Below are 112,035 nucleotides of genomic sequence, written 5' to 3' on the forward strand. Positions count from 1 at the left end.
ACGCCGCCCGCCGAGCCCTTCCGGGTGGAGCTCACCGCGCCGGACGGCACCGAGCTGTGGACGTACGGGCCGAAGGACGCCGTTCAGCATGTGTCCGGGCCCGCCCTGGACTTCTGCCTGCTGGTCACCCAGCGGGCCCACCGCGACGACGTGGCCGTACGGGCCGAGGGCGCCGAGGCCGACCGGTGGCTCGACATCGCGCAGGCCTTCGCGGGCCCGGCAGGACCCGGCCGCGGCCCGCAGGCGGGCACCCAGTGAGCGTGCTGCGGATCGGGAACGCCTCCGGTTTCTACGGCGACCGCTTCGACGCCGTACGCGAGATGCTCACCGGCGGTGAGCTCGACGTCCTCACCGGCGACTACCTTGCCGAGCTGACCATGCTCCTCCTCGCCCGCGACCGGATGAAGGACCCGGTGCTCGGGTACGCCAAGACCTTCCTGCGGCAGATGGAGGAGGGCCTCGGCCTCGCCCACGAACGCGGCGTGAAGATCGTGACCAACGCCGGCGGCCTCAACCCGGCGTCGCTCGCGGAGGAACTGCGCGCGCTCGCCGCCCGGCTGGGCCTGCCGGAGGTGCGCGTCGCGCACGTGGAGGGCGACCGGCTGCCCGCGCCGCGCGACGGCGTCCTCGCGGCGCACGCGTACCTCGGCGGCGGCGGCATCGCGGCCTGCCTGCGCGGTGGCGCGGACGTGGTGGTCACCGGCCGGGTCACGGACGCGGCGCTCGTCTGCGGGCCCGCCGCCTGGTGGTTCGGCTGGGGCCCCGAGGAGTACGACCGGCTCGCGGGCGCGGTCGTCGCCGGGCACGTCCTGGAGTGCGGGACGCAGGCGACGGGCGGCAACTACGCCTTCTTCGACGGACACGACGTGCGCAGGCCCGGCTTCCCGCTGGCCGAGCTGTACGAGGACGGGTCCTGCGTCATCACGAAACACGACCGTACGGGCGGCTTCGTGGACGTCGGAACGGTCACCGCCCAACTGCTCTACGAGACGGCGGGGGCCCGGTACGCGGGCCCCGACACGACGGCCCGGCTGGACACCGTGCGCCTCGCCCCGGACGGGCCGGACCGGGTCCGGATCTCCGGCGTACGGGGCGAGCCGCCGCCCCCGACGCTGAAGGTCGGCGTGAACCGGCTCGGCGGCTGGCGCAACGAGGTCGTGTTCGTGCTCACGGGCCTCGACATCGAGGCCAAGGCCCGGCTGGTGCGGGCGCAGGTCGAGGACGCGCTCCCCGTGAAACCGGCCGAGGTGCGCTGGGAGCTCGCCCGCACCGACCGGGAGGACGCCGCCACCGAGGAGACGGCCAGCGCCCTGCTGCGGCTCGTCGTCCGCGACACCGACCCCGAGGTGGTGGGGCGGGCGGTGAGCGGCGCGGCGATCGAGCTCGCGCTCGGCAGCTACCCCGGTTTCCACGTGACGGCCCCGCCCGGGAAGGGCACCCCGTACGGCGTCTTCGAGGCCGCGTACGTCGACGCGGGCACGGTCACGCACACCGCCGTGCTGCCCGACGGCGAGCGCGTCACGATCCCGGCGCCCGTACGGACGCGGAGCCTGGCCGCCGTACCGGAACCCCCGCTCCCCGAACCGCTGCCGCCCGGCCCCGTACGGCGCGCCCCGCTCGGGCTGGTCGCCGGGGCCCGCAGCGGCGACAAGGGCGGTGACGCCAACGTCGGGGTGTGGGTGACCACGGACGCGGCCTGGCGCTGGCTCGCCCACACCCTCAGCGCCGACCGGCTGCGCGAGCTCCTCCCGGAAGCCGCGCCCCTGGACGTCGTACGGCACGTCCTGCCGAATCTGCGCGCGCTGAACTTCGTCGTGACGGGCCTGCTCGGCGAGGGCGTCGCCGCCCAGGCCCGCTTCGACCCCCAGGCCAAGGGCCTCGGCGAATGGCTGCGCGCCCGCCACGTCGACATCCCGGAGGCCCTGCTGTGACCGTGCTCCCCTCGCGCCTGGACACCGCCGGGCCCGACTACGCCGCGCACCGCGAGGCCATGCTCGCCAAGCTGGCCGAGCTCGACGCCGAGCACGCCAAGGCGCTGGCGGGCGGCGGTCCCAAGTACGTCGCACGCCACCGCGCGCGGGGCAAGCTCCTCGCCCGCGAGCGCATCGAGCTGCTCCTCGACCCCGGGGCGCCGTTCCTGGAGCTGTCGCCGCTCGCCGCCTGGGGCAGCGACTACGCCGTCGGCGCGTCGATCGTCACCGGCATCGGCGTCGTCGAGGGCGTCGAGTGCCTGATCACCGCCAACGACCCGACCGTACGAGGTGGCGCGTCCAACCCCTGGACGCTGAAGAAGGCCCTGCGCGCCAACGAGATCGCGTACGCCAACCGGCTGCCGTGCATCGCGCTCGTGGAGTCCGGCGGCGCCGACCTGCCCTCCCAGAAGGAGATCTTCATCCCGGGCGGGGCGCTCTTCCGGGACATCACCCGCCTGTCCGCCGCCGGGATCCCGACCGTCGCCGTCGTCTTCGGCAACTCGACGGCGGGCGGCGCCTACGTGCCCGGCATGTCCGACCACACCGTCATGATCAAGGAGCGGTCGAAGGTCTTCCTCGGCGGCCCGCCGCTCGTGAAGATGGCCACCGGCGAGGAGAGCGACGACGAGTCCCTCGGCGGCGCGGAGATGCACGCGCGCGTGTCGGGCCTCGCCGACCACTACGCCGTCGACGAGCCGGACGCCCTCCGCCAGGCCCGCCGGATCGTCGCCCGCCTCAACCACCGCAAGGCGCACCCCGATCCGGGCCCGGCCGAGCCGCCGAAGTACGACCCGGAAGAGCTCCTTGGCATCGTGCCCGGGGACCTGAAGACCCCCTTCGACCCGTGCGAGGTCATCGCCCGGATCGTCGACGGCTCCGACTTCGACGAGTTCAAGCCGCTGTACGGGCCCTCGCTCACCACGGGATGGGCGCGGCTGCACGGCTATCCGGTGGGCATCCTCGCCAACGCCCAGGGCGTGCTGTTCTCCGCCGAGTCCCAGAAGGCGGCCCAGTTCATCCAGCTGGCCAACCAGCGGGACATCCCGCTCCTCTTCCTGCACAACACCACCGGCTACATGGTCGGCAAGGAGTACGAGCAGGGCGGCATCATCAAGCACGGCGCGATGATGATCAACGCGGTCAGCAATTCGAAGGTCCCGCACCTGTCCGTCCTCATGGGCGCCTCGTACGGCGCCGGCCACTACGGCATGTGCGGCCGCGCCTACGACCCCCGGTTCCTCTTCGCCTGGCCCAGCGCCAAGTCCGCCGTCATGGGCCCGCAGCAGCTCGCCGGCGTCCTGTCGATCGTCGCCCGCGCGTCGGCGGCCGCCAAGGGGCAGCCGTACGACGACGAGGGCGACGCGGCGCTGCGCGCCATGGTGGAGCAGCAGATCGAGGCGGAGTCGCTGCCGATGTTCCTGTCGGGGCGGCTGTACGACGACGGGGTCATCGACCCGCGCGACACGCGCACCGTCCTCGGCCTGTGCCTGTCGGCGATCCACACCGCCCCGGTCGAAGGCGCGCGCGGCGGCTTCGGCGTCTTCCGGATGTGAGGCCCTGATGATCTCCTCTCTTCTCGTCGCCAACCGCGCGGAGATCGCCTGCCGCGTCTTCCGCACCTGCCGCTCCCTCGGCGTCGGCACGGTGGCGGTGTACGCGGACCCGGACGCGTCCGCCCTGCACGTACGGGAGGCCGACACGGCCGTACGGCTGCCGGGAGCGGCACCCGCCGACACCTATCTGCGCGGCGACCTGATCGTGAAGGCCGCCCTCGCGGCGGGCGCGGACGCCGTCCACCCCGGGTACGGCTTCCTGTCCGAGAACGCCGACTTCGCGCGGGCCGTGCTGGACGCCGGACTCACGTGGGTGGGCCCGCCGCCCAAGGCGATCGAGACCATGGCGTCCAAGACGCGGGCGAAGGAGCTGATGGCGGCGGCGGGCGTCCCGCTGCTGCACGCCGTCGACCCGGCGACCGCCACCGACGCGGACCTCCCCCTGCTCCTCAAGGCGGCGGCGGGCGGCGGCGGCCGGGGCATGCGGGTCGTCCGGGACCTGGCCGCGCTCCCCGGCGAGCTGGCGGCGGCCACCGCCGAGGCCCGCTCGGCGTTCGGCGACGGCGAGGTGTTCGCGGAGCCGTACGTCGAACGGGGCCGCCACGTCGAGGTCCAGGTCCTCGCCGACACCCACGGCACCGTGTGGGCGCTCGGCACCCGCGACTGCTCGCTCCAGCGGCGGCACCAGAAGGTCGTCGAGGAGGCCCCGGCGCCGGGACTGGGCCCGGAGCTGCGCGCGACGCTGCACACCTCGGCGGTGGCGGCGGCGCGGGCGGTCGGGTATGTGGGCGCGGGCACGGTCGAGTTCCTGGTCTCCGGAGACCGGGCGTACTTCCTGGAGATGAACACCCGCCTCCAGGTCGAACACCCCGTCACGGAAGCCGTCTTCGGCCTGGACCTCGTCGCCCTCCAGCTCGCCGTCGCGGAGGGCGCCGCGCTCCCGCCCGAGCCGCCCGCCCCCTCGGGCCACGCCGTGGAGGCCCGCCTGTACGCGGAGGACCCGGCCCGGGACTGGGCCCCGCAGACGGGCGTGGTGCACGCGCTGGACCTCCCGGAGGGCGACCGGCTCCGCGTGGACGCCGGGTACGCCGCCGGGGACACGGTCGGCACGCACTACGACGCCATGCTCGCCAAGGTGATCGCCCACGCGCCCACCCGCGAGGAAGCCGTCCGCAAGCTGGCCCACGCCCTGGCACGCGCCCGGGTGCACGGGCCGGTCACCAACCGGGACCTGCTCGTACGGTCGCTGCGGCACCCGGACTTCGTGGCGGGGCGGCTCGACACCGGGTTCTACGAGCGGAACCTGCCCGAACTGACCACGCCCGCACCGGGCGAGGCCGACGGGGCCGTGGCCGCCGCCCTCGCGGACGCCGTGCGCACGGGGAGCCGGTTCGGCGCCTTCCGCAACGTACCGTCACAGCCACAGAGCGCCCGGTACGGCGACCACGAGATCCGCTACCGCCCCACCCGCGACGGCGGGTTCACCGTCGAGTCCCACCCGCACACGCGCGTGGTGGCCGTGTCGCCCGAGCGCGTGAGCCTCGAAGTCGACGGCGTCGTCCGGCACTTCGAGGTCGCCGCGTACGGCGACGGCACCGTGTACGCGGGGCCGTACCGGCTGACCGCCCACCCCCGCTTCACCGACCCCGCCGAGCGCACCGCGCCCGGCTCGCTGCTCGCGCCCCTGCCCGGCACCGTCGTCCGGGTCGCCGACGTCGAGCCCGGGGCCCGGGTCGAGGCGGGGCAGCCGCTCGTCTGGCTGGAGGCCATGAAGATGGAGCACCGCATCACCGCTCCCGCCTCCGGCACGCTCACCGCGCTCCACGCCGTCCCCGGCCGCCAGGTCGAGGTCGGTGCCCTGCTCGCCGTCGTACAGGACGTACAGGAGGAACAGGCATGACCGGAGTCACCGAGAACGCGGAGCACCACGCCCTGCGCACCGCCGTCGCCGCCCTCGGCCGGCGCCACGGACGCACCCACGACCCCGAGTCCCGCGACGCCCTGTGGGCCGAGGCCGGCAAGCTCGGCTACCTCGGCGTGAACCTCCCCGAGGAGTACGGCGGCGGGGGCGGCGGCATGGCCGAGCTGTCCATCGTCCTGGAGGAGCTGGGCGCGGCGGGCTGCCCGCTGCTGATGATGGTGGTGTCCCCGGCGATCTGCGGCACGGTCATCGCCCGCTTCGGCACGGACGAGCAGAAGCGGCGCTGGCTGCCGGGGCTCGCCGACGGCAGCCGCACCATGGCGTTCGGCATCACGGAGCCCGACGCGGGCTCCAACTCGCACCGCATCACCACCACCGCGCGCCGCGACGGCGACGACTGGGTGCTCACCGGCCGCAAGGTGTTCATCTCGGGTGTCGACATCGCCGACGCGACGCTGATCGTGGGCCGTACGGAGGACGCCCGCACGGGGAAGCTCAAGCCGTGCCTGTTCGTCGTCCCGCGCGACGCGCCCGGCTTCGGCCGCCGCCCCATCGACATGGAACTGCACGCCCACGAGAAGCAGTTCGAGCTGACGCTGGACGACGTACGGCTGCCGGCGGACGCGCTCATCGGTGACGAGGATGCGGGCCTGCTCCAGCTCTTCGCCGGGCTCAACCCCGAGCGCATCATGACCGCCGCCTTCGCCGTCGGCATGGGCCGCTACGCGGTCGCGCGGGCGGTCGCGTACGCGAAGGAGCGCCAGGTGTGGAAGGCCCCCATCGGGGCCCACCAGGCCATCGCCCACCCCCTCGCCCAGGTCCACATCGAACTGGAGCTGGCCCGCCTGATGATGCAGCGGGCGGCCGACCTGTACGACGCGGGGGACGACGTCGGCGCGGGCGAGGCCGCCAACATGGCCAAGTACGCCGCCGCCGAGGCGTGCGTGCGGGCCGTCGACCAGTCCGTCCACACCCTCGGCGGAAACGGCCTCACCCGCGAGTTCGGCCTCGCCTCGCTCATCACCGCCTCGCGCGTGGCACGGATAGCCCCCGTCAGCCGGGAAATGATTCTGAACTACGTGTCCCACCAATCGCTCGGACTGCCCAAGTCGTACTGACAGGAGCCGTTCATGGTGTTCCACAGCGAGTACGCGGACGTCCCACCCCTGTCTCTGCCCATCCACGACGCCGTGCTGGGCGACGCCCCCTCGTACGGCGACACCGTCGCCCTCGTCGACGGCACGGGCGACCTGTCCGTCACGTACGCCCAGCTCGACACGTACCACCGCCGGATCGCCGCCGCCCTCGCGGAGGCGGGCGTCCGCAAGGGCGACGTGCTGGCGCTGCACAGCCCGAACACCGTCGTCTACCCGGCCGTCTTCTACGCGGCGACGCGCGCCGGCGCGTCCGTCACCACCCTCCACCCGCTGGCGACGGCCGACGAGGCCGCCCGGCAGCTGCGGGACTCCGCCGCCCGCTGGATGGTCACCGTCTCACCGCTCCTGGAGACGGCCCGGCGCGCCGCGCGCGGAACGGACGTCCGCGAGATCTTCGTCTGCGACCAGGCGGACGGGCACCGTTCCGTCCTGGACATGCTGGGCTCGACGGCGCCGGAACCGTCCGTCGCGATCGACCCGGACGAGGACGTGGCCGTCCTGCCGTACTCCTCGGGGACGACGGGCGTGCCCAAGGGCGTCATGCTCACCCACCGCTCGATCGCCACCAACCTGGCGCAGCTGGACCCGCTGGTGCCGGTGGGACCCGGCCACCGGATCCTCGCCATCCTGCCGTTCTTCCACATCTACGGCCTCACGGCGCTGATGAACGCGCCGCTGCGGCACGGCGCCACCGTGGTCGTGCTGCCGCGCTTCGAACTGGACCAGTTCCTCGGCACGATCGAGAAGCACCGCGTCAACGGCCTGTACGTGGCCCCGCCGGTCGTCCTCGCGCTCGCCAAGCACCCGGCGGTCGAGCGGTACGACCTGTCGTCGCTGGAGTACGTCCTCAGCGCCGCCGCCCCGCTCGACGCGCACCTCGCCCGGGCCTGCGCGGCGCGGCTCGGGCTGCCGCCCGTACGGCAGGCGTACGGCATGACGGAACTGTCGCCCGCCACGCACGTGGTGCCGCTGACGGCCCCCGACACCCCGCCGGGAGCCGTCGGCAAGCTGCTGCCGAGCACCGAGATGCGGATCGTGTCCCTCGACGACCCCGGCAAGGACCTGGGCGCGGGGGAGGAGGGCGAGATCTGGATCCGGGGGCCGCAGGTGATGAAGGGCTATCTGGGCCGTCCGGACGCGACGGCCGCGATGATCGACGCGGAGGGGTGGCTGCACACCGGCGACGTGGGGCGCGTCGACGCCGACGGCTGGTTGTACGTCGTCGACCGCGTCAAGGAGCTGATCAAGTACAAGGGCTTCCAGGTCGCCCCGGCCGAACTGGAGGCGCTGCTGCTGACGCACGAGTCCATCGCGGACGCGGCGGTGATCGGCGTGTACGACGAGGACGGCAACGAGGTGCCGAAGGCGTACGTCGTACGGCAGCCCGGCGCCACCGAACCGACGGCCGACGACATCATCGCCTTCGTGGCCGGGAAGGTGGCCCCGTACAAGAAGATCCGGCGGGTCGCATTCGTCGACGGCGTGCCGAGGGCGGCCTCGGGGAAGATCCTCCGGCGCGAACTGAGGGAACCGAGGGAGCGAGAAGGCACATGACCAGTCTCGTCACCACCGCGCACGAGCGCGGCATCACCACCCTGACGCTGGACTCGCCGGACAACCGCAACGCGCTCTCCGCGCGGGTCGTCGGCGAGCTGGCGGAGGCGCTGGAGGCCTGCGGCAAGGACCCCGCGGTACGGGCGGTGGTGCTCACGCACGCGGGGCCGACGTTCAGCGCGGGCGCGGACCTGAAGGCGCCGCCCAGCCCGTACACCTTCGTGGCGCTGCTGCGGGCGATCGTGGAGCTGCCCAAGCCGGTGGTGGCACGCGTGACCGGGCACGTACGGGCCGGGGGCCTCGGCCTGGTGGGGGCCTGCGACATCGTGGCGGCCGCGGCGGAGGCCGACTTCGCGCTCACGGAGGCCCGCCTCGGGGTGGCGCCGGCCGTCATTTCGCTGACGCTGCTGCCGCGCCTCGACCCGGCGGCCGCGAGCCGGTACTACCTGACCGGGGAGCGGTTCGACGCGGCGGAGGCGGCCCGCATCGGCCTCGTCACCGTCGTCGGGGACGACGTGGACGCCGCGCTCGCCCCCGTCCTGGACGGGCTGCGGCGGGGCTCACCGCAGGGGCTGGCGGAGAGCAAGCGGCTGGTCACGGCTAGGGTGCTGGAAACCTTCGAGCGCGATGCGGAGGATCTCGTACAGCGCTCGGCCTCGCTCTTCGCCTCGGCGGAGGCCCGCGAGGGGATGACGGCCTTCCTGGAGCGACGGGACGCTGCATGGGTGTTGTGACCACCACCGCCACGACCAAGACGCCGAACGCCGCCAAGGCGCCGAAGCAGGACCGCAGCCGGGCCACCCGGCAGCGGCTCCTGGAGGCGGCCGTGGCCTGCCTGGCCGAACACGGCTGGGCCGGCTCGACCGTCTCCGTCGTCGCCGAACGCGCCGGCGTCTCGCGCGGCGCCGCCCAGCACCACTTCCCGACCCGCGAGGACCTCTTCACGGCGGCCGTCGAGTACGTCGCCGAGGAGCGCTCCCACGCCCTGCGCGCCCTGCCCGTCCAGGGCCGCGCGGCGGTCGTCGCGGCCCTCGTGGACCTCTACACGGGCCCCCTGTTCCGGGCGGCCCTGCACCTGTGGGTGGCCGCTTCCAACGAGGAGCAGCTGCGCCCCCGGGTCACCGAACTGGAGGCGAAGGTCGGCCGCGAGACCCACCGCATCGCGGTCGAACTCCTCGCCGCCGACGAGTCCCGCCCGGGCGTCCGCGAGACGGTCCAGGGCCTCCTGGACATGGCCCGCGGCCTCGGCCTCGCCAACCTGCTCACGGACGACCGGGCCCGGCGGGACCGGGTGGTGGCGCAGTGGGGGGCGCTGCTGGACGAGGTGCTGGGCTGACAGGAAGTTCACCCGATCGTGCATATCGCGGTATGCGCGCCTTCGGTAGGCTTGTCGCATGGCTGAGACCACACGCATCACCGTGACGCTCCCCAGTGCTCTGGTGGAGATACTGAAGAAGTCGACGGACAACGTGTCCGGTTTCGTGGCGGAGGCCGTGGCCGAACGGGTGCGGCACGACCTGCTGGGTGAGGAGCTGCGGCTCTATCAGGAAGAGTACGGCGCCTTCACCGAGGAGGAACTCGCTGAGGCACGCGCGGAGATCTTCGGGGCGCTCGATGCCGACGCCGGACACCACTCGGCGAGGGCGGCTTGAGCGACCACGTTAGTTCCGTCGTCCTGGACTCGGAGGGCCTGTCGGCCTGGATCGCCCGGGACCGGAAAGTCGCGACGAAGATCCAGGTCTTCTACGACGTGGGTGCCAGGCTTGTGGTCTGCGCCAACACCATCGTCGAGGTGATGTACGACGGTGTGAACCTCCCGCGCCTCCAGTGGCTGCTGTCCCGCTGCAAGGTCGAGCCCGTCACCGAGCAGTCCGCCAGGGCCGCCGCCCGGCTGCTCAAGGACACCGGCCTGCATGGCCACAAGTACGCCATCGACGCCACGGTCGCCGAGATGGCGCTGCGCCAGCCCCGGCCGGTCGCCATGCTGACGTCCGACATCGACGACATGTCCCGCCTCTGCGGTGACCGTGTCCGGCTCCTCAGCCTCTGAGCCCGCATACGTACGCGAACGGCGCCGACCCCCGCGCGGGGGCCGGCGCCGTCGCCGTATCGGTACCGGCGTCAGTCGGCGATGTCCTCGAAACCGGCGATCTCGCGCGGGCTGCGCGAGCCCGGGCCCACGTAGCGGGCGGAGGGGCGGACCAGGCGGCCGGTGCGCTTCTGCTCCAGGATGTGGGCGCTCCAGCCGGCCGTGCGGGCGCAGGTGAACATCGACGTGAACATGTGCGCCGGGACCTCCGCGAAGTCCAGCACGATCGCCGCCCAGAACTCGACGTTCGTTGCCAGGACCCGGTCCGGGCGGCGGTTGTGCAGCTCCTCCAGGGCGGCCTTCTCCAGCGCCTCCGCCACCTCGAAGCGCGGCGCGCCGAGCTCCTTGGCGGTGCGGCGCAGCACGCGGGCGCGCGGGTCCTCGGCGCGGTAGACGCGGTGGCCGAAGCCCATGAGGCGCTCGCCCTTGTCGAGGGCCTGGCGGACGTACGCGCCGGCGTCACCGGTGCGCTCGATCTCCTCGATCATGCCGAGGACGCGGGAGGGCGCCCCGCCGTGCAGCGGGCCCGACATGGCGCCGACGGCGCCCGAGAGGGCCGCGGCCACGTCGGCGCCCGTGGAGGCGATGACGCGGGCCGTGAAGGTGGAGGCGTTCATGCCGTGCTCGGCGGCGGACGTCCAGTACGCGTCGACGGCCTTGACGTGCTTCGGGTCCGGCTCGCCGCGCCAGCGGATCATGAACCGCTCGACGACGGACTGGGCCTTGTCGATCTCGCTCTGCGGCACCATCGGCAGGCCCTGCCCGCGCGCGCTCTGGGCGACGTACGACAGTGCCATGACGGCCGCGCGGGCGAGGTCGTCGCGGGCCTGCTCCTCGTCGATGTCGAGCAGCGGCTTCAGGCCCCACACCGGGGCCAGCATGGCCAGCGCCGACTGCACGTCGACACGGATGTCGCCCGAGTGCACCGGGATCGGGAACGGCTCGGCCGGCGGCAGGCCGGGGTTGAACGCCCCGTCGACCAGCAGGCCCCACACGTTCCCGAAGGAGACGTGACCGACGAGGTCCTCGATGTCGACGCCGCGGTACCGCAGCGCACCGCCTTCCTTGTCCGGTTCGGCGATCTCCGTCTCGAACGCGACGACTCCTTCGAGTCCGGGTACGAAGTCGGACATCAGGCGGCTCCTCGTGAGGTGAGTCTTCCGGTGAGAGTTCCGGGGGGTGCGGTGATACCCCATACGGCAGGTGGTCATCCAGCACCGTCGTAGGGAGGGAACAGTGACCCAGCCCATGAGTCTGTCGGGTTCCCCCGATGCGGGGAAGCGTGACATCCGGCACACTCCGCCGAACCGGGCAGGAAGGATTACCGACACTCGGTGCCGGGAAGGCTGGGTTGCTGCGGCAGGATGGGGCCCGTGACAGACGCTCTCGATCCAGCAGCTCTCGATCCCGCCGACATGCGCGAGCAGTACCGCACCGCCGTGTTCCTGGAGGCGGACCTCGCGGCCGAGCCGATGGACCAGTTCGACCGCTGGTTCAAGGAAGTGGCCGGCAGCGGTGTGATCCACGAGCCGAACGCCATGATCGTCTCGACGGCCTCGCCCGACGGGCGCCCCTCGTCGCGCACGGTGCTGCTCAAGCACTACGACGAACGCGGCTTCGTCTTCTTCACCAACTACGGCTCCCGCAAGGGCATGGAGCTCGACACCAACCCGCACCTCTCGCTGCTCTTCCCCTGGCACCCGGTCGCCCGCCAGGTCATCGTCACGGGCGTGGCGTCCCGCGTGGGCCGCGACGAGACCGCCGCGTACTTCCGCACCCGTCCGCACGGCTCCCAGCTGGGCGCCTGGGCGAGCGAGCAGTCGTCCGTGATCGCCTCGCGGGCCGAGCTGCTGGCCCGCTTCGAGGAGCTCGCGGCGCGCTACCCGGAGGGCGAGCAGGTGCCGGTGCCGCCGCACTGGGGCGGCTTCCGGGTCGCCCCGGAGACGGTCGAGTTCTGGCAGGGCCACGAGAACCGGCTGCACGACCGGCTGCGGTACGTCCGGCAGGACGCCTCCTGGCGCGTGGAGCGCCTCTCGCCCTGAGGGGATCCCCTCACCCGGTCACGCGAAGTCGATCGCGGCCAGCGCCGGCCCGCCGAAAGCCAGCGCGTACTGGATGAACACCGCCCCGCGCCGGGCGGCGTAGTCCATCACGTCCCGCGGCGCGCACAGCGCCACCAGCCCCACGAGCCCGGACAGCCCGATCGACCACAGCGCCGCTCCGAAGAGGGGGCCGTTGGCGCCATCGCCGGTGTAGGCCTGGTTGATGCCGATGACGAGGGTCGCGACGAAGGCGCCGGCGAGGAGCAGGATCCCGAACCCGGCGAAGATGCGCAGGGCGCTCGTGGACGGGGCGAAGGGATCGTCGGTGGCGGTCGTCTCGGAGGTGGTGGTCGTCATGGCTGCCATGCTGCCGCCCGCGTCCGGCCGCCCGTACCGTGCCGCGTACTCATCTCGTGTGCGGCTCGTACTCAGAAACAGAGCCCCGGGTACGCAGAAGCCCGCGGGCTCTGGTCCCTCCTGGACGGAGGGGTCGGCCGGATGTGCCGACGAGCCCGCGGGCCGGTGACTGCTTGGGATTACGGCAGGAGGCCTGCCGCCTTTGCACAGAGTGCGACAACAGGCCTCAGCCCGCAGTCACCTCACGCATCCGAAAAGAAACCACTTCCGGATCACCTCCTTTCCTGTGTGCCCACACATTAAGAACGGGTCCGGCGGCCGCACAACGCATTTTCGCGAACGGGCTGTGTCCTGGGTCACCTTCCAGTTCAATGACCGCAGGTGAGTACAGGAGAACAGGTTGGGACACGTCCTGCAGGGGGTGCCGGGATGACTGCGTCCAAGAGCGAGACGGCGACCGGTGAGCGCGGATCGGACGAGCTGCTCGCCGCGCTGCTGGACGGGATGGACGCGGCGCTCTGTGCGTTCGACGCCGACGGGGTGGTCACCCACTGGAACCGCGAGGCCGAGCGGATCCTCGGCTGGACCGCCGAGGAGGCCGTCGGGCGGCCCGGGCTCGGCGGGTGGGCCGCGCGGGCCGAGGACGCCGAGGAGGTGCGGGAGCGGCTGGCCGCGGTCATGGGGGCGCCCGGGCGGCAGGTGCACGAGTTCCCGCTGCTGCGCAAGGACGGCGGCCGGGTCCTCGTACGGACGCAGTCGGCGGGCGTGCGCGGCGCGGACGGCCGCCCGGCGGGGGTGTACTGCGCGTTCAGCGAGGTGCACGCGCAGATCGACCTGGAGCGGTCCATCGCGCTCAGCGAGGCGCTGTTCGAGGACGCCGCCTGGGGCGTGGTGCTCGTAGACGTCGACCTGCGCCCCGCCGTCGTCAACGCGCACGCCGCCCGGGCGCTGGGCTCCGGGCGTACGGCGGTGCTGGGACGGCCGCTCGGCGAGCTGGTCGTGCAGGGTGTGGAGGAGCTGGAGGGCGCGCTCCAGCACGTCCTGGCGCAGGGCGCGCCCCGGGAGCTCGCCGAGCTGTGGGTGACCGTGCGGACGGCGGAGGGCGAGCGGCGGCGGTGCTGGCGCAGCGGCTTCCTGCGGCTGGCGTCCCCGCTCGCGGAGGAGCCGGTGCCGCTGGGCGTCGGCTGGCTGTTCCAGGACGTGACCGAGGCGAAGCTCGCGGAACAGGAGGCCGACCGGCTGCGGTTCCGCTCCAGCCAGCTGCACCGCGCGGGCGCGGCGGCGGCGGAGTGCGAGGACCCGATGCAGGCGGCGGCCGTGTACCTGGACTTCGCGCTCGCCGGATTCGCCGACCACGTCGTGCTGGATCTGCTCGACCGGCTCGACCCGGCTCGGGGCGAGCGCCTCATCCGCGCGGCGGCGTCGCCCTCCGGCGCGCCCGGCCCCGTCGCTCGCGTGGCGGGCGGGGGCATCCCCGTGCGGTACGGCCCCGGCCACCCGGCCCTCCAGGCGGTGGACCGCGCCGGTTCGGTACGGGCCAGCGCCACGTCCGAGACCTGGGCCGCGGAACGCCAGTGGCCCCGGGACGCGGCCCACGCCCTCTGCGTGGTCCTGCGCAGCCGGGGCCGCACCCTGGGCGTGGTGACCTTCCTCCGCTGCGCGGCCAGACCCGCCTTCGAGCGCCCGGACGCGGCGTACGCGGAGAGCGTGGCGGTCCGGGTGGCGGGGTCGGTGGACCTGGCGTCGGTACTGGACGGCTGAGGCGTCCCGAACCGCCGGGCCCCCGCCCCGCAGGCCCGGGCGCTACCCCGCGTGCAGCGCCAGCGTCGGTGACAGCCGGGCCGCCCGCACCGCCGGGTACAGGCCCGCCACCGTGCCGATCGCCAGGGTCGCGGCGAAGCCGCCGCCCACCGCCCACGGCGGGACGACCCACGGCAGGCCGCCGGAGGCGGCGTACGCGCCCGTCGCCGCCGCGCCGAGGGCCACGCCCGCGACGCCGCCGAGGCCCGACAGCATCAGCGACTCGGTGACGAACTGCACCCGGATCTGGCCCCGCGTCGCGCCCAGCGAGCGGCGCAGGCCGATCTCGTGGCGGCGCTCGAGGACCGAGATGATCATGGTGTTGGCCACCCCGACCCCGCCCACGAGCAGGGCGATGCCGCCGAGCCCCAGCAGCAGCGTGGAGAACGCGCCCTCCGTCGCCGCCTTGGCCCGCAGCGCCGACGAGGGGTCGGTCACCCGCACGTTCTGCGGGCTGCGGGGGTCCACGGTCGCCGCGAGCACCGCACGGACGTCCCGTACCGACGCGTCCGTGGACCGCTCGTACACCGACGTCGGGTGCCCGTCGAAGCCGAGCAGCTCCTCCGCGGCCGCCCAGCCCACCAGAGCCGAGCGTTCGATCTCCGGCGCGAGCGGCAGCGGGGCGAGGACGCCGACGACCGTGAAGTACCGGTCGCCGAGCCACACCTGCCGGCCCGGCTCGGTGACGCCGAGCCGTTCGGCGGCGACATGGCCCAGCACCACCGCCGGATAGCGGCCGTTGGCGCCGTTCAGCCAGGTGCCGCGCGCCACCTCGCCGCGCAGGACCTCCAGCAGCTCCTCCGTGGCGGCCTTGACCGCGATGCCGCCCGTCTCCTCCTCCGGGATCTTCTCGGAGCGGCGCACCGACCGCGCCACATCGCCCGTCGCGCCGACGTGTTCGACGCCGTCGATGCGGCCGACCATCCCGGGCGCGTCCTTCGGCAGCTTGACCTCCTGCCCGGCGAACATCGACTCGCCGGGCGTCGCCACCAGCATGTTCGTACCCAGTGCGTCCAGCTGGCGCATCAACTGCGCCTTGCTGGACGCCGAGATCCCCACCACGGCGATCATCGTCGCGATCCCGATGGCGATGCCGAGCGCGGACAGCACGATCCGCACGGGCCGGCTGCGCAGCCCTGCCGACCCCACGTGCAGGACGTCGCGCGGCCCGAGCCGCGCCGCCTTCAGCCGTGCCGTCTTCGGCCGCGCCGCCGTCGGTTCCGTACGCGTACGGGAGGACATCAGACCGCCACCTCCCGTACGTCCGCGACGATCCGGCCGTCCCGGATCCGCACCCGGCGCGGCAGCCGGTCCGCCATCTCCGTGTCGTGCGTGATGACGGCGATCGTGGCGCCCTCCGCGTTCAGGCCGCGCAGCAGCTCCATGACGGCCTCCCCGGACGCCGAGTCCAGCGCCCCGGTCGGTTCGTCGGCCAGCAGCAGGTCCGGCTGCCCGACGACCGCCCGCGCGATGGCGACGCGCTGCTTCTGCCCGCCGGACAGCTCGTGCGGCCGGTGCTTCAGCCGGTCGGCGAGCCCCACGCGGGCGAGCGCCTCGGCGGCCAGCGCCCGGCGCCGGGCGCGCGGCAGGCCGGAGTAGAGGAGCCCCTCGGCGACGTTGTCCTGGGCGCTCACCCCCGGCACCAGGTGGAACGCCTGGAACACGAAGCCGATGTGCCGGGCGCGCAGCGCCGACAGGCGCCGGTCGGACAGGGCCGCCACGTCGTGCCCTGCGATCTCCACGCTCCCCGCAGTCGGCCGGTCGAGGGTGCCGACGATGTGCAGCAGCGTCGACTTGCCGGACCCGGACGGGCCGACGATCCCGACGAGCTCGCCCTGCCCGACGGTGAGGTCCACGCCGGCCAGCGCCGTGACGCCGCCCGCGTACTCCTTGGTGACCCCGCAGAGCCGTACGACCGTGCTCACAGGGACGGCACCCCGACCTTCATGCCCTCGCGCAGCCCGCCGCCGCTGACCTCCACGCGGCCGTCGGCGAACATGCCGAGCTCGACCTTCACGTCCCGGCTGCGGCCTTCGCCGTCGACGACCTCGACGCCGAAACCGCCTCCGGGGAGGGCCAGCAGCGCGTTGACGGGCACGGACAGGACGCCTTTGCGGGTCTCGCCGGTGAGGTTGACGGTGACCGGCGACTGGTCGAGAGCCTTGACCTTGTCCGGATCGTCGAACGACACCGTGATGTCGATCTTCGGCGTCTTGTCCTGGGCGTCCTCGCCCGCCTTCGCCGTCTTCCCGACCCCCGTGACCTTGCCCGGTACGACCGTGCCGTCCGGCAGCTCGACCGTGACCCTGGTCCCGGTCTTCGCGAGCGAGCCGTCGGCGACGGGGAGCTGGAACCGTACGGTGCGTTCGGCGCCGGTGACCGTCAGGACGGGTTTGCCCGGCCCGACCGGCTCGCCGACCGCCGCGCCCGCCTCCTTCACCCGCACCGCGCCGGACGCGAACGCCACCTGGTCCGGGCCGATGTGCCCGGTGCGCTTCAGGCCGTGGGACTTCTGCCACCGCTTGACGGCCTCGGCCGTGCCGTCGGTGTACTTCTCGTCGACCGCGAGCCCGGAGCCGTACCCGAGGTCGCGGAGGTTCTCCTCCAGCTCCTCGACGTCCCGCCCCTCGTCGCCCGGCTTCAGCGTCCGGTACATCGGTCCGGTGCCGTACAGCAGGCGTACGGGCGTGCCGTCGACCTCGTACAGCCGCTCGTCGCGCGCGACGGTCGAGCCGGCGCCCGCGATCCAGGTGAGGGTCCCGGAGAGGGGGCCCGCGTTGATACGGCGCTCCTTGGCGTAGCCGAGGGTGCCGGTCCGCCGGCTGCTCTCGCTGAGGTCGCCCCGCTCGACTGCGGCGGTGGCGGTGGCCGTCTTCTCCGGCGCGGACTCCCGCTCCGGCGCGCGGTAGGCGGTGACGGCGGCGCCGCTGCCCGCGAGCACCACCAGGGCGCCGATCGCGACGGCGAGGCGGCGGCGGGTCACCGGGCCTCGCCCCCGCACACCTTCATCGCCTTGTCGAACGTCTCCTTCTCCGGTCCGGCCGTCGGCATGGGCATCGCCTGCTGCGCCGCCCCGTCGAACTTCGGGTCGGGCGTGTTGACGCCGTTCTCCCGCATGCAGCGGGCGAACGCCAGCGCCTTGTCCTTGTCGGCCTGGGTGAGCTCCCCGGAGCTCCCCGTCCCGCCGCCGCCCTTGCCCCGGCACGCCTTGAACGCCTTCTCCATCTGCTCCTGGCTCAGGTCGCCGCCGATGGCGATGGAGCGCGGATCCTGGCCGGGCTTCGGCTCGGGTACGTCGAGGCCCTGGTCGCGCAGGCACTTCCGGTACTCCAGGGCCTGGTCGGCCTTCTTGCCCTCGCCGCTGACGTCGTCGCTCTTGGGGGCTTCGGCGCCGGTGCCGGAGCACGCGGCGGCCAGGACGGCCAGGGCGGCGAGAGCGGTGCAGTGGCGGATCTGTCGGATTCTCATGACCGGGAGCGTGGCGCCGACCGGTGTTTCGTTTCTCTCAGCGCCGCCTTTACACCGACGAAAGGTGCCCCTGGGCTACACAGGGACCCATGCGCGTACTGGTGGTGGAGGACGAGGAGTTCCTCGCGGAGATGATCGCCGAGGGGCTGCGCCGTGACGCGCTCGCCGTCGACGTCGCGGCGGACGGCGCCGAGGCGCTGCGCAAGCTGCTCTTCGGGGCGTACGACGTGATGGTCCTGGACCGGGACCTGCCCGGCGTCCACGGCGACGAGGTGTGCCGCCGGGTGGTGCGGCAGGGGCTCCTGACGCGCATCCTCATGCTGACGGCGTCCGGGACCGTACGGGACCGGGTGGACGGCCTGGGCCTCGGCGCCGACGACTACCTGACCAAGCCGTTCGCGTACGACGAGCTCCTCGCACGCGTCCTGGCCCTCGGCCGCCGGGCCCGCCCCGCGCTGCCGCCCGTCATCGAACGGGCCGGGATCGTCCTGGACACGGCCCGCCGCCACGCCGACCGGGACGGCCGGCCGCTGCACCTGTCCCGCAAGGAGTTCGCCGTCCTGGAGGCGCTGCTGCGCGCGGACGGGGCGGTGGTCAGCGGCGAGGACCTGATCGAGCAGGTGTGGGAGGAGCACACCAGCTACCGCACCAACGCCGTACGGGTCACCCTGAGCAAGCTGCGCGCCAAGCTGGGCGAGCCGCCGGTGGTGGAGACGGTGCCGGGCGCGGGCTACCGGATCGCCTCGTGAAGCTCGTGACGAGCGAGCGCGGCCGGCTGACGGCCCTGTACGGCGGGCTGCTCGTGGTGGCGGGGGTGCTGCTCACGGGCGTGGTGTACCTGCTCGTACGCCAGGGGCTGTACTCGTCGATCAGCACGGCCGTGACGACGGCCGTACCGGGCCGGTCGTTCGACGCCGCGGTGCCGTGGCCGCAGCCGAGCAGTTCGGCGGTACCGGCCAGCCCCGGGCCGGTGCCCCCGGACGCGGCCGTCCGCGCGTACAGGGTCACCCGGGAACTCAGCGACGCCGCAGAGGAGGCCGCGCTGGGCCGGCTGCTCACCGTGTCGCTGACGGCCCTCGGCATGTACGCGATGGCGTCGGTGGCGCTGGCGTGGTGGGTGGCGGGCAGGGTGCTGCGGCCGGTCGCGGTGATCACCGAGACGGCGCGGCGGCTGTCCGGCGAGAACCTCCACGAGAGGATCGGCCTGACCGGGCCGCCGGGGGAGCTGAAGCGGCTCGCGGACACGTTCGACGGGATGATGGAGCGGATGGAGCGGCTGGTCTCCGCCCAGCAGCGGTTCGCGGCCAACGCGGCGCACGAGCTGCGTACGCCGGTGGCGGTGCAACGGGCCGCGGCGGAGATCGGCCTGGCGGGGCAGCCGGACCCGGAGCGGGTGGCCCGCATCCGTACGAAGCTGCTCGCCGTCGCCGAGGACAGCGAGCGGATCATCGACGGGCTGCTGCTGCTGGCCGCCTCCGACCAGGGCCTGGAGCGCCGCGAGCCGGTACGCGTCGACGAGGTCGCCCGCACGGCGGCGGAGGCGCTGGCGGCCGAGGCGGCGCGGCGCGGGGTGACCGTCGAGACCGCGGCGTGGCCGCTCACGGTCGCGGGGGACGCGGTCCTGCTGGACCGCCTGGTGCACAACCTGGTCGCGAACGCCGTCCGCCACAACCGGCCGGGCGGCCGCGTCCGCCTCCGGACGGGCCCGTCGGGCGTCGAGGTCTCCAACACGGGCCCCGAGGTGGCGCCGGACGCGGTCCCGCTCCTCTTCGAACCCTTCCACCATTCCGGGGGCGAGGGCGCGGGGCTGGGCCTCTCGATCGTCGAGTCGATCGCGCACGCCCACGGAGCGACGGCGACGGCCACCCCGAACCCGCCCCCGTCGGGCGGCCTGACGGTCCGGATCCGTTTCGAAAAGCCCTAGTGCCGGAAGAAGATCCGGTCCGCGTACTCGCCCATCACGCGGCCGTTCCACTCGTGCCCGCCGTCGACGTTGCCGGACCGGAGCAGCGGCGGCTCGATGCCGCGGGCCACCAGGGCCTCGGTCGCCGCCGCCATCATCGCCTGCATCAGCGCGCTGGTGACCACCGTGGACGCCGGGGCGAAGGGTGCCTCCACGCCCTCGTGCGTGAGCTCCGCGTCGCCCACCGCGATCTTGGAGTCCAGCACGATGTCGCAGTGGTCCTTCAGGAAGGTGCCCGACGCGTGCCGGGACTTCGTCTCCTCCGCGTACGCCGCCGAGGTCACGCCGACGACCTTCAGGCCCAGCGCCCGCGCGTTCATCGCCATCTCGACGGGGAGGGCGTTGCGGCCGGAGAGCGAGACGACGATCAGCAGGTCACCGGCGCGGGCCGGTGAGGAGTCGAGGACCGCGCCCGCCAGGCCGTCCACGCGCTCCAGCGCGGAGCCGAGCGTGGCGGGCATGACGTCGACGCCGACGACGCCCGGCACGGCGAGCAGGTTCACCAGCGCGAGCCCACCGGCGCGGTAGACCACGTCCTGGGCGGCGAGCGAGGAGTGGCCGGCGCCGAAGGCGAAGAGGCGGCCCCCCGCGGCGACGGTGTCGGCGATGGCGGCGCCGGCGGCGGCGACGTTCTCCGCCTCCTCGTCCCGCACCCGTTGCAGCAGACCGATCGCGGCGTCGAAGTACCGGCCGGCCAGCTTGCTCTCGCCCATGGCTCGGAGCTCCTTCTCCTCGTGGCGCTCGGTCGTCCCGCGCTCACGTTGCGGTCTGGACCATTGGTCTGTCAATACCGGCTCCCCGCCTGCCGAAGACGGTTGTCAGTGCGATGCGTCAGAATTGAGGAAGGGCCAGCGCACGAATCGAGGGGCATGTATGTCCGGACTGATCGACACCACGGAGATGTATCTCCGCACCATCCTCGAGCTGGAGGAGGAAGGTGTGGTGCCCATGCGCGCCCGCATCGCCGAGCGGCTCGACCAGAGCGGCCCGACCGTCAGCCAGACGGTCGCCCGCATGGAGCGCGACGGCCTGGTCACCGTGGCCGGTGACCGCCACCTGGAGCTCACCGAGGAGGGCCGCCGGCTGGCCACCCGCGTGATGCGCAAGCACCGGCTCGCCGAGTGCCTGCTCGTCGACGTGATCGGCCTGGAGTGGGAGCAGGTCCACGCGGAGGCGTGCCGCTGGGAGCACGTGATGAGCGAGGCCGTCGAGCGCCGCGTCCTGGAGCTGCTGCGGCACCCCACGGAGTCGCCGTACGGCAACCCGATCCCGGGCCTGGAGGAGCTGGGCGAGGAGGCCGGCGCGGAGGCCTTCCTCGACGAGGGCATGGTGTCGCTGGCCGAGCTCGACGCGGGCACGGAGGGCAAGACCGTGGTGGTCCGCCGGATCGGCGAGCCGATCCAGACGGACGCCCAGCTCATGTACACGCTGCGCCGCGCGGGCGTGCAGCCCGGCTCGGTGGTCAGCGTGACGGAGTCCCCCGGCGGAGTCCTGGTCGGCAGCGGCGGCGAGGCCGCCGAGCTCGGCGCGGACGTCGCCTCCCACGTCTTCGTCGCCAAGCGGTAGGCGGCAGGGGGCAGCACCCCTTACCTCCGGTTACTTCCGGAATGGCAGCGCACGCGCCCTTCCGCGTGCCACGCTGGGCCCAGGCATATGACCTGAGGTGCGAGCCGGGGCCGCGGGCCCGGGGAGGGAGCACGGGATGCGCCGCACCGGCGTCCGGGGCGCGCGGGTACACCGCGTGCCCCGGTGGCATGGGCCTGGGCATACGGAAAGCCCCGGCGCCTTTCGGCGCCGGGGCCTTGCCTCCCCTGTGCTGACCCGGAGCCCCGAGCTCTCAGGGTCATCCCCCTCGGACCGGTTTTCCCCGAGCGGTCCGCCTCCCGATGAAGATCTCCCCTCGGTCACGCCCGTCAATCCTTGAGCGGCGTCACTCGAACGAGCGGTGTTATGCCCCAGAACCCGATTTTCGAATGCGAGTTCGATACTGTGGGCGCCAGTACGAGACAGCGAGACGGACGAGAGAGAAGGGGGTGCCAGGACGCATGGTGCGACGCATCGACCTGACCGCGGCCGACGGCTTACGCCTCGCCGCCTGGGAGTTCGCCGACCCGCCCAAGGACCAGGCGGCGGGTGAAGCGGTCCCCGGCGTCCTGCTCCTCCACGGCCTGATGGGCCGTGCCTCCCACTGGGCCGGCACCGCCCGCTGGCTCGCCGAGCGGCACCGCGCCGTCGCGCTCGACCAGCGCGGCCACGGCCACAGCGACAAGCCCGCCGACGGCCCCTTCACGCGCGAGGCGTACGTCGCCGACGCCGCCGCCGCGATCGAGCAGCTGGGCCTCGCCCCCGCCATCCTCATCGGCCACTCCATGGGCGCCCTGACGGCCTGGCAGCTCGCCGCCGAGCGGCCCGACCTGGTCCGGGCCCTCGTCATCTGCGACATGCGCGCCTCCGCGCTCGGCGCCGCCTCCCAGCGCGAGTGGGAGCAGTGGTTCCGCTCCTGGCCCGTCCCCTTCGCCACCCTCGCCGACGTACGCAAGTGGTTCGGCGAGGACGACCCCCGGCTGGAACGGCCCAGCCCCGCGCGCGGCGCGTTCTTCGCCGAGGTGATGGCCGAGCGGGAGGACGGCTGGTATCCGCTCTTCTCCCGGCGCCAGATGCTCACCTCCCGTGAGACCTGGGTCCACGACGCCCACTGGGACGCGCTCGCCCAAGTCCACTGCCCCACCCTCGTCGTCCGCGGCCTCGACGGCGAACTGGGCCGCGCGGAGGCCCAGGAGATGGTCCGCGTCCTGCCCCAGGGCCGGTACGCCGAGGTGCCCGACGCCGGACACCTCGTCCACTACGACCGCCCGGACGCCTGGCGCGTCGTGCTGGAGCCCTTCCTCACGGAGCTCGGCGACACCCCCTAGCCCTTGCTGACCGCCGCCAGGATCTCCGGCAGGCGCTCCGCCGTGCGCGGCGCCGCCAGCCGCAGCCCCGCCCAGGTGAGCAGCGCGCCCCACGCGACGCCCAGCGGCAGCACCAGCCACAGCCATGACGCGGCGCCGGTGACGTGCAGCGCGACCGTCAGCCCGATCAGCGGCGCGCTGAGCACCGCCGCCGCGAGCATGCCGCCCAGCAGCGACATCCACGCCAGCCCCGCCTGCCCCGGCGCCACGTTCTTGTAGCCGCTGTCCTGCGGGATGGAGTACGGGAAGCGGGCCGACGCCACCGCGCCCGTGCCCAGCATCGCGCCCAACACCGCGAACGACAGGCCCAGCGCCTCCGGCAGCCCGGCCCAGTCGCCCAGGATCGCCGCCGTCAGGGCCGTCACCAGCACCACGTACGGCACGGTGATGAGCAGCAGCGCGGCGGCGCGCGCCCGCAGCTCGTCGTAGGCGTCCCGCGTCGAGAAGATCGCCATCGCGACCATCCAGAAGGCGGAGGTGTCCTGCCCGAACTGGTTGTACATCTGGATGCCGAGCATTCCGGCCGCCACGCACGCCAAGTAGACCGAGCCCGTGCCCTGCAGCGCGTTGAACAGCGGCACGATCAGCCCGATCGCCAGCGAGGTCACCCACGCCGCCTTGGTCTTGGGGTCCCGCCACACATACCGCAGGCTGCGCTGCATCACCGTGCCCGTACGCCCCTCGGGCCACAGCCGCCCCGAAAGCCCCCCGGCTGCCGCCGACTCGCGGCGCGACGGACGCGAGGCCGCCGCCAGCGTCGAGCCGTCCGGCGTCGTCATCAGCCGCACCAGGCTGCGCCGCCACCCGTACAACAGGCCGGCCAGCGCCACCACGGCCAGCAGCAGCCCGGCCGCCGCCTCCCCGTATGCGCCCTCGCCCGCCGACTCCACCGCACCGAGCGCCGACGCCGGCGGGATCCACCGCATCACCTCCGCGAGCGGCTCCAGCTCCGCCAGCCCGCCCGACCGGGTGAGTCGCTGCACCCCGAAGTTGACGACCTGGGCGCCCACCGCGATCAGCAGACCGCTCAGCACCGCCAGGTCCCGTCCCCGACGCGAGGTCAGCAGCCGGATGTTCGCCGCCGCGACCGCCCGCGCCAGCGCCACGCACACCAGCAGCACCAGCGGTACGGCCACCACCGCCACCACCACGGCGGCCGCCCCGCGCGCCAACGCGAACCCCGCGCCCACCGCCATGCACAGCGTGAACAGCGGCCCGATGCCCACCAGCGACGACACGAGCAACGCCCGCACCAGTGGCCCCGGCCGCAGCGGCAGCATCACCAGCCGCGTCGGATCGAGCGTCTCGTCACCGCCCGGGAAGAACAGCGGTGCCACCGCCCAGCCCAGCGCCAGCACCGCCGTCAGCAACACCACCACCGCGGCCGCCTGCGTGTGCCCGCGCAGCAGCACCAGACCGAGCAACAGCCCCGCCGCGCACACCAGCGTGAACACCATCGACGTGACGTACACGGCCGTACGCCCCGCCGACTGCCGCAGCCCGTTGCGCAGCAGCGACAGCTTCAGCCGTACGAAGACCGAGATCACCGGCCACCGCCCAGCCAGTCGAGCGACTCGCCCGCGTCCCGCCCCCGCGCGCCCACCAGTTCGAGGAACGCGGCCTGGAGGGACGGCGCTTCGCCGCGTACCTCGGCCAGCGTGCCCTGGGCGCGGATCCGGCCGGCCGCCATCACCGCGACCCAGTCGCAGAGCGACTCCACCAGCTCCATCACATGGCTGGAGAAGACCACCGTCGCGCCGGAAGCGGTGTACCGCTCCAGCACCCCCCGGATCGTCTGCGCCGACACCGGGTCGACGCCCTCGAACGGCTCGTCCAGGAACAGCACTTCGGGGTTGTGCAGCAGGGCCGCCGCCAGCCCGATCTTCTTGCGCATCCCGGTCGAGTAGTCCACCACCAGCTTGTGCTGGGAGCCCGCCAGGTCGAGCACGTCCAGCAGCTGCGCCGCCCGCTTGTCCACCTCGTCGCCCGGCAGCCCCCGCAGCCGCCCGGTGTACGCGAGGAGTTCACGCCCCGACAGCCGCTCGAACAGCCGCAGCCCCTCGGGCAGGACCCCGATGCGCGCCTTCACCTCGACCGGGTCGCGCCACACGTCGTGCCCGGCCACCTCCACCCGGCCCTGGTCGGGCCGCAACAACCCCGTCACCATCGACAGCGTCGTGGTCTTGCCCGCGCCGTTCGGCCCCACGAGCCCTATGAACCGGCCCGCGGGCAGCAGCAGGTCGATCCCCGCCACGGCGGTGTGGTCGCCGAACCTCTTCCACAGTCCCTCGACCCGCACGGCGGGCGCGGCGCCCCTCGTCTCGTCGTCCGGCATGGTCACTGCCTTCCGTAGTCCCCGTATCCGCGTACCTGTTGGTACGGGGCCAGCCTACGGACGCCGCCCGGGCCGGTGCAGGGGCCGCGACCGGCAGTTCGCGCTGGTCAGCCCTTCCGGGAGCGGGCAGCGGCCGCCTCGCGCCCGCACGCGTACGCCAGCGGGCTGATGAGCTCCTCGGCGTCGGGCAGCCAGCGGTTGGCGGGCGTCGGGCGGCGGGCCCACTGCACCGCGCCGTGGCCGCCGATCCGGGTCGGCGGGGCCGCGACGTAACTTCCCTCGCTCATCGCGACGAGGTCGATGGAGGTGGGGGACCAGCCCAGCTTCCGCACCAGATCGGCCGCCTTGGCCGCGCCGCCCGGCAGGACGAAGAACTGCATCCGGCGGTTCGGCGTGCAGGTCACCGGGCCGAGCGTGAGGTCCATCCGCTCCATCCGCGCGAGCGCCAGGAAGCCCGCCGCCTCCGGCACGTCCAGCGCGTCGAAGGTGCGCCCCGTCGGCAGCAGGATCGACGCCCGGGGCTGCTTGCCCCACATGCGGCGGGCCGCGACGGCGCTGCCCGTCGCCTGCGTCGCCCAGTCCGGCCGGGCCGGGTGCGCGCCCGGCGCCGGGCAGGCCGTTTCGCCGCACGAGCACCGCTCCGTACCGTCCACCGGCTCCAGCCAGGTGCCGGGGAACACCTCCCAGTGCCGCTCTTCCGCGTACCGCACGGCGGCGTCCAGCATCTGCTCGCCTCGCTGCTGGGGGATCCGTGCGGCGTCCGTGACTCCGATGGTCTCTTCCACGGTCAGCTCAACTACCGGTCAACCGGGGGGTTACGGGGCGCGGGCGGGGAGCCGGAGGAGCATCGATTCGCCATCCGGGGCGCATGGAGGCACGGCCGGGGGCGCGCGGGAGGGCCGGGAGCGGGCGGCGGGTAGCCACAGTCGGTGGGAGCCGGGCCGTAAATATGGCAGTCTCCTGCCATTGCAAGGTATTGCACGTCATTGCATGCCAATGCGCGTCATTGAACGGCATTGCATGGCATGACGCCTGTCTCGGCACAAGGCAGCGATCCGACGTCAACTTCTGCATTCTTCGCATATCAGCCGGGCAGTGATCAACGGACTGATCACCGGCGCAACAGGGGGTAGTCATGGCAGCGAGGCCGCTCGTCGCCCGTCAGCCGAACGAACGGCTGCAGGCTCTCATCCAGGAAGCGGGGTGTTCCAACGCCGGGCTCGCCCGCCGCGTCAACATGGTCGGGCAGGAGCGCGGACTCGATCTGCGGTACGACAAGACCTCGGTGGCGCGCTGGCTGCGCGGGCAGCAGCCGCGCGGGCGGGCCCCCGGCATCATCGCCGAGGCGCTGGGCCGCAAGCTGGGCCGCACGGTCACGATCGACGAGATCGGCATGGCCAACGGCAGGAACCTCGCCACCGGCGTGGGCCTGCAGTTCGCGCCCACGGTGCTCGGCGCCATCGAGCAGGTCTGCGAGCTGTGGCGCAGCGACGTGGGCCGGCGCGACTTCCTGTCCGGTTCGACGGTCGCCGCCTCCGCGCTGGTCGAGCCCAGCCGCGACTGGCTCATCACGGGCGCCGACCCCCACGTGGCACGGCAGACCGGTGCGCGCGTCGGGATGTCCGACGTCGACGCCGTACGGGCGATGACGGACGCGCTGGTGGAGCTGGACCACCGCTTCGGCAGCGGGCACGTGCGGCCGGTGGTCGTGCACTACCTCAACAGCGTGGTGTCCGGACTGCTCGCGGGCTCGTACCGGGACGCCGTCGGCCGCCAACTCTTCGGAGCCGTCGCGCGGTTGACCGAGCTCGCCGGGTACATGGCCGTGGACACCGGCCAGCCGGGGCTGGCGCAGCGGTACTACATCCAGGCCCTGCGGCTCGCGCAGGCGGCGGGGGACCGGGGGTACGGCGGGTACGTACTGGCCGCGTCCATGAGCCACTTGGCGGCCCAGCTCGGCAACCCGCGGGAGATCGCCCAGCTCGCGCGGGCCGCGCAGGAGGGCGCGCGCGGGCAGGTGACGCCGCGGGCGGAGGCGATGTTCCTGGCGGCGGAGGCGCGCGGGCACGCGCTGCTCGGCGACGCGCGCGCCTGCCAGGAGGTGGTGGGCCGGGCGGTGGCCGCGCTGGACCGGGCCGACCCGGAGGCGGGGGACGACCCGGCGTGGATCGCGCACTTCGACCACGCGTACCTCGCCGACGAACTGGCCCACTGCTACCGGGACCTGGGGCGGCCGGAGGAGGCGGCGCGGGCGGCGGGCGACGCGCTCGACGGGCACCCGGAGTCGCGGGCGCGGCGGCGCGCGATTGGACTGGTCCTGCTGGCCACGGCCCAGCTCCAGCAGCGCGAGGTCGAACAGGCCTGCCACACGGGCACCCGCGCCGCGCAGTTGCTCGGCACGCTGCGCTCGTCGCGCGGCGCGGAGTACCTGGAGGACCTCCAGCACCGGCTGGAGCCGTACGCGGACGAGCCGGCGGTCCGTGAGTTCGGCGCGCGGCTGGAGCTCCAGGCCGCCTAGGCCGGTGGGGCCGTTGCCCGTTGGCCCGGCCCCGTTGGCCCGGCTTATCAGCGTTCGCGGAAGGGTTCTTGTTACTGCTGCCACACAGGTGTGCGCGGGCTGGGAGTCACCCGGTAGCGTGAACCGACGATTCCGTAGGTACACACGTAGGAGTCCCGGTGACGCAGAGCGGACAGGGTCAGGAGCCGCACCTTCCGGCGGCGCGGCCCGCGCACGAAGGTGTCGTGCTGCCCGCCGAGGGCAGCCAGACCTGGGGCGCGGGCCAGGGCCCGGGTCCGGCGGGTGCCGGGCCGGCCGGGGGCCAGCCGTGGGGCGGTCCCTGGGGCCCGCCGGGCGGCGGGCAGGAGGCATCTGCGCAGCCGCAGCAGCCGGGGCCCCAGCAGCCCGGGGCGTACCCGCCGGGGCCGTACCAGCAGTACCCGCCGCAGCACCAGCACCAGCAGCCGCTGCCGCCTCAGCAGCACCAGCCGCAGCCCCAGTACGGCACGGTCGCGCAGCCGCTGCCGCCGGAGATGCCCACCGGCGGGGCGTCCGACGCGGACGCCACGCAGTACCTGCCGCCGGTCGCCCGGCCGATGCCGCCCGCCGGGCCCGACGCCGAGGCGACGGCGTACCTGCCGCCCGTTCCGCCGCAGCCGTCCGGCGCGCCGTACGGCATCCGCCCCGGGACGCCCGACGAGCGGCAGCCGCCGGCCGAGTTCGACAACCTCTTCCGCGACGAGCCGGGCGCGGCCGCCACGCAGCACATGCCGCAGCAGCAGTACCCGCAGCAGCCCGCGTACCAGCAGCACCCGCAGCACCAGCCCCCGCAGCCGTACACGGAGGCGTACCAGGAGCCGGCGCCCGCGTCGCGGCGGAGGCCGAAGGTGATGCTCATCGCCGGAGTCGTCGTCGGCTGCGCGGTCGTCGGGCTCGGCGCCGGGGCGCTGCTCAGCGGCGGTGGTGACGACGCGGACGCCAAGGGCGACCACACGAGCGTCGCCGCGGCCACGTCCCCCGCGCCCGCCGACGGCAGCGCCCCGGAGGCCGCCGCCGACCCGGTCAAGGAACAGGCCGAGGCGCTCGACAAGCTGCTCGCCGAGAGCAGCGACAGCCGTGACGCGGTGATCCGCTCCGTCGAGAACATCAAGCGGTGCGACAAGCTCGACCAGGCCGCCTCCGATCTGCGCGGCGCCGCGAACCAGCGCCGCGGCCTGGTGACCAAGCTCCAGGGGCTCAAGGTCGACAAGCTCCCGGACCACGCCGCGCTGACCGCCGCCCTCACCAAGGCGTGGCAGGCGTCCGCGTCCGCCGACGACCACTACGCGACCTGGGCGACCCAGGTGAAGGACAAGAAGGGCTGCAAGGACGGCCGCGCGCGCAACACCGCCGAGACCGCCCGGGCCAACGCGGCGAGCGGGGAGGCCACGGCCGCCAAGCGGCAGGCCTCCGGCCTGTGGAACAAGATCGCCGGTACGTACGGCCTGACCGCGCGCCAGCCCCACCAGCTCTGAGGGAGCGCCGGAAGGAGCGTCAGAGGGAGCGTGCCTCGCGCAGGGTCGCGCCCGTGTCGACGAAGCCCTTCTTCTGCGCGACCAGGCGCCCTTGGCGTACGACCTGGAAGGTGACGCCCCGGTTCACTATCCGCGGGAAGCCCGGCGTGCCGAGCATGTCCTCGTAGCGCCAGCGCAGCTTGGGGGTGAGGCCGCCGGTGTCGACCTCGACGCCGCGGTCGAGGGCGTGGGAGACCTGGGAGGCGGTGATCTCCTCCGTCCGGAGCGCCTCGATCACCCGGCGCAGGACGGTGTACGCGATCCACGTGGTCTGCACGCCCGCGTCGGCCGGGTCGATGCGGTTGTCGCCGAAGGCGTGCTCGCGGACGACCTGCCGCATCGGGGCCCAGGCCGGATCGCCGGCCTCCGGGTACCAGCCGGTGATGTACGCGCCCTCGAAGGGGCCGTTCGCGCCGCCGGTGCGGTCGACGAGCGGCTGGTCGACGCTGCCGAGGACCGAGGAGACCTTGACCTCGCGCCCGTCGGAGGGCAGGCGGCGGAAGGAGTCGAAGAAGTTCGCGGTGCGTTCGCCGAGCGCGGCGGTGACGCAGCCGCCCTCCTCGCCGGCGCGCTTGCGGGACTGCCGCGCCGCGGCCGCGTACTCGCCGGCGTCCTCGGCGGCCGGGATGTCGGCGGCCATACGGTGATGGCGCTGGGCGAGGCCGGAGTTGAGCAGGTGCGGCAGGTTGTCGCCGGTGACGGAGTCGGGCCGGACGAGCGAGACGCGCTCGCACGCCTCGGCGAGCTGCATGCCGTTGCCCGCGAGCAGCGCGGGCTGGCCGCCGTTCACCGGGTAGGAGAGGTAGCTGGTGAACTCGTCGTCGGAGACGCCATACCCGCCGATGTACGGGATGCCGGCGGCCTCCAGCGGCGCCATGAAGGCGCGGCCCTGCTGGCTGTACGAGCCGACGACCGCGACCGCGCCCTCCTCGGCGGCGCGCCGGGCGCAGGCGGCGGCGCCGGCCGGGTCGTTGCGCTCGTTGCAGGTCAGGACGCGGAGCTCGTGGCCGTCGATGCCGCCGCGGGAGTTGACCCAGCGGGCGTACGCCTGGGCCATGGCGGGCATGCCGGGCATGTTGGTCGCGCGGGTGCCTTCCGGCGCCCAGGTCATCACGGTGACGGGGTCCCTGGAGCCCCCCGTGGCTCCAGGGATCACCCCGCAGCCGGTGACGAGACAGGCCGAGACGAGTGCCGTCGCAGCCCTGAGGGTGAGGATCGTAGGGAAGCGTCGTGTGGTCCAGCCGCCGTACCTGCCGTTACCGCTACCGGTCATGGCCCGCACAATTCCGCCCCATGGGTAACGCGGCAGTGTGGACACTTCGACGCAGGGTGACGGTGAGGTGAATTACGGGGTGCGGTCTGTCCGTACTGCGGGGGAACGTACGATCGAAACGTGTCCAGTTCCGTGAACTCTTCCCGTCGCGGCCGTCGCTCCTCCACCATGGGCGGCATGCCGCTCAACGACATGCCGTGGTGGCGCTGGCGCACGAACGTGCGCTCGGCGCTGCACATGCTTTCCGACCCGGTGTTCCACCAGGAGTGCTGGCTGGCCGGCCGTGAGGGGTACGGGGACGTCACCGACGCCGTGTACCGGCTGGTGGAGGACACCTGGCTGGACAACTGGTCCGCCGAGAAGTACGTCGGCACCATATTCAGGGACTCGGCGGAGGCCGCGCTGGTGGACGTCGCCGTGCTGCGGGTGCTGCGGATCATGCACCAGGTCGGGGCGGACGCCCCGGTCTCCACGTACATGGCGCACCACGGCTGGCCGGAGGCGGTGCGGGCGGCGCGGGACGCGCACGTGCGGCTGGCCGTGAACGACGGGGACGACCCGGACGAGCCGCCGCGCCCGCTCGACGTGCTGCGGATCATGACGGGCGCGGCGTAGCCCCGGGGGTGCGGCGTGGCGCTGCCCGGCGGGGGAGTGGTGTCCCGTGTGCCGGACCGGCGGCGGGGGCGCCGGCGGAATGTGGCATCCTGCGAGGATGACTGACCAGTACGTCCTCACGCTCTCCTGCCCGGACAAACAGGGCATTGTGCACGCCGTATCGAGCTACCTCTTCATCACCGGCTGCAACATCGAGGACAGTCAGCAGTACGGAGACCGGGACTCGGGTCTCTTCTTCATGCGCGTCCACTTCACGGCCGAGGCCCCGGTGACCGTGGAGAAGCTGCGCGCCAGCTTCGCGGCGGTCGGGGACTCCTTCGACATGGACTGGCAGATCCACCGCGCCGACGAGCGCATGCGGGTCGTGCTGATGGTGTCGAAGTTCGGGCACTGCCTGAACGACCTCCTCTTCCGCACCCGTATCGGCGCCCTGCCCGTCGACATCGTGGCCGTGGTCTCGAACCACACCGACTTCGCCGAGCTCGTCGCCTCGTACGACATCCCCTTCCACCACATTCCGGTCACGAAGGACACCAAGGCGCAGGCGGAGGCGGAGCTGCTGGAGCTGGTGCGCGGCGAGAACGTCGAGCTGGTGGTGCTGGCCCGCTACATGCAGGTGCTGTCGGACGACCTGTGCAAGCAGCTCAGCGGTCGCGTCATCAACATCCACCACTCCTTCCTCCCGAGCTTCAAGGGCGCCAAGCCCTACCACCAGGCGCACGCGCGCGGTGTGAAGCTGATCGGCGCGACGGCCCACTACGTGACGGCCGACCTCGACGAGGGCCCGATCATCGAGCAGGAGGTCGAGCGGGTGGGCCACCAGGTCACTCCGGAGCAGCTGGTGGCGATCGGCCGCGACGTCGAGTGCCAGGCGCTGGCCCGCGCGGTGAAGTGGCACGCCGAACGCCGCATCCTGCTGAACGGCCGCCGCACGGTCGTCTTCGAGTAAGCCCCTCTCCCCGGTGGCTACATCCGGCTCAGGGAGGCTGCCGCGAAGAGGACGTCCTTGATGGCCTCGCGGTCGCCGTCCTGGCCCACGGCCGCCTCCTCCGGGGAGACGTGCCCTGCCACCAGCTGGCAGAACTCCTCCGCGTCCAGCGCCACCAGCGCGACCGACTCCTCGGCGCAGCCCACCGCCGCCGGGGAGTCCAGCGCGATGTACCAGTGGCCGCCGCCGGAGCCCTCGACCTCCAGGTGGAGCGTCCGGCCCGGGGAGCCGGCCGCGACCAGGTGGCGGGGCGGGGCCGCGAGCCCGGCACGGCGGCGGTAGGCGAGCGCGGCCGGCAGCTGGCGCGCCGCGAGGTCGATCATGCCGTGCAGATGGGCGCCGCTGGGCGGCTTGTAGGGATAGTCGACGGCGTCCGCGATGTCCACCGCGTGCACCCAGCACTCGAAGGCCCGGTCGAGCAGCGAGTCCCGCATCGGCAGCGCGAAGTCGCCGTACGACACGGACAGCTCCGACACGCCGCGCCCGGCGAAGGAGACCGTACGGATCAGCGCGTGGCTCTGGTCGCGCCACGGCTCCCGGATCGCCCGCGTGGGCGGGTGGTGCGCGGCGCGCCAGTACGCCTCGGTGCGCTCCGACGGGTCGACCGGCGCGAGCGGGCCCGGCGGTTTGCCCGGGACCTCCTCCACCAGCGGGTCGCCCAGGCCGAGCGCCGATCCGACGAGGCCGTCCACCGCCAGCAGATGGCCGATGACCCCGGCCACCGTCGTCCGGCGGCCGACCTGCCGCTCCTGCTCGAACCACTTGAGCCGCACCGGCGCGTGCCAGTCGGAGTCGCCGATGTCCCGCAGCAGCGCGTCGAGCCGCGCCGTCTCCGCGTCGTACGGACCGGCCCAGTCGGGCACCGGGATACGGGCCGGGCGGCGGCCCAGGCAGTTCTCCAGCACCCGCGAGCGCAGCAGCGGGTCGAGGTCCAGGTCCCGCTCGTGGTGGAGGAGCGCCACCGCGTCGCGCAGCCGCAGCGCCTCGTCCGCGCACGGCGCGCACTCGGTCAGATGGGCCTCGACGGCCGCGGTCTCCTCGACGGAGCAGGCCGACAGGGCCCACGCGCCCAGCAGTGACTTGAGGATCGTGTGGGGCAGCGCGGGCGGCGCCGGCCCCGGCCCGGGCTCCGGCGCGGGCGCGCCTGCGGGCTCCGGTGCGGATCTCGGTGCGGCGGGCGGCGTGGGCGGCGGAGGCAGCGGGTCGTAGTTGTCGGCGGCCCGGCGCGGAGCCGGTATGCGCGGCGCGCCCCGCACCTCGTCCTCCCCGTCGTCCCGGCTGCCGCCGTCCAAAGGCCCCGTCACAGCGCCCGCCCGTCCACCGGCCGGGTGTTCGCCGTGGAGAGCAGCTGCAGGCCGAGGCGCAGCCGGCGCCGGGCCTCGTCCTCCGTCACGCCGAGATCGGCGGCCGTCTGGCGGTAGTCCCGGCGCTGGAAGTAGGCCAGCTCCAGCGCCTGGCGCAGCGGCGTCGGCATCGACTGCACGATGTAGTCCGCACGGGCGGCCACGGCCGCGCGCCGCACCTTCTGCTCCAGCTCCTCCGGCGTGCCCTCGCCGCGCTCCGTGAACGCGGCCGCCTCCGCCTGCCGCAGCCGGTGCACGGCCTGGCTGCGCGTGAGCCGCGCTATCCAGGAGCGCATGGAGCCCTCGCGTCGCGGGTCGTACGCGTCGGGGTTCTCCCACACGTACCCGAAGACCTCGCGCGTGACCTGGTCCGCGGCGTCCTCGTCGGCGAGGACGCGGTGCGCGGTGTTGTGGACGAGCGAGGCGAACCGGTCGTACAGCTCACCCAGCGCGGCCGCCTCGCCGCGCGCGAGGCGCTGCTGCATCCTGCGGTCCCAGCGCGGTGGTGTGTCCTTCGCCATACGGAGCCCTCCCGGTCCGACTCCTTCCGAATGTAGTGGGCGACACTGACAACGCACCCGCCTTTGCCCGGGAAAGCGTCAGACTGTGCGAACCGGGTTTCAGCGTGGGCGGGTGGGGCAGCAGCCCGCGAAAGGAAGCAACGGCTCCGGTTCGACGACGACGGAAGGTGGGGCGCGTGACGACGCTCACGGTGAACGAAGTCGAGCACGGCGCCTGGACCGTGCTGCACATCAGCGGCGAACTGGACCTGGTCTCCTCGCCCGTGATCCGCCGCCGCGTCCACGACGCGGTCGCCGCCGGCCGCCACGACGTCGTCCTGGACCTGTCCGAGGTGCTGTTCTGCGACTCCAGCGGCGTCGGCGTGCTCATCGCCGCGCGCCGCCTGCTGCACTCCTGCCGCGGCCGGCTGCGCCTGATACTCCCAGCCCAGGGGGCCGTCGAGGGCTCGCACGTCAACCGGGTCCTCGCCGCCCTCGGCGTACGGCGGCTGTTCGCCGTGTACGCCGACGTCGACGCGGCCACCGCCGACGAGGCCGAGCCGCTCTCCGCGTGACGCCGCCGTTTCGCGTGACGTGGCTCGGCGCGTGACGTCGCCCCGTCCGCGTCGTACCCTCCCGGGCATGGACGCAGAGGACTTGTACCAGCGCCGGATCGCCGACCGGTTCGACGCCTTCGACCAGGACGGCAACGGGTATATCTCCCGTGAGGACTTCACCACCGCGGCCTCCCGGCTGCTCGAGGCGTTCGAGACGCCGTTCCGCTCCGAGAAGGGCCAGGCGCTGGCGGTCGGCGCCGAGGCGTTCTGGCAGGGGCTGGCCGGCATCGCCGACGTGGACGGCGACCAGCGGGTGACACGCGCGGAGTTCGTCCACGGAGCGGTCAAGCGGCTGCGGGACAACCCGGAGCGGTTCGCCGAGATCGCCCGCCCCTTCGTGTGCGCCGTGCTCACGGTGGCCGACCGGGACGGGGACGGCCGCGCGGAGGTCGCCGAGCTGGAGCGCGCCCTGCGGGTGCTCGGAGTCGAGCCGCACACCGCGGCGTTGACGGCCGAGTCGCTGGACGTGGACCGCGGCGGGAGCGTCGACAAGGAGGAGGCGGTCATGGCCTTCGCCCGCTACTTCGTCACGAAGGAGACCTGACGGCCGGTCGTCACCGCTTGTGACCGCGTACCGATACCGGGTCGTGTCCTCGCCGCACCCGTCAGAGCCCGGGGTCGGCACCCCGCTCGGGTACGCTCGGTGAGATGCGAGTGGTGCACAGACCGGGGCGTTCCGGCGCCGATGCGCGCCCCTGTTCGACTACCCGCCGTGTGCGTCGCACAGTATGCCCCAGCCGTACTCCTTCGCGCGGGAATATGCCCGAAGCGCTTGTTGCGGTGACTGTACGTCAACCATGCTGTCCCACAGGGAAATCACGTTCAGTGACGGCTGTTTCGGCTGTGGTCGCTGTGAGGCGCGAGGCGATGTGTCCGCCGGTTCGGATGGTGTGAGCGGTGCAGGTGCTTCAGGTTCAGTTGGAGATCGGACCCGATCCCGCCGAGGTGGGGCGCGCCCGGAGATGGGCGCGGTCCCGGCTCGCCGGTTCCGGCATAGGGGAGGACGAGCCGCTGGCCGAGACGTTGGTGCTGCTCATCTCGGAGCTCGTCACCAACGCCGTCGTGCACACCGGCTGCCCGGCCGTGCTGCGCATGCTCTTCGGAGCCGGCTCCGCCGAGGCCGGGACGGTGCGGGTGGAGGTCGCCGACCGCAGCTCCTGCCCGCCGAGGCAGCGCCACGCGGGCGGCGACGACACCAACGGGCGGGGGCTGGAGCTGGTGGACGGCCTCGCCGACCGCTGGGGCTGGCAGGCCGAGGGGGCCGGCAAGCGCATCTGGTGCGAAGTGGACCGGGGCGCACCCGTCGTGACCCGCGGGGCGCGTGAACCGGGTGTGTACGAGCCGTCGTGCGCCGTCACGCCCAGGTCCCTGACGGCACACCCCTCGAATAGCCGTTGACGGCGCGTGGCCGTCTGATCACTCTGGGAGCAGCGATACGCGGCGAGGGGACGCCGAGGACGTGACGACACCCGTGTCCACGTCCTCGGCGAACGCGGATCGCTGCGGTGGCGGCCGCCGTGCCGTGCTCGGGGCGCGCATGAGCGCGCCGCCACCCCTCCCTCACACCGTGGCGTGTCCCGTCCGGAACGTACGCCGGTAGACCGTCGGCGGGACGCCGAGCGCGGCCTGGAGGTGCTGGCGCATCGACTGGGCGGTGCCGAACCCGGCGTCCACGGCCACCTGGTCGACGGAGAGGTCGGTCGACTCCAGCAGGTGGCGGGCGCGTTCGACGCGCTGCTGGGTGAGCCACTGGCCCGGGCTGACGCCGACCTCCTCGCGGAAGCGGCGCGTGAAGGTGCGGACGCTCATCGACTCCCGCTCGGCGAGGTCCCGCAGCTGGACCGGCTCGTGGAGGTGGGCCAGCGCCCACGCGCGGGCGGCGGCCGTGGTGTGGCGCTGAGCGGGCTCGGGGATCGGGCGCTGGACGTACTGCGCCTGGCCGCCGTCGCGGTGCGGCGGTACGACGGTGCGGCGCGCGACGTCGTTGGCGACGGCCGAGCCGTGGTCGCGGCGCACGATGTGCAGGCACAGGTCGATACCGGCGGCGACCCCGGCGGAGGTCAGGACGTCACCGTCGTCGATGAAGAGCACGTCCGCGTCGACCCGGACGGCGGGGAAGAGTTCCTGGAAGTGGTCGGCGGACGCCCAGTGGGTGGTGGCCGGCCGCCCGTCGAGGAGCCCGGCGGCGGCGAGCACGTACCCGCCGGTGCAGATGGCGACGAGGCGGGTGCCGGGCCGGATGTGGGCGAGCGCCGCGGCCAGTTCACCGGTGAGTCTGCCCTCCTCGTAGACCGGGCCCAGTTCGTACGAGGCGGGGATGACGACCGTGTCGGCGGTGGCGAGCACCTCCGGGCCGTGCTCGACGGAGATGGCGAAGTCGGCGTCGGTACGGACCGGGTCCCGGGTGACTCCGCACGTGAGTGTCTCGTACAGGCGGCGGCCCTCGGGGGTGCGGGCGAGGCCGAAGATGCGGTGGGGAATGCCCAGTTCGAAGGGGAGGAGGCCGTCGAGGGCGAGGACGACGACGCGGTGCCGCTGCGGAGAGGCCATGGCCCGATCATAGCGAAAGCTGTCATTCGGGCCAGTGGCCGGTCGTGGGGCCGCCCGGCACAGTGGGTGACGTGACCCAGACAACTCCCGATCGTGTTGGCCGGGCCGAGGCCCCTGCCGCCCGCCCCCGCCCCCGCCCGACCCGCTTCCACCGCGCGTGGTTCGTCGCTGCCGTCACCTTCGTGACGATCATCGGCGCGGCCGCCTTCATGTCGCTGCCCGGCCTGCTGATCGATCCGCTGCACCGGGAGTTCGACTGGTCGCGCGGCACGATCGGCTTCGCCGTCTCGGTCAACCTCGCGCTGTACGGCCTGACGGCGCCGTTCGCGGCCGCGCTGATGGACCGGTTCGGCATCCGCCGCGTCGTGGCCGTCGCGCTGAGCGTCATCGCGGCCGGCTCGCTGCTCACGGTGTGGATGACGGCGGCATGGCAACTCGTGCTGTTCTGGGGCGTCCTCGTCGGCCTCGGCAGCGGCTCCATGGCGCTCGCCTTCGCCGCGACCGTGACCAACCGGTGGTTCGTGGCCCGGCGCGGCCTGGTCACCGGCGTCCTCACGGCGGCCGGTGCCTCCGGGCAGCTGGTCTTCCTGCCGCTGCTGTCCTGGCTGGTGAAGAACGAGGGGTGGCGCCCGGCCTCGATCACGGTCGCGCTGTCCGCGCTCGCCGTCGTCCCCTTCGTCTGGCTGCTGCTGCGCGACCACCCGGCGGACGTGGGCCTCGCGCCGTACGGGTCACCGGAGTTCGTGGCCAAGCCCGCGCCCGTGCCGGGGGCGGCGCGCCGCGCGGTCACGGTCCTCTTCTCGGCCGCCCGCACCGGCCCGTTCTGGCTGCTCGCCGGCACCTTCGCGATCTGCGGCGCCTCGACGAACGGCCTGATGAAGACGCACTTCATCCCGGCCGCGCACGACCACGGCATGCCCATCACGGCCGCCGCCTCGCTGCTCGCGGTGATCGGCGTCTTCGACGTCGTCGGCACCATCGCCTCCGGATGGTTCACCGACCGCTTCGAGGCGCGGCGGCTGCTGGCGGTGTACTACGCGCTGCGCGGGGTCTCGCTGCTGTTCCTGCCGATGCTGCTGGCGCCGTCCGTCCACCCGCCGATGGTGTTCTTCATCGTCTTCTACGGCCTGGACTGGGTGGCCACCGTGCCGCCGACGATCGCCCTGTGCCGCGAGCACTACGGCGACGACAGCGCCATCGTCTTCGGCTGGGTGCTCGCCTCCCACCAGGTCGGCGCGGCCGTGGTCGCCTTCGCGGGCGGCGCGGCCCGCGACGCCTTCGGCTCGTACAACGTGGTCTGGTACGCCTCGGGCGCCCTGTGCGCGGCGGCGGCCCTCATGTCGCTGGTGATCCGGCGCCGGAAGGCCCTCGCCGTCGCGTGAGGCCCGTGACGGGACGTCAACTCGGAACTCAGGCCGATGCGTACAACTGTTCGGCGGTCTCGGTGGTCCAGTACTGCGGTGATCCACTCGACGGATCGCAGCAGGAGCGGATCCGGCGAGCGGATCCGCCGAACACCGCAGGGAGTCACATGACAACGCCGACGCCTTCCGCCGGGCGAGTCCGCGGCCGCACCGTGCGCCTCGGCGCCGCGTGCGTGGCCGCGGCCGGGCTGGTCACGGTGGGGATGGCCACGCCGGCGCTCGCCGACAGCGACCAGTTGTGGATCGTGGCACCGTACGAGGCCGTGGTGCCCACGGCGGCCGGCCCCGGCCAGGAGCCCGCGACCCGCACCCTCGGACTCGGGCTCTACCACGACCACAGCGGCTTCCAGGTGACCGACGGCCGCCTCACCGTCGACGTCTCCGGCCTGGCCGGGGTCGCCGACGTCGTATGGCCCGAGAACTGCGCGCCCTCCGGCACCACCGCCGTGTGCAGCGTGCCGGAGGTGCCGCTGACCGGCATCACCTCGGTGCCCCTCCAGATCCGGGCCGCCGCCGACGCGGCCGCCGGGGCCAGTGGCCGCATCACCTACAGCGCCACCGCCGCCACCACGATGGAGGGCGGACAGCTCACGGCGCCCGAGGGGTACGAGACCACCGTCAAGGTGGGCGCCGGGCCCGACCTCGTCGTGGAGCGGCCCGCTCCGGTCGAGGGCGTCCAGCCGGGCAGCACCGTGCCCGTGCCGTTCTCCGTCGTCAACAACGGCAACCAGCCCGCCAACGGCCTCCAGGCCACCTTCTACGTGACGCGCGGCCTCGACCTCGGCACGGTCGACCCCCGGTGCACCAGCACCCCGGTCGGCGAGGGCGGCACCGTCAAGCCCGTCACCCGGGTGGACTGCGCGTTCGACGACGTCCTCGCGCCCGGCGCGACCTTCACGCTGCCGCAGCCGCTGCGCGCCACCGTGGCCCCGTACGCCCTCAACGAGCGGGTCGACCTGAACGTCTCGGCACGCGGCGGCGCCGAGGACCTGGCGCCCGAGGACAACGGCGCGGTCGTCGGGGTCCAGGCCGTCAACACCGCCGACTTCGCCGTGCGCGGCGCCAAGGTGAGCGGCGCGGCGGGCGAGACCGTCAAGGCGGCGCTGACCTTCCGCAACCGCGGCCCGGCGTGGATCGCGAACCTCGGCTCCGGTGACCCGGTCGGCCTGGTCGACCTCACCGTGCCCCAGGGTGCCACCGTCACGTCCGTACCGGAGAACTGCCAGCCCCGCACCCTCGACGGCAGCTGGTACGAGGGCGGTCCCGCCGGCGCCCCGCGCTATGTGTGCGACCTGCCCATGTGGGTGGCCGAGAACCAGACCGTGACGTTCCCCTTCGAGCTGCGGATCGACACCGTCATCGCGGGCTCCGCGGGCGCGGTGGCCCTGAAGCCCCCGTACGGCACCCAGCCCCTGCCCTTCGACCCGAACCACCGGAACGACACGTCGAAGCTGGTGCTGAACGGCTGATCCGACGGCGATAGCCCATCGCGGTAGCCGACCGCGAATAACAGTTCGCGGCCTCGGCCGCCGGGTCGAAGAATGGTGTGCATGTCACACACTTTCGACGACCTGGTGGCCGAGGCCGACGCCGTATCGGTGGAGGGCTGGGACTTCTCCTGGCTGGACGGCCGGGCCACCGAGCAGCGCCCCTCCTGGGGGTACCAACGGGTGATGAGCGAGCGGCTCGCCGACCCCGGTGTGTCCGCCGCGCTGGACATCCAGACCGGCGGCGGCGAGGTCCTCGCCGGGGCGGTGAGGTTCCCGCCCACGATGGCCGCCACCGAGTCGTGGCCGCCCAACCTCGTCAAGGCGACCCGGCTCCTCCACCCGCGGGGCGTGGTCGTCGTCGCCGACCCGGACGAGCCGCCGCTGCCGTTCGCGGACGAGGCGTTCGACCTGGTCACGAGCCGCCACCCGGCGACCGTGTGGTGGACGGAGATCGCGCGGGTGCTGCGGCCCGGCGGCTCGTACGTCGCCCAGCACGTCGGGCCCGCGAGCGTCTTCGAACTGGTCGAGTTCTTCCTGGGCCCCCAGCCCGAGGAGGTCCGCCGGGGCCGCCACCCCGACGACGAGAGCGCGGATGCCCGCGCCGCCGGCCTGGAGATTGTGGACCTGCGCAGCGAGCGGCTGCGCACCGAGTTCCACGACATCGGCGCCGTCGTCTACTTCCTGCGCAAGGTCATCTGGATGGTGCCCGGCTTCACCGTCGAGGCGTACCGCGACAAGCTGCGCGAGCTGCACGAACGCATCGAGGCGGAGGGGCCGTTCGTCGCACACTCGTCCCGCTCCCTGATCGAGGCGCGCAAGCCGGCCGCCTGACGTTCGTCGCGGGGGCGGCGACGGCCTGACGTCAGAGGGCGGCGGTGGCGGCGGTGACCACGGTGATGGCCACCAGCGCCGCCTGCATGTTCCGGATGGCCTCGCGGACGCCGTCGCCCGCCCACTGGCCCTCGGCGATCTCCGCCATGCGGGCCTCGACCTGCTTGCGCGGCAGCTCGGGGAAGGCCAGGTGGTGCAGGCGCGCCGCGTGGAGCAGGGCGACGAGGCCGCTGGTGCGCTCGTCCGGCTGCGCGCCCTCCAGGACCGCGGACGCGAGGCGCTCGCGCAGCTCGCGCTCCACCGAGCCGTCGGCCTCCGGATAGCGCCGTACCGGGAAGAGTCCGAGCACCCGGTGCCGCTCCTCGACCACGAGACCGCGCTCGCACAGGCTCTCCACCGTCGCCTGCGTGGCCTTCGACTGGTCCTTGGCCAGCCAGTCGGTGACCTTGCGCCCGCGGTTGCTCCGCGTCCACTCCGCGAGCAGCCGCAGGCGCCCGTCGAGCAGCGTGTCTCCCGTCGGCGTGGTGTCGACCACGGCCAGTCGCTCGCCGGTCACGGTGACGCGCCCCGCCATGGTCAGCTCCAGCAGGATGCCGCCCGCGACCGCCCAGGCGGCGGATGCCCGTTCCTTCGTGGCACCCGACTCGTCGTCCAGTGACAGCAGCGCGATCTCCTCGCCCAGCGTGACGGCCATGCGTATCCCCCTTGGTCGTGTGCGGTCATAGGTGTCGACGTCGGGGAGGGCCGTGGGGTTGCGCGGCGCGGGACGCAACCTACGGCCAGAGCAGTTCCCGCTCCCACGCGGTCGCCTCGTGCGCCGTCGTACGCCGCCGGTAGCGGAGCCGTACGTGGCGGCGGCGGGCGTCGCCCTGGAAGAACTCGACCTCGTCGGGGGCCAGCACGTACAGCGTCCAGGTCTTCACGTCCGCGTCCGGCTCCGCCTCCGCCTGGACCCAGGCAACTTCGCTCGCCTCCGTCAGGGTGGCCAGGGAGTCCAGGACCTCGCTCTGGCGGCCCACCAGCGCGGCGGCCAGCGCCCCCGTCGTACGGGCGTGCAGGTCGGCGTACGCCTCCTCGGCGGGCGCGGGGGTCACGCGGCCGCGGACCCGGACCTGGCGGCCCTGGACCGGCCAGTAGAAGGTGACGGCGGCGTGCGGGGCGGCGGCGAGCTGGCGGCCCTTGGCGCTGGTGGCGTGCGAGGCGAAGTGCCAGCCGCGCTCGTCCGCGTCGTGCAGCATCACCGTCCGTACGTCGGGGCGCCCGTCGGCGTCGACGGTGGCCAGCGCCATCGTGTGCGGCTCGGTCTGCCCGGCGTCCGCCGCGGCGGTGAACCACGCGCGGAACAGCGGCAGCGGCGCCTCGGGCGCGCTGTCCGGGTCGAAGTCGGGCAGGTCCGTGTCCCATACGCGCAGGGAGCGGAGGGTTTCGTGGAAGCGCTCTGTCATGGGGACATCATCGGCGCCCGCGCGCGACAGGACAGGCGGCAGGCGGCGGCAGGCGGCGCGTGGGACCCCGGTGGGGGAAAGCGTGGGCTACTTGGTGGGCTTCTTGCCGGTGACGCCCAGGTGCACCAACAGCGCCAGGTTCGGCTTGAGTTCGTTCTGCTTGACGCCCCAGGTCTGGAACGCCTTCTGGTGCGAGGCGACCGCCGCCAGCATGGCGACCAGGGCTCCGGCGATCGCCGCGGGGTTGACGTCCTTGTCGACCCGGCCCTTGGACTGGAGCTCCTTGACCGCGTCGGTGAGGGAGCTGGTGACCGAGCCGAGGATCTTCATGCGGAGCTTGTAGAACCGCTTGTCGCCCTCCGCGGCGCCGAGGTCCACCACCCGCAGCAGCGCGTCGTTCTTGCGCCAGAAGTCGAGGAACCCCTCGACCAGTTCCTCCGACGACTGCCATCCCGCCTTGCCGACCCAGGTGCGGCCGGAGGCGAGGTCGGAGAGGGCCCCGCCCTCCTTCGTCATCTCCTCCGCGATCTCGAGGACGGCGCCCTCGACGTCGGGGAAGTACTGATAGAAGGTCGCGGGGGACGTGCCCGCCTTCCGGGCCACGTCGATGACTTTGACGTCCCGGTACGGCGAGGAGCGGAGCATCTCGCTGAGGCAGTCGAGCAGCTTCTGCCGCGTCGCCTGGCCGCGTCGGCCGGCCACACGGCCGTCGACGGTGCGTACTTGTCCTGTCATGCCGTCAGCTTACCGAGGGGGGATCAGGGCGCTATTCGGCCGACTGCAAATGGGGTGCGGGCCTCTCCGGGGCCCCGTGACGCAGGTGCCGCAGGTGCCTACGGGCGGTTACGGAGGGCCCATATGGGCCTGTGTACAGGGATTCTCCGGCAGGGACGGCTCAGGGTGCGCCTGCGGTGCGCTCAGGCCCCTCCAGGTCCGCCGAAGGGCAGTTTCCAGCCAAGTAAGATTATCAACAGGCTGTGGAAAACTTCCGTGGACAAGCGAGCGGTACCGGCGGCGCGCCGTTAACTTGACTCTGGGGCCCGACGAGGAAAGGGATCAGCTCCATGGCCGCATTCACAGAGGGCACGCCGTGCTGGGTGGACGTGATGCTCCCCGACCTCGCAGCGGGCAAGCGCTTCTACGGCGATCTCTTCGGCTGGACGTTCGACGGCGGCGACGAGGCTCACGGTGACTACACCAACGCCTACAGTGACGGTCAGCGCGTGGCGGGCCTCGCGCCCAAGCGGGACGGCCGGATGCCCACCGTCTGGGGCGTCTACTTCGCCACCCCCGACGCCGCGGCCACCAGCCGCCGCATCCTGGAGGCGGGCGGCCGGATGGTGACGAACCCCGTGCCCGTCGGCGCGTACGGCACCATGGCGCTCGCCGTCGACCCCGGCGGCGCCGTCTTCGGCCTGTGGGAGGCCGGGGAACACAACGGCTTCGAGAGGCAGGGCGAGCCGAACTCCTTCTGCTGGACCGAGGTCTACACCCGCCAGAAGGACCCCGTCGACTCCTTCTACGAGACCGTCTTCGGCTTCCAGGTGCGCGACCTCGACGACGCCTCGATCGACTTCCGCGTCTGGTCGCCCGCCGGTACGCAGGCGAGCGACGAGAACGCCATCGGCGGGCGCAGCGTGATCACCGACGCCTTCCCGGCCGAGATGCCCGCCCACTTCCTCGTCTACTTCGCCGTCGAGGACTGCGACGACACGGCCGCGGCCGCGCAGCGGCTCGGCGGCCGCGTCACAGAGCAGCCGTTCGACACCCCGTACGGCAGGATCGCGGTCCTCGCCGACAACCAGGGAGCGGTCTTCGCCGTGCTCGCCGAACCCAAGGCGGCGTAACGGCCCTGCAAGCCTCCACTCACCTCACCGCTGTGTCCGGATCGAGGTGAGACACCCCGATCCGCCCCCGGGTTCGCAACCACCGCCTCGGACAGGAAGAATCAGGGGCGACGGGGCCGTACCTTGATGGCCCCTACGGGGAGGTGGCAGGCAAGTGGAGCAGCTCACGCAGCACGACCCGAGGCGGATCGGTCCCTTCGAGGTGCTCGGCCGGCTCGGTGCCGGCGGCATGGGCCTGGTCTATCTGGCGCGGTCGGCGTCGGGGCGGCGCGTGGCGATCAAGACCGTACGGACCGAGCTCGCCGAGGACCAGCTGTTCCGCGTCCGCTTCACGCGGGAGGTGGAGGCCGCGCGGGCGGTGTCCGGCTTCTACACGGCGGCCGTGGTGGACGCCGACCCGAGGGCGGCGGTGCCGTGGCTGGCCACGGCGTACGTCCCCGCTCCCTCCCTCGAAGAGATAGTGAACGAGTGCGGCCCCCTGCCCGCCCCGGCCGTGCGCTGGCTGGCGGCCGGTATCGCCGAGGCCCTCCAGTCCATCCACGGCGCCGGACTCGTCCACCGCGACCTCAAGCCGTCCAACGTGCTTGTCGTGGAGGACGGGCCGCGCGTCATCGACTTCGGCATCGCGTCCGGCGTCTCCAACACCCGGCTGACGATGACCAACGTCGCCGTGGGCACGCCCGCCTACATGTCACCCGAGCAGGCGAAGGACTCGCGCAGCGTGACGGGCGCGAGCGACGTCTTCTCGCTCGGCTCCACGCTGGTCTTCGCGGCGACCGGGCACGCGCCGTACCACGGGGCGAACCCGGTCGAGACGGTCTTCATGCTGCTGCGCGAGGGCCCGGACCTGGAGGGGCTGCCGGACGAGCTGCGCCCGCTGATCGAGTCCTGCATGCAGACGGAGGCCGCGCTGCGGCCCACGCCCGCGGACCTCCAGGCCCAGCTGGCGCCGCACCTCTTCGGCTCCGGCAGCGACGACAGCGGTACGGCGTCGGCGTGGCTGCCGGCCCGGGCGACCGCGATGATCGAGGCCCGCCGGGGCGGCCGCCCGACCACCCCGCCGCCTCCCGCTCCCGCGCCCCCGGCCCCGTCGGCACCGCCCGCGCAGGCCCCCGCCCAGGCCCCCGCGCCCGGCCGGGACTGGGACGCGGCCTGGCGCGCCGACGCCGCCGACGGCCGCAGCGGCGGCGCCGTCGATCCCCGTACGGGCCAGATGGCACCGCCGGCACCCGCGCCCGTGCCGGACCGGGCGGGCGTGCGGCTCCCAGGTGCCCGGGTCCCCATCGGCCCCGGCCCCCGGGTCTCCGACACGCGCACCGCGCTCGCCGCGGCGGGATCCGCCGGACCCGCGACCACCGGCTGGGTCCGCCCGCCCGCAGGCCTGCCGAACGGCGCCGAGCCCGCCCCGCCCAGCGGCCCGCCGCTCCCGTCGGCCCCACCCGCGCAGGCCGCGCCGCCCGCGCCCGAGAACGCCGGGCCCGGCCACTGGCGCCCCTGGCGTTTCCGCATGTCGAACGACGTGTGGGGCACGCCCGTCGTCGACGGCGACCTGCTCTACGTCACCTCCTTCGAGGTGCACGCCCTGGACGTGGCCAGCGGCCGCCGCCAGTTCAAGACGCGGGACGTGGCCTGGTCCATGGCCGTGGCCTCGGGCCGTATCCACGCCTCCGACGGGCCGTCCCTGTACGCGCTCGACGCCCTCGACGGCAGCGAGCGGTGGCGCCTGATGACCGACGCCTGGGTGTACGCGCTCAAGGTCGACCGCGGCACGGTCGTCACCGCCACCCGCGGCGGCGGCGTCCAGGGCTGGGAGGCCTCCAACGGCACCAAACTGTGGGAGATCACCGGCGCGCAGACCGACTTCGAGACGCCCGAGGGCGGCCCCGTCCTCCACGGCGACACCGTCTACGTCTGGCAGGACGCCCGCCTGCGCGCCCTCGACGCCCGCACGGGCACCGAGCGCTGGTCGTACCCGATCGGCGACGCCGCCTCCTGCGGCGGCGTGCCGGTGCGCGTCACCCCGGCGGAGGACGGGTACGTCTACGTCGCCGCCGGCACCCGGGTGCTCAGCGTCGACATCATGTCCGGCCACGTGCGCTGGCACTTCGAGGCCCCGGCGGTCTTCCTCTCGCCGCCCGCCTTCGCGCCCGGCCCGGCGGTCACGGGCGGCGGCGTGTACCTCGCCGACTACCTCGGCACGGTGTACGCGCTCGACGCCACGACCGGCAAGGACCGCTGGCGCATCGCCACCGAGTCCCGCCCGTCGACCGAGCCCGTCCTCGTCGCGGACGGCAACATCCACGTCGGCAGCGGCAGCGCCGTGTACACGCTCGACGCGGTCACCGGGACCCCGAAGTGGCGCTTCGCGGCGGGCGGCAGCGTCATCGGCAGCCCGGTCGTCGCCGACGGCCGCCTCCACTTCGGCTCGGCGGACCACGTCCTGTACACCCTGGACGCGAGCGGCGGCCAGCTGCGCTGGAAGCTCACGACGGGCGGTGAGATCACCGGCTCGCTGGTCGCGCGCGGCGGCGTCGTCTACGCGTGCAGCAAGGACCGCTGCGTGTACGCGCTGGACGCGGTGAAGGGCACGGCGACGGGACGCAGCGCCCCTTAGCCCCGGTGCGGAGGTCCCGGCCCCTCGGGGCCGGGCCCGACGTACCCGTCGTCCCGGGGCGCGTCGTCCCGGGGCGGGCCCTCGACGTACGGCTCACGGTGCTTGCGGCGGCGCGGGCGGCCGCGCATCACCGCGGCGCCGAGCAGCAGCAGCGCCCCGCCTGCCAGAGCGATGACCACGCCCCAGCCCACTCCCGCGCTGCCCGGGTCGTCGAAGGCCAGCCCGTCCGCGACCTGCGCCTGCCGCACCATCCACAGCACGGTGAAGCCCAGCACGACCAACCCGGCCAGCCCGACCAGCGCCCGCGAGCGCGCCACGATTCCGACGAGCGCGACCAGCGCGCCGACGGCGAGCGGCAGCAGGATCGACATCCACAGGTCCGACCGGGTACCGGTGATGCCGGTGAAGAGGTCGGCGACGCGGTAGTCACGTCCGAGACGGCCGTCGTACCAGGCACGGAAGGGGCTCCAGACGGCGGCCGCCGCTCCGACGAGAGCGAGCGCACTGCCGATGACGTTACGCATCATCGTCGGCCTCCCTTGCGGTCCGGCTCTCGTCCCCGACGCTACGCCGGGCCGGGGATCGCCGCCACAGGACGACGGAAGGGCCGGACCCGTAGGTCCGGCCCTTCCGTGTGCCGTGCCACGTACCGCGGCCGCGGCGGCTCCCCCTCCGCACCGCCGCGGCCGCACCCCGTCGTGACAGAGGTCTGGGTCAGCTCTCCTTGGCCGGCGGCGCCGGCATGTGGTGGTCACCCATGGTGGTGATCGTCTCGTCGGTGGTGGCCGGGACGGTGGCCGGGGCGGTCGCCGGCGGCGCCGGCATGTGGTGGTCGCCCAGGGTAGTGACGGCGGGCTCCTTGGCCGGCGGCGCCGGCATGTGGTGGTCGCCCAGGGTAGTGACGGCGGGCTCCTTGGCCGGCGGCGCCGGCATGTGGTGGTCGCCCATGGTGGTGATGTCGTCGAGGTTCTTCTTCGCGGAACCGCTCATGTCTGTTCCCCCGTGGGATCGCTGTGCTGGTGTGAACTGTCTTCTGCCCGGCGACTCCCCCGAGGGCCGCCGGACAGAAGGTTAGGGGACCACTCGCCCCCCTCCGAGCTGGAGGTCCCGGCGATCCGTCCGCTCCCCCGTCGCGACGGATCGACTGGTTCCGAGCATGCCGGACCGGCATAAACACTTGATGAACGCCCTGATCGCAGCCCTGGGTCGTGTCCGCCGGGCCGGGTCCGCTAGGCGGTCGTGAGGTCCGTGAGGAGCTCCCGGACCTCAGCGGCCTCCGGGGCGCCCGACTGCTCGTGCAGGGAGAGCGCCTCGCGCCAGCAGGCGCGCGCACGGTCCATCTGGCCGAGGCTGTCCAGCGCCTTCCCCAGCGTGGTGAGGACGTTGCCGCGGGTGCGGTCGCCGCCCATGCAGCCTATGGCGAGCGCCTGTTCCGCGTGCTGGGCCGCCTGGGCCGGGCGCCGCGCGGACAGGTGGGCCTCCGCGATGCGGAAGTGGGTCGTCCCCGCCCACAGGCGCTGCCGGTTCGTCTCGAAGCCGTGCAGCGCCTTGTCCAGCTCCGCCAGGGCTTCCGTGTGGCGGCGCGCCTGGGTCAGCGCCATGCCCAGGGCGTAGCGGGCGTTGGCCAGGCGCAGGGTGTGTCCTATCTGTTCGTAGAGGTCCGCGCCCTGCCGGGCGAGGGAGATCGCCTGCTCCACCTCGCCGTTCGACAGCCGGATACGGGAGAGGTTGCACAGGGCGCTGGCCTCGCCGGGCCGGTTGCCGTCGAGGCGGGACCTCTCCATCGCCTTGACCAGGTGCCCTTCCGCGTCCTCGTGCCGCCCCTGGATGGCGGCGATGATGCCGCGGTCGTTGTCGGCCCAGTACACCGGAGCCGGGTCCTGTGCCGCGAGCCCGAGGAGCGAGGCGTTCTCCGCCTCCCGGTCCGCCTCCTCGTAACGCCCCGCCACCAGGTGGACGTTGGTCATCGAGGTCCGGGCCCGTGCCTCGACCCGCGGGTCCCCGGCGGCGACGGCGGCTTCGAGCGCGGTGCGGGCGGCGGTCTCGTACACCTTGGAGTTGGCGCCGGACTCCGCGAGGTCCTGGGCGGCCCACAGGAGGTCCACCGCGGTGGAGAGCCGGGGCCCGGCCGTCGACTGCCGTGCGCACGCCAGCAGGCAGTTGGCCTCGGTGTACAGCCAGTCCAGCGCCTGGTGGCGGTCGGAGAACTCCAGACCGGGGTAGGCCGCGGGCCTGAGGTGGTCCACCATGCGGTCGCCCGGCCGCTGCACGGCGTACACCCGCGCCGCCGTCGCCAGGTAGAAGTCCAGCAGCCGCGCCATCGCGTGCTCCCGCTCCGACGGCGGCTGCTCGTCGCGTTCGGCGCACGCGCGCGCGTAGAGGCGTACGAGGTCGTGGTAGCGGTAGCGGCCCGGGGCGGCGGACTCCAGGAGGGAGGTGTCGACCAGGCACTCCAGGATGTCCTCGGCGTCCTGGAGGGGGAGGTCCAGGACCGCCGCCGCGGCCGCGAGGGAGATGTCGGGGCCGTCGGCGAGGCCCAGGAGGCGGAAAGCGCGGGCCTGGGCGGGCTCGAGCTGGCCGTAGCCCAGCTCGAAGGTGGCCTTCACCGCGAGGTCGCCCGCCTGGAGCTCGTCCAGCCGGCGGCGCTCGTCCGCGAGCTTGGCCGCGAGGACCGAGACCGTCCACGTGCGGCGCGCCGCCAGCCGGGAGGCGGCGATGCGGATCGCGAGGGGCAGGAAGCCGCACGCGGCCACGACGTCGAGCGCCGCCTCGCGCTCCGCGTGCACCCGCTCCACCCCGACGATCTTCGTGAAGAGCTGGAGCGCCTCCTCCGGCGACATCACGTCGAGGTCCACGAGGTGCGCGCCCGCGAGGTCGACCATGCGGACGCGGCTGGTGACGAGGGCCGCGCAGCCGGCCGCGCCGGGCAGCAGCGGGCGCACCTGGGCGGCGTCCCGCGCGTTGTCGAGGAGGAGAAGCACCCGCCGCCCGGCGAGCGTCGAGCGGTAGAGGGCGGCGCGCTCCTCCAGGGTGTCGGGGACGGCGGAGTCCGGCGTGCCGAGGGCGCGCAGGAAGGCGCCCAGCACGGTCTCGGGCTCGGCGGCCCGCGCGCCCGCGCCCTGGAGGTCGACGTACAGCTGGCCGTCCGGGAAGTGCGGCCGGGCCTCGTGGGCGACGTGCACCGCGAGGGTCGTCTTGCCGACGCCGCCGATGCCCGCGAGCGCCGACACGGCCATGACGGAGCCCTCGGCGGTCGCCAGCCGGTCGCCCAGCTCCCGTACGAACCCGGCCCGGCCGGTGAAGTCCGGCACCGTGGCGGGCAGCTGTGCCGGGCGGGACGGGGCGGGCGCGGTGGGCGGCTGCTCCACGGGGCACGCGAGCTCCTCGTCCGCGCGCAGGATGCGCTGCTGGAGCCGCGACAGCTCGGGCCGTGGGTCGACGCCCAGCTCGTCGGAGAGGAGCCGGCGGGTGTCGGCGTACACGGCGAGCGCCTCCGCCTGCCGCCCGCTGCGGTACAGGGCCAGCATCAGCAGCTCCCGCAGCCGTTCGCGCAGCGGGTGCGCGGCGGTCAGGGCGGTCAGCTCGGAGACCGCCTCCGCGTGGTGTCCGCACTCCAGGTCCAGGTCCAGCCGGATCTCCAGGAGCGACAGCCGCCACTCCTCCAGGCGGGCGCGCTGCGTCTCGGCGTACGGCCCGGGTACGGAGGCGAGCGGCTCGCCGTCCCACAGGCCCAGCGACTTGTTGATGAGGACCCGCGCCTGGCCCCGCTCGCCGGCCCCCCGGGCCTTCTCGGCCTCGGCGGCGAGCTCCTGCGCGACGTTGAGGTCGAGGGCGTCGGAGCGGCCGCGGATGGCGTACCCGCCAGACTCGCTGACCAGGACGCCGTCCGGCAGGACCTTGCGCAGGCGCGAGGCGTACGTGCGCACCGCGGCGAGCGCCTGCGAGGGCGGTTCGTCGCCCCAGATGGCGTCGATCAGCTCGGCGGCCGTGGCCGTACGCCCGTCGCGCAGGAGCAGCGCGGCGAGCAGGGCCCGCTGCTGCGGGGACCCGGAGGGCAGGGGTTCGCCGTCGTACCAGGCGCGGACGGGGCCGAGCACGGCGAAGCGCAGGTCGCCGCGTGCGTCACCGCGTACGTCGGCGGGACCCGGACGCGGAGCGCGTCGCTGCTCCGGCACTCGCGGGCCGTTTTCACGGTCCATAGCTCCCCCTGCCCCGTACCGCTGGATTCGCCCTCGACAGTCTGCCTTGTCGATGGCGTATGCGTCAGCAGGGGGTGACGCTCTGCACAAGGTCGTGACAAGTCCTCCGGGAGGCGGCCCGGGAGACGGCCGGGCAGAGGTCAGCCGGAGCCCTCCGGCGCCCGCGCGCGGCGCGGCTTGGCGCGGAAGTGCATGCGCTCCCCCTGGCGCCCGAGCAGGCTGAGGATTTCCACGGGTCCGTCGCCCGCGGAGCCGAACCAGTGCGGCATGCGGGTGTCGAACTCGGCCGCCTCGCCCGCCCCCAGGATCAGGTCGTGCTCGGCCAGCACCAGCCGGAGGCGCCCGGCGAGGACGTACAGCCACTCGTATCCCTCGTGTACGCGCGGGTCGGGCTCGCTCTTGTCGGCGGGGATGACGACCTTGAGCGCCTGGAGCGGCCCCGGCTGCCGGGTCAGCGGGACCACCACCTTGCCGTCGTGCGCGTGGCGCGGCGCGAGGCGGACGCGCGGGTCGCCGACCTCGGGGGCGCCGACGAGCTCGTCGAGCGGGACCTGGTGGGCCTGGGCGATGGGCAGCAGCAGCTCCAGGCTGGGGCGGCGCTGCCCGCTCTCCAGGCGGGACAGGGTGCTCTTGGAGATGCCGGTGGCCTCGGCGAGCGCGGTGAGGGTGACGCCGCGCCGGGTGCGCAGGCGCCTGAGGCGCGGGCCGACGTCGGCGAGGACGTCGGCGATGTCGGAGGGCTGCCGTTCCATGGGATCAGCTCACCGCAGTCTCCTCGGCGCGGCAACGGTTGTTGCCGGTTCCGCAACGCGGGCAGGCCGTCCGCGCCGGGGACGCCCCTGGCCTTGGCCGAAAGAAGGTTCCACAACGGCCGAAAAAAGTCTTGGGAAATTTTGAAAGGGAACAAAACGGACACGGCTGCGGTTCCCGTATATCGAACGACCGACTAGTGGCCTGTCGATTGGTCGACCGCAGGGGCTACGGGTCTTTGAATCCTTGACCACTCGGCCCTCATCGCCTCGCAATGCAAGGAGAAGATCACGGATTCCGATCTTCCGGATGTGGAAACCGCAGCGCCTAACGTCCTTCCCATGACTCAGCTGGAAGCACGGCCCCAGGCCGGAGACACGGTAAGGGGCGCCTCCCAAGGGGGCGTCCGCAGCAAGGGGCTCGGCGACAACTCGGTCGGCCTCATGGGCGGCGCCGTCATTGGCGTATCCACCGTCGCCCCCGTTTACTGCCTCACTGCCACCCTCGGCCCGACGGTGAGCGAAGTCGGCCTCCAGATGCCCGCGATCTTCCTCGCCGGCTTCCTCCCGATGCTCCTGGTGGCGTTCGCCTACCGTGAGCTGAACCGGGCGGTGCCCGACTGCGGCACCTCCTTCACCTGGTCGGTGAAGGCGTTCGGTCCGCGCGTCGGCTGGATGTGCGGCTGGGGTCTGCTCGTGGCCACCATCGTGGTGCTCTCCAACCTCGCGGGTGTCGCCACCTCCTACTTCTACCTGCTCCTCGGTGAGGTGACCGGCAGCGAATCGATCGCTGCCCTCGACGGCAACAAGGCCGCGCACATCGCCACCACCCTCGCCTTCATCGCGGTCGCCACGGCCATCAGCTATCGGGGCATCACCGCCACCAAGTGGGTCCAGTACGCCTTGGTCGGTCTCCAGCTCACCGTCCTGGTGATCTTCGCCTTCATGGCGATCACCAAGGCCGACGAGGTCGCAGGGTCGCTCGACTTCTCCTGGTCCTGGATGAACCCCTTCGGCGTGGAGTCCTTCGCCGCCTTCACCGCGGGCCTGTCCCTGTCGATCTTCATCTACTGGGGCTGGGACGCCTGCCTGTCGATCAACGAGGAGAGCACCGGCAGCGCCCGGACGCCCGGCCGCGCCGCCATGCTCGCCATGGTCGTGATCGTCGCCTCGTACCTGATGATCGCCATCGCCTCCCAGATGTACGCGGGCATCGGCGAGAAGGGCACGGGCCTCGGCAACCCCGACACCGCGGACAACGTGTTCGCCGTGCTCGCCGAACCGATCATGGGCTCCGGCCTCGGCGTCCTGCTCTTCCTCGCCGTCGTCGCCTCCGCCGCCGCGAGCCTGCAGACCACCTTCATCCCGGTGGCGCGCACCGCCCTGGCCATGAGCACCTACCAGGCGATGCCGGCCTCCTTCGCCAAGATCCACCCCCGCTTCAAGACCCCCGGCCGCGCCACCGTCATCGCGGGCATCGCCACCGGAGTCTTCTACGCGGTGATGTCGCTGGTCAGCGAGAACGTCCTCATCGACACCATCTACGCGCTCGGTCTGATGATCTGCTTCTACTACGCGATCACCGCCTTCGCCTGCGTCTGGTTCTTCCGCCGCGAGCTGCGCCGCTCGGTGCGCGACCTGGCCGTCAAGGGGATCTTCCCGGGCCTCGGCGGCCTGATGCTCACGGCCGTCTTCGGTCAGACGCTGTACGACATCTGGGACCCGGCCTACGGCAGCGGTTCGTCGGTGTTCGGCATCGGTTCCGTCTTCGTGATCGGTGTGGGCCTGCTGCTGCTCGGCGTGGTGATCATGCTGGTGATGCAGCGCCGCAGCCCGGCGTTCTTCCGGGGCGAGGTCCTCACGCAGGAGACCCCCGCGCTGGTCGTCGAGGACTGACCGGAGAACGGCCTGGACCGACACAGACCAGCTGAGCCGGAAGGGCGGCCACCGTGGGACGGCACGGTGGCCGCCCTTCCGTATGCGTACAAACCGGCCGCGGGGCAAGGTGGAGCGTATGTATGACCTCAACGACATCGCCGAGGAACACCTGAAGGCCGCCCACGCCGACGAGCACGGCCGCAGCACCAACCTGATCCTGCGCGACGCGCCCCTGCGCCAGACCGTCATCGCGCTCACCGCGGGCACCACGCTCGACGAGCACAACCCGCCGCCCGCCTCCTCGCTCCAGGTGCTGCGGGGCGTGGTGGCGGTGACCGCCGCGTCGGGGGACACCGAGCTGACGATGGGCGCCCTGTACCTGCTGCCGCACGAGCGGCACGGGCTGAGGGCGGTGACGGACACGGCGGTACTGCTCACGACCGTCAACGACTGAGTCACCCCCGACCGAGTCACCCCGATCGCGCTTCCCCCAGGAACACCGGGTTCGTGAACGCCGCCAGCGCCCCCGGCGGCCCGCCCGGCAGCCCCGCCCCCGGGTGGCGCACCTCCGCCCGTACGTAGGCGGCGTACGCGGCCGTCGTGGACCACTCCACCGCGCCCGCCCCCGACGCGGGCAGCGCCGCCGAGTGCAGCACGCCCTGGTCCGTGACGAAGCGGACGGCGCAGCCCGGCGCGCCCGCCACCTCCAGGCGTACGGTCACCGGCGCGTCCGGCGACGCCACGCGCAGCCGCTCGCCGATGCCCGCGTGCTCGCCGCGGCCGCCCGACGCCGAGAACGCCAGCGAGACCGCCGCCGACTCCGCGACGTACGACCGGCCCGCCCGCAGCCCCGTCAGGATCGCCTCGCGCGACAGCTCGTCGGCGAGCACGACGGTCTGCGGCTCACCCACCCTCTGCGGCTCGCGGTGCGCGTCGCTGCCGCCCATCGCGGGCAGCCAGCCGTCTCCGCCGGCCAGCGTGGCGTCCCAGTCGGCGAGCGCGACCTCGTCCTCCGGCGTGTACGGGCCGTTCCACACCTCCACCACGTCCGCCTCCGTGAAGCCGTACTTCCAGGCGCAGCCGACACAGGTGGCGTGCGGATGCGCCGGTACGACGAGTCCGCCGGCGCGCCGGATCGCGCGGGCGTAGCGGCCGAAGCGGTTGTCCCGCGCGCGGTAGCGCCAGTCGACGAAGGTGCCCGGGTCGGTGCCCACGGCCACGACGTGGCCGGTCCTCGTCGTCACCTCCTCACCGGTGAGGATCAGCAGGTCGTCGCCCCACAGGCCCTCCCAGGCCGCGTGCGCCGCGTGCGTGTTGTGCTCGGAGGTGTTGATGAAGTCCAGCCCGGCGGCGCGCGCCGCGGCGGCGATCTCGGCGGGGGTGCGCCGGCCGTCCGAGTACACCGAGTGCAGGTGGCAGTCGCCCCGGTACCAGGCCCGCCCGCGCCCCCGGGCCCGCTCCGGCGGGTACACGGGGCGCGGGGCCGGGGCCGTGGGGCCGTACGCGACACCGACCGTCACGGTGTACGCCAGCCCCTGCGGGGCCACGGTGTACGGGCCGAGCGCGATGTGCCAGGTGCCGGGGCGCACCGGCCCCGGGAGGTAGCCGGGCGTCGCCGCGTCCGCGCGGAGGAAGAACTCCGACCGGGCGCCGCCCGACCAGCCCCGGAAGCCGCGCCCGCCGAGCTCGGTGCCGCGCTCGTCGAACACGCCGATGTCCAGGGCGTTGCCCTGCGTCCCGGCGGGCACGGCGGGCCGGTCGTACGCGTACGACACCCTCAGCTCGCGCACGCCGCGCGGGACCTCGACCGGCACGTACACGTAATCGGGTGAGCCGGGCGGCAGCGTGCCGCGCACGACGACCTCGGTGCGCCCGCCCGCGAAGCTCACCCCCGGGACGGTGACCGCACCCACCACACCCGCCGCACCCGCCACGAACCCGCGTCTGTCCAGCATGCGACCACCCTTCCCGGACGCGGTGAACGCGTCGGCAACGTACGCCGACGGTCTCGGAAATCGCCGCGGCACGCCATACGTTGGCCGTATGCGCATCGCCACCACGATCTTCCTGACCGATCAGTCGATCACCCCCGTCCGCCTCGCGCGGGAGCTGGAACAGCGCGGATTCGCCGGCCTGTACCTGCCGGAGCACAGCCACATCCCCATCGAGCGGACCAGCCCGTACCCCTTCGGCGGCGTGCTGCCGCCCGAGTACGGACGCACCCTCGACGCCTTCGTGGCGCTCGGCCAGGCCGCCGCCGTCACCGAACGGCTCACCCTCGGCACCGGCATCACCCTGGTCGCCCAGCACGACCCCATCGACCTGGCCAAGCAGGTCGCCACCCTCGACCACCTCTCCGGCGGCCGCTTCACCCTCGGCGTCGGCCACGGCTGGAACCGCGAGGAGGCCGAGGACCACGGCGTCGACTGGCGCACCCGGCGCGAGCGCGTCCGCGACTTCGTGGCGCTGATGCGCGCCCTGTGGGCCGAGGAACCGACCGCGTACGAAGGCGAGTTCTGCTCGGTGCGCGCCTCCTTCGCGTATCCGAAGCCGGCCGGCGGCGCCCCGCGCATCCTCGTCGGCGGCGCGGCGGGCCCCAAGCTCTTCGCGCACATGGCCGAGTACGCCGACGGCTGGATCCCGATCGGCGGCCGAGGTCTGACGGAGACGCTCCCCGTGCTGCGCGACGTCTGGGAGAAGGCGGGCCGCGACCCCGAGACCCTGCGCGTGGTCCCGTGCGGGATCAGCCCCACCGCGGGCAAGCTCGCGCACTTCGCGGACCTCGGCATCACCGAGGTGGTGCTCCAACTCCCGTCCGCCCCCGAGGCGGAGGTGCTGCGGGCGCTGGACGAGTACGCGCAGTACCTGTAGCCGGACCTGCGTGGCGGGAGCGGCTCGTATGCTCGGGACCATGACCGATGACCAGCCCGAACGCCCGACCAGTCAGCCCACCGAAAACGCCATGCGCCGTGCCCTCAAGCGCGCGAGAGACGGCGTGGCGCTGGACGTCGCCGAGGCGGCCGTGCTGCTGCAGGCGCGCGGCGGGGACCTGGAGCAGCTGGCCGCGTCGGCGGCGCGGGTGCGGGACGCGGGGCTGGCGGCGGCCGGGCGGCCCGGGGTCATCACGTACTCCAAGAGCGTCTTCATCCCGCTGACCCGGCTGTGCCGGGACAAGTGCCACTACTGCACCTTCGTGACCGTGCCCGGCAAGCTGAGGAAAGCCGGTCACGGGATGTTCCTGTCGCCGGACGAGGTGCTGGACATCGCCCGGCGCGGCGCCGCGCTCGGCTGCAAGGAAGCCCTGATCACGCTGGGCGACAAGCCGGAGGACCGGTGGCCCGAGGCGCGCGAGTGGCTGGACGCGCACGGCTACGACGACACCCTCGCGTACGTACGGGCCATGGCGATCCGCATCCTGGAGGAGACCGGGCTGCTGCCGCACCTCAACCCCGGTGTGATGTCGTGGACCGACTTCCAGCGGCTCAAGCCGGTGGCGCCGTCCATGGGGATGATGCTGGAGACCACGGCGACCCGGCTCTGGTCGGAGCCGGGCGGTCCCCACTACGGCTCGCCCGACAAGGAGCCGGCCGTGCGGCTGCGGGTGCTGGAGGACGCGGGGCGGTCGTCGGTGCCGTTCACCAGCGGGCTGCTCATCGGGATCGGTGAGACGTACGAGGAGCGGGCGGAGTCGCTGTTCGCGCTGCGCCGCGTCGCCCGCGCGTACCAGGGCATCCAGGAGCTGATCATCCAGAACTTCCGCGCCAAGCCGGACACGGCGATGCGCGGCATGCCGGACGCGGAGCTCGACGACCTGGTGGCGACGGTGGCGGTCGCCCGGCACATCATGGGGCCGTCGGCCTGTCTGCAGGCCCCGCCGAACCTGGTCGACGGCGAGTACGCGCGCCTCATCGGCGCCGGGATCGACGACTGGGGCGGCGTGTCCCCGGTCACGATCGACCACGTCAACCCCGAGCGGCCGTGGCCGCGGATCGACGCGCTCGCCGAGCAGTCCGCGGCCGCCGGCTTCGAACTGCGCGAACGCCTCTGCGTCTACCCCGAGTTCGTACGGCGCGGAGAGCCGTGGCTCGACCCGCGGCTGCTGCCGCACGTGCGGGCGCTGGCCGACCCGGAGACGGGGCTCGCGAACCCGGACGCCGAGGTCCGCGGGCTGCCGTGGCAGGAGCCGGACGAGGGCTTCACCGCGTCGGGCTCCGGCTCGGGCCGCACCGACCTGCACCGCACCATCGACACCGAGGGGCGTACGGCCGACCGCCGGGACGACTTCGACGAGGTGTACGGCGACTGGGAGGCCCTCCGCGAGGCCGCCGCGCCCGGCATGGTGCCGCAGCGCATCGACACCGACGTGCGCGCGGCGCTCGCGGTGGCCGCCGACGACCCGACGCTCCTCACCGACGACCAGGCCCTCGCGCTGCTGCACGCGGACGGGCCCGCGCTCGACGCGCTCTGCCGGGTCGCGGACGACGTCCGGAAGTCGGCCGTCGGCGACGACGTCACGTACATCGTCACCCGCAACATCAACTTCACCAACGTCTGCTACACCGGTTGCCGCTTCTGCGCCTTCGCCCAGCGCCGCACCGACGCCGACGCGTACACCCTCTCCCTGGACCAGGTCGCCGACCGCGCGCAGCAGGCGTGGGACGTCGGCGCGGTCGAGGTCTGCATGCAGGGCGGCATCCACCCGGACCTGCCCGGCACGGCGTACTTCGACATCGCCCGCGCCGTGAAGGCCCGCGTCCCCGGCATGCACGTCCACGCCTTCTCGCCGATGGAGGTCGTCAACGGTGCGACCCGCACGGGGCTTTCGATCCGCGAGTGGCTGACCGCCGCCAAGGAGGCCGGGCTCGACTCGATTCCCGGTACCGCCGCCGAGATTCTCGACGACGAGGTCCGCTGGGTGCTGACGAAGGGCAAGCTGCCGGCCGCCACCTGGATCGAGGTGATCACCACCGCCCACGAGCTGGGCATCCGGTCGTCGTCGACGATGATGTACGGGCACGTCGACCAGCCCCGCCACTGGCTGGGCCACCTGCGTACCCTCGCCCGCGTCCAGCAGGAGACCGGCGGCTTCACGGAGTTCGTGACCCTGCCCTTCATCCACACCAACGCCCCGGTGTACCTGGCCGGCATCGCCCGCCCCGGCCCGACGGCCCGCGACAACCGCGCCGTCACCGCCATGGCACGCCTCCTCCTCCACCCCCACATCCCCAACATCCAGACGAGCTGGGTCAAACTGGGCGCGGACGGCGCCGCCGAGATGCTCCGCTCCGGCGCCAACGACCTCGGCGGCACCCTCATGGAAGAGACCATCTCCCGCATGGCGGGCTCCTCCTACGGCTCGTACCGCTCCATCAAGGACCTCGTCGCCATCGCCGAGACCGCCGGCCGCCCGGCCCGCCCCCGTACGACCCTGTACGGCGAGGTCCCGGAGGAGCGGCAGCGCGCGGCGGCCGCGTCGGACGGACATCTGCCGGAGCTGCTGCCGGTGCTGACAGACTGACGGCAGCCGGGCCCTGGCGTACGAGGCGATCGGCCGCCGCGCCGACGCCCTGCGCGACCTCGACGAGGCGCTGTCGCTGGAGCCCGGCTACACCTGGGCGGCGGAGCAGCGGGAGCGCATCCTGTCCGGGGGCCCCGGGGACGAAACGGCCACATGAGGCTCTCGCCGGGATGACCGCCACGCGTTCGATTACAGTGCTGCGCGCCGGACGCAGGTGAGAGCGACGGCCGACAGGGACGGAAGGGGCGCGAGGTGTGTGCAGCAGCCACGGCTGTCTGGGGCCGGGCCGAGCAGCAGGACTTCCGGGCCCGGGTGCGGGGGTGCCTGCTCGGGGCCGCCATCGGTGACGCCCTCGGGGCCGGCGTCTCCACGCTGTCCGTGGAGGCGATCCGCGCGGCCCACGGGGCGGACGGCCTCGCCGACCTGGCGCCCGCGTACGGGCGGCGCGGCGCCGTCACCTCGGCCACGCAGCTCACGCTCTTCACCGTCGACGGGCTGATACGCGCCCAGGTGCGCCGCGACACCGGCGCCTGGCACCCGCCCTCCGACGTGCACCGCGCCCATCTGCGGTGGGCGGCCACCCAGCGCGACTGGGGCCCGGACGAGCGGCGCAAGGACAACGGCTGGCTCGCCTGCGAGGAGTGGCTGTACGCGCGCCGCGACCCGGCGCGGGCGACGCTGACCGGGCTCGCCGACGAGGTCCTCGGCACGCTCGACCAGCCGAAGAACCCGGCCGCGCGGGACGCGGGGGCCGTCGTGCGCTCCGCGCCGTTCGGGCTGCTGGTCGGCTGGGAGCCGCAGTTGGTGTGCCAGCTGGCCGTCGAGTGCGCGGCCCAGACGCACGGGCATCCCGCCGCGTACCTGTCCGCCGGGGCGTTCGCCGTCATCGTGCACGGCCTCGCGCGCGGCGAGACCCTCGACGGCTCGGTGCAGCGGGCGCTGGTCCAGCTCGCCGCCCGCCCCGGCCACGAGCCGGTCGCCGAGGCGCTGAAGCACGCCCTCGGCGCCGTACGGCAGGGCATCCCCGGCCCGGCGAGGATCGCGTCGCTCGGCGACACCGACGGCGAGCACGCCGAGGACGCGCTGGCCATCGCCGTCTACTGCGCGCTGGTCAGCGAGGACGTACGGCACGGGCTGCGGCTCGCGGTGAACCACGACGGCCCGTCCGAGGCCACCGGGTCGCTGACCGGCGCGCTGCTGGGCGCCCTGCACGGCGAGACCGCCCTGCCGCCGGCCTGGCTGGCCGAGCTGGAAGGGCGGTCGACGGTCCTGGAGCTGGCGGACGACTTCGCCATGGAGATGACGCAGGGCCCGGCCCTGCACGGCCCCGGGGTGTCGTCGCCGGGCTGGCTGGCCCGTTACCCGAGGGGCTGACGGGGCGGACGCGCCACCGTGGCCGCCGCCGGGCTGCCGTCGTCGGAGTGGAGCCGGTCGAGCACCCGGTCCCGCTCCGGGGTGTCCTCCGGCTTGAGGAAGCCGATGAGGACGTACAGCACCAGCGAGGTCGCGACCGGCGAGACGATCTGGATCTGCAGCTCGATGCCGTCGAGCCCGTAGTTCGTCAGCCAGAAGGTGAACAGGCCCGCCGCCCACGAGACGAGCGCGGCCGTCGGGCCGGACCTGCGGAAGACGCGCAGCAGGCCGAGCATGAACGGGATGGCGATGGGGCCCATCAGGCCGGCCACCCACTTGATGACGACGGTGATGATGTCGCCGAAGGTGGGGGAGTTGACCTGCGTGGCCACCGCCATCGACAGCGCGAGGAACGCGATCGTCGACCAGCGCGCCGCCAGCAGCCCCGCCCGGTGCGACCAGCCGCGCGCCGCCTTCGACAGGGCGGGCGCGATGTCGCGGGTGAAGACGGCGGCGATGGCGTTGGCGTCGGACGAGCACATGGCCATCGTGTGCGAGAAGAAGCCGACGATCACCAGCCCGAGCAGCCCGTGCGGCAGCAGCTGCTCGGTCATCAGCGCGTACGCGTCGGACGCGTCCGGCTTCTCGGGCGTGACCAGCAGCGGCGCCACCCACATCGGGAAGAAGAGGACCAGCGGCCAGACCAGCCACAGCACCGCAGACAGCCGCCCCGAGCGCGTGGCCTCGCGGGCGGTGGGCGTGGCCATGTAGCGCTGGGCCTGGTTCCACATGCCGCCGCTGTACTCGAAGGTCTTGATGAAGAGGTACGCGAGGAGGAACGTCAGCGTGTACGGCCCGGCGGTCGGGGCCGTGTGCCCCTGCAGCTCGGGCCGGTCCCACACGGTCCACAGCGCGCTGAACCCGCCGAGCTTCGCCATGACGGCGACGAGCATGGCGATGCCCGCGAAGAACTGGATGATGAACTGGCCCAGTTCGGTGAGGGCGTCGGCCCACAGCCCGCCGACCGTGCAGTAGATGCCGGTGATGACACCGGTGATGAGGATGCCCTCGTTGAGGGAGATCCCGGTGAAGACGGAGAGCAGCGTCGCGATCGCCGCCCACTTCGCGCCCACGTCCACGATCTTCAGCAGCACCCCGGACCAGGCGAGCGCCTGCTGCGTCGGCAGGTTGTAGCGGTTCTTCAGGTACTCGAGGGGCGACGCGACTCCGAGCCGGGAGCGCAGGCGGTTGAGGCGCGGCGCGAAGAGGTGCGCGCCGACGGCGATGCCGATCGCGATGGGGAAGGACCACGTGACGTACGAGGTGACGCCGTAGGTGTACGCGATGCCCGCGTATCCGGTGAACATCACCGCGCTGTAGCCGGACATGTGGTGCGAGATGCCCGACAGCCACCACGGCATCTTGCCGCCGGCGGTGAAGAAGTCGCCGACGTCGTCCACGCGTTTGTGGGACCACAGGCCGATCGCGACCATCACGCCGAAGTAGCCGATGAGTACGGCCCAGTCCAGACTGTTCATGTGTCCCCTCCAGGGGTCCGCATCGTGAACGTCGAGGCGCTTCGCCGGTCAGCGGGAAACCCCGTGCGGGAGCGGGGACTTGGGGGATTGAATCGTTTGTTCGCCCGGACGGTCAAGAGTTTCCGGGTCATGAATGTGAACGCGAGTCAGCAAGGCGGACGATTTTACTCGCTCTTGACCCGGTGGGCTGTTGGCGTGTGCGCGAGGGCGGTCCCACGATGTGGGGGCGCTTCGTCGGCAGGGGATGCGGGTCCCTTGCGGTTGTTCCCGTGCCCCGGTGCCCCGGTGCCCCGGTGGTCCGATGTTCCGGAGACATGACCGAGCCCCCTCGGCCGGGACGGCGGGCCAGTCGAGAGGGCTCTTTCGGTGATGCGGTGACGCGGGGTGGTGCGGTAGCGGCGAGGTGGGCCGCTGCTCAGAGCGCGCCCGTGCTCACTTCACGCACGAACGCGTTCCACGACTCCGGTACGAAGGTGATCGACGGACCGGCCGGGACCTTCGAGTCCCGCACCGCGATCTCCTGAACCACCGGGGACTTCACCTCGACGCACGCGCCGTTCCCGCCCGAGTACGAGGACTTCGTCCAGGTGTCCGTGGCGCCCTGAATAATGGCCATCTTCTTCGCTCCGGTTTCTGACCGCGATGGGTCGCGAGTCGGTCGTGCTGGCGTGATCGACGCTACTCGCCGGCCCCGGAGCGCGGGCCCGTCATTCACTCGACTGGATGGCATATTCCATGGAGGCTTCCCCTGAAGGCCGGCAGGGGTGTACCTTGCCGGCCTTCTTGTAGGGGCCCCTGTACATCAGCGTGCGTAGTCCTTCATCACGTCGGTGATGAACTGCCGTGTCTGGTCGGCGTTCAGGGCCTGGGCGCGCAGGTGCTCGTACATCACGCTGTACCGCTGCACGTCGTTCGGCTTCTCCAGGTAGAGGTCACTGGTGACGCCCTCGATGTAGACGACGGACGAGTCCGAGGCGTCCGGGAACTCCAGGATCGCGTAGTGCCCGCTGATCCCCGGGTGCGCGCCCATGTCGAACGGCAGCACCTGCACGGTGACGTGGGGCTGCTGCGACTGCTCGACGAGGTGCTCCAGCTGCTCGATCATCAGCTGCTTGTCGCCGACGACGCGGCGCAGCGCCGCCTCGTCGATCACCGCCCACAGGCGCAGGGGCTGGTCGGCTTCCTTGATGCGGTCCTGGCGGCGCGCGCGGACGTTGACGCGCTTCTCGATGTCGGCCGGCGAACTCTCCGGCAGCGCGCCGGTGATCAGCGCCTCCGCGTACCGCCGCGTCTGGAGCAGGCCCGGCACGACCTGCGGCTCGTACACACGCAGGGAGGCGGCGTCGGTCTCCAGGCCGATGTACACGCTGTACGGGATGTCGCCGAAGGCGTGCCACCAGCCCTGCTGGCGCGAGTCCTTGGCCATTTGCATCAGCGAGTCCACGATGCGGTGGTCCTCGACTTCGTACACCCCGCACAGGTCGCGGACGTCGCGCTGGCTGATGGAACGGCGGCCGTTCTCGAGGCGGCTGATCTTCGACTGCGAGACCAGCAGCCGTTCCGCCACCTCCTCCGCCGTCATGCCCTTGAGCTCACGCAGTCGCCGCAGCTCCTGGCCCAATCTGCGTCGCCTGACGGTGGGGTTGACGTTGGACGCCACGGAAACTGCACCTCCGGCTGCCTAGCTGTGACTTGGCGTAGCTCTGCGTATCTACGTCTCAGCAGACTGCCACCAAAGCGCCGGTCTCGCTGGAAAATGACCAGACGTACGGCGAGCACGAGCGCGCGGGACGGCCACCAGGGACTGTCCCGCGCGCTTTTGTGCGGCTCCCGAACGGGCTTCGAGTGCTTCCGCGCGTGCGTTGTCGGGCGTTGCCTTGCGCTTCCTGCGTTACGCGCTCACGACGCGGGCCATGGACCCGGCGGCGCGCGGCTGTGACTGCAACGGGACGCCACCGCCCGGCGCCTGCCGGGTGGAGCCGCCCGCGGCGGTGTTACCGCTACGGCGGGGCTGTGCGCCCGCGCCGTTCTGGACGTCCATCACGGCGTGCGCCACGAGTCCGCCCATGGGGTCGTGCCTGATCAGATCCCGCAACCGGGAACGGGACGAGCGCCCTTCGTTGCCCGGGTACAGGTGCTTGCCGAGCCCGACCGCATGGGCCAGCGCGGCGAGCGCCGCGGTCCGCGGGTCCGGCGGCACACCGGTGCGGATCGCACTGTCCAGCCGGGCCCTGATCTCCCGGCTGATCGCCGTCTCCGTCGCCTGATAGCGCGTCGTCGGCAGCACCCCGCACATCTGGCCCTCGACGGCATGCACCATGCCGCACCGCTCCAGATGCGAGAGATACGTCTGGCGGAGCCCCAGTCGGGGCCCGCCGATCCAGTGGACGGCGCGCACCGGGCTGCCGCGCCTGCGCAGCAACTCGAGCGCGGAGTCCAGGGTCGGATCTCCGGTCGGCCGTGGCATCACCACGGCGATACGATCCCCGTCTGGGGCTATCCGTCCCGCCAGAGCCAGCTCCACTAGCTGAGCTCCGGCGAGACCGAGGTCGAGCGACTGCGGCTGCGCTGTGGTACCCGTGGCCGGGTCCAGAGCGAGCAGCAGAAGCTCCTCCGGAAGTGTTCTGCGGCTCCTGCCCATCCATGCCTCCCCGCGTGGATGAATGACAGGGTGACCCCTCTCACATTGGTCTGTCGAGAGTGCCTGGGTGCTTCGTACGGGAACCAGTAGGTATGTCGTTCTCGTCTTGCACGGGGGCCAAGCGCTCACACAGGACACTGGTACATGGTTCGGACACAGCGTTTTTGAAGGAGGCACGGTGGCGGGCGAGTCCCCCGACAAGTCGGAGCAGCGGAAGCCGTCGGGGGAGACGGCGTCGGGCGCACGCGACCCGAGGGCGCGGATGCGCGGTGACGGGGCGGTCGTCGACCAGCCGACAGCGGTCTTCAAGACGCTCCCGCGGAAGGAATCGGTTCCGCCTTCGGACGACGCCTCGGACGACGCCTCGGAGGAGGCTGCGGAGGAATCGGCTTCCGGGGATGCCCGACTGAAGGCCGCGGTGGAGGCCTGGGTGTCGCGGGACGCGGACGCGGAGGCGGAGACCGAGGACGCCGCTGACGAGTCCGACGAGTCCAACGCGGACGAAGCAGACGAAGCAGACGAAGCAGAGGACGAGTCCGACAAGGACGACAAGGGCGCGGAGCCCGCGGCCGCTGCCGTTCCCGACGCTGCACCTGCGAAGAAGAGCGTTCCGGTCCCCGCTCCGGTCGAGGGCGAGAAGTCCCCGGAGAAGAACTCCCCGGAGAAGAAGAAGGGGACGCCGAGCGGCGATGAGCCGGCGGCCGAGGCGTCCGAACCCGCGCCCGTCGACCAGCCCACCGCCGTCTTCAAGGCGATCCCGCGCAAGGCCGTGGACCAGCCGACCACCGCGCTGAAGGCGGTCACGCCGAAGTCCGGCCCCGCGCCCGCCGCCGCTCCCGAGTCGGCGGCCGAGCGGACCAGCAAGTTCGTACCGCTGAAGCCCGACACCAAGGAGCCGGCCAAGCAGGCCGAGCCCGCGAAGTCCGAGTCGGACCAGCCGGCCAAGCCGGCCACGCAGGACCGGCCGGAATCCGCGGCGCCGGCCGCCGCTCCCGCGTCCCTCAGCGAGGCCGAGCGGACCAAGCAGCAGCCCCTCCCGCCCCGCCCGCCGCTGGACCTGCTCGCGGAGCTGACGAACACGCCGCCCCCGCCGCCGACCCCGGTCCGCACGCTCGTCCGGCGCGTGAAGATCTGGACGCCGCTCGTCGCCCTCCTGGCGATCGTCTTTGCGGTCGTGCAGCTCGTACGCCCGCTGCCCGCCCCCGCCCTCACGCTCGCCGCCTCGCCCACGTACACCTTCGAGGGCGGCGTGCTCCAGATGCCGTGGCCCGGCGAAGGGCAGGGTGCCGTCGAGGTCGAGGGCGTCGGCATGATCGGCACGTACGGCGCGGACAAGCCCGGGCCCATCGCGAGCGTGGCGAAGACGATGACCGCGTACGTGATCCTCAAGGAACACCCGATCACGGGCCAGCAGACGGGCCCGAAGATCAAGGTGGACGCGATCGCGGCGCGGGAGAGCCGCAACGAGGACGAGTCGCGGGTGCACGTCAAGGAGGGCGACGAGTACACCCAGAAGCAGATGCTTCAGATGCTCATGATCCCGTCCGCGAACAACATCGCCCGTCAGCTCGCCCGCTGGGACTCCTCGCAGGAAGAGTTCGTCAAGAAGATGAACGACGCCGCCAAGGAACTCGGCATGACGAACACCCACTACACGGACCCCAGTGGCCTGGACCGCACCACCGTCTCCACGGCGATCGACCAGATCAAGCTGGGGAAGGCGGCGATGCAGAACGACGTGTTCCGGGAGATCGTGAACTCGCCCAACGCCACCATCCCCGGATCGGTCGGCCGGATGGAGAACAACAACAACATCCTGCTGGAGCCGGGCGTGAGCGGCATCAAGACCGGGTCCTCCACCCCGGCGGGCGGCAACCTGCTCTGGGCGGCCAACGCGGAGGTCGACGGCAAGCTGCGCCGCATCGTGGGCGCCGTGATGGGCGTGCAGCAGGGCTCCACCCCGGACGCGAAGCTTCAGGAGTCGATCAAGCTCAGCCTCAAGCTGATCCAGACCGCGCAGGACGGCATCACCTCCGCCACCATCGTCAAGAAGGGCGCTGTGGTCGGACACGTCGACGACGGCCTCGGCGGCCGTACGCCGGTCGTCGCCACCAAGGACCTGAAGCCGGTCGGCTGGCCGGGCCTGAAGGTGGACCTGAAGCTGGAGGTCGGCGATGCCCGCCTCCCGCACTCGGCGAAGGAGGGCACCGTGGTCGGTGAGCTCTCCGTCGGCGAGGGCACGGGCAAGGTCGCCGTCCCGGTGGCGCTCCAGCGGGACCTGGTGGAGCCGGGCTTCGGCGACAAGCTGACCCGGCTCGGCTGAGGCGCTGCCGAGGCGCTTCGGGAAGCTGTTGATGTACGAGCCCGGCCCCGTACGCCTCACGCGTGACGGGGCCGGGCGCCGTCCGAGGACGTATGCCTCGGTATCGTGTGGGCGATGCCCGGGCCGGGCCCGGAGTGCAGACGGAGAGAGCCGCGGTGACCACCACTGAGCCGACGCGCGCGGAGGCGGGCGACGCACCCACCGGCCCGCGGGGCACGGCACCCGAGAGCGACGCACCCGGCGGCCCGCGGGGCACGGCACCCGAGAGCGACGCTCCCGGCGCGAGGTCCGGGCGTCTTCGCCGGCTCCGCGGCCTTCGCCTCCGCCGTCACCCCGTCGCCCTCGCGACGGCCCTCGCCGCGCTCACCCACATCGTCTGGTTCCTGCTCTTCGCGAACAGCGGCGGCGACCTGGCGGCCCAGGACGCCTGGGCCGAGTTCGTCGGACGCCACCCCGACTCGGCGTACAACCTCGCCTGGTACGGAGGGATGCACCCGGTCTCGTACAGCGTGGTCTCGCCGTACCTGATGTCGGTGCTCGGCGTGCGCACGACGATGATGGCGGCCGGCACCGCGTCCGCCGCGCTCACGGCGCTGATCCTCGTGCGGGTGCGGGCGGTGCGCAATCCGACGGCGTGCGCGCTCGCCGCGGTCTTCGCGCTGCTGTGCAACGCACTGTCGGGGCGCGTGACCTTCGGCCTCGGCATGATGTTCGCGCTCGGCGCGGTCGCGGCGGTCTTCTGCTGGCCGTACCGCTGGCGGCGCAAACGCTGGGCGAAGGCGGCCGTCGCGGCGCCGCTCGCCGGTCTCGCCACCGCCGCGAGCCCGGTGGCCGGCCTCTTCCTCGGGGTCGCGGCCGCGGCGCTGTTCCTCAACAAGCGGCGCCCGGGGGCGTACGCGCTCGGCCTCGCGCCGGTCGCGGTCGTCGCGCTCTCCTCCTGGCTGTTCCCCTTCTCCGGTACGCAGCCGATGTCGCTCGGATCGACGACGCTGCCGTTCCTCTTCGGGGTGCTGGTCTTCCTCCTCGTACCGCGCGACTGGCGTACGGTCCGCACGGGCGCGGCGGTGTACGCGCTGGGCACCCTCCTCACCTGGCTCGTCGACTCGCAGATCGGGTCGAACGTCTCGCGACTGCCGATGCTGTTCGCGGGCGTGGTGCTGCTGGCGGCCCTGCCGTACACGCGACCGCGGACGCGCCGGTGGTACGCGGTCGTCCTGGCGTTCGTCGCCCTCAACGGCTGGATCGGCTTCAAGAGCGTGGACGACGTGGTTCGTACGGCTCCGGACGCGGCGTGGGCGCGGGAGGCGGCGCCGCTGATCAACCAGTTGCAGGTGCGGGGCGCGGAGAAGGCGCGCGTGGAGGTCGTACCGGCGCGCAGCCACCGGGAGGCGTCCGCCCTCACGCCGTACATCAACCTCGCGCGCGGCTGGAACCGCCAGGCCGACATGGAGCGCAACCCGGTCTTCTACGACGACACGCTCAACGCCGTCACCTACCGGGACTGGCTGCACCGCTGGGCCGTGCACTACGTGGTGCTGCCCAAGGGCGAACCGGACACCGGCGCCGAGCAGGAGGCGAAACTGGTGCGGGACGGCCTGCCGTACCTGAAGCCGGTGTGGGCGGACGACAACTGGCGGCTGTTCGCGGTGGACGACCCGACACCCCTCGCCGACCCGCCGGCGACGGTGGAGCGGGCGGGCGCCGGCGAGGTGAAGATCCGGGTGACGGCCGAGGGCCGGGTGCTGATCCGCGTGCCGTACTCGCCCTGGCTCGCGCTCCTCGACGAGGAGGGGAAGAAGATCGAGCCGCCGCAGGAGACGGAGGCGTCCAAGCAGCGGGACGACGGGGTGAAGTCGTACGAGAACACCGACGGCTGCCTGCTGAAGGCGGATGAGGACGCCGAGGGCGACGAGTGGACGGAGCTGCTCGCGCCGAAGCCGGGCGTCTACCGGCTGGCGGCCCCGTACAAACTCTTCCCACGCGGCACACCCTGCCCGGAAGAACTGCGCTGACCCGCCAGAACTGCGCTGTCCCTCCCTCCTCACCTCTCCCGTTACCGTGGGTGACGCTTCATAGTGATCCGCTATGGCAAGCGAACGCACCATACGGACGGGGGTCGTCGTCGCGGCGGCGGCCTGCTGCCTCGCATCCTGCGACCCGACCGCCGAGGCGCCGGGGGTGGCCCTGCCGGAACGGAGCCTGCCGTCCCGCATCGCCCCGACCGGCGTGCCGACGTACACGGCCTGGGCCGGCCCGGGATGCACCACCGACACCGTCTACCGCGAGCACGGCCGCTTCGAGAACGGCGACGCGGCCTGGTACACGGTCCCGTCCGGCGGCCACCGCGATGACTCCTGCGACGGCCGCTTCACCGCCCTCCCCATGTCGGGCAGCCCCGACCGCGACGGCCCCTCCACCGTCACCTGGACCTGGCCGGTCGGCACCTCGCGCGAACGCTGCGCCCTGGCGGTGTACGTCCCCGAGGGCCCGCGTGACATCGATGTCGCGGGCAATCCGACGCTCTACCGCGTCCTCGCGGACCCGGAGGGCGACCCCTCGTCGGCGTATGCCGCCTTCGGCGTCCGCCAGCCGCGCCACCGGGGCACGCTGGTCGAGGTCGGCACGTACGAGGTCCGGTCGTCGACCTTCACGGTCCTGCTGACGGACCGGGGGCGGGACTGGGGGGACGGCTCGCTGGTGGGGGCGCACCATGCGGCGGCGCAGCTGCGGGTGACGTGCTGGTAGGGGGTCTTGACGGACTGCTGCCGGGAGAGCTTCATGGTGGGAGCGCTCCCACTGCCTGGTGAAAGGTTTCCGCCATGAAAGCAACAGGTGCCGCCCGGCGCCGCCTCCCGGCCTTACCGCTTCTGCTCACTCTTCTGTTCGGGCTCTTGGGTTTCGCACCGCCGACGGCGGCTGCCGCCTCCGGCGCCGCGGCCCCGGTACGGGCCATGCCTCTCGGTGACTCCATCACCGGCTCCCCGGGCTGCTGGCGGGCGATGCTGTGGAACCAACTCCAGAGCGCCGGCCACCGGAACGTCGACTTCGTCGGCACGCTCGGCCCGCAGGGCTGCGGCCAGCCGTACGACGGCGACAACGAGGGCCACGGCGGCTACCTGGCCACCAACGTGGCCGACCAGAACCTCCTCCCGGGCTGGCTGGCCGCCACCTCCCCGGACGTCGTCGTCATGCACTTCGGCACCAACGACGTCTGGAGCGCCATCGCCCCGGACCGCATCCTCGCCGCCTACACCACCCTGGTGCGCCAGATGCGGGCCCAGAACCCCGACATGAAGATCCTCGTCGCCCAGCTCATCCCGATGAACCCGAGCACGTGCACCGCCTGCGCCCAGCGGATCGTCGACCTCAACCAGCGCATCCCGGCCTGGGCCGCCACGATGACGACCGAGCGTTCCCCGGTCACGGTCGTCGACCAGTGGGCGGGCTTCGACACGGCGACGGACACGTACGACGGCGTCCACCCGAACACCTCCGGCGACACCAAGCTCGCGGCACGCTGGTACCCGGCGCTGGTCCCCTACCTCAGCCCTGGGGACCCGGGCGACCCCGGTGACCCGGGGCCGGGCGACGGCGCGTGCACGGCCGCGTTCCGCGTCGCGTCCACCTGGCAGGGCGGCTTCCAGGGCGAGGTGACGGTGAAGAACACCTCCACCGCGCCGATTCCGAGCTGGGCCGTCACCCTGGTCCTGAACGGCGGCGCCCGCGTCAACCAGCTCTGGAACGCCACCATGGCCACGGCCCCTGACGGCACCACCACCTTCGCCCCCGCCTCCTGGAACGCTTCCCTGGCGCCGGGCGCGAGCACGACGTTCGGCTTGCTGGCCACGGGCCCGGCGGACGGGGGTGCGCCGTCGGCGACGGTGAGCTGTACGGCGAGGCCGGCCGGCGCGTAAGACGGCTGCCCGTGCGCGGGCGGCCAGGAGCCCGGACCGGCCGCCTCACGATGATCGGCAGCGCCAGCCTCGCCCAGCAGTCCTGGCTGTGGTCCTGGGCGAACGAGTCCCTCCCGCACGCGGTCCTGGGCGACATCGAGCGGGTCCGGCGGTTCGGCGAGGAGAACGACTACCCCGTCCTGCCGTGGCCGGGCTTCGACTACCGCCCGGAACTCGTCGCCGAGGCCCGGATGGTCGCGGCCTCCGTGCTCGACGCCGAGGGGTTGTGGGCGGAGTCCATGGACGACGTACAACTCCACTTCCTGCTCCACGACGTGGCGCCCACTGCGGGGGAACGGCGCTGACGAGCGCCGGGTGCGACCGGGCCCGGGCGAAGGGCCGACGCAGGAGTTCTCCTCCCGGGTCGGCCCTTCACCTTTTCAGCCCGCCGCTCATGACCGAGCAAGACAGACGCGGTCGACGGCTGCCGGAGTCAGTCCCCGCGCGGGCCCCGGAAGTCCACCGACGTGACGAGGGCGTAGTCGAAGTAGATCGGGTCCCCCTCCTCGTCCATCGGGTACTCGAAGCTGCTTTCGTTCGACAGGATCACCTTGAGGTCCGGAAGGGTGTCCACGCCGTCGTCGTTCTGCTCGACCGTGTGACCCCGTTCCTCAAGTCGCTCCAAAGTTCGGATCGGACGGGGCGAAGCCCAGCTCCCGCACGGCCCCGACCGCTTCGTCGGCCGACATGCCGAGCCTGAGCGTGGCAACTCCCACCCCCGGCAGCAGCTCCAGAATTATCGCCATTCCTTCCAACTGTCCGATACGTAGCGCACAGGTCGGCCAGCTCACCCACGGCGGCGATCTTGCGGGCGACGATGATGTCGGCGACCCGATCGAGCGCACCGGCCACCAGTCGGGCCGCCTTGGCCAGACGTCTCATAGTTCAGTGCACCGACTCAGCCGGCCGAAGTGTTTCGTGTCGCCTCGCGTGCTTCGGTGAGGGCTCGCTGCCTGAGGTCGCCGCCGAACAATTGAATCGTGGTGGCGGCCAGAATGTCGTCCCTGCCGATGGTCCGCTTGTCCCCCCTGCGCGTGGGCAGGGCCCGGAAGGAATCCTTGGGGAACGGGGGTGGGGCCGGGTCGCCCGGCATCACCAGGGTGACCGTGCCGAAGCGTTTGACCCCGCCCTCGCGGACGACCATGGCCGCGTCCCGGGCGAGGTCCGTCAGGAACGCGCTCGCGATTCCGTCCAGGTCGCGGACCATCGCTGGGACGGCCGTCGCCCCCTGGCTCCGCAGCAGCTTCTTGACCCCGGCCTCGAACCTGTGGGCACCGACCACAGCACTCGGTTTACGCGACCTGCTGCGCTTACGAGGCGGCACGATGACGCCCTCGGCGTCGTACACGACACCGTTCAAGCCATGAAACGTCGGGCTGTGTTCGTACCACTTGTCCCCCACCACGAGCTCGATGTTCCGGTCGAGCGCCGAGAGGAGGTCCGCGGGAATCAGCTTCTTGCGGGCCTCCTCCGCCGCCGCTCTTTTCGCGCCGTCGATGATTTCCGTCAGCACTGTCCGCGTCACCGAGGCGGCGGCCCACGCACCCGACCGAGAGACGTGCATCGGGGTCACGTCTCTGAACACCGTTTTGACGAGAGAAGGCTTGAACGGCGAGACGTCCATGGCCGAAGCCGTCTCGGGACCGCTGCGCTCAGGGCGGCGGGTGGACTGTGTGGTCATCGGAAGAAACGCTCCCTGCTGTTGGACTTGGGCCGAGTCAACCAAATGAGACGACTTCCCAGGAGAGAGGGAGAGGCTCCCTGCCCGTGACCTACTGCCTGATCAACCCTTGCTGGTGAGGAGGCCCACGCATTGCGGGACCGCCGCCCGCAGTTCCCTCACCAAGGCGCGCACGACGGCGGATCCGGCCAGTTCGGAGGTGGTGACATAGCCGACCTGGCGTGTCGGTCGATCGAGGCCGAGATCGGTGATCGCGACCGAGTTCGCCGCTCCGACCAAGGAGAGCGCCGGCATGATCGCCATTCCATGACCGCCGCTCACCAAGGAGAGCACCGCTCCGTCGTCCTCGGCCTCGACGGTCGCCTTCGGGATCCAGTCCTGTGCCGCCCACCAGTCGCGGGTGTACGTGCCGCAGTTTTCCGCCCAGTCGACCAGCGGCAGCGAGCGCGGGGCGGCGTGACCCGGCGGGTGCACCAGGGCATACGGCTCTTCAAGGAGCCGGGTCGCGACCAGACCTGGTGGAGGCGGCACGGAGCCGCCGAGTGTGGCGATGGCGATGTCGGCCTTCCCGTCGGCCACTTCGCCCGCGGTGCCGCGCCCCACCTCGCGTACGATCCGCACCCGCGGCTCGATCCCGGGATGCCTGGCGCGTAGCCGCTGGAGGACGGGCGGCAGCAGGTGGAGAGCCGCGCTGCGGAAGGCCGCGATCCGCAGCGGCCCCTCCGTCGCGTCGAACCGGGCCGCACCGCGCGCCTCGGCGTTCAGGACGTCCAGCAGGCGCAGGATGCGGCGGGCGTACGCCACGGCCTTGTCTCCGGCGGGGGTGGGACGGGCGCCGGTGCGGCCGCGGTCGAAGAGCACGGCACCGATCTTGCGCTCGCTGCCGCGCACCGAGTGGGAGACCGCGGACTGCGTCAGACCGAGCGTCCCGGCCGCGGCCGAGAACCCGCCGGTGTCCGCGACCGCAACCAGGACGCGCAGTTCGTGCGGGGCGAGATCGGCGTCGGTACTGCGGGCCACGGGGCGCTCACCTCGAGATATGAGAACTGCTCATGGAACGGTCGGTCGCATGAGCCCAACCGGCTGCCCAGGTGGCGCATTCCCGCCTTACGGTCCGGTTCATGAACACGACCGCGCTCACCGTGCACCAGATCGCCCGTCCCCACGGCTTTCCCACCGCCGAGCACTTCTCCTTCGCCGAGTCCCCGCTTCCCGAGCCCGCAGTCGGCAGCGCGCTCGTGGAAAACCTCTACTGGTCCGTCGACCCGTATCACCGCGAGCTGATGGACGACGTGCCCGGCGGCTTCGCGCTCGACGCACCGCTGGAAGGCCGCGCCATCGGGCGGGTCATCGCCTCGCGCACGCCCCATCTGGTCGAGGGCGAGATCGTGTTCCACCGGCAGGGCTGGCGCACCCATGCGGTGGTCGCGCCCGAGGAGGTCCGACGGCTGCCCCGCTTCGAGAGGGTGCCCCTGACCGCGTACTTGAGCACCCTCGGCGGCACCGGCCTGACCGCCTATGTGGGCCTCACCCGGATCGCCCGGCTCCAGGAGGGTGAGGATCTGTTCGTGTCGGCAGCGGCGGGCGGGGTCGGCACGGCGACCGGGCGGTTCGCCCGGCTGCTCGGCGCCGGACGGCTCGTGGGCAGCGCGGGCTCGGCAGCGAAGGCGGACCACCTCACGCGGGAGGTGGGCTATGACGCCGTCTTCAACTACCACGACGGGCCCGCCGCCGACTTGCTCGGCAAGGCCGCGCCAGGCGGCATCGACGTGTTCGTCGACAACGTCGGCGGCGAGCAGCTGGCCGCGGCAGTGGGAGCGCTGCGCGAGTTCGGGCGCATCGTCCGTGTCGGCACGATCAGCCAGTACAACACCCCCGGCGTGTCGCAACCGCGCTTCGACTACGCGGACATCGTGGAGAAGAGCATCCGCATGGAGGGCTTCCTGGTCAGCAACTACCGCGAGGTGCAGGAGGAACTGTACGAGTTCGCGGTGCCGCATCTGCAGAGCGGACGGCTCGCTCTGGACGAGACGGTGGTCGACGGTTTCGAGCACATCGTGGACGCGTTCCTGGGAATGCTGCGCGGCGAGAACACCGGCAAGATCATCGTGCGGGACCGCACGGAAGCCCCGCCCGTGAGCTGACACCCGACCCGGCATCGCGGAGCGGCCGTCTCCCGGACCCTCGACCAGCCCATGACCAGCGACCGTGGCCGGGCCGGCGCCGATCGCCTCGGAGCCATGACCCGGCGGCGGGCCTCGCCGCCGCACTGACGTAGCGGACGTGGCGGCGGCCGGGCCGACGCCCCCTTCCTCGTGGGCGGGGCGTGTGGGCCAGATCACCTGCCGGGACTGTCACGCCGCCCTGGGGCTGTCCCGTCCAAAAGTCGGCACGCTTCCCAGCAGGAGGATCACCATGATTTCCCTCGACGACACATCGCAGACCGAGGCCGCCGAACCGGTGCGCAAGCGCCGGCGGCGCAGGCTCCGCTGGTTCCGCTGGATGGCGGCCGCGACGACACTGCTGGTGACCGCGATGCTGGTCGGCGCGTACGTCTGGCAGCCGGGCGAGGACGGCCGGGCCTTCCGCTCGCCCTACCTCGCCCAGGTCGGCTCCCGCTACGCCGACACCCCGGTCGCCCGCTTCCACTACGTCAAGGCCGGAACGGGCTCACCGGTGATCCTCCTCTCGCCCGGCGGCACCTCGGTCATCGGCTGGAAGGACCAGCTCGACGCCCTGGCTCGCGACCACACCGTGTACGTCGTCGACCTCCCCGGCCAGGGCTACACCCAGGTCAAGGACTCCGGCTTCGAGTACGACTTGGACGCCATGGTCTCCGCCATTGGCACGTTCATGGACACTGTGGGCGTCCGGCAGGCCGCCATGGCGGGCAACTCCTGGAGCGGCGGCTGGGCGCTCGCGTTCGCCCAGCGCCACCCCGGCCGCGTCACCAAACTGGCGCTGCTGGACGCCACCGGCTTGGACCTGCCGGGCACCTGGATGTGGGAAGCCCTGAAGATCCCCGTCGTCGGCGAGCTGGCCGTCAAGCTGTCCACCGGCAAGTCCACCGTCCGCCGCCTGGCCGAGGGCATGATGGTCAACAAGTCACGCGTCACCGACCAGCTGCTGGACGAGTGGTGGGCACCGATGACCTTCCACGACAACATCCGCGCCACCTACCTGCTGGAACGCCGCCTCGACTGGGCACAGACCGAACGCGCCCTCCCCACCACCACGACCCCGACCCTGGTGATGTGGGGCAGGCAGGACACCGTCCAGCCCGTCGACCGCGCCCACCGCTTCGCCGAACTGCTCCCCAACGAGCAACTTCAGATCCTGGACGGCTGCGGCCACGCCCCCCAACTGGACTGCCCCGATCCGGTCAGCCGCCACCTCCAGACCTTCTTCGCGGACTCGTGATCACAGTGGCATCTTCGATGGGCCGGGGGCGTTGCGGTGGGTCATCCCCAGCGCCGGTGGCGGGAACGGCCGGCGGACGGTGTTGCTGCTCCGGAAGCCGGCCGAGGGCCCAGGTGAGCGCGGCGCCGGAGGCCGGCGCGCCACTTGCCGGCAGCCCGCCGGCGAGGGCTGTCGTCGCCGCATCAGCCGGGCCAGGGTGACGGCGACGGCCACCAGGAGCACGGAGGCGACGACCAGCAGGAAAGCGCCCAGAACGATCGCTGTGCCGTGGTCGCGTACAACAGGACGAAGGGCCAGCCTGGGAGGAAACCCTCCTGAGCCGGCCCTTCTTCCTGTGCCCCCGGCAGGATTCGAACCTGCGACACCCGCTTTAGGAGAGCGGTGCTCTATCCCCTGAGCTACGGAGGCGGGGCTTGCGTGGAGCGTGGCCGAACACTCTGGGTGAGCATTCCGCCTCGCTGCGGCAAGGGTGTGACCGCCACTGAGGGACGGCCCCTGACAGCGTAGCGGATCAGGCAGGGGCGGTGGGGTCGGGGACCGGGGGGTCAGGGGGGTGCGTCATGGCTGGGAGGTCCAGGCGGCCACCAGGGCGAGGAGGCCGGGGAAGCGGGCGTTCAGGTCGTCGATGCGGACGTGGCTGCGGCGTTCGAGGCCGTACTGGCGCTGGCGCGTGATCCCCGCCTCGCGCAGTGCCTTGAAGTGGTGCGTGAGCGACGACTTGGGGCGGTCGAGGCCGAACCAGCCGCAGGGGTGGTCGAAGTCCTCGGACTCCAGGAGGAGTTTGCGGACGATGGTCAGTCGCAGGGGGTCGCTCAGCGCGCCGAGGACGGTCTCCAGACGCAGGTCGTCGACCGCCGGCTCCGGCAGGGGTTCGGGCAGGTCGGACGGCTCGGGGAAGACCTTGATGGCGGGCGCGGGGGCCGTCGTCGCGGGCATAGGCCACTCCTCATAACGCGATTCCTATGTACGAGTTCGATCGTACTGCATGCTAAGTTCGATTGAACTCGTACTGCTGGGGAGTGGCAGGCAAGATCGGGAGGAACAGTCATGTCCGAGACCCGGACCGCGTCCGTGCAGGCCGTCGAGGGGAGGGGGCGCACAGGCGCCGCGGAGGCCGGTGGGCGGGCCGTCGCGCCGTTGTGGTGGGTGTGGCTGGCGGCGTGGCCGGTCACCGCCGTCTTCGTGCTGTCGAACGCGGCGACGCCGCTGTACGTGCTGTGGCAGCGCGACATGGGCTTCTCCAAGGGCACCCTGACCGTCGTGTTCGCCTTCTACATCGTCGGGCTCATCGGCTCACTGCTGGTCTCCGGCGTGGTCTCCGACCGGCTCGGCCGCAAGCCCGTACTGCTGCCGGCCCTGGCGCTCGCCCTCGCCGCCTGCCTGATCTTCGCGACCGCCGCCGGCGTGGTCGCGCTCATCGTGGCGCGGCTGTTCACCGGGATCGCGGTCGGCGCCGTCGTCTCGGCCGGCATGGCCGCCGTGACCGATGTCGCCGGACCCGAGCGCAAGCGGATCGCCGCCCTGCTGGCCTCCTGCGCCATGGTCTTCGGCGCCGGACTCGGCCCGCTGCTCGCCGGTGTGCTCTCCGAGGTGGCGCCCGCGCCGACCGTCACCGTCTTCGTCGTCGAAGCCGTCCTGCTGGTCACCGCGGTCCTCTGCGTGCTGCGCATGCCGGTACGCCGTCCCGAGGTGCGCGCCAAGGGCGCCTGGGTGCGGGTGCCCGGGGTCCCGCGCGGTCACGGCCGTCAGCTCGCCCTCGGCATCGCGGTGTTCGCGCCCGGCATCACCGCCACGTCGTTCGTGCTCTCCCTGGGCCCCTCGCTGCTGTCCGGACTGCTCGGCACCACCAACCGGATCGTCGCCGGAGCCATGGCGTTCGTGATGTTCCTCGCCGCCACCGGGGTGCAGTTCGCCGTCCAGCGGCTGCGCCGCCGCACCATCCTCACGGCCGGTGCGGTGAGCACCACGCTGAGCATGATCACGCTGATCATCGCCGTGCACACCTCGGCGGTCGCGGTCCTCATCGTCTCCGCGCTGCTGGCCGGCGCCGGCCAGGGCATGGGCCAGCTCGGCGGTCTGTCGCTGCTCAACTCCAGCATCCCGCCGCAGCGCCTCGCCGAGGCCAACGCCGCGCTCAACGTGGGCGGTTACATCCCGGCCGGCGCCCTGCCCGTCTCCGCCGGCTACCTCAGCGACGCCGTCGGCCTGACCAGCGGGGCCACGATCTTCGGCGCCGTCCTCATGGGCCTCGCCGTGATCGGCGGCCTGGTCGTCCTCGCCACCCGGCGCGAGGTGACGGACCCGGCCTGACGGATCCGGCCTGAAGGGCCGCGTACGACGGCACGCTTCGCGGGAGCGGTGCACCACCGGACGGCGGTGGTGCACCGCTCCCCGGCGTGTGCCGGGCGCCGACCGTCCTTCCCGCGCGCTCAGTCGGCGCGGATCGCGCGGAAGAGCAGCTCGCTCAGATCCTGCCAGCGCGTCACCACGTCGGCGCGCCCGCTGAGGACGTCGGAGACGTGCTGGGAGCCGAAGAACGCGGAGACCAGGGAGCGCGCGGCCTTGGCCGGGACGACGCCGGGACGCAGCTCGCCCGCCTCCTGGGCGGAGGTCAGCAGGGACTCCAGGAGGGCGATCCAGTCGACGTACGGAGTGGGGAGCTCGGCGTCGATCTGCGGGCGCTCCAACTGCAGCCGGGCGCCCGCCTGCACGACGACGTCCTCCTGGAACGCGGTGGCCGCGCGCTCCAGCATGCGCACGGCCGTATCCAGGGGACCGAGGCCCTCCCTGGTGATCTCATCGAGCATTTTCGGCCAATGAGCGTAGTGCTCTTCGACGATCGCCACCGCCAGCGCTTCCTTGGTCGGGTAGTGGAAGTACACGGCGCCCTTGGTCATCTCGACCCGGTCGGCCACGTCCTTGACCGACGTGTGGCGGAAGCCCCGCTCGGTGAAGAGCTCCGCGGCCCCCCTCAGGACCCGCTGGCGAGTCCTGGCCGAGCGCTCCTGTTTGGGCTCGGAACCCCTTCTGGCAGAAGTCTTCTGCGGGGTGAACGCGGTGGCCTGCGGCTCTGGCATGAGTGGGCGGTCCTCTGTCGTCGGTCGGCTGCTGTCGCGTGCGGTCGTGCCCGGTCCGTGTCCGGTCGCACGAGGTGGCGAAAAACGATCCCCCAATATACCTTCCCGAAGGTATATTTTCGCCGTCGCCACTTGCTGTGTCGGGACGATACCGGCGCGTGGCTGCCACGGCGACAAGGGGAGGAATCTGCGCGTGCACGCCATGCCTGAAGTTGGGATACGAGCCGGCCTGCCCGGGCCGGAGCGCCACTGGCCGAGAATGAACTTCGACCGGTGCGTTCCGCGTGAGTCCGTCCACAAGGCGGCCGAGGGGGAAGTGCTGCTGACGGACGCGCAGCGGCTCGGCGACGACCGCTTCGTCGTCGCGGCCTTATGGAACCGGGACCACTACCTCGCTCACCACGGCGGCCCCGCGTCCGACCCGGTCCTGCTGGCGGAGACCGCACGGCAGACCGCCATCCACGTGTCCCACCGCTTCCTCGGCGTCGCGTACGGGATGCCGTTCGTGCTGAGTGAGATCTCCGTCGACCTGTTCGAAGCCCTCCCGCCGGTCGGCGCGGAGCCGCTCGCCGTCGGGCTCGACGTCGTCTGCCGCGCTCCCGCCGAGGGCGCCCGGCGCCTGCGCCTGGAACTCGAGGCCGAGGTCCTGGTGCGGCACCGCTCCGTCGGGCGGGTGCGGGTGGCCTGGGAGCCGATGGAGCCCCGCCGCTATGCCCTGCTGCGGCGCCGCGGCGGGCAGGCGCCGGACGAGGCTCCGACGTACGACCAGCCGCCGTACGTCGCGCTGCCGCCGGCCCGCGTCGGGCAGCTCGCCGAACGCGACGTCCTCATCGCCGCCGACCCGCAGCGGGCGGGCCGCTGGTGGCTGCGGCTCGACCAGGACCACCCCGTGCTCTTCGACCACGAGTCCGACCACGTGCCGGGCATGATGCTCGTGGAGGCGTTCCGGCAGGCCGGCCGGGTCGCCGCGGCGGACAACCGGCCCGGCGCGAGCGGCGTGACGCGGCTCGCCGTGACGTTCAGCGCGTTCGGGGAACTGGGCGTGCCGGTGTCGCTCACCGCGGAACCGGCCGAGCGGGCCGCCGATCCGGCCGCCACCGTCTTCACGCTCCGCGCCCGCCAGGGCGACCGCGAACTCGCTCACGCCACGGTTCGCCACGGCAGAGCGGATTCCGTATGGGCCCGGCTGGGGGAGGCGTGCTGACCACCCGGGTACGGAACGACGCACGGAACGACGCACAGCAGGACCTACGGCAGGACGCGCGCAGCCTGCTCGAGGTCGCGGCGCGGGACGCGCGAGGTGCCGACGAGCGGCGCAGGCTCGACCCGGAGGTTGCCGCCGCCGTCGTCGAGGCCGGGTTCCCGCGCCACTTCGTACCGGCGAAGTGGGGCGGCACGGCAGGGAGTTTCGCCCAGCTGCTCGCCGATGCCTCGGCGGTCGCGGAGGCCTGCGCCGCCACCGGATGGTGCGCCGCCCTGTACGCGGCGCACGGCCGGCTCGCCGCCTACCTGCCCGAACAGGGCCAGTACGACCTCTGGGCACACGGCGCCGACGTGCGCATCGCCGCCTCGATCGTGCCGCCGCAGGGCCGTGCCACGGCGGTGGCCGGCGGCTGGCGGCTCGACGGGGAATGGCGTACCGCCAGCGGCGTCGACCACGCCGAGTGGGTGCTGCTGGCCTCCTGGACACCGGGTCCGGACGGTGCGCGGGAGCACCGGATCTTCGCGGTGCCGCGGGCTGACCTCTCCGTCCGGGACACCTGGAACTCCGTCGGTCTGCGTGGCACTGGCAGCAACAGCGTCGTGGGCGACGGGGTCGGCGTGCCCGCCCACCGCTCGTTCACGCTGGACGCGTTGCTGCGCCCGCTGCCCGATGCGGCCCGCTGCCACCGCGTCCCCTATCCGATGGTCGCCGCACTGATCTTCGCGGCCCCGGTCCTCGGGGCGGCCCGGGCGGCGCTGCGGGCCTGGACGGCCGAGTGCGTACAGGAGGCGTCGCGTGCGCCCGGCCAGAACCTGCTGCTGGCCGGGGCGTCCGCGCGGATCCACGCGGCGCGGCTGCTCCTGGAGGCCGCCGCCGACCGCGCGGACCGAGGGGAGATCACGCAGCTCGCGGTGGCCGAGAGCCGCCGGGACGCGGCGACCGCCGCCGCGCTGTGCCGTCAGGCGGTCGACGAGCTGTTCCACGCGTCGGGCATGCGCGGGCAGTCCGCGGGGAGCCGGACGCAGCGGGCGTGGCGGGATGTCACGACGGCGACGGCGCACGGGGCGTTGGGCCTCGACGGGGCGGCCGACGCGTACGCGGACGCGGTCCTGGCGAGCGGGGGTGCCCGATGACTGCGGTGGCCGGGAGCGGGCGTCCCTCGCTCGCCTTCTTCGACGTCGACGAGACCGTGATCGCCGAGAAGAGCATGATCGCGTTCTGGGAGTACTGGGTGGCCTCCCGGCCGGCCCCGGCCCCGGTCACCGCCGACGCGCCGGAGCCCCCGGCCGACGCGCCCCCGGCCGATGCCGCGCCGACCCGCGACCGCGAGGCGCTGAACCGCGCGTACTACCGGCGCTACGCGGGTGTGCCGCCGGCCGTCCTGGAGGCGTCCGGTCGGCTCTGGTACGACGGCTACCGCCGCGGCGGCGCGGCCTTCGTGCTGCCCGCCGTCGACGCCGTCGCCGCGCACCGGGCCGCGGGCCGCGAGGTCGTCCTGGTCTCGGGCTCGATGCGCCCGCTCCTGGACCCGCTGGCCGAGGAGCTCGGGGTGTCCCAGGTCGTCTGCACCGAGCTGGTGGTGGGGGCCGACGGGATGCTGACCGGGGAGGTGCGCCGCCCGATGATCGGCGAGGCCAAGGCCGAGGCCGCGGTCCGCATCATGCGGGAGCGGGGTGCGGATCCGGCCGACTGCTTCGCGTACGGCGACCACGAGAGCGATCTCGCCCTGCTCCGCGCGGTGGGGAAGCCGGTCGTGGTGGGGGATTCACCCCCGCTGAACGAGGAGGCGGAGCGCTTCGGCTGGGCGGTGGTCCCCGCCCGCCGTGGCCCGCTGAGGGCGGCGCGGGCGGTGTCGGCGGGCGATGTCCGGGCGACCGGAACGCTGCGAGAGCATTCCGCCTCGATGGTATGTATGTGCTCTCTTTGACCAGGGAGGGTGCAAACATGGCCAAACAGGAACGGGCGCGGCGTACGAGGGAGAAGGTGCTGACGGCCGCCGCCGAGGTGTTCGCCTCGGAGGGCTACAGCCGGGCCACCCTCGGCGCGGTGGCCGAGCGCATCGGCATGACGAAGGGCGCGCTCTACGGACACTTCCCCTCGAAGAAGTCGCTGGCCGGGGCCCTGATCGCCGAGTCCCGGCACGCCTGGACGAGCCTGCGGGCCGAGTGCGACACCTCCGGCGTGGACGCCGGGTGCGTCCTCGAAGGCGTCGTCACGGGGTTCTCCGGCCGGTTGCAGTCGGACGTACGGCTGCGGGCCACCGTGCGGCTGGCGGCCGACTGCCCGGTCCTGGCGCGGGCGCTCTCCGACGTCCTCGTCGAGGTGCACGACGTCCTGATGGACCTGGTCCGCCGGGCGCAGCGGGACAGCGGCTTTCCCGCGTACTCGCCGCGGCTCGTCGCCCGCCTGCTGGTGATCGTGATGTACGGGCTGCTGCACGCGCCCGCCGGGAGCGCCGGGGACGAGGGCGGGCCCGGCGGGGAGCCGCTGTGGCGGCTGCTCTTCGCGGCGCTGTCGGGGGTGGAGGGGCAGGGTTACGCGCACGGGGGTGGCGAGGTTGACCAATCTGCCGAGGCTTTTTCAGGCGCTAAAAAAATACCTTCGGGAACGAATTTTCTGACATGCTGCACCTGGGCCCGGGCATGCCCGGGGTCGGGTGGGTGCGTCCCTGCGCGGGGCAGGGGCGGCGACACGTGGGAGGAAGCGGATGAGCGTGCTGGACGAGTGGACAGGTCGACGCACCCCGGGTCGGGCGGACCTCGACGCGCAGGGCCCCGATCCGACGGGTGAGGTCGTATTCCGGGCGATCACCGATGCGCGCGACGTCGACGATTTCGACATGCGACATCTCCGGTATTTTCTGGCCGTGGTGCGCGCGGGAACCGTATCGGCCGCAGCCCAGGAGCTCCGAATATCCCAGCCGAGCCTCAGTCAGCAAATTCGGCGCCTTGAACAGCGCGTCGGTGCCGCGCTGTTCATCCGGAGTTCCCGAGGTGTTGAACTGACGGCCGGCGGCCGCGCCTTTCTCAGAGAAATCCAGGGAATTCCGGGCCAGCTGCGCTCCGCCATCGCCGCGGCCGCTCCCGCACCGAGGGTCTGGCCTGTCGGGGTGTGCGGCGGAGTGCCGGCGGACGTCCTCATCGAGGTGCAGCACGCCCTGTCCGGCGGCCACGGACACGGCGGCCACGCGCACGGCGGCCACGCGCACGGCGGCCGCGCGCACGGCACCCGCCCGCACGGCGGTCGCGAGGCCGGCGCGAAGCTGCGCATGCGATCGGTGGGCGCGGCGGACCAGGGCGAACTGCTGCGGCACGGCGAGATCGCCTTCGGCATCGTGCGTCTGCCGTTCCCGATGACGCACGTGGTGCGCGCCGTGGTCCGGGACGAGCCGCTCGGCGTCGTCATGGCGCGAGAGCACGCGCTCGCCGCCGGCGCCGAGCTGACCTGGAGGGACCTCGCCCGGCAGCGACTCCTCTGGTACGAAGAGGGCTGCGCGCCGGGGTTCGCGGACACCGTGCCGGCGCATCTGGCCAGGCTCGGCTGGGACGTGGTGCTGCATCGCGTCGACCATGACCAGCACGCCCTCTTCCTGCACGCCCTGCAGACCACCGCCGACCTGGTCGCCCTGCGTCCGCGCCGCGCGGTGGAGCGGGAGCCGCACCTGGTCTGGCGGCCACTGCCCACCACCCGGCCGCCGCGCGAACGCCTCGCCGTCACCGCACTCGGCGGCAGCCGCACCGCCCGCGTCCTGCAAGAGGTCTCGGCGGAGCGCGGCTGGGCGTTCCTCACCGAGTAACCCCCGCCTCTCCCCCCGGCGGACCCGCCTGTGATCCGAGCAATACCGGCTCGGCTCACAGGCCTTTCTTGTTTCCGCCGCCAGGCGGTATAGGTGCCTGGTTATGGCTGTCACGCGGTTTGCGTCTTGGACGGGCCGCAGGCGCCGAAGCTAATCTCGTGAACGTCAAATCGACGCGGTCCCGCCTTTCTTCCTCGTGGAATTCGAGCGGGAATTCTCCGGCATTTTTTATCGCCGGCTGACCGGACCAAGGGAGCATCGTGATCTCGACCAAGCTGACGGAACTGCTCGGAATCGACCACCCGGTCGTCTGCGCCCCGATGGGTTCCGTGTCCGGCGGGCGGCTCGCCGGCGCCGTGACCCGCGCGGGCGGCCTCGGCCTCGTCGGCGTCAGCTACGGCGACGCGGCGTTCATCGACGAGCACGTGGCCCAGGCCGCCGAGACCGGCGGCGTGTGGGGCGTCGGCTGCGTCATGTTCACCTTCGACGAGCGGCCCGGTCTGTGGGACAAGGTGCTCGGGTACGCCCCGCCGGTCATCGCCCTCTCCTTCGGCGACGCGGCGCAGGTCCGCAAGTACGTCGCGTCCGCGGCCGACGCCGGGGCCCACGTCGTCGTCCAGGTCCACGACCCCGAGCAGGCCGCCGTCGCCGTGCAGGCCGGGGCGTCCGTGCTCGTGGCCCAGGGCGCCGAGGCCGGCGGCCACCACGCGTCGCTGGCCACGCTGCCGCTCATCCCCGCCGTGCTCGACGTCACGCAGGGCCGGGTGCCGGTGGTTGCGGCCGGCGGGTTCGCGGACGGCCGCGGCCTCGCCGCGGCCCTCGCGCTCGGCGCCGACGGCGTGATGATGGGCACGCGGTTCGCCGCGACCGAGGAGTCGATGGCCACCGCCGGATTCAAGTCCCACCTGGTGTCCGCGCACACCGCGGACACCGTCGACACCCGCTCGTTCGACGTCGTGCGCGGCATTCCCTGGGACGAGAAGTACCAGGCCCGCGCCGTGAGCAACGACTTCACCCGCACCTGGACCGGGCGGGACGCCGAACTCGCCGCGCGGCGGGCCACCGTCGAGCCCGAGTGGACCGCCGCCGTCGCCCGCGACGACACCAGCCAGCGCGCCATGTTCGCCGGTGAGGTGCTCGACCTCATCCAGGACATCCAGCCGGCCGCCCGGGTCGTCCACGGCGTCGTGGCCGACGCGGAGGAGATCCTCACCGGTCTGGCCCGGAAGACCTCAACCTCCCCCGCCACCTCCGCCGCCTGATCGGGCCGGCTTCCTTCCGTCCCCCTTCCGCCCCCACCCACGCAGAGGACCCGATGATCCACGTACTGACGCTCACGTACCTGACCCCCCGCGAAACCGTCGTCGCGCACATGGCCGAGCACAAGGCATGGCTGCGCGAGCACGGAGACCGGGGCCGCATCCTGCTCAGCGGGCCGCGTCCCGAGGGCGGTGCCGTCATCGTCACGGCCGACCTCGACGAGACCCAGGTGCGCGAGCTCATCGAGAGCGACCCCTGGCACAAGCTCGGCATCGCCGCGTACGAGCGGATCTCCTTCGAGGGCCGCAACGCGAGCCCGGGCGTGGTCACCGCCCCGGAGCCGGACGAGGGCGTGCTGCTCATCAACGTGGCCACCACCGACGACGCGGCCGCCAGCGTGGCCGCGCTCGCCTCCGCCGTCGAGCACGTCGCCGCCACCGCCGACGGCTTCCGCGGCTCCCGCCTGCTGACGAGCGTCGACGGTGACGCCATCGTCAACTTCGCCGCGTGGACGGACCAGAAGCGGTTCGACGCGATCTTCGAGGACCCCGAGTTCACCCGCCGCTACCAGGCGTTCGCCGAGACCACGACCGGCGCCAAGTACCGGCTCTACCGCACGAGCCGGGTCATCACGCCGAACCGCTGAGCCCGTAAGGCCGTAAGCCCGTATCCACCGCACCTTCTCCGAGGAGAGACCATGTCAGGCTCGAACACCCGGGCACAGTACGACCTCATCGTCATCGGGTTCGGCGCCGCCGGCCTGTCGGCCGCCCTGTCCTTCGCCGAGGCCACCGAGGGCCGCGAGACCCCCGCCAGGATCGCCGTCCTGGAGCGGGCCACGAAGGAGGAGCGCGGCGGTGCCACCCGCTGGACCGGCGCGTTCCTGCGGATCACCCAGGACAAGCGGCTGGACACCGACTGGGCCGAGCACGTCGTCCGGGTCTCCGGCGGCCTCGCCGACCTGGAGTACTGCCGCACCGTCGAGCGCGAGACCCCGCAGACCCTGAGCTTCGTCGAGAAGCACGGCGTCGAGATCGCCTTCGAGGACTTCCCGCTGCCGCACACCTTCGACGGCGGCACCCCCTCCATGACGCCGCCGGCCAGCCCCCGCGGTGGCGGCGCCTCGATCGTCGAGCACCTCGGCGCCGCGCTGGAGAACGACCCGCGCGTCGACATCCGCTACGAGACGGAGGCGCTGCGCCTGACCACCTCCGACGACGGCTCCGTCGACGGCGTCGTGGTCCGCACCTCCGACGGCCGCACCCAGCGGCTCGCCGGCCGCGCCGTCGTCCTGGCCTGCGGCGGCTTCCAGGGCAACACCGAGATGCTCACCCGCTACGTCGGCGACCGGGCCTGCGACCTGCCGCTGATCGCCCCCGGCATCACCAACAACCGCGGTGACGCGCTGCGCATGGCGCTGGAGCTGGGCGCCGACACCGCGGGCCAGTTCGACGGCATCCACGCCGAGCCCGTCGACCGCCGGACCGAGAAGGCCGACGCGGTCCTGTACGGCTTCAGCACCGGCATCTTCGTCAACGGAAAGCTGGAGCGCTTCTTCGACGAGGGCCGCGACACCTGGGACAACACCTTCGAGCACGTCGGCTACGAGATCTGGAAGAACCAGGAGCAGGAGGCGTACTGGATCGCCGACGCCAAGACGCTCGCCATCCCCGGCATCATGAACTCGCTGCTCAGCGACGTGCCGCCGGAGCAGGCCGACACCCTGGAGGAGCTGGCCGGCAAGCTCGGCATCGACGCCGAGGGGCTGGAGAAGACCGTCGCCGAGTTCAACGCGGCCGTCGGCCCCGGTGAGTTCGACCCGACGCGCCTCGACGGCAAGGCGACCGTGGGCATCGAGCCGAAGAAGTCCAACTGGGCCACACCGCTGGACACCGCGCCGTTCATCGGCGTCCCGGTCACCGCCGCCATCTGCTTCACCTACGGCGGTGTCCGCACCGACCTCGACGGCCGTGTCGTCACCCCCTCCGGCGCCGCCATCCCCGGCCTGTACGCGGCGGGCGAGGCCACCGGCCTCTACTACCACGCCTACCCGCCGGCCACGTCCGTGCTGCGCTCGCTGATCTTCGGCCGGCTCGCCGCCCACCACGCCGCGGGCCGGCAGTCCGCCTGAATTCCGAGTCCCGAGTTCATCTGGAGGAACCATGAGCATCGTCAACATCGACGTCACCCTCCGTGACGGCGGGTACCGCAACGGCTTCAACTTCCCTCTGGAGTACGCGCTCACGCACGCCAGGCTCAGTGTCGAGGCGGGCTTCGACTGGGTGGAGATCGCCTACCGCAAGGGTTCGCTCCTGCCGATGCCCGGCCTCGGGCTCACCGGTCGCGGCGACGACGAGTACATCGCCGCCGTGGCCCGGGAGATCGGGCCGGACAGAGTCGCGATGATCCTGCACCCGAAGAACATCACCGCGCACGACCTGCCCGCCATGTACGCCGCGGGCGCTCGCCTGGTCCGCATCATCCTGCCGTCCAAGGGCTACGAGCGCGGCCTGGAGTACATACGCCAGGCCAAGGAGACCGGATTCAGCGTCGGGGTCAACTTCGCCCGGATCAGCCAGTGGGCGGGCCGTGACATCGTCGAGGTGGCGACCGCCGCCACCGACGCCGGCGCCGAGTTCGTCTACCTGGCCGACTCCAACGGCAGCCTCTCGCCCGTGGACACCACCGACCTCACCACCCTGACCAAGTCGGTCACCGGTGGCCCGGTCGGCCTGCACGCGCACAACAACCTCGGGCTCGCCCTGGCCAACGCGATCAGCGCCGTCGCCGCCGGCGCGACCTGGATGGACTCCTCGATCCAGGGCATGGGCAAGGGCCCGGGCAACCTCATCGCCGAGCAGTGGCTGGCGCACCTGGACCGCACCGACGCCGAGGCCGCCGCCCGCCTCCACCTGGGCCCCGCCCTGGAGCTGGCGGAGCTGCTCCTCGCCACCATCCCGGAGGGCACCCCCTCCCTGCCGCTGCCGGACCTGGTCCTGGGCCGCTACGACCTGCCGGTCGAGCACCGCAAGGACCTGCTGGGCGGCAGCCACCGTGAGGGCATCGCCACCGCGCGCACCCTCGCCACCGTCCGGTGACCCACGCCGGACTCGCGGTGCCGACGGCGGTCTTCGGACCCGAGGCCGCCGTCGGCACGGCACACGCCCTCGTCCTCGCCCCCGTCACCCCGTGCTGGGACGGCGGAGCGTTCTTCGCCCCCGTCACCCGGGTCCTGGCCGACGCCGGCCTGCGGGTGACCGTGGCGGACACGCTCTCCCTGTGGGACGAGGAGGTCGACTCGCTGGACTCCTTCGTCGCCCGCTGGCGCGGACTCCTCACCCGGTACGGTCCCGTGGACCTGCTCTGCGGGAACGCGCTCGGCGGCGCGGTGGCCCAGGCGCTGCTCCCCGATGTGGCTCCCGGCACCGCCGCGTTGCTCGTCTCAGGACCCGCCCGCACGGACGCCGTCCTCGAAGCCCGGCTCCGGGAGATCGCCGACCTGGCCGCCGGCGGCCGCTCCGGTGACGCCCTGGCCCTCCTCAACCGGCGCGTCCAGCCGCACGGCCACCGCCCGGACACCGAGGACGACACCGAGGACGACGCCGACGACGCTTTGGCACCGCACGATCCGACCGCCGGGCGCCGGCTCGCCGCCGGCCTGCGCATGCTGTGCGGCGTCGACGTGACGGACGCGGTACGGGCGCACCCCGGCCCGCTGCTGCAGATCGTCGGCAGCCACTCGCAGCTCGTCACCAAGGCCCACACGGCCGCGGCACCGCACCACCGCGTCCACGTCATCGAGGGCGCCGGCATGCGCCCCCACTTCGAACGCACCGCAGAAGTGTCCGCCCTCGTCGGCGCCTTCCTGCGAGAGAAGGGACTCACATGAAGAGCGTCGCTGTCCTACCCGGCGACGGCATCGGACCGGAGGTCACGTCCGCGGCCCTCGACGTCGTGGAGAAGCTCGGTCTCCCCCTCGACCTGCGCTTCGGCGAGATCGGCTGGGAGTGCTGGCGCCGCGAAGGCGACCCGGTCCCGGAGCGCACCTGGAAGCTCCTGGAGGAGACCGACACCTGCCTGCTCGGCGCCATCACCAGCAAGCCGCTGCGCGAAGCCGAGGAGGAACTCCCCGCCGAGCTGCGGGGGACCGGCCGCACCTTCGTCTCCCCCGTCATCCAGCTGCGCCAGCGGCTGAGCCTGTACGCCAACGTCCGCCCGGTCGTCGACCTGGTCGACGGGCGCTTCGACTTCACGGTGATCCGCGAGAACACCGAGGGGCTGTACGCGGGCTTCGACGTGCGCGGCGTGGACGACGCGCTGTGGAAAGTGGTCCGCGACCACCCCAACGCCCAGGCGTCGGGACCGGACGGGACCAGCGTCACGCTGCGCCTGCAGACCGAGTTCGGCATGGACCGGCTGCTGCGCTACGGGTTCGCCTACGCCCGCTCCCGCGGCTACACCCGGCTCACCCTGGTCGACAAGCCCAACGTGCTGCGCAACAGCAGCGACCACCTGCGCGAACGCCTGGAACTGATCGCCGGCGCCCACCCCGACATCGAGACCGAGATCCTCAACGTCGACGCCGTCGCCCTGTGGATGGTGCGCAGGCCCGAGCGGTTCGGGGTGCTGGTCGCCGAGAACATGTTCGGCGACATCCTGTCCGACCTCGGCGCCGGCGTCATGGGCGGTCTCGGCCTCGCGCCCAGCGGCAACATCGGCGACCACGGCAGCTACTTCGAGCCCGTGCACGGCAGCGCCCCCGGCATGGCCGGACAAGGCCGTGCCAACCCCATGGCGATGATGCTCGCCGTGGCCCAGATGCTCGACCACCTGGACCTCTCCGTGCCGGGCGACGAGCTCAGGGCGGCGGTGCGCACGGTCGCCGCGCGGCGCACGACCGTCACGTACGACATGGGCGGTACGAGCGGTACGCGGGAGGTCGCGCGGGCGGTGGCCGGTGAACTCGCCGCGCGCGGGGGAGAGCCGAGCGTTCGCGAGGACGTGGTGGACCGGCTCGCCCGCCTCGACACGGCGTCCGTCTCCGACGCGCTCGACAGCCTCGGCGTCGGCGGCGTCCTCGCGGGCATCGCACCGCGCGTTCCCGGAGCCCGTGCCGCGGGCCGCGCGTTCACCGTCACGTACCAGCCCGTAGACACCGCCGAGAAGGGCTTCCGGAACGCGGCCAACTACCTGGACGACGTACCCGAGGGCTCGTTCGTGGTGGTCGACAACGCGGGAAGCACCACCTGCACCAACTGGGGATCGCTGCTGACGAAGCTGGCGCAGCGGCGCGGGATCCGCGGGACCGCCCTGCACGGCTCGGCCCGCGACATCGTCGAGATCCGCGCCGCCGGGTACCCGCTGTTCAGTACCGGCGCCACCATGGTCAGCGGCAAGAACCGGGTGGAGCTCGCGGCGACCGGCCGGGACGTCCTCATCGGCGACGTCACCGTACGGCCCGGCGACATCGTCGTCGCCGACGACAACGGAGCCCTGGTGGTGCCCGCCGAGCACGCCGCCGAGGTCGCCGAGCGGGCGGAACGCGTGGAGCGGACCGAGGCCGCGATCGCGGAGGCGGTCGGGTCGGGCCTGCGGCTCGACGAGGCCCGCCGCAGGTTCGGCTACGCCCGGCCGTGGGGTGACGACGGCGCCCGGACCTCCCGTGCATGACCTGGAGGGGCGCGTGGTGGTGGACGTCCACTACCACGCGGGCCCCGACCTGTACCGCCGCCGTCTGACCTCCGCCGGTGCGGGCCGGGCGTACGCCGAGGTGGGCGGCTGGGTGGTGCTCAAGAGCCACCTCACCTCGACCGCCGCCCGCGCGTGGGAGGCCCGCCAGGAGGGGCTGCCGGTCTCCGGCACGCTCGTCCTCAACGAACTGGCGGGCGGCGTCCGGCCCCAAGCCGTGGAGCAGGCCGTGTACGCGCACGGCCCGGACAGCCCCGCCCGCCTCGTCGTGCACCTCCCGACCCTGGTCGGCCCCGCGCACACCTCGGCGCTGCGCCGCACGTCGTTCCACCCCCGGCTCGATCCCGACCGGTGGCGGACCGGTCCGGTCCTGGACGCCGGCGGGCGGCTGCGCCGGGACGTGCGCGAGGTGCTGCGGGCGGCCCGTGACCTGCCCGTCGTCGTGGCGACCGGGCACAGCGACCGGGAGGGGGCCCTGCGGATCGTGGACGAAGCCGTCCGTCTCGACGTACCGCGCCTGCTCCTCACCCACGCCACGCACCCCATGTCGGGCTTCACCCCCGGAGATCTGGCCGACCTCTCCCGCGTGCCGCAGCTGTACGTCGAACTGACCGCGCTGACGCTGCTGTTGGGGCACCGGGGCGTCGAGCACCTCGCCGAGGTCGTCCACGCCCACCCGCGGGTGGTGTTCAGCTCCGACCTCGGACAGCCCGACCAGCCGGACGTGAAGGAATGGCTGGACCTGAGCGAGCGGTGGTTCCGGGAAGCGGGCCTGACGCACCGCGAGATCAGCGCCGTCACGTCGGAGAACCCCATGAACCTGCTGATGCCGTGAGCACGCGCCAAGGAGATTGCCATGAGTGAGCCGGATGACGGCGTGCCCGCCCCCTCGCGGCGGGGAGTGCTGCGCACCGCGGTGGCCTCCACCGCGGCGATGGCCGTGTCCCTGACGGGTCCGCTCCCGAGGGCACATGCGGCGCGGCCGCGTACCGGATCGCTGGGTGACCAGTCGGCCGTGCGCACCCTCACCCTGGGGGACGTCCGGCTCACGTACGTCGTCGACGCGGCGATGGAGCTGGACCGTACCGGTTTCCTCCCCGCCGTCCCCGCCGCGTACTGGAGGGAACACCCCGAGGCGCTCGCGCCCTCCGGGCGCGTCGCCGCCTCGGCGGGCGGCGTCCTCGTGGAGCGGGGAGGCCGCCGGCTGCTGATCGACACGGGCCTGGGCGCCAACGTGCTGGCGCCCTCGCTGGGTGTCTCCCGTGGCGGAGCGCTGCTGCGCACCCTCCGGGCGCTGGGCGTGCCGCCGGGCTCCATCGACACCGTGGCCTTCACGCACCTCCACACGGACCACACCGGCCTCGGCTTCCTCACCGGGCACGGCCGCCGGCCGCGCAAGGCGTTCCCGTGCGCCGACTACCTCGTGGCCCGGGCCGAGTGGGAGCCGTTCTGGAACCGCGAGGTGGAGGTGGGGGCGCCGTCCTGGGAGGGGTTCATGGTGCCGATGTCGCGGGTGCTGCGCCGGTTCGAGGACGGCGACGAGATATGGCCCGGCGTCACCGCGCTGATCACCCCCGGCCACAGCGCGGGCCACACCACCTACGTCGTCTCGGCCCGGGGCGGGCGGCGGATCCTGGTGTTCGGCGACGCCTTCCACACCCCGGCACAGGTGTCCCACCCCGAGTGGCCGTCCGGACCCGACGTGGACGTCGACGGCGTCCTGCGGGCCCGTGCCGCGCTGCTGACACGGCTGCGGGCGCCGCGTACGTACGGCTTCGCCTTCCACTTCGGCGACCAGGCGTTCGGCCGGGTCGCCGCGGGGGACCAGTGGTGCCCGGTGCCGGCCCGTGCGCTCCTGCCGCATCCGGTGCGGCTGACGTGAGCCGCGGTCGTCAGTTGCGCTGGGCGGGGCAGGACACCCACGTCACCATCGACGCCTCGACGGCGCGCCAGGACACCTCGCCCGGCTCCGTCACGTCGAGGGCGTCGCCCGCGTCGAGGGTGTAGTCGGTGGAGTCGACGCGGACGACGACGGTGCCGCTGACGACGTAGACGAACAGGCCCCGGTCGTCGAGGTCGACCGGGCAGGCGCCGTGGTCGCCGGGGAGGGCGGAGACGACGCAGCTGCGCAGCGAGAGCAGGGGGTGCGAGATCTCGCTGAGGCCCCGCGGCCCGTCGGGCACCTTGGCGCGGCGCAGGGTCTCCTGGCCCTCGTGGGCGAGGACCTCCGGGATGCTCACGCCGAGGGCCTCGGTGATGGAGGCCAGGGTGTGCAGCGACGGGTGGTTGATGCCCTTCTCGACCGCGGAGAGGTACGAGACGGAGACGCCGCAGGCCTGGGAGAGGGCCGCCAGCGTGAGGCCGCGCTCCTTGCGCATGCGGCGCAGCTGGCCGCCGACGCGGGCGGCGAGCGTGCTCTGGTCGTCTACGGGTCTCTTCACAGGATCGCCGGGGTCACGGCCCACAGGATCACCGCGGGGTCGCTGGAGGTCACCGTGAGCGTGTGCTCGGGGTGGGAGGAGTAGTGCAGCGTCTCACCGGGGCCGAGCTGGAGGACCGTGGCCCCTATGCGGGTCTCGATCTCGCCCTCGAGCACGAGCAGGAGCCTTTCGCCGAAGCAGGAGTAGGGCGCGGTGGTCTCCGGCGGTTCGATCCGGTCGAGCAGACCGGTGAAGGCGGGGGCGACCGATCGCGCGGACATGACAGTGTAGGTTCTGGCCCGGCCGGTCGCCACCCGCATGTGGTTGGTGTCGGCGGCGCGGTGGACGTGCACGGTCTCGCGTGCCGCCGGGGGGAAGAACGCCGACATGTCCGTGCCCAGGACCGCGGCGAGGGTCGACAGCGCGCTGAGGCTCGGGGTGGTGACCCCGTTCTCCACGTTGGCGAGGTAGCCGCCGGTGAGGTTGGCGCGGTCGGCGAGGTCGGCCAGCGTCATGCCGCGGGCGCGGCGCAACTGGCGGAGTCTGCCTCCCACCTGTTCCACGAGCTCGTCCATGCGCCATCCCCGTATCGTCGTTCCGTACCCGCTGTGCCGGGAGGCCCAGCCGTGCTGCCCGGGTGTGGTGCCCGGCCCTGATGCCCAGAATAGGCAGCGCGCGGAAGGCGGGGTGAGGTGTGCCGCCGCACCCCCGTGACGCCGGCACACCTCGCCGCGCCCGCCGCGCGCTGCCGTCAGACCGTCCAGACGCCGTGGTCGAGGACCATGACCGCGGTGCCGTCCGCCGCCAGGCCCTCCACCGTCATCTCCGGTGAGCCGATCATGAAGTCGACGTGGATGGCCGAGGTGTTGATCCGCGCGTGGTCGGCGGGGTCCTCGACCGGCGCGAGGTAGCCCCAGCCCAGCGCGAGGTGGGTGGCCGCGTTCTCGTCCAGCAGCGTCTCGTGGAAGACGGTGCCCAGCGGCCCGATCCGCCCGGAGCCGTCGACGAGCGCGAGCTCGCCCAGGTACGCGGCGCCCGCGTCGCGGGAGGCGTACCCCTCCAGTACGGCCCCGCCCTTGTCGGCCTCGATCGACACGGCCCGGCCGCCCTCGAAGCGGATCCGCAGGCCCTCGACCGTGGCGCCGGCCAGGACGAGGGGACGGGTCGCGGTCACGACGCCGTCGACGCGCAGCGGGTCCGGCGTCGTCAGCAGCTCCTCCGTGGGCAGGTTGGCGAGGTGCTGGACGCCGTCGCGCGAGTGCATGGAGGTGGTCAGCCAGCGGGAGCTGGGCAGGAGGCCGATCGTGACGTCCGTGCCGGGCGCCCGGAGCCGTATCGCGTCGAACCGCCGGGCGGTGAGGCGGGCGCCGACGTCGGCGAGGTCGGCCATGCGCGTGCGCCAGGCGGCGGCCGGATCGGGTTCGTCGAGGCGGCAGATGTGGAGGAGCTCGTCGACGAGCCGGGACAGCGCCGCGTCCGGGGCGAGCGTCGGGTGCGCCAGGGCCGCCCACTCGGCGGAAGGGGCGGGCACGAGCGTCCAGTTGATGCTGCGGTCGTTGATGACCGTACGGCGCTCGGCGACCATCGGGAGCATGTCCCGACCGGCCAGGACGGGGTCGAGCCCGTCGAGGGCGCCCGGCTCCGTCGGGCCGGTGATGCGGACCGTGGCCGCTCCCGCGTCGCCCTGGGCGAGGACGGAGTCGCCCAGCCACGGGGGGACGAAGTCGAGCGTGTCCGGCCGCGCGTGCTGGACGCGGACGCGCTTGAGCAGGGGATCGAACACGGCCACGTCGACGTAGCGCGCCCCCCGGCCGTACGCGGCCCGGGCTATCTCACGGGCCAGCGGCAGGTGTCCGGGCTCGGCCGACACCACCACGATCTGGCCGGGCTGGACGTTGGCCCCCACCGTCACGGCGAGCTCCGCGACCCCTGTCGTGAACTCCTCAATGCTCCCCATGGGAAGGACTGTACGCCACTTCTCCTGCATGGGAAAGTGAAGTTATGCCAGACAGGAAAAATTCCAAGACCGAGTTACTCCACGCCCCTTCCGGCCCCGAAGCGGGGTCCGCGTCCGCGACCGGACCCGCCCGTGCGGGCAGACGCCGGCCGATCGTCGCCGCCTCGATCGGCAACTTCGTCGAGTGGTACGACTACGCCATCTACGGCACGCTCGCGGTCGTCCTGGCCGAGCTGTACTTCCCGAAGCAGGACCAGACGGCGGCGGTCCTGCTGACCTTCACCGGGTACGCGGTCGCCTCCGTGCTGCGGCCCGCGGGCGCGCTGCTGTTCGGCGCGCTGGGCGACCGGATCGGCCGCAAGTCCACGCTGTCCGCCGTCGTCCTGCTCATGTCGGCCGCCACCGCTGCGATCGGCGTGCTGCCGACGTACTCCGACATCGGCGTGTGGGCGCCGATCCTGCTGTTCTTCTGCCGCGCCCTGCAAGGGCTCTCCGCGGGCGGCGAGTACGGCGGTTCGGCGACGTTCCTGGCCGAGTACGCGCCGCCGGGGAAGCGGGCGCTCTACACGAGCTGGCAGACCTTCACGGTCCTGCTCTCCTTCCTCTGCGGCGCCCTCCTCGGCGCGCTGCTCACCCGGGAGCTGGGCCGCGACGTACTGTTGGCATGGGCATGGCGCATTCCTTTCCTGGTGGCGCTGCCCCTCGGGCTCGTCGGCCTCTACCTGCGCCTGCGCCTGGAGGACACCCCGGCGTTCACCCGGCTCCGGCGGCAGCGGGACGTCCCCCGCAGCCCGCTGCGCGAGGCCGCGCGCGACCACAAGGGAGCGCTCGCCCGCGTCTGGGGGCTCGCCTTCTTCGGCACCGCCGCCACCTTCGTCTTCCTCACCTACTCCACGACGTACGCCGTCGTGACGCTGAAGAAGGACCTCGACCTGGCGCTCATCGGCCTCAGCGCCGGCCTGGTCGCCGGCCTCGTGCTGTGCCCGTTCGTCGGCATCGCCGCCGACAGGTGGGGGCGCCGCCCGGTGATGCTGTACTCCACGATCGCCTGCCTGGCGCTGACGTACCCCGGCTTCCTGCTCATGGGCGGGCGGTCCGACCTCGGGGTCGTCTCCGGGTTCGTCCTCTTCACCGTGCTGCTCACCCTCTACACCGGCGCCGGACCCGCGGTGCTGACCGAGGCGTTCCCCACCCGGGTCCGCTACTCCGGCCTGTCGATGGGCTACAGCGTCGCCGGCTCGCTGACCGGCCTGCTCACGCCGTTCGCGATCGAGTGGCTCATCCGCCACACCGGATCCGCGATCGGCCCGACGCTGTGGATCCTCGCCACCGGGATCGCCGGCCTCACGGCGGCGATCCTGCTGCCCGAGACGCGCGGCAGGGAACTGACCTGAGGACGGCGGTGCGTACGCGCCGCCGGGTGGCCGACGGACCGCCCGGCGGCGCGACGCGTCACCCACCGGCCGTCCGCACCGCGCGCCGGGCCCGTACGCGGCCGGCCGCGTACCCCGCCACCAGCGCGACGGCCAGCAGGACGAGGATCACGAGCGCCACCGCGAACACGTCGCGCAGCCCCAGGCTGCGGCCCGCGACGGCCGACACGCCGCCGCCGCTCATGTGGTGCGCCGCCCGGATCTCCAGGAACGCCGCACAGCACGCCGCCCCGACCGAACCGCCCAGGCTGCGCGCCATGTTGAACAGCAGCGACCCCGACGACGCCTGGCTCGCGCTCAGCGCCCGCGTCGCCATCAGGCCCAGCGCGGCGAGCAGCAGACCGGACCCCACGGACCGGGCCATCAGCGCCACCACGATCACGCCGTACGGCGGCGAGGAACCGGCGAGGAACGGCAGCAGCGCCGCCACCGCGAACACCACCGCCCCCGCGCACGACACCAGGTACGCGTCGACGCGGCGCAGCAGGACGGGCAGGCCCAGCGCGATGACGAGCTGCACCGTCCCGCCGTACAGCGTCACGGTGCCGATCTCGCCGACCGAGAAGCCCAGGTTGGTCAGATAGAAGGGGATCAGGATGAAGCTGGAGTACACCGCCACCCCGGCCACCACGTTGAACACGCAGCTCGACAGGAACGGCCGCAGCCGCAGCAGCCTCAGGTCCACCAGCGGGCTGCGGCTGCGCAGCTCCGTCACCACGAACAGCACGGCGGCGGCCACGGCCACCACCACCGTCACGGTCACCACCGCCGACGCGAACCAGCCGCGCCCCTGGCCCGTGTCCAGCGCGTACTGGGCGCAGAACAGGCCCACCACCGCCGCGCCGATGCTCACCGCGTTCGCCCGGCGCCCGAGCGGCGACTCGTCCTGGCGCATGTCCCGCAGCCCCGGCAGCGCCAGCCACAGCGCGACGGCGCCGACCGGCGCGGCCACGCAGTACAGCGCCCGCCAGCTGAGCCACTCCGCGAGCGTGATGCTCAGGATCGGAGCCAGGACGTAGGAGCCGGTGACCGTGATCGAGAACGTCGAGATCGCCTTCGGCTGCTCCTCGCCCGGCAGCAGCACGACGATGGCGTAGTACGCGAACGGCATGATCGCCCCGCTCGCCGCGCCCTGCACGACGCGGGCCACGAGCAGGCTCTCGAAGTTCCAGGCGGCGGCGGACAGCAGCGCGCCCGCCACGAACACGCACACCAGCAGGACGAGATAGGTGCGCGGGCGGAACACCCGGGTCAGGAAGGCGCTCAGCGAGAGGGTGATCAGCTCGGCGGTCGCGTACGCCGAGATGACCAGTGCGCCCTTGGCGAGCGAGGTGTCCAGCGTCTCCTGGATGGAGCCGAGCGCGGTGCTCGTCATGGACAGGTCCAGCACGGTCATGGCGGCGGCCAGGATGCAGCCGAGCGTGGCGCGCCGGCGCAGCGGCGACAGCTCCTTGCGTACGGCGGGGGCCGCCGCCGGGCCGGATGCCGTCATGAGCGGCCCTCGGGGCCTGCGGGCACCCGGCCCCACGCGTAGACGGTGATGGAGCGGATGTCGGTGAAGCCGGGGTCGGCGCACAGCGCGCTTACCTCGTCCACGTCTTCTTGCGTGAGCAGCCCGGTGCGGACCAGGTACGCGCCCTCCTGCCGGATGTTGGCCGCCGCCAGCGCGCCGTAAGGCCCGCGCTCGCCCAGGCGGTTGGCCCGGGTGAAGACGGAGACATCCACCAGCCCGGCGCGCGCCAGCTGCGACGGCAGCGTCTGCGCCCACCGCGTCATGTCCGAGCCCTGCGCCTCCCAGACCTTCTCCAGGGCACCGAAGAACCGCCGGACCGGCGCGTACGCGGACCCGGCCGCCGGCATGCACATCGGGTCGCCGAGCACGAGCCGGCCGCCGGGCTTCAGCCACCGCGCCGCGCGGGCGACGAGCGCCTCCCGCTCGGGCAGGTGGCAGAAGGTGAGCCGGGAGTGCACGAGGTCGAACGAGCCCGGCGCTAAGTCGAGTTCCCGGATGTCGCCGGTACGCCACTGGAGGTGGGGCCGCTCGGTGTCGGTGAGGTACCGGGTGTCGATGTCGACGGCGACCACACCGCCGTCCGGGCACTGGTCGGCCATCCAGCGCGCGACGGACCCCGCGCCCGCGCCGATCTCCAGGCACCGCCAGTCGCGCCCGATCCCGGCGGAGCGGAGCACCCGCCGGGTGTCGGGGTCGCCCCACTCCTGGAGGAGCCGCAGGCGGTCGAACTCCTCGGCCGTGTCCTTGCTCAGCGGGCCCGACGCGTAGTCGGTCGCCAGTTCTTCCATCAGCTCACCACCGCCGTGTCGTCGGGTCGCTGTTCCGGTGCCGGTCCCGGTGCCGGTTCCGGTGGGCGCCGGTGGCGCTGCCCCAGCTCCGCTTCGAGGGCCGCCGCCACGCGGAACACGGTCGCCTCGTCGAAGGCCCGCCCCACGATCTGCAGACCGATGGGCAGGCCGTCCGCGGCGAACCCGATCGGCAGGGACAGCGCCGGGTGACCGGTCACGCTGAACGGGATCGTCTGCATGTCGTTGGCGAGCTTGGGCGGCGGCCAGTTCTCCGGGAAGTCGCCCCAGCGCGCGGCCGTGGTCTGGCCGCACACCGTGATCAGCACGTCGTACCGGTCGAACACGGTCTCGTCGAGCCGCCGCCGCAGCCACCGCCGTACGTCGTACGCGCGCAGCAGGTCGGACGCGCCGACCCCGGCGCCGGGCATCACCCGCTGGTAGGTGTAGCGCCCGAACTCCCGGGGGCGGCGCCGCAGATCCTCCTCGTGGGTGGCGAACGCCTCCGCCGCGAAGATGACGCGGCCGCACGCGTTGAAGACGTCGTACGGCGGCAGCGCGACCTCCTCGACCGAGGCGCCGAGCCCGCCGAGCACCCCGAGGGCCCGCTCGATGCCGGTCACGATCTCCGGCAGCGTCGCGGGGTCCTCGGCGTACCAGCCGGGCGAGCACGCCACCCGCAGCCCCGCGACGCCCCGGCCCAGGACCGCGGTGTAGTCGGGGACCTCCGCACCGGCCGTGCGCGTGCGCGGGTCGGCCGGATCGGCGCCCGCGATCACCCGCAGCGCCGCCGCCGCGTCGCCGACCGTCCAGGTCAGCGGCCCGAAGTGGTCCAGCGTCCAGGAGAGCGTCTGGACACCGTGCCCCGACACCCTCCCGTACGTCGGCTTCAGGCCGACCGCCCCGCAGTGGAACGCCGGGCCCCGGGTGGACCCGCTGGTGTCGGAGCCGACGGTGACCCGGACCAGCCCGGCCGCGACCGCGGCGCCCGAGCCCGACGACGAGCCGCTGGGCACGTGGTCGCCGCTCCACGGGTTGCGGGCGGGCGGCACGGGCAGGTCGAAGCTCGGGCCGCCGACCGCGAACTCGAACGTGGTCAGCTTGCCGAGGCCGACCGCGCCCCCGTCGCGCAGCCGCCGCTCGACCGTGCTGTCGGCGTCCGCGAGATGGCCGTCGCGCAGCCGGGAGGCGCTGGTGGTGGGCACCCCCTCCGCGTCGAAGATGTCCTTCAGCGCGTACGGGACGCCGTGCAGCGGCCCCCGGTCGAGCCCGGCCCGCAGCTCGCGGTCCGCCGCCGCGGCCCGCTCCAGCGCCGTCTCCTCCGTCACCCGGATGAAGGCGTGCAGCGCGGGGTCGAGCCGGGCGATCCGGTCGAGGGCGGCGCGGGCGAGCTCCACCGAGGTGAGCTCACCCGCCCGCAGCAGCGCGCCCGCCTCCGCGACCGACAGTTCGTGGAGCGGCGCGGCGGCCGTGGGTCCGTCAGGCACCCGGCGCCTCCCGCACCTCGGGCGCGGCGGTGTCCGTCCGGACCTCCCGCAACAGCTCCGTCATGGCCCGCAGGCCCGCGTAACCGCGCACGACGCCGTCCTTGAGGTCGGCCGGCACCTCGATGCCCAGCCGGCCCGCGAGGACGTCGAACTCCTCCGCTACGGCCCCTCCCTCAGACGCCATCGACGCCCGGCTCCCGCGGTCCGGCCTCGCGCTGCGCGGCGAGCCAGGCCTCCACCTCGTGCGACGCCGTCGGCAGCTTCTCCGTCAGCAGCCGGGAGCCGCCCGCGGTGACCAGCACGTCGTCCTCGATGCGCACGCCGATGCCGCGCAGCTCCTCGGGCACCAGCTCGTCGTGCGGCTGGAGGTAGAGGCCGGGCTCCATGGTCAGCACGTGGTTCTCGCGCAGCGTGCCGCTGCCGTAGTACTCGGGCCGCGCGTGCCCGCAGTCGTGCACGTCCAGGCCGAGCATGTGCCCGAAGCCGTGCAGCGACCACCTGCGGTACGCCATCGTCTCCGGGTCCAGCACCTCCTCCAGGCTCCCCTTGAGCAGGCCGAGCCCGCGCAGGCCCTCCGCGAGGACCCGGTTGCAGACCGTCTGGATCTCGGCGAACTCCACGCCCGGGGCGATCGCCTCCAGGCCCGCGGTCCGCGACGCGTACACGATGTCGTACACATCGCGCTGCGCCGGGGTGAAGGTTCCGGAGACCGGCAGGACGCGCGTCACGTCGGCCGTGTAGCAGTGGACGTTCTCCACGCCCATGTCGAGGAGCAGGATCTGCCCCGGCTCGACCACCGCGTCGTTGCGCGACCAGTGCAGGATCGTGGAGCGGGGCCCGCCGCCGACGATGGAGCTGTAGCCGAGGCCGTTGCCGTCGACGCGCGCACGCCAGGAGAACACGCCCTCGATGTACCGCTCGGACGTCGGGGCGTCGGGCCGCAGCCGCCGGGCGACGTCCTCGAAGCCGCGCACCGTGGCGTCGACCGCGTCCTGGAGCTGCGCGATCTCCCACTCGTCCTTCTCCAGGCGCAGCTCGGACAGCACGCTCGCCAGCAGCGCGTCCCGCTCCTTGTTGTCGGGTGTGACGGGGAGCGAGCCGCGCTCCATGCCGCCGTCGATACCGGTGTCGTACCCGCGCAGCACCCGCAGCCGGTCCGAGGAGGCCACCGACGCCAGGACCTTGGGCAGCTCGCCGAGGGCCCGCGTCTCGATCTCGAAGAGGACGGACTTCTCCTGCGGCGAGTGGCGCCGGCCGTGCCAGATCTCGCCGTCCATCCGGTCCAGGTACTGGGCGCTGGTCGAGGAGTCCGAGCGCGGCTGCGCGTACAGCACGGGGTCGTGCCCGGTGGCCGTCGGGTGCAGGACCAGCACCGAGTTGGGTTCCTGGTCGCCGGTCAGCCACAGGAAGTCGCTGCCCGCCCGGAACTCGTACGGCGCGCCGAAGGTCCGGGAGCGGATGTTCCCCGTGGGGATCACCAGGGTGTCGCCCGGGAAGGCCGCCGAGAGCAGCGCCCGGCGCCGGGTGAGCTGCTTGACGTGGGGGACCGGGGCGACGTCGATCTCGTCCTTGCTCCAGCCGGTCGTCATCAAGTCCAGGAACTTCTCCGGGATCGCCCGGTCGTGCGTTCCCGAGATCTCTTCCCGCCCGATGTTGCCCATGGTGTGTCCCTCTTTTTGTGCGGTGGTGTCCCCGTCGCCGGGGCTGACTGTGTGTTCAACGGGCGGGATCCGCCGCCCGGAACTTCCCCGCCTCGTCCGGGTGACGGACCAGGTGGGCGCAGGTGATGAGGTCGAGGTACGCGCAGCCCGTGGAGGCGAAGACCGTCCGCCGCCGCGCGAGGTCCCCGGGTGAGCCGGGTGCGTCGAGGGCGCTCAGCTCGAGGGCGCCGGCGTGGCTCTCGCCCGCCTCGGCGATCGCCGTGCGCAGGTCCTCGACGATCACGACGCTGTCGCGGAGCAACGCCACCGGCACCTCCCGGGAGGTGGTGGTGTGCGCGCCCACGCAGTTGATGTGGATGTGGTCGGGCAGCCGTGCCGAGATCGGCAGCGGCTCCACCGAGGTGGTCGCGGTCGACAGGATGTCGACGCCCTCGCTCGCCCGCTCGGCGGAGTCGCACAGGACGACGCGCGGCGGCCTGCGGTGCCGCTCCCCGGCGGCGTCGGCGATGTCGGCGATGTCGTGGGCGAAGGCCCTCGCGTGGCGCGGGGTGCGCGACCAGATCCGTACCTCCTCCAGGTCGCGCACCGCCGACACCCCGAGGAACTGCCGGCGGGCCTGGACGCCCGAACCGATGACGCCCAGCACCCGGCTGCCGGGCGCGGCGCACCGGTCGGTCACCAGGGCGGTGACGGCGGCGCACTTGAGGTTGGTGACGGTGGCGCCGTCCAGCGTGCCGAGGAAGCGGCCGGTGGAGACAGAGAACATCGGCACGACGGACGTCACGGTCGAGCCCCGGCCGGCGACCGGGGAGGCCACGATGGTCGCGACCTTGTTGACGTACAGGTCGTGGTCGGGCGAGACGGCGGGCATGGAGAGGAACTTCGCGCCCGTGGCGTCCTCGACCGTCTCGCGCGGCGGCACCAGCATCCGCGCGACGGCCCCGTCGCGCAGCGCGTCGCGCATCGCCCCCGCCAGCGCCCGGATGCGCGGCAGGGACGAGTCGGGTGCCTCGGCCGGCGTCATGCGAATCCGTCCAGGACGTCCTCCAGTACGGTGACGAAGCGCTCCGTCATCGCGGCCGTCATGTCGCCGCGCAGCATCAGCCGGATGCCGGCCTGCCCGCGCGGCACCACGGGGAAGAACATCGCCGAGCAGTAGTAGCCGCGCCGGTACAGCTCGGTGGCCAGCCGCACCGCCCGCTCGTTCTCGCCCACGGTGACGAACTTGATGTGCGAGCCGGTGCCCCGGACGCCGCGGTCCTTCATCCGCCGGTCGAAGAGCGCGATGTTCTCGGCGAGGCGCCGCTGGCGCACGCCGAGTTCGGGGGACCGGTGGACGGCGATGCTGCCCAGCGTCGTCCCGATGGCGGCGGTACGCAGCCCCTGGGACCAGCCCATCGGCCCGGAGCGGTACAGGAAGTCGAACTGGCTGGAGGCGCCCAGCATGGCGATGCCGCCGGTGGATCCGAACGCCTTGGCCGTCGAGGCGACGATCATGGTGCGCTCGTCGAGCTCCCGGAACACCGAGCGGGCGTAGCCCTCGCCGTACGGGCCCTGCGTGGACAGCGCGTGCGAGTCGTCGAGGTAGACGTACAGCCCGTACCTCTCCTGGAGCGCCCGGATGCCCTCCAGGTCGGCGAGGCCGCCGGTGGAGTAGGCGCCCTCGCACACGTAGGCCACGCGCGGGTAGCGCCGGCAGACGTCCTCGAGGAAGTCCATGTCGTTGTGCGGGCAGGTCAGCACCAGCGTCTCGTCGGCGACGACCGGCTTGACGAAGTTCATCGAGAAGTGCGCGAACCGGTCGAACACGACGACCAGCGGATCGGTGCCGGTGAGGTGCCCCGACCCGAGCAGCGGCAGGACGGCGGAGCTGAGCACGCCGCACGAGATCGACGGCAGCACCCGCGTCCCGAACAGCGCCGACAGCTCCTCCTCCACCCGGTGCGCGGCGTCCAGCCGGATGCGGAACTCGGCCATGGCGAGCCCGGTGACCCGCTCCTCCCGCAGGGCCGTCACCCCGGCCTCGACGACCGTGGGGTGGCTGTTGAGACCCAGGTACGAGCAGGAGGCGAGGTTGAGGAACTCGTGTCCGGTCCGTACGTCGCGGAGCCGGTTCTGGCCGTGCGTGGCGTCGACGCGGATGTCGAGCATGCCGTGGTCGGCGGCCAGCTGCCACGCGGACTCGCTCGCCGGGACCATGCGCTGGTTGTTCCGGAACCGGTGTGGCCCCATGACGTCCTCGATGCCGGTCTCGGTCACCGCACCGCCTCGGGCTCGCGCTCGGGTTCGCGCTCGGGCCCGGGCTCGCGCTCGGGCGACTTCAGGAACGCGCCCAGCCGCGCCAGCGCCTCACGCGCCTTGGCCAGCCGCGTGGGGTGCAGGTGCCACACGTGCACCATGCCCGGCCACACCTCCAGCGTGGCCGGCACCCCGGCGGCGGCCAGCTTGGCCGCGAACCGCTCGGCGTCGCTGTGCAGCATCTCCCGCTCGCCCACCTGGATGAGCACCGGCGGCAGGCCGTGCACCTCGCCGTAGAGCGCCGAGACGTACGGCGTCTCGGGCGCGGTCCCCGCCAGGTACGCCGCCGCGACGTCGTCCACCACCGACCGCGTGATGAGCGGGTCGATCGCCTCCTTCGACGTGAAGGTCTCGCCCGTGCCGGCCAGGTCCACCCACGGCGAGACGCAGGCCGCGGCCCGCGGCATCGGCAGCCCCTGGTCCCGCGCGGCGAGCAGCGACGCGAACAGCAGGCCGCCGCCCGCCGAGTCCCCGGCGACGACGACCGACTCGGGCGCACGGCCCTCGGCGAGCACCGCCTTGTAGACGGCGAGCGCGTCCTCCAGCGCCGCCGGGTACTTGTGCTCCGGGGCCCTGCGGTACTGCGGGTGCAGGAAGGCGCAGCCGGCGCTGCGCGCGGCCTCGGCCACCATGGAGCCGTGGCTGCGCTGCGTACCGAACACGTAGCCGCCGCCGTGCAGCCAGATGCCGATCCGCGCGGGGTCGGCCCCCGGAGGGGTGAGGAGGTACGCGGGTACGCCGCCCACCTCGCACTCCGAGACCCGGACGTCGGCCGCGACCGGCGTGCCCCACCGGTCGTAGAAGTCCCGGCCCTCGAAGAGGTCCTCGGGCCATTCGTCGGCGCGCAGCAGGTCCAGCAGGGCCGCCAGTTCGCGCTCGTCCGCGGCGCTCATGCCCGGTATGTCGTCCGGGCGGTGCAGGAGTGACATGGGGGCCTCAGTTTCCGCGTGCGACGGCGCTCACGCCACGGTGGTAGCGGTCGTGGTCGGGGGTGCCGGCGTCCGGCACGGTGACGTGGACCTCGGGCATCGGGAGCCGGTAGTGCGCGTACCAGGTGTTCAGGTTCCGGCCGTCGGAGAACTGGAGCTCGATGTGGCGCAGCGGGCGCTTGCCGGGCCTGGCCGGGTCCGTCAGGGTCGGCGCGGTGCCGGCGTGGGCGAGGCCGCCGGAGACCTCGTTGTTGAGGACGACCATGGCCATGTCGTCGCCGAGGTCGACGTCGACGGCCACGGCGAGCTCGGGGTCGGCGAGGAGGGCGTCGGCGTACTCCTGCTTGACGGCGACGTTGTAGCTGTGCGGCATCAGCTCGACCAGGTCGGCGGGGTCGATGCCGCCCCGCCGGCAGAACTCACGGGTGTCGCACACGATGGGCCGGCCGCCGGTGATGTTGGTGTTGGGGCCGTAGACGTTGCCGATGAAGGTGGTGGCGGCGTCGAAGTGGACGCACTTGGTGGTGAGGAACTCGCGGGACTCCGTGTGGTCGGAGTTGGGCGTGAAGCTGGTGTTCTTGTTGAATCCGTCGACGTCCATGGAGGCGACCTGGTCGTACCCCATGGCGACCGGGGTGTGCTTGGTGAGGTCGACCTCGGCGGTGAAGGCGCGGAAGAGCGCCTCCAGGTAGTCGCGGGCCGCGGCGGCGTGGGCCTCGTCGTGGATGTCCATGCCGTGCCGCGCGAGCAGGGCCCGCACGCCGTGGCAGACGGCCAGGCCCTCCCCGTCCGCGACGAGGTCCACCACACGCGTGATCAGCTCGGTCGGCACGGAGCCGAACCGGCCGTCGGCCACCTCCACGTCGTAGCGGGAGACGTCCACCATGGCTTCGTTCACGATCTGTGTCAGCGGGGTGCTCACAAGGTCCTCCACGTGTGCGGGGTACGGGGGTCGGGGGACGGCGTCAGCGCACGGGCCGCGCCGCCCCCTCGTGCAGCGCGAGCATGCGCCGGGCCTTGAGGACGAAGGGGGGTGCGAGCACCCGGTCCTTGCTGACCGCGAAGCCCGCCTCGTTGGCCTCGTAGTCCTTGATCGTGTGGCGGTAGCCGTCGAGCTCCTCCGGGGTGACGGTGAACGTCTCCACGATCGCCTCGACCTGCTTGGGGTGGATGGCCGCCTTGCCGGTGAAGCCGCACCGCTTCGCGGCCTCGCACTGGGCGCGGACCACGTCCATGTCCCACAGTTCGAAGGAGTTGGTGTCGATGACGGGCAGGCCGTGGCGGGAGGCGGCCACGCACATCCGGACCCGCGCGTGGGCCAGGTACGACTCGTCCGGCGCCCACATCTCGGCGGCCAGGTCGGCCTGGCCGAAGCAGAGGCCGTCGCTGGCGGCGGCGATGTCGAAGACGTTCTCGACCGCGTCCACGGTCTCGATGAAGCTGCATATCTCCGGCGGCCGGGGCAGGTCGGACAGCAGCGACCGGTAGATGGCGACGTCGCGCCCGGCGGCGACCTTCGGCACCAGCACCGTCCGTACGGGCAGGCCGCCGATCTCGCCGCCGAGCTCCAGGAGCAGCTGGAGGTCGAGCAGCCCGTCCAGCGTCTCCACGCTGTTGACGCGCACCGACACCCCGGACAGCCCGGTCCCGGTCAGGTCGGTCTCGCCGAGCAGCCGGCGGGCGAGCGGCTTCTTCTGCTTCGGGACGGAGTCCTCCAGGTCGAGCACGAGCGCGACGGAGTGCCGGGGCACGTTCTTGAGCAGGGTGTCGACGCGCGACGCCGGTACGTAGAAGAGGCAGGGGTCGACCTTCACGCCTGCTCCTCCCGTCCGAAGAGCGCGTTCATCTTCCGCAGCGAGAACGTCTCGTAGCGGATCGGCTCGTACGCCGCCGGGCGCTCGCGGGTGAACTTGGGGAAGGCCTCGATGACCGCGTCGTCGTTGGCCAGCTTGAAGAAGACGATGGACTGGCGCGGCCGGTCGACGAGCCGGACGCGGTGCGGGGTCGACACGTACTCGTCGTTCGACCAGCGGGCCATCAGGTCGCCGATGTTGACGACGAACCAGTCGCGCTCGGGTACGTCCACGTCGATCCAGGTGCCCGCCCGGTCGCGCAGCTGGAGCCCGGGGCCGTCCTCCGTGAGCAGGGTGATCAGGGTGCCGTCGGTGTGCTCACCCATGCCCTGGTCGTTGGCGAACTCCCGCTGCACGCCCGGGTAGTACTGCGAGCGCAGCGAGTCGTTGGACCGGTCGGTGCGGGTGGCGAAGAAGTCGCGGGGCAGCTCCAGGGCGATGGTCAGCAGCTCGGTGAGGCGCGCCGCGAGGGACTCGCAGGCGGTGAAGTAGGTCTTCAGCGCGGCGCGCAGCGCGGTGCCGCGCTCGTCGGCCGGGAAGGGGAGCTCCTCGGCGTCGTCGAGGACGAGCCGCCCGACGCTGAACTTCTCGACGTAGTCCGCCGGCATGCCCTGCCTGCCGGTGTAGGCGTAGGCGTTCTCCGACAGCAGGGCGCTGTAGCCGTAGGGGCTGTAGTCGTTGTCGCCGCGCGCCGTGCTCGTCCGCATCGGCAGGGCGTTCTTCTCCGCCGCGGGCCGCCGGAAGAAGTCGAGGGACAGCGCGTAGGCGTCGTCGAAGACCCGGCGGTCGATGCCGTGGCCGCGTACGACGAAGAAGCCGACCTCGGTGCAGGCCCGGGAGATCTCGTCGGCGACCTTCTCCTCGCCTCCGTCCGCCGTCGCCTGTTCGAGGTTGATCACCGGAAGTGCGGTCATGGGCGTCTCCTGTCTCAGAGCTGAGGGTCGGTGACCGGGTTGCCCGGGTTACGCAGGGGGGCCAGGAGGGTGCGGTCGAACGCGATGACCTGGACCCCGTCCTGGTTGCGGCCCACCGTGTGGACGGTGACGACGCCCTCGCCCGGCCGGCCGGCGGAGAGGCGCTTCGCGGTGATCGTGGTCTCGGCGTAGAGCGTGTCCCCGACGAACACGGGGGCGGTGAGCCGGACCCTGTCCCAGCCGAGGTTGGCGACGGCCTTCTGGCTGATGGTCTTCACCGTCATCCCGTTGACGATCCCGAAGGTGACCAGGCTGGAGACCAGCAGCTTCTTGAACGGGGTCTCGGCGGCGTAGACCTCGTCGATGTGGAGCGGGTGCTGGTTGAGGCAGAGCAGCGAGCTCCAGATGTTGTCGGTCGCGGTGATCGTGCGCCCGGGCCGGTGCTCGAAGACGTGGCCCACGACGTAGTCCTCGTAGGACAGTCCGTCGTCCTCGCGGAACCTCCCGGGTTCCAGCTCGACGTACGACGACGGCGCCGACCGCGCCTCCCATGTCGGATCGCTCATCGGGTTCCCTCCCGGGGCCCGGCCAGGTGCGGCACCGGCGCCGTGTCGTCGGGGCGGGCGCCGGCGCGGTGCAGGGCGGCCAGCACCGCGCGGACGGCGGCCGCGTGCGCGGTGCTGCCCAGGCCCACGCCCCACACCGGGCGGTGCTCCACGAGCACCCGGGCGTAGCAGGCGTGCGCGGCGCCGGTGGCGGGCCCGGCCTCGCCGTGGACGAGCCGGTCCGCCGCGGCGCGCACCCCGCGGGCGCGGACCGCGGCGAGCAGCGCGCCGATCGGATCGCCGTCGCCGTCGCCGTCCCTGCCGCCGTCGCCACCGTCGCGTGCCGCGAGGGGGGCCCAGGCGCCGATGTCGCCGTACTCGGCGTGGAAGGTGTCCCAGATCCGGTCCGGCGCCACCTCGGCCCCGGTCACGTCGGTGACCCGCTGGATCACCCCGGCGAAGTCGGCCCGCAGCCCGGCGGGCAGGTCGAGCCCCCACCCGGTGCGCAGGACGTGCGCGATACCGCCCTTGCCGGACTGGCTGTTGACGCGGATGACCGGCTCGTAGCCGCGGCCGATGTCCCGGGGGTCGATCGGCAGGTAGGGCACCTCCCAGGGCAGCTCGCGGGCCGGTGTCCCGGTCTCGGCGGCCCGGCCCTCCAGGTGGGCGAGGCCCTTGGCGATGGCGTCCTGGTGGGTGCCGGAGAAGGCGGTGAAGACGAGGTCGCCGGCGTAGGGGTGGCGGGCCGGCACCGGCATCTCGTTGCACTCCTCGACGACCGCGCGGATCGCCGGGATGTCGGACAGGTCGAGCTGCGGGTCGACGCCGCGGCTGAAGAGGTTCAGCGCCAGGGTGACCAGGCAGACGTTGCCGGTCCGCTCGCCGTTGCCGAACAGCGTGCCCTCGACCCGGTCGGCACCGGCCGCCAGCGCGAACTCGGCGGCGGCCACGGCCGTGCCCCGGTCGTTGTGCGGGTGGACGGAGAGGATGATGCCGTCGCGCCGGTCGAGGTTGCGGTGCATCCACGCGATCTGGTCGGCGAAGACGTGCGGCGCGTGCGTCTCCACCGTGCTCGGCAGGTTGAGGGTCAGCGGCCGCTCGGGCGACGCGTCGACGATCTCGGCGACGGTGTTCGCGATCTCCAGCGCGAACGCGGGCTCGGTGACGTTGAAGGTCTCCGGTGAGTACTCGAACCGGATGTCCCCGTCGGCGCGGTCGGCGAGGCGCACCATCCGCAGGGCGCTCTCCCGCGCCAGCGCCAGCACTTCGGACGGCGTCATCCGGAAGACGACGTCCCGCCACAGGCACGCCGTCGCGTGGCAGAGGTGCACCACGGCGCGGTCGGCGCCGCGTACGGCCTCGAAGGTGCGGTCGATGAGGTCGGGGCGGGCGGGGGTGAAGACCGAGACCGTGACGTCGTCGGGTAACTCGTCACCGGTGACGAGCCGGCGTACGAACGCGAAGTCGTCCTCGCTCGCCGAGGGGTAGCCGATCTCGATGTCCTTGAACCCCATACGGACGAGCAGGTCGAACATCGCCCGCTTGCGCCGCGGGTCCATCGGGTTCGCCAGGGCCTGGTTGCCGTCGCGCAGGTCCACCGAGCTCCACAGGGGGGCGCGGTCCGGGGGGTTGTCGAGCCAGGTGCGGGAAGGGGGCCCGGTCAACTCCGGTGCGGCGGGCCGCCGGTAGCGGTGGACCGGCATCCCGGACGGCCGTTGGGGATTCCACCAGGGCGTTGGGGCCGTGGGCTCGCTGGTGGACGGTGGTGGTGTCATGGGTGCTCCCTCGGCGAACCTGCGTGTGTTTCACGAACAGTGCGTCTCGGGCTGTCCGGGACGAGGGACAGGGCTGTGGGCCGAAGGCGGTCGCCCCAGATGTGGTGGAAAAAGGTCTCGGGGTGCGCTGCAGGAACGTTCCCCCCGTTCTGCGCGCCCCCGAAGTTCCTGTTACGGAAGAGGTCTCATCGGTCGGCAGGAAACTAGCGACAGCGGTTCGAGGGTGTCAAGGTGCTGGCAACCCGCCCCGTGGCCGCTTCTCGATGGTTGCCCATCGGCGATCACCGCGCTGCCGAGATGGCCAAGAATTGCGAGGTTGGCCGGATCTGTACGGCCACTGGTCCACCCCGGAAGACCAGCGCTCACGGGCCGTCAGGACTCCTGAGCGGCAGGTGTGGAGGCGGGTGCGGTGGGTGCCCGAGTGGCTGGATGTCCACCTTGCGCGGGCGCGAGCCGTGCCGCACGCCATGCTCCGCAGGGCGTTCCGGGGTGCGAGCCGACTTATCGCGTGCGCGAGCGGAGCGGCACTCTCTGTTAAATGCTCCAGCACAAAGTGAAGGTAGACCTGGATCCGGCCTGGCCGTCGGGACCCGGAGTCGAGGAGGTGGCGCGAGGACCCGATCACCCGTCGCCGTGGTGGGCGGGCCCCACCCGGGCCCGTACCGAGCAGGCCGAAAATGAGTGGTATCTACAAGCATTTGCTTGACGGGGAGGCGCGCTCCCGCATAGCGTCGCCCGCAGTAGCTGAGCAAGCGCTTAGGAGGGCGAGGGTGCCGCACCCCGATCGGTCCACGGACGGCTTGGCGACCGCGACGGCCGCCGCGACGGCGCTGACCGCGCCCGGCGCGCCCTTCGCCGTCACGGCGGACGAGAACGGCCGGCTCGTGTACGCCGCCGGGCCGCGCACCCTGCGCGAGTTCGCCGAGACCACCTGGGCCCACGGCGAGCGGCCTTTCCTCGTCGCCGAGAGCCGGAGCTACACGTACGCGGAGTTCTTCGCGGCCGCCTGCGCGCTCGCCCGGCGGCTCACCGAGGAGTACGGGCTGCGCCGCGGCGACCGTGCCGTCGTCGCGATGCGCAACCACCCCGAGTGGCAGATCGCCTTCTGGGCGGCGCAGCTGGCCGGCCTCGTCGCCGTACCGATGAACGCCTGGTGGACCGAGGAGGAGTTCGCGTACGCTCTCGACGACTGCCGGCCGCGCGTGCTGCTGGTCGACGGGGAGCGGGTCGCGCGCGTACGGGAGTGGGCGCGGGCGGCGGGCGTGCGCGGAGTCGTCTTCCACGGCGAGGCGGAGCAGGGTTTCGAGCGGTACGAGGACCTGCCCGCGCCCGACGTCGGCGGGCGGACGGCACTTTGGGGACACGACCAAGGACCGCCGGACGTGGAGGTCCGGCCCGAGGACGACGCCACCATCATCTACACCTCCGGCACCACCG

103 protein-coding genes and 1 tRNA gene (2 of these 104 only partly in view) are annotated in these 112,035 nt (G+C 72.9%); 56 read left to right on the top strand and 48 right to left on the bottom strand.

All coding sequences use genetic code 11. From position 1 onward, the window contains the following. The 10 genes in view from ACIRNI_RS07465 to ACIRNI_RS07510 are tightly spaced (at most 58 nt apart) and all read left to right on the top strand, a layout consistent with a single transcriptional unit that may run on beyond the window. A protein-coding gene (locus tag ACIRNI_RS07465; RefSeq protein ID WP_403549178.1) for a TIGR03084 family metal-binding protein crosses the window boundary here: on the top strand, positions 1-258 show its 3' portion. It extends 534 nt beyond the left edge of the window; the window shows 258 of its 792 coding nt (coding positions 535-792); the start codon falls outside the window, past its left edge; the stop codon is at positions 256-258. After that, positions 255-1,931 carry an acyclic terpene utilization AtuA family protein gene (locus tag ACIRNI_RS07470; protein WP_403549180.1) on the top strand — a complete coding sequence of 559 codons (1,677 nt, stop codon included), beginning with the start codon at positions 255-257 and terminating at the stop codon, positions 1,929-1,931. Before ACIRNI_RS07465 ends, ACIRNI_RS07470 begins: the two co-directional genes overlap by 4 nt. Next, positions 1,928-3,526, top strand: a complete 1,599-nt coding sequence (locus ACIRNI_RS07475; protein WP_403549182.1) for an acyl-CoA carboxylase subunit beta — start codon at positions 1,928-1,930, stop codon at positions 3,524-3,526. The genes ACIRNI_RS07470 and ACIRNI_RS07475 overlap by 4 nt, the downstream gene beginning before the upstream one ends. A 7-nt stretch (positions 3,527-3,533) precedes the next feature. Continuing rightward, positions 3,534-5,426, top strand: a complete 1,893-nt coding sequence (locus ACIRNI_RS07480; RefSeq protein WP_403549184.1) for an acetyl/propionyl/methylcrotonyl-CoA carboxylase subunit alpha — start codon at positions 3,534-3,536, stop codon at positions 5,424-5,426. Continuing rightward, positions 5,423-6,565, top strand: coding sequence for an acyl-CoA dehydrogenase family protein (locus tag ACIRNI_RS07485; RefSeq protein WP_403549186.1), 1,143 nt, complete (start codon positions 5,423-5,425; stop codon positions 6,563-6,565). Before ACIRNI_RS07480 ends, ACIRNI_RS07485 begins: the two co-directional genes overlap by 4 nt. A 12-nt stretch (positions 6,566-6,577) precedes the next feature. Then, positions 6,578-8,158, top strand: coding sequence for a 4-coumarate--CoA ligase family protein (locus tag ACIRNI_RS07490; RefSeq protein WP_403549188.1), 1,581 nt, complete (start codon positions 6,578-6,580; stop codon positions 8,156-8,158). Then, positions 8,155-8,892: an enoyl-CoA hydratase family protein gene (locus ACIRNI_RS07495; protein WP_403549189.1), complete on the top strand. Its 738-nt coding sequence runs from the start codon at positions 8,155-8,157 to the stop codon at positions 8,890-8,892. The genes ACIRNI_RS07490 and ACIRNI_RS07495 overlap by 4 nt, the downstream gene beginning before the upstream one ends. Further along, the gene (locus ACIRNI_RS07500) at positions 8,880-9,494 is read left to right on the top strand and encodes a TetR/AcrR family transcriptional regulator (protein ID WP_403549190.1); all 615 of its coding nucleotides are present in this window, start codon (positions 8,880-8,882) and stop codon (positions 9,492-9,494) included. Before ACIRNI_RS07495 ends, ACIRNI_RS07500 begins: the two co-directional genes overlap by 13 nt. A 58-nt stretch (positions 9,495-9,552) precedes the next feature. After that, positions 9,553-9,810, top strand: a complete 258-nt coding sequence (locus ACIRNI_RS07505; RefSeq protein ID WP_403549192.1) for a hypothetical protein — start codon at positions 9,553-9,555, stop codon at positions 9,808-9,810. Then, complete coding sequence (locus tag ACIRNI_RS07510; protein WP_403549194.1) at positions 9,807-10,208, top strand: DNA-binding protein; 402 nt, start codon at positions 9,807-9,809, stop codon at positions 10,206-10,208. The genes ACIRNI_RS07505 and ACIRNI_RS07510 overlap by 4 nt, the downstream gene beginning before the upstream one ends. A gap of 71 nt (positions 10,209-10,279) precedes the next feature. Here ACIRNI_RS07510 and ACIRNI_RS07515 read toward each other — a convergent pair whose 3' ends face one another. Continuing rightward, the gene (locus ACIRNI_RS07515) at positions 10,280-11,380 is read right to left on the bottom strand and encodes a citrate synthase 2 (RefSeq protein ID WP_403549196.1); all 1,101 of its coding nucleotides are present in this window, start codon (positions 11,378-11,380) and stop codon (positions 10,280-10,282) included. Between the two features lie 240 nt (positions 11,381-11,620). On the opposite strand from ACIRNI_RS07515, the gene pdxH reads away from it, so the two are divergent. Beyond that, positions 11,621-12,289 carry a pyridoxamine 5'-phosphate oxidase gene (gene pdxH, locus ACIRNI_RS07520; RefSeq protein WP_403549198.1) on the top strand — a complete coding sequence of 223 codons (669 nt, stop codon included), beginning with the start codon at positions 11,621-11,623 and terminating at the stop codon, positions 12,287-12,289. An 18-nt stretch (positions 12,290-12,307) separates the two neighbouring features. Here the strand turns inward: pdxH and ACIRNI_RS07525 are convergent, their stop codons facing one another. Next, positions 12,308-12,646: a hypothetical protein gene (locus tag ACIRNI_RS07525; protein WP_403549199.1), complete on the bottom strand. Its 339-nt coding sequence runs from the start codon at positions 12,644-12,646 to the stop codon at positions 12,308-12,310. A gap of 429 nt (positions 12,647-13,075) precedes the next feature. On the opposite strand from ACIRNI_RS07525, the gene ACIRNI_RS07530 reads away from it, so the two are divergent. After that, on the top strand, positions 13,076-14,407 hold the full coding sequence (locus tag ACIRNI_RS07530) for a PAS domain-containing protein (protein ID WP_403549201.1): 1,332 nt from the start codon (positions 13,076-13,078) through the stop codon (positions 14,405-14,407). Between the two features lie 42 nt (positions 14,408-14,449). Here the strand turns inward: ACIRNI_RS07530 and ACIRNI_RS07535 are convergent, their stop codons facing one another. From ACIRNI_RS07535 to ACIRNI_RS07550, 4 genes are read right to left on the bottom strand one after another with little or no spacing between them, the layout of a single operon-like run. Beyond that, the gene (locus ACIRNI_RS07535; RefSeq protein ID WP_403549203.1) at positions 14,450-15,688 is read right to left on the bottom strand and encodes an ABC transporter permease; all 1,239 of its coding nucleotides are present in this window, start codon (positions 15,686-15,688) and stop codon (positions 14,450-14,452) included. After that, complete coding sequence (locus ACIRNI_RS07540; RefSeq protein ID WP_403549205.1) at positions 15,688-16,371, bottom strand: ABC transporter ATP-binding protein; 684 nt, start codon at positions 16,369-16,371, stop codon at positions 15,688-15,690. The genes ACIRNI_RS07535 and ACIRNI_RS07540 overlap by 1 nt, the downstream gene beginning before the upstream one ends. Continuing rightward, complete coding sequence (locus ACIRNI_RS07545; RefSeq protein ID WP_403549206.1) at positions 16,368-17,429, bottom strand: efflux RND transporter periplasmic adaptor subunit; 1,062 nt, start codon at positions 17,427-17,429, stop codon at positions 16,368-16,370. Before ACIRNI_RS07545 ends, ACIRNI_RS07540 begins: the two co-directional genes overlap by 4 nt. Next, on the bottom strand, positions 17,426-17,914 hold the full coding sequence (locus tag ACIRNI_RS07550) for a hypothetical protein (protein WP_403549208.1): 489 nt from the start codon (positions 17,912-17,914) through the stop codon (positions 17,426-17,428). Before ACIRNI_RS07550 ends, ACIRNI_RS07545 begins: the two co-directional genes overlap by 4 nt. Positions 17,915-18,003: 89 nt before the next feature. Between ACIRNI_RS07550 and ACIRNI_RS07555 the strand changes: the two genes are divergently transcribed. After that, complete coding sequence (locus ACIRNI_RS07555) at positions 18,004-18,663, top strand: response regulator transcription factor (protein ID WP_403549210.1); 660 nt, start codon at positions 18,004-18,006, stop codon at positions 18,661-18,663. A gap of 5 nt (positions 18,664-18,668) precedes the next feature. Next, a complete protein-coding gene (locus ACIRNI_RS07560; RefSeq protein ID WP_403549869.1) occupies positions 18,669-19,838 on the top strand; it encodes an ATP-binding protein in 1,170 nt (389 codons plus the stop codon). Here ACIRNI_RS07560 and ACIRNI_RS07565 read toward each other — a convergent pair. Next, positions 19,835-20,590 carry an SIS domain-containing protein gene (locus ACIRNI_RS07565; RefSeq protein WP_403549212.1) on the bottom strand — a complete coding sequence of 252 codons (756 nt, stop codon included), beginning with the start codon at positions 20,588-20,590 and terminating at the stop codon, positions 19,835-19,837. The genes ACIRNI_RS07560 and ACIRNI_RS07565 overlap by 4 nt on opposite strands. Positions 20,591-20,750: 160 nt before the next feature. On the opposite strand from ACIRNI_RS07565, the gene ACIRNI_RS07570 reads away from it, so the two are divergent. Then, positions 20,751-21,443, top strand: coding sequence for a metal-dependent transcriptional regulator (locus tag ACIRNI_RS07570; protein WP_403549214.1), 693 nt, complete (start codon positions 20,751-20,753; stop codon positions 21,441-21,443). Between the two features lie 479 nt (positions 21,444-21,922). Continuing rightward, positions 21,923-22,789 (top strand): alpha/beta fold hydrolase, encoded by an 867-nt coding sequence (locus ACIRNI_RS07575; RefSeq protein WP_403549215.1) that lies wholly within the window; start codon positions 21,923-21,925, stop codon positions 22,787-22,789. On the opposite strand, the gene ACIRNI_RS07580 is transcribed toward ACIRNI_RS07575, so the two are convergent. From ACIRNI_RS07580 to ACIRNI_RS07590, 3 genes are all read right to left on the bottom strand, one after another. Next, positions 22,786-24,375 (bottom strand): transporter, encoded by a 1,590-nt coding sequence (locus ACIRNI_RS07580; RefSeq protein ID WP_403549217.1) that lies wholly within the window; start codon positions 24,373-24,375, stop codon positions 22,786-22,788. The two genes, ACIRNI_RS07575 and ACIRNI_RS07580, sit on opposite strands and share 4 nt — an antisense overlap. Next, positions 24,372-25,163, bottom strand: coding sequence for an ABC transporter ATP-binding protein (locus ACIRNI_RS07585; protein ID WP_403549219.1), 792 nt, complete (start codon positions 25,161-25,163; stop codon positions 24,372-24,374). Before ACIRNI_RS07585 ends, ACIRNI_RS07580 begins: the two co-directional genes overlap by 4 nt. 107 nt (positions 25,164-25,270) lie before the next feature. Next, positions 25,271-25,948, bottom strand: a complete 678-nt coding sequence (locus ACIRNI_RS07590; RefSeq protein WP_403549221.1) for a bifunctional DNA primase/polymerase — start codon at positions 25,946-25,948, stop codon at positions 25,271-25,273. 350 nt (positions 25,949-26,298) lie between these two features. Between ACIRNI_RS07590 and ACIRNI_RS07595 the strand changes: the two genes are divergently transcribed. Further along, positions 26,299-27,681, top strand: coding sequence for a transcriptional regulator (locus ACIRNI_RS07595; protein ID WP_403549223.1), 1,383 nt, complete (start codon positions 26,299-26,301; stop codon positions 27,679-27,681). A gap of 158 nt (positions 27,682-27,839) precedes the next feature. Further along, positions 27,840-29,174 (top strand): hypothetical protein, encoded by a 1,335-nt coding sequence (locus ACIRNI_RS07600; protein WP_403549224.1) that lies wholly within the window; start codon positions 27,840-27,842, stop codon positions 29,172-29,174. A 19-nt stretch (positions 29,175-29,193) separates the two neighbouring features. Here the strand turns inward: ACIRNI_RS07600 and ACIRNI_RS07605 are convergent, their stop codons facing one another. Continuing rightward, positions 29,194-30,486 carry an ABC transporter substrate-binding protein gene (locus ACIRNI_RS07605; protein ID WP_403549226.1) on the bottom strand — a complete coding sequence of 431 codons (1,293 nt, stop codon included), beginning with the start codon at positions 30,484-30,486 and terminating at the stop codon, positions 29,194-29,196. 168 nt (positions 30,487-30,654) lie between these two features. Between ACIRNI_RS07605 and ACIRNI_RS07610 the strand changes: the two genes are divergently transcribed. Both ACIRNI_RS07610 and purU read left to right on the top strand, forming a co-directional pair. Beyond that, positions 30,655-31,101, top strand: a complete 447-nt coding sequence (locus ACIRNI_RS07610) for a hypothetical protein (RefSeq protein ID WP_403549871.1) — start codon at positions 30,655-30,657, stop codon at positions 31,099-31,101. 97 nt (positions 31,102-31,198) lie between these two features. Next, entirely contained in the window at positions 31,199-32,050 is an 852-nt protein-coding gene (gene purU, locus ACIRNI_RS07615) for a formyltetrahydrofolate deformylase (RefSeq protein WP_356646999.1), read from the top strand. A gap of 17 nt (positions 32,051-32,067) precedes the next feature. On the opposite strand, the gene ACIRNI_RS07620 is transcribed toward purU, so the two are convergent. Next, a complete protein-coding gene (locus tag ACIRNI_RS07620) occupies positions 32,068-33,393 on the bottom strand; it encodes a maleylpyruvate isomerase N-terminal domain-containing protein (protein ID WP_403549228.1) in 1,326 nt (441 codons plus the stop codon). After that, positions 33,390-33,953, bottom strand: coding sequence for a sigma-70 family RNA polymerase sigma factor (locus ACIRNI_RS07625; RefSeq protein WP_355355316.1), 564 nt, complete (start codon positions 33,951-33,953; stop codon positions 33,390-33,392). The genes ACIRNI_RS07620 and ACIRNI_RS07625 overlap by 4 nt, the downstream gene beginning before the upstream one ends. A 176-nt stretch (positions 33,954-34,129) precedes the next feature. On the opposite strand from ACIRNI_RS07625, the gene ACIRNI_RS07630 reads away from it, so the two are divergent. The 3 genes from ACIRNI_RS07630 (at position 34,130) to ACIRNI_RS07640 (ending at position 35,947) form a co-directional block, all read left to right on the top strand. Beyond that, positions 34,130-34,507, top strand: a complete 378-nt coding sequence (locus ACIRNI_RS07630; RefSeq protein ID WP_403549230.1) for an STAS domain-containing protein — start codon at positions 34,130-34,132, stop codon at positions 34,505-34,507. Positions 34,508-34,574: 67 nt separating this feature from the next. Then, positions 34,575-35,093 carry an EF-hand domain-containing protein gene (locus ACIRNI_RS07635; protein ID WP_403549231.1) on the top strand — a complete coding sequence of 173 codons (519 nt, stop codon included), beginning with the start codon at positions 34,575-34,577 and terminating at the stop codon, positions 35,091-35,093. Positions 35,094-35,446: 353 nt separating this feature from the next. Next, complete coding sequence (locus ACIRNI_RS07640; protein ID WP_403549233.1) at positions 35,447-35,947, top strand: ATP-binding protein; 501 nt, start codon at positions 35,447-35,449, stop codon at positions 35,945-35,947. Between the two features lie 162 nt (positions 35,948-36,109). Here ACIRNI_RS07640 and ACIRNI_RS07645 read toward each other — a convergent pair whose 3' ends face one another. Further along, complete coding sequence (locus ACIRNI_RS07645; protein ID WP_403549235.1) at positions 36,110-37,099, bottom strand: GlxA family transcriptional regulator; 990 nt, start codon at positions 37,097-37,099, stop codon at positions 36,110-36,112. 71 nt (positions 37,100-37,170) lie between these two features. Here ACIRNI_RS07645 and ACIRNI_RS07650 point away from each other — a divergent pair, with 71 nt between their 5' ends. The 3 genes from ACIRNI_RS07650 (at position 37,171) to ACIRNI_RS07660 (ending at position 40,844) form a co-directional block, all read left to right on the top strand. After that, positions 37,171-38,481, top strand: coding sequence for an MFS transporter (locus ACIRNI_RS07650; protein ID WP_403549236.1), 1,311 nt, complete (start codon positions 37,171-37,173; stop codon positions 38,479-38,481). A gap of 149 nt (positions 38,482-38,630) precedes the next feature. After that, the gene (locus ACIRNI_RS07655; protein WP_403549238.1) at positions 38,631-39,992 is read left to right on the top strand and encodes a hypothetical protein; all 1,362 of its coding nucleotides are present in this window, start codon (positions 38,631-38,633) and stop codon (positions 39,990-39,992) included. Positions 39,993-40,073: 81 nt separating this feature from the next. Further along, positions 40,074-40,844 carry a class I SAM-dependent methyltransferase gene (locus ACIRNI_RS07660; RefSeq protein WP_403549240.1) on the top strand — a complete coding sequence of 257 codons (771 nt, stop codon included), beginning with the start codon at positions 40,074-40,076 and terminating at the stop codon, positions 40,842-40,844. A 31-nt stretch (positions 40,845-40,875) separates the two neighbouring features. Here ACIRNI_RS07660 and ACIRNI_RS07665 read toward each other — a convergent pair whose 3' ends face one another. The 3 genes from ACIRNI_RS07665 to ACIRNI_RS07675 form a co-directional block, all read right to left on the bottom strand. After that, the gene (locus ACIRNI_RS07665) at positions 40,876-41,538 is read right to left on the bottom strand and encodes a GPP34 family phosphoprotein (protein ID WP_403549242.1); all 663 of its coding nucleotides are present in this window, start codon (positions 41,536-41,538) and stop codon (positions 40,876-40,878) included. Positions 41,539-41,617: 79 nt separating this feature from the next. Beyond that, on the bottom strand, positions 41,618-42,289 hold the full coding sequence (locus ACIRNI_RS07670; RefSeq protein WP_403549243.1) for a pyridoxal 5'-phosphate synthase: 672 nt from the start codon (positions 42,287-42,289) through the stop codon (positions 41,618-41,620). Between the two features lie 87 nt (positions 42,290-42,376). Further along, positions 42,377-43,024: a TetR family transcriptional regulator gene (locus ACIRNI_RS07675; protein WP_355355286.1), complete on the bottom strand. Its 648-nt coding sequence runs from the start codon at positions 43,022-43,024 to the stop codon at positions 42,377-42,379. A gap of 329 nt (positions 43,025-43,353) precedes the next feature. Between ACIRNI_RS07675 and ACIRNI_RS07680 the strand changes: the two genes are divergently transcribed. Both ACIRNI_RS07680 and ACIRNI_RS07685 read left to right on the top strand, forming a co-directional pair. After that, positions 43,354-44,136, top strand: a complete 783-nt coding sequence (locus ACIRNI_RS07680) for a VOC family protein (protein WP_403549245.1) — start codon at positions 43,354-43,356, stop codon at positions 44,134-44,136. A 154-nt stretch (positions 44,137-44,290) separates the two neighbouring features. Continuing rightward, complete coding sequence (locus tag ACIRNI_RS07685) at positions 44,291-46,750, top strand: PQQ-binding-like beta-propeller repeat protein (protein WP_403549247.1); 2,460 nt, start codon at positions 44,291-44,293, stop codon at positions 46,748-46,750. Here the strand turns inward: ACIRNI_RS07685 and ACIRNI_RS07690 are convergent. The 4 genes from ACIRNI_RS07690 to ACIRNI_RS07705 all read right to left on the bottom strand — a co-directional run bounded on the left by ACIRNI_RS07690 (position 46,747) and on the right by ACIRNI_RS07705 (position 51,701). Further along, on the bottom strand, positions 46,747-47,277 hold the full coding sequence (locus tag ACIRNI_RS07690) for a hypothetical protein (protein ID WP_403549249.1): 531 nt from the start codon (positions 47,275-47,277) through the stop codon (positions 46,747-46,749). The genes ACIRNI_RS07685 and ACIRNI_RS07690 overlap by 4 nt on opposite strands. Before the next feature lie 187 nt (positions 47,278-47,464). Then, positions 47,465-47,740 (bottom strand): sigma-like protein, encoded by a 276-nt coding sequence (locus tag ACIRNI_RS07695; RefSeq protein ID WP_403549251.1) that lies wholly within the window; start codon positions 47,738-47,740, stop codon positions 47,465-47,467. Between the two features lie 239 nt (positions 47,741-47,979). Beyond that, the gene (locus tag ACIRNI_RS07700) at positions 47,980-50,949 is read right to left on the bottom strand and encodes an AfsR/SARP family transcriptional regulator (RefSeq protein WP_403549253.1); all 2,970 of its coding nucleotides are present in this window, start codon (positions 50,947-50,949) and stop codon (positions 47,980-47,982) included. 140 nt (positions 50,950-51,089) lie between these two features. Next, complete coding sequence (locus ACIRNI_RS07705; protein ID WP_403549255.1) at positions 51,090-51,701, bottom strand: helix-turn-helix domain-containing protein; 612 nt, start codon at positions 51,699-51,701, stop codon at positions 51,090-51,092. Between the two features lie 339 nt (positions 51,702-52,040). On the opposite strand from ACIRNI_RS07705, the gene ACIRNI_RS07710 reads away from it, so the two are divergent. Continuing rightward, positions 52,041-53,594 (top strand): APC family permease, encoded by a 1,554-nt coding sequence (locus tag ACIRNI_RS07710; RefSeq protein ID WP_403549256.1) that lies wholly within the window; start codon positions 52,041-52,043, stop codon positions 53,592-53,594. A 118-nt stretch (positions 53,595-53,712) separates the two neighbouring features. Further along, positions 53,713-54,030 (top strand): cupin, encoded by a 318-nt coding sequence (locus ACIRNI_RS07715; protein ID WP_355367623.1) that lies wholly within the window; start codon positions 53,713-53,715, stop codon positions 54,028-54,030. 16 nt (positions 54,031-54,046) lie between these two features. On the opposite strand, the gene ACIRNI_RS07720 is transcribed toward ACIRNI_RS07715, so the two are convergent. Next, positions 54,047-55,531, bottom strand: coding sequence for a CehA/McbA family metallohydrolase (locus tag ACIRNI_RS07720; RefSeq protein ID WP_403549257.1), 1,485 nt, complete (start codon positions 55,529-55,531; stop codon positions 54,047-54,049). Between the two features lie 88 nt (positions 55,532-55,619). Here ACIRNI_RS07720 and ACIRNI_RS07725 point away from each other — a divergent pair, with 88 nt between their 5' ends. The 3 genes from ACIRNI_RS07725 to ACIRNI_RS07735 all read left to right on the top strand — a co-directional run bounded on the left by ACIRNI_RS07725 (position 55,620) and on the right by ACIRNI_RS07735 (position 60,468). Beyond that, a complete protein-coding gene (locus tag ACIRNI_RS07725) occupies positions 55,620-56,447 on the top strand; it encodes an LLM class F420-dependent oxidoreductase (protein WP_403549259.1) in 828 nt (275 codons plus the stop codon). 40 nt (positions 56,448-56,487) lie between these two features. Further along, a complete protein-coding gene (locus tag ACIRNI_RS07730) occupies positions 56,488-59,094 on the top strand; it encodes a bifunctional FO biosynthesis protein CofGH (protein ID WP_403549260.1) in 2,607 nt (868 codons plus the stop codon). 252 nt (positions 59,095-59,346) lie between these two features. Beyond that, complete coding sequence (locus ACIRNI_RS07735) at positions 59,347-60,468, top strand: ADP-ribosylglycohydrolase family protein (protein ID WP_403549261.1); 1,122 nt, start codon at positions 59,347-59,349, stop codon at positions 60,466-60,468. Here the strand turns inward: ACIRNI_RS07735 and ACIRNI_RS07740 are convergent. From ACIRNI_RS07740 to ACIRNI_RS07755, 4 genes are all read right to left on the bottom strand, one after another. Continuing rightward, positions 60,453-61,985, bottom strand: coding sequence for a sodium:solute symporter family protein (locus ACIRNI_RS07740; RefSeq protein WP_403549263.1), 1,533 nt, complete (start codon positions 61,983-61,985; stop codon positions 60,453-60,455). The two genes, ACIRNI_RS07735 and ACIRNI_RS07740, sit on opposite strands and share 16 nt — an antisense overlap. 415 nt (positions 61,986-62,400) lie before the next feature. After that, a complete protein-coding gene (locus tag ACIRNI_RS07745) occupies positions 62,401-62,601 on the bottom strand; it encodes a DUF397 domain-containing protein (protein ID WP_355367641.1) in 201 nt (66 codons plus the stop codon). Between the two features lie 186 nt (positions 62,602-62,787). Beyond that, positions 62,788-63,645, bottom strand: a complete 858-nt coding sequence (locus ACIRNI_RS07750) for a helix-turn-helix domain-containing protein (RefSeq protein WP_403549264.1) — start codon at positions 63,643-63,645, stop codon at positions 62,788-62,790. Positions 63,646-63,876: 231 nt separating this feature from the next. Next, a complete protein-coding gene (locus ACIRNI_RS07755) occupies positions 63,877-64,626 on the bottom strand; it encodes a GPP34 family phosphoprotein (RefSeq protein ID WP_403549266.1) in 750 nt (249 codons plus the stop codon). Between the two features lie 178 nt (positions 64,627-64,804). Between ACIRNI_RS07755 and ACIRNI_RS07760 the strand changes: the two genes are divergently transcribed. The 5 genes from ACIRNI_RS07760 to ACIRNI_RS07780 all read left to right on the top strand — a co-directional run bounded on the left by ACIRNI_RS07760 (position 64,805) and on the right by ACIRNI_RS07780 (position 71,207). Beyond that, positions 64,805-66,949 (top strand): D-alanyl-D-alanine carboxypeptidase family protein, encoded by a 2,145-nt coding sequence (locus ACIRNI_RS07760; protein WP_403549268.1) that lies wholly within the window; start codon positions 64,805-64,807, stop codon positions 66,947-66,949. Between the two features lie 155 nt (positions 66,950-67,104). After that, the gene (locus tag ACIRNI_RS07765) at positions 67,105-68,961 is read left to right on the top strand and encodes an MFS transporter (protein WP_403549270.1); all 1,857 of its coding nucleotides are present in this window, start codon (positions 67,105-67,107) and stop codon (positions 68,959-68,961) included. 73 nt (positions 68,962-69,034) lie between these two features. Next, complete coding sequence (locus ACIRNI_RS07770; protein ID WP_403549272.1) at positions 69,035-69,694, top strand: adhesin; 660 nt, start codon at positions 69,035-69,037, stop codon at positions 69,692-69,694. A gap of 74 nt (positions 69,695-69,768) precedes the next feature. Further along, positions 69,769-70,863 carry a GDSL-type esterase/lipase family protein gene (locus ACIRNI_RS07775; protein ID WP_403549274.1) on the top strand — a complete coding sequence of 365 codons (1,095 nt, stop codon included), beginning with the start codon at positions 69,769-69,771 and terminating at the stop codon, positions 70,861-70,863. Between the two features lie 11 nt (positions 70,864-70,874). Beyond that, entirely contained in the window at positions 70,875-71,207 is a 333-nt protein-coding gene (locus ACIRNI_RS07780; RefSeq protein ID WP_403549276.1) for a DUF6882 domain-containing protein, read from the top strand. Between the two features lie 128 nt (positions 71,208-71,335). Here the strand turns inward: ACIRNI_RS07780 and ACIRNI_RS07785 are convergent, their stop codons facing one another. From ACIRNI_RS07785 to ACIRNI_RS07795, 3 genes are all read right to left on the bottom strand, one after another. Next, complete coding sequence (locus ACIRNI_RS07785) at positions 71,336-71,527, bottom strand: hypothetical protein (RefSeq protein WP_403549277.1); 192 nt, start codon at positions 71,525-71,527, stop codon at positions 71,336-71,338. Between the two features lie 273 nt (positions 71,528-71,800). Beyond that, positions 71,801-72,583 carry a hypothetical protein gene (locus ACIRNI_RS07790; RefSeq protein ID WP_403549279.1) on the bottom strand — a complete coding sequence of 261 codons (783 nt, stop codon included), beginning with the start codon at positions 72,581-72,583 and terminating at the stop codon, positions 71,801-71,803. A 102-nt stretch (positions 72,584-72,685) separates the two neighbouring features. Beyond that, positions 72,686-73,603, bottom strand: coding sequence for a LysR family transcriptional regulator (locus tag ACIRNI_RS07795; protein ID WP_403549280.1), 918 nt, complete (start codon positions 73,601-73,603; stop codon positions 72,686-72,688). A gap of 101 nt (positions 73,604-73,704) precedes the next feature. Between ACIRNI_RS07795 and ACIRNI_RS07800 the strand changes: the two genes are divergently transcribed. Further along, positions 73,705-74,727, top strand: coding sequence for an NADP-dependent oxidoreductase (locus ACIRNI_RS07800; protein ID WP_403549282.1), 1,023 nt, complete (start codon positions 73,705-73,707; stop codon positions 74,725-74,727). Between the two features lie 271 nt (positions 74,728-74,998). After that, positions 74,999-76,003: an alpha/beta fold hydrolase gene (locus tag ACIRNI_RS07805; protein ID WP_403549284.1), complete on the top strand. Its 1,005-nt coding sequence runs from the start codon at positions 74,999-75,001 to the stop codon at positions 76,001-76,003. Between the two features lie 335 nt (positions 76,004-76,338). Here ACIRNI_RS07805 and ACIRNI_RS07810 read toward each other — a convergent pair. Both ACIRNI_RS07810 and ACIRNI_RS07815 read right to left on the bottom strand, forming a co-directional pair. After that, a tRNA-Arg gene (locus ACIRNI_RS07810) sits at positions 76,339-76,411 on the bottom strand. Between the two features lie 150 nt (positions 76,412-76,561). After that, entirely contained in the window at positions 76,562-76,939 is a 378-nt protein-coding gene (locus tag ACIRNI_RS07815; protein ID WP_403549286.1) for an ArsR/SmtB family transcription factor, read from the bottom strand. Between the two features lie 111 nt (positions 76,940-77,050). Between ACIRNI_RS07815 and ACIRNI_RS07820 the strand changes: the two genes are divergently transcribed. Then, positions 77,051-78,313: an MFS transporter gene (locus ACIRNI_RS07820; protein WP_403549287.1), complete on the top strand. Its 1,263-nt coding sequence runs from the start codon at positions 77,051-77,053 to the stop codon at positions 78,311-78,313. A 119-nt stretch (positions 78,314-78,432) separates the two neighbouring features. Here ACIRNI_RS07820 and ACIRNI_RS07825 read toward each other — a convergent pair whose 3' ends face one another. Next, on the bottom strand, positions 78,433-79,080 hold the full coding sequence (locus ACIRNI_RS07825; protein ID WP_403549289.1) for a ScbR family autoregulator-binding transcription factor: 648 nt from the start codon (positions 79,078-79,080) through the stop codon (positions 78,433-78,435). A 259-nt stretch (positions 79,081-79,339) separates the two neighbouring features. On the opposite strand from ACIRNI_RS07825, the gene ACIRNI_RS07830 reads away from it, so the two are divergent. The 13 genes from ACIRNI_RS07830 (at position 79,340) to ACIRNI_RS07890 (ending at position 92,910) form a co-directional block, all read left to right on the top strand. Beyond that, positions 79,340-80,284, top strand: a complete 945-nt coding sequence (locus tag ACIRNI_RS07830) for a ScbA/BarX family gamma-butyrolactone biosynthesis protein (RefSeq protein ID WP_403549290.1) — start codon at positions 79,340-79,342, stop codon at positions 80,282-80,284. Then, positions 80,278-81,417 (top strand): acyl-CoA dehydrogenase family protein, encoded by a 1,140-nt coding sequence (locus ACIRNI_RS07835; protein ID WP_403549292.1) that lies wholly within the window; start codon positions 80,278-80,280, stop codon positions 81,415-81,417. The genes ACIRNI_RS07830 and ACIRNI_RS07835 overlap by 7 nt, the downstream gene beginning before the upstream one ends. Then, positions 81,414-82,211 carry an HAD family hydrolase gene (locus ACIRNI_RS07840; RefSeq protein ID WP_403549294.1) on the top strand — a complete coding sequence of 266 codons (798 nt, stop codon included), beginning with the start codon at positions 81,414-81,416 and terminating at the stop codon, positions 82,209-82,211. Before ACIRNI_RS07835 ends, ACIRNI_RS07840 begins: the two co-directional genes overlap by 4 nt. 17 nt (positions 82,212-82,228) lie before the next feature. Then, complete coding sequence (locus ACIRNI_RS07845) at positions 82,229-83,074, top strand: TetR family transcriptional regulator (protein WP_403549296.1); 846 nt, start codon at positions 82,229-82,231, stop codon at positions 83,072-83,074. Next, entirely contained in the window at positions 82,992-84,080 is a 1,089-nt protein-coding gene (locus ACIRNI_RS07850; RefSeq protein WP_403549298.1) for a LysR family transcriptional regulator, read from the top strand. Before ACIRNI_RS07845 ends, ACIRNI_RS07850 begins: the two co-directional genes overlap by 83 nt. Before the next feature lie 260 nt (positions 84,081-84,340). Continuing rightward, positions 84,341-85,342: an NAD(P)H-dependent flavin oxidoreductase gene (locus ACIRNI_RS07855; RefSeq protein ID WP_403549300.1), complete on the top strand. Its 1,002-nt coding sequence runs from the start codon at positions 84,341-84,343 to the stop codon at positions 85,340-85,342. Between the two features lie 53 nt (positions 85,343-85,395). After that, positions 85,396-85,986, top strand: coding sequence for a YciI family protein (locus ACIRNI_RS07860; RefSeq protein WP_403549302.1), 591 nt, complete (start codon positions 85,396-85,398; stop codon positions 85,984-85,986). Between the two features lie 51 nt (positions 85,987-86,037). Then, complete coding sequence (locus ACIRNI_RS07865; RefSeq protein ID WP_403549304.1) at positions 86,038-87,471, top strand: FAD-binding protein; 1,434 nt, start codon at positions 86,038-86,040, stop codon at positions 87,469-87,471. A 31-nt stretch (positions 87,472-87,502) separates the two neighbouring features. Further along, the gene (locus ACIRNI_RS07870) at positions 87,503-88,438 is read left to right on the top strand and encodes a hypothetical protein (RefSeq protein WP_355354230.1); all 936 of its coding nucleotides are present in this window, start codon (positions 87,503-87,505) and stop codon (positions 88,436-88,438) included. Then, positions 88,435-89,229 carry an alpha/beta fold hydrolase gene (locus ACIRNI_RS07875; RefSeq protein WP_403549305.1) on the top strand — a complete coding sequence of 265 codons (795 nt, stop codon included), beginning with the start codon at positions 88,435-88,437 and terminating at the stop codon, positions 89,227-89,229. The genes ACIRNI_RS07870 and ACIRNI_RS07875 overlap by 4 nt, the downstream gene beginning before the upstream one ends. Next, positions 89,226-91,010 carry an isocitrate/isopropylmalate family dehydrogenase gene (locus tag ACIRNI_RS07880; protein WP_403549307.1) on the top strand — a complete coding sequence of 595 codons (1,785 nt, stop codon included), beginning with the start codon at positions 89,226-89,228 and terminating at the stop codon, positions 91,008-91,010. Before ACIRNI_RS07875 ends, ACIRNI_RS07880 begins: the two co-directional genes overlap by 4 nt. Beyond that, on the top strand, positions 91,003-91,863 hold the full coding sequence (locus ACIRNI_RS07885) for a DUF6282 family protein (protein ID WP_403549309.1): 861 nt from the start codon (positions 91,003-91,005) through the stop codon (positions 91,861-91,863). Before ACIRNI_RS07880 ends, ACIRNI_RS07885 begins: the two co-directional genes overlap by 8 nt. Positions 91,864-91,884: 21 nt before the next feature. Beyond that, positions 91,885-92,910: an MBL fold metallo-hydrolase gene (locus ACIRNI_RS07890; RefSeq protein WP_403549310.1), complete on the top strand. Its 1,026-nt coding sequence runs from the start codon at positions 91,885-91,887 to the stop codon at positions 92,908-92,910. A 10-nt stretch (positions 92,911-92,920) separates the two neighbouring features. Here the strand turns inward: ACIRNI_RS07890 and ACIRNI_RS07895 are convergent, their stop codons facing one another. The 3 genes from ACIRNI_RS07895 to ACIRNI_RS07905 all read right to left on the bottom strand — a co-directional run bounded on the left by ACIRNI_RS07895 (position 92,921) and on the right by ACIRNI_RS07905 (position 95,405). Then, positions 92,921-93,469, bottom strand: coding sequence for a helix-turn-helix domain-containing protein (locus ACIRNI_RS07895; protein ID WP_403549312.1), 549 nt, complete (start codon positions 93,467-93,469; stop codon positions 92,921-92,923). Further along, positions 93,466-94,023, bottom strand: a complete 558-nt coding sequence (locus tag ACIRNI_RS07900) for a helix-turn-helix domain-containing protein (RefSeq protein WP_403549314.1) — start codon at positions 94,021-94,023, stop codon at positions 93,466-93,468. The genes ACIRNI_RS07895 and ACIRNI_RS07900 overlap by 4 nt, the downstream gene beginning before the upstream one ends. A gap of 176 nt (positions 94,024-94,199) precedes the next feature. Next, positions 94,200-95,405, bottom strand: a complete 1,206-nt coding sequence (locus ACIRNI_RS07905; protein WP_403549316.1) for an aminopeptidase — start codon at positions 95,403-95,405, stop codon at positions 94,200-94,202. 44 nt (positions 95,406-95,449) lie between these two features. On the opposite strand from ACIRNI_RS07905, the gene ACIRNI_RS07910 reads away from it, so the two are divergent. After that, positions 95,450-96,799, top strand: a complete 1,350-nt coding sequence (locus ACIRNI_RS07910) for an MFS transporter (protein ID WP_403549318.1) — start codon at positions 95,450-95,452, stop codon at positions 96,797-96,799. Between the two features lie 58 nt (positions 96,800-96,857). Here ACIRNI_RS07910 and ACIRNI_RS07915 read toward each other — a convergent pair whose 3' ends face one another. Genes ACIRNI_RS07915 through ACIRNI_RS07975 form a run of 13 tightly spaced genes read right to left on the bottom strand, consistent with a single transcriptional unit; the run spans position 96,858 to position 110,598 of the window. Next, positions 96,858-98,330: an MFS transporter gene (locus ACIRNI_RS07915; RefSeq protein WP_403549320.1), complete on the bottom strand. Its 1,473-nt coding sequence runs from the start codon at positions 98,328-98,330 to the stop codon at positions 96,858-96,860. Beyond that, on the bottom strand, positions 98,327-99,139 hold the full coding sequence (locus ACIRNI_RS07920; RefSeq protein ID WP_403549322.1) for a methyltransferase domain-containing protein: 813 nt from the start codon (positions 99,137-99,139) through the stop codon (positions 98,327-98,329). Before ACIRNI_RS07920 ends, ACIRNI_RS07915 begins: the two co-directional genes overlap by 4 nt. After that, the gene (locus tag ACIRNI_RS07925; protein ID WP_403549324.1) at positions 99,139-100,623 is read right to left on the bottom strand and encodes an amidase; all 1,485 of its coding nucleotides are present in this window, start codon (positions 100,621-100,623) and stop codon (positions 99,139-99,141) included. Before ACIRNI_RS07925 ends, ACIRNI_RS07920 begins: the two co-directional genes overlap by 1 nt. Further along, on the bottom strand, positions 100,616-100,807 hold the full coding sequence (locus tag ACIRNI_RS07930) for a hypothetical protein (RefSeq protein ID WP_403549326.1): 192 nt from the start codon (positions 100,805-100,807) through the stop codon (positions 100,616-100,618). The genes ACIRNI_RS07925 and ACIRNI_RS07930 overlap by 8 nt, the downstream gene beginning before the upstream one ends. Next, the gene (locus tag ACIRNI_RS07935; RefSeq protein WP_403549328.1) at positions 100,797-102,284 is read right to left on the bottom strand and encodes an aminopeptidase P family protein; all 1,488 of its coding nucleotides are present in this window, start codon (positions 102,282-102,284) and stop codon (positions 100,797-100,799) included. Before ACIRNI_RS07935 ends, ACIRNI_RS07930 begins: the two co-directional genes overlap by 11 nt. A gap of 55 nt (positions 102,285-102,339) precedes the next feature. Next, positions 102,340-103,308, bottom strand: a complete 969-nt coding sequence (locus tag ACIRNI_RS07940) for an ornithine cyclodeaminase family protein (RefSeq protein WP_403549329.1) — start codon at positions 103,306-103,308, stop codon at positions 102,340-102,342. Continuing rightward, a complete protein-coding gene (locus tag ACIRNI_RS07945) occupies positions 103,305-104,543 on the bottom strand; it encodes an aminotransferase class I/II-fold pyridoxal phosphate-dependent enzyme (RefSeq protein ID WP_403549331.1) in 1,239 nt (412 codons plus the stop codon). Before ACIRNI_RS07945 ends, ACIRNI_RS07940 begins: the two co-directional genes overlap by 4 nt. Then, positions 104,540-105,511 (bottom strand): alpha/beta hydrolase, encoded by a 972-nt coding sequence (locus ACIRNI_RS07950; RefSeq protein ID WP_403549334.1) that lies wholly within the window; start codon positions 105,509-105,511, stop codon positions 104,540-104,542. Before ACIRNI_RS07950 ends, ACIRNI_RS07945 begins: the two co-directional genes overlap by 4 nt. Positions 105,512-105,518: 7 nt before the next feature. Further along, positions 105,519-106,433, bottom strand: coding sequence for a hypothetical protein (locus tag ACIRNI_RS07955; RefSeq protein WP_403549336.1), 915 nt, complete (start codon positions 106,431-106,433; stop codon positions 105,519-105,521). Positions 106,434-106,476: 43 nt separating this feature from the next. Continuing rightward, a complete protein-coding gene (locus ACIRNI_RS07960) occupies positions 106,477-107,325 on the bottom strand; it encodes an HpcH/HpaI aldolase/citrate lyase family protein (protein ID WP_403549337.1) in 849 nt (282 codons plus the stop codon). Beyond that, a complete protein-coding gene (locus ACIRNI_RS07965) occupies positions 107,322-108,278 on the bottom strand; it encodes an isopenicillin N synthase family dioxygenase (RefSeq protein WP_403549339.1) in 957 nt (318 codons plus the stop codon). The genes ACIRNI_RS07960 and ACIRNI_RS07965 overlap by 4 nt, the downstream gene beginning before the upstream one ends. A 14-nt stretch (positions 108,279-108,292) precedes the next feature. Then, positions 108,293-108,844: a MaoC family dehydratase gene (locus ACIRNI_RS07970; RefSeq protein WP_403549341.1), complete on the bottom strand. Its 552-nt coding sequence runs from the start codon at positions 108,842-108,844 to the stop codon at positions 108,293-108,295. Then, the gene (locus ACIRNI_RS07975; protein ID WP_403549343.1) at positions 108,841-110,598 is read right to left on the bottom strand and encodes a 2-isopropylmalate synthase; all 1,758 of its coding nucleotides are present in this window, start codon (positions 110,596-110,598) and stop codon (positions 108,841-108,843) included. Before ACIRNI_RS07975 ends, ACIRNI_RS07970 begins: the two co-directional genes overlap by 4 nt. Positions 110,599-111,368: 770 nt before the next feature. On the opposite strand from ACIRNI_RS07975, the gene ACIRNI_RS07980 reads away from it, so the two are divergent. Next, on the top strand, positions 111,369-112,035 hold the start of the coding sequence (locus ACIRNI_RS07980; RefSeq protein WP_403549345.1) for an AMP-binding protein. The gene runs 1,037 nt beyond the window's last position; 667 of the gene's 1,704 nt are visible here — the first part of the coding sequence; its start codon is at positions 111,369-111,371; its stop codon lies beyond the right edge, outside the window.

The sequence above is a fragment of the Streptomyces sp. NPDC093546 genome (genome assembly GCF_044765045.1).
Classification (GTDB): domain Bacteria; phylum Actinomycetota; class Actinomycetes; order Streptomycetales; family Streptomycetaceae; genus Streptomyces.

What these genes read in the sequence shown, in the direction of transcription:
- ACIRNI_RS07480 (WP_403549184.1), top strand. Translation starts at nt 3,534, where the DNA reads ATGATCTCCTCTCTTCTCGTCGCCAACCGCGCGGAGATCGCCTGCCGC.
- ACIRNI_RS07485 (WP_403549186.1), top strand. Translation starts at nt 5,423, where the DNA reads ATGACCGGAGTCACCGAGAACGCGGAGCACCACGCCCTGCGCACCGCC.
- ACIRNI_RS07490 (WP_403549188.1), top strand. Translation starts at nt 6,578, where the DNA reads ATGGTGTTCCACAGCGAGTACGCGGACGTCCCACCCCTGTCTCTGCCC.
- ACIRNI_RS07495 (WP_403549189.1), top strand. Translation starts at nt 8,155, where the DNA reads ATGACCAGTCTCGTCACCACCGCGCACGAGCGCGGCATCACCACCCTG.
- ACIRNI_RS07500 (WP_403549190.1), top strand. Translation starts at nt 8,880, where the DNA reads ATGGGTGTTGTGACCACCACCGCCACGACCAAGACGCCGAACGCCGCC.
- ACIRNI_RS07505 (WP_403549192.1), top strand. Translation starts at nt 9,553, where the DNA reads ATGGCTGAGACCACACGCATCACCGTGACGCTCCCCAGTGCTCTGGTG.
- ACIRNI_RS07515 (WP_403549196.1), bottom strand. Translation starts at nt 11,380, where the DNA reads ATGTCCGACTTCGTACCCGGACTCGAAGGAGTCGTCGCGTTCGAGACG.
- ACIRNI_RS07525 (WP_403549199.1), bottom strand. Translation starts at nt 12,646, where the DNA reads ATGACGACCACCACCTCCGAGACGACCGCCACCGACGATCCCTTCGCC.
- ACIRNI_RS07530 (WP_403549201.1), top strand. Translation starts at nt 13,076, where the DNA reads ATGACTGCGTCCAAGAGCGAGACGGCGACCGGTGAGCGCGGATCGGAC.
- ACIRNI_RS07535 (WP_403549203.1), bottom strand. Translation starts at nt 15,688, where the DNA reads ATGTCCTCCCGTACGCGTACGGAACCGACGGCGGCGCGGCCGAAGACG.
- ACIRNI_RS07550 (WP_403549208.1), bottom strand. Translation starts at nt 17,914, where the DNA reads ATGAGAATCCGACAGATCCGCCACTGCACCGCTCTCGCCGCCCTGGCC.
- ACIRNI_RS07555 (WP_403549210.1), top strand. Translation starts at nt 18,004, where the DNA reads ATGCGCGTACTGGTGGTGGAGGACGAGGAGTTCCTCGCGGAGATGATC.
- ACIRNI_RS07565 (WP_403549212.1), bottom strand. Translation starts at nt 20,590, where the DNA reads ATGGGCGAGAGCAAGCTGGCCGGCCGGTACTTCGACGCCGCGATCGGT.
- ACIRNI_RS07570 (WP_403549214.1), top strand. Translation starts at nt 20,751, where the DNA reads ATGTCCGGACTGATCGACACCACGGAGATGTATCTCCGCACCATCCTC.
- ACIRNI_RS07575 (WP_403549215.1), top strand. Translation starts at nt 21,923, where the DNA reads ATGGTGCGACGCATCGACCTGACCGCGGCCGACGGCTTACGCCTCGCC.
- ACIRNI_RS07585 (WP_403549219.1), bottom strand. Translation starts at nt 25,163, where the DNA reads ATGCCGGACGACGAGACGAGGGGCGCCGCGCCCGCCGTGCGGGTCGAG.
- ACIRNI_RS07595 (WP_403549223.1), top strand. Translation starts at nt 26,299, where the DNA reads ATGGCAGCGAGGCCGCTCGTCGCCCGTCAGCCGAACGAACGGCTGCAG.
- ACIRNI_RS07605 (WP_403549226.1), bottom strand. Translation starts at nt 30,486, where the DNA reads ATGACCGGTAGCGGTAACGGCAGGTACGGCGGCTGGACCACACGACGC.
- ACIRNI_RS07610 (WP_403549871.1), top strand. Translation starts at nt 30,655, where the DNA reads ATGGGCGGCATGCCGCTCAACGACATGCCGTGGTGGCGCTGGCGCACG.
- purU (WP_356646999.1), top strand. Translation starts at nt 31,199, where the DNA reads ATGACTGACCAGTACGTCCTCACGCTCTCCTGCCCGGACAAACAGGGC.
- ACIRNI_RS07625 (WP_355355316.1), bottom strand. Translation starts at nt 33,953, where the DNA reads ATGGCGAAGGACACACCACCGCGCTGGGACCGCAGGATGCAGCAGCGC.
- ACIRNI_RS07635 (WP_403549231.1), top strand. Translation starts at nt 34,575, where the DNA reads ATGGACGCAGAGGACTTGTACCAGCGCCGGATCGCCGACCGGTTCGAC.
- ACIRNI_RS07645 (WP_403549235.1), bottom strand. Translation starts at nt 37,099, where the DNA reads ATGGCCTCTCCGCAGCGGCACCGCGTCGTCGTCCTCGCCCTCGACGGC.
- ACIRNI_RS07655 (WP_403549238.1), top strand. Translation starts at nt 38,631, where the DNA reads ATGACAACGCCGACGCCTTCCGCCGGGCGAGTCCGCGGCCGCACCGTG.
- ACIRNI_RS07660 (WP_403549240.1), top strand. Translation starts at nt 40,074, where the DNA reads ATGTCACACACTTTCGACGACCTGGTGGCCGAGGCCGACGCCGTATCG.
- ACIRNI_RS07665 (WP_403549242.1), bottom strand. Translation starts at nt 41,538, where the DNA reads ATGGCCGTCACGCTGGGCGAGGAGATCGCGCTGCTGTCACTGGACGAC.
- ACIRNI_RS07670 (WP_403549243.1), bottom strand. Translation starts at nt 42,289, where the DNA reads ATGACAGAGCGCTTCCACGAAACCCTCCGCTCCCTGCGCGTATGGGAC.
- ACIRNI_RS07675 (WP_355355286.1), bottom strand. Translation starts at nt 43,024, where the DNA reads ATGACAGGACAAGTACGCACCGTCGACGGCCGTGTGGCCGGCCGACGC.
- ACIRNI_RS07680 (WP_403549245.1), top strand. Translation starts at nt 43,354, where the DNA reads ATGGCCGCATTCACAGAGGGCACGCCGTGCTGGGTGGACGTGATGCTC.
- ACIRNI_RS07690 (WP_403549249.1), bottom strand. Translation starts at nt 47,277, where the DNA reads ATGATGCGTAACGTCATCGGCAGTGCGCTCGCTCTCGTCGGAGCGGCG.
- ACIRNI_RS07695 (WP_403549251.1), bottom strand. Translation starts at nt 47,740, where the DNA reads ATGAGCGGTTCCGCGAAGAAGAACCTCGACGACATCACCACCATGGGC.
- ACIRNI_RS07700 (WP_403549253.1), bottom strand. Translation starts at nt 50,949, where the DNA reads ATGGACCGTGAAAACGGCCCGCGAGTGCCGGAGCAGCGACGCGCTCCG.
- ACIRNI_RS07705 (WP_403549255.1), bottom strand. Translation starts at nt 51,701, where the DNA reads ATGGAACGGCAGCCCTCCGACATCGCCGACGTCCTCGCCGACGTCGGC.
- ACIRNI_RS07710 (WP_403549256.1), top strand. Translation starts at nt 52,041, where the DNA reads ATGACTCAGCTGGAAGCACGGCCCCAGGCCGGAGACACGGTAAGGGGC.
- ACIRNI_RS07715 (WP_355367623.1), top strand. Translation starts at nt 53,713, where the DNA reads ATGTATGACCTCAACGACATCGCCGAGGAACACCTGAAGGCCGCCCAC.
- ACIRNI_RS07720 (WP_403549257.1), bottom strand. Translation starts at nt 55,531, where the DNA reads ATGCTGGACAGACGCGGGTTCGTGGCGGGTGCGGCGGGTGTGGTGGGT.
- ACIRNI_RS07725 (WP_403549259.1), top strand. Translation starts at nt 55,620, where the DNA reads ATGCGCATCGCCACCACGATCTTCCTGACCGATCAGTCGATCACCCCC.
- ACIRNI_RS07730 (WP_403549260.1), top strand. Translation starts at nt 56,488, where the DNA reads ATGACCGATGACCAGCCCGAACGCCCGACCAGTCAGCCCACCGAAAAC.
- ACIRNI_RS07740 (WP_403549263.1), bottom strand. Translation starts at nt 61,985, where the DNA reads ATGAACAGTCTGGACTGGGCCGTACTCATCGGCTACTTCGGCGTGATG.
- ACIRNI_RS07745 (WP_355367641.1), bottom strand. Translation starts at nt 62,601, where the DNA reads ATGGCCATTATTCAGGGCGCCACGGACACCTGGACGAAGTCCTCGTAC.
- ACIRNI_RS07755 (WP_403549266.1), bottom strand. Translation starts at nt 64,626, where the DNA reads ATGGGCAGGAGCCGCAGAACACTTCCGGAGGAGCTTCTGCTGCTCGCT.
- ACIRNI_RS07770 (WP_403549272.1), top strand. Translation starts at nt 69,035, where the DNA reads ATGGCAAGCGAACGCACCATACGGACGGGGGTCGTCGTCGCGGCGGCG.
- ACIRNI_RS07775 (WP_403549274.1), top strand. Translation starts at nt 69,769, where the DNA reads ATGAAAGCAACAGGTGCCGCCCGGCGCCGCCTCCCGGCCTTACCGCTT.
- ACIRNI_RS07790 (WP_403549279.1), bottom strand. Translation starts at nt 72,583, where the DNA reads ATGACCACACAGTCCACCCGCCGCCCTGAGCGCAGCGGTCCCGAGACG.
- ACIRNI_RS07800 (WP_403549282.1), top strand. Translation starts at nt 73,705, where the DNA reads ATGAACACGACCGCGCTCACCGTGCACCAGATCGCCCGTCCCCACGGC.
- ACIRNI_RS07805 (WP_403549284.1), top strand. Translation starts at nt 74,999, where the DNA reads ATGATTTCCCTCGACGACACATCGCAGACCGAGGCCGCCGAACCGGTG.
- ACIRNI_RS07815 (WP_403549286.1), bottom strand. Translation starts at nt 76,939, where the DNA reads ATGCCCGCGACGACGGCCCCCGCGCCCGCCATCAAGGTCTTCCCCGAG.
- ACIRNI_RS07820 (WP_403549287.1), top strand. Translation starts at nt 77,051, where the DNA reads ATGTCCGAGACCCGGACCGCGTCCGTGCAGGCCGTCGAGGGGAGGGGG.
- ACIRNI_RS07825 (WP_403549289.1), bottom strand. Translation starts at nt 79,080, where the DNA reads ATGCCAGAGCCGCAGGCCACCGCGTTCACCCCGCAGAAGACTTCTGCC.
- ACIRNI_RS07830 (WP_403549290.1), top strand. Translation starts at nt 79,340, where the DNA reads ATGAACTTCGACCGGTGCGTTCCGCGTGAGTCCGTCCACAAGGCGGCC.
- ACIRNI_RS07840 (WP_403549294.1), top strand. Translation starts at nt 81,414, where the DNA reads ATGACTGCGGTGGCCGGGAGCGGGCGTCCCTCGCTCGCCTTCTTCGAC.
- ACIRNI_RS07845 (WP_403549296.1), top strand. Translation starts at nt 82,229, where the DNA reads ATGGCCAAACAGGAACGGGCGCGGCGTACGAGGGAGAAGGTGCTGACG.
- ACIRNI_RS07850 (WP_403549298.1), top strand. Translation starts at nt 82,992, where the DNA reads ATGAGCGTGCTGGACGAGTGGACAGGTCGACGCACCCCGGGTCGGGCG.
- ACIRNI_RS07860 (WP_403549302.1), top strand. Translation starts at nt 85,396, where the DNA reads ATGATCCACGTACTGACGCTCACGTACCTGACCCCCCGCGAAACCGTC.
- ACIRNI_RS07865 (WP_403549304.1), top strand. Translation starts at nt 86,038, where the DNA reads ATGTCAGGCTCGAACACCCGGGCACAGTACGACCTCATCGTCATCGGG.
- ACIRNI_RS07870 (WP_355354230.1), top strand. Translation starts at nt 87,503, where the DNA reads ATGAGCATCGTCAACATCGACGTCACCCTCCGTGACGGCGGGTACCGC.
- ACIRNI_RS07880 (WP_403549307.1), top strand. Translation starts at nt 89,226, where the DNA reads ATGAAGAGCGTCGCTGTCCTACCCGGCGACGGCATCGGACCGGAGGTC.
- ACIRNI_RS07890 (WP_403549310.1), top strand. Translation starts at nt 91,885, where the DNA reads ATGAGTGAGCCGGATGACGGCGTGCCCGCCCCCTCGCGGCGGGGAGTG.
- ACIRNI_RS07900 (WP_403549314.1), bottom strand. Translation starts at nt 94,023, where the DNA reads ATGGACGAGCTCGTGGAACAGGTGGGAGGCAGACTCCGCCAGTTGCGC.
- ACIRNI_RS07905 (WP_403549316.1), bottom strand. Translation starts at nt 95,405, where the DNA reads ATGGGGAGCATTGAGGAGTTCACGACAGGGGTCGCGGAGCTCGCCGTG.
- ACIRNI_RS07910 (WP_403549318.1), top strand. Translation starts at nt 95,450, where the DNA reads ATGCCAGACAGGAAAAATTCCAAGACCGAGTTACTCCACGCCCCTTCC.
- ACIRNI_RS07915 (WP_403549320.1), bottom strand. Translation starts at nt 98,330, where the DNA reads ATGACGGCATCCGGCCCGGCGGCGGCCCCCGCCGTACGCAAGGAGCTG.
- ACIRNI_RS07920 (WP_403549322.1), bottom strand. Translation starts at nt 99,139, where the DNA reads ATGGAAGAACTGGCGACCGACTACGCGTCGGGCCCGCTGAGCAAGGAC.
- ACIRNI_RS07930 (WP_403549326.1), bottom strand. Translation starts at nt 100,807, where the DNA reads ATGGCGTCTGAGGGAGGGGCCGTAGCGGAGGAGTTCGACGTCCTCGCG.
- ACIRNI_RS07935 (WP_403549328.1), bottom strand. Translation starts at nt 102,284, where the DNA reads ATGGGCAACATCGGGCGGGAAGAGATCTCGGGAACGCACGACCGGGCG.
- ACIRNI_RS07940 (WP_403549329.1), bottom strand. Translation starts at nt 103,308, where the DNA reads ATGACGCCGGCCGAGGCACCCGACTCGTCCCTGCCGCGCATCCGGGCG.
- ACIRNI_RS07950 (WP_403549334.1), bottom strand. Translation starts at nt 105,511, where the DNA reads ATGTCACTCCTGCACCGCCCGGACGACATACCGGGCATGAGCGCCGCG.
- ACIRNI_RS07965 (WP_403549339.1), bottom strand. Translation starts at nt 108,278, where the DNA reads ATGACCGCACTTCCGGTGATCAACCTCGAACAGGCGACGGCGGACGGA.
- ACIRNI_RS07970 (WP_403549341.1), bottom strand. Translation starts at nt 108,844, where the DNA reads ATGAGCGATCCGACATGGGAGGCGCGGTCGGCGCCGTCGTCGTACGTC.
- ACIRNI_RS07975 (WP_403549343.1), bottom strand. Translation starts at nt 110,598, where the DNA reads ATGACACCACCACCGTCCACCAGCGAGCCCACGGCCCCAACGCCCTGG.